This is a genomic window from Salegentibacter agarivorans (genome assembly GCF_900113135.1).
GTDB lineage: Bacteria > Bacteroidota > Bacteroidia > Flavobacteriales > Flavobacteriaceae > Salegentibacter > Salegentibacter agarivorans.
In genome coordinates this window covers 1-115,343 of record NZ_FOOH01000004.1, presented here as the reverse complement: position 1 = coordinate 115,343, position 115,343 = coordinate 1, and the positions used below count along the sequence as shown (strand labels likewise).

Genomic DNA, 115,343 nt, shown 5'->3' with positions numbered 1-115,343 from the left:
CCACCTACAATGCCACCTGCATAGTTTCCCGCTATATCGTAAACCGGAAGGATTGGATTCAATTTATATATCTGGTTAAATAAATTTTCGTGACTGTTATTTCCTCTCCAGCCATTGCCTTGGGATACAGTCACCCCTAGTCGTTCACCGATAGTCAACCAGTTATTCAATTGTGAATCTATATTGGCTCGTAAGCTGGCTCTTTGGAAGGAGGTGTTTTTTAATATTCCTTCTTCATCTAGGTAACTACCTTGGAAGGAATAGGTGGTTTGATCGGAGCCACCATTTACTGAAAAACTATAATCCTGGATAATTCCGTTATGATAAATCTCCTCCAACCAATCTGTCCCAATTGAATTTGATCTCGTTATGGGGTAGGTTTGCTGGTTGTACAAAGAGGGATCAACATTTGGATCTCCTATAGAGGCTCCATTAGGGAAAAGGTAATCACTGAGTATCGGCTCAGATCCACTTCCGTAATGAGGATTAGTTGTTGGAAGGCCATCATTTGTATATTCTAACCACAACATTTGCCCAAGTAGTTGCGGATCTGTCATGAATTCATATTTTGCAGAAGGTGCATTAAATCCTGTCCGTAAACTAACTTCAACCTGGGCGGGTTGATTTTTTTTTCCAGTTTTGGTAGTCACTAAAATTACTCCATTTGCACCTCTTGCACCATAAATAGCAGTAGAAGCTGCATCTTTTAATATTTCAATAGATTTTATTTGGTTTGGCGGTGGGGGTGGAGCTCCAAAAACACCATCTATAACCCATAGGGGATCATTGTTATTTATAGTTCCCATACCTCGAATGCGAATCTCAGCATCGCCTCCGGGGGTCACTGAAGCAACAGTGGTTACTCCCGCAGCACTTCCCTGGAGCGCCTGCGTAACATTAGCTGTAGGTTGTTGCTCCAAATAATCATCATCGACACTACTCACCGCACTGGTGATTTTAGTTCTTTTTTGGGTTCCATACCCCACAACTACCACTTCTTCCAATGCTGAAGCTGAAGGTTCCAGAGTAATATTAAATTGTGTCTGCCCATCAACCTCTCTCTCAGCGGTTTCGTAGCTGAGATAGCTAAATATTAGGACAGCTCCAGGGAGTACATCAATCGAGAATTCACCATCAAAATCGGTTACCACTCCGTTGGAGGTACCTTTTTCAATTACGTTAACTCCGGGAAGAGGCATCCCCGAGGGATCAGTAACTACTCCGTCCACTTCAATACGGGCTTCTTGCGCCAAAAGATGTGAATTGAATAAAGAAAAGGAAAGGATTATAAGTAAAACTTTTTTCATATAAATTAATTTTAATGATTATTAATTAGTGAAAACTCACTGAAAATACTTCAATGAAAAATTATATCCGTTTGTTTACTCTAAGGTACTTTTGGAATTAAGGATATTGCAAATCATATGATTTTTTATTTACTACATATGGTTTAAAAGCCTGAGATTATTTCTTCCAGGTTATCATCTCTTTTTAAGCCCATTTTTTTTCGAAGCCGGTATCGGGCCGTGTGTACAGATTGTACTGATATGCCTAACAAACCAGCCATTTCCTTGCTGGAAAAATTTAGTTTCACCAAAGCGGCAATCTTTTGGTCTTTCTGGCTTAAGTTTGGATAGGATTGAATTAAATTTTCATAAAATTTTTCATTTATTGAAGTGAACCTTAACTTAAATTCCTCCCAGTGTTGACTATTATTATGCGATAAAGATTTGAAAATGGATTTAACCTCCGTAGACTTTATATCATCATCGGTTTCCTTGAATCGTTTCTCTAGTTCTTTTACAAATTGATCTTTTTCAACAAGCTGTAATGCCGAGGTGGCCAATTCTTTATTTTTGAGTTCTACCAACTGGTTTGCTTTCTCAATTTCCAGCTCTTTTTTCTTACGTAAGAATTCATTTTCTGCGATATGTTTGGAGCGAAGGTTTTTAAAATATAGGATGCCTATTGCAATTAGGAAGATAATGGCAAAAAGAAGCAGTAATTTCTGTAACCAGCTTATCTCATTCTTTTGCTCCAAGCTGAGTAGCTTTTGCTGTTGTATAACTGCCTGCTGCTTTGCTTTTTCTACCCTGAACTCGTCTTTTATTAGTAAAATTGGCCGATTACGTTTGCTCCTGCTATCAAAAAATGTAGCATCCAGTTCCTTGGCTATTTCAAGGCTGCTAAGTGCTTTCTGATACATTCCCATTTCTTTCTGAACATCTGAAAGCTTTTCATATATTAACGGTGTGAAATCCAGATGTTTCTGATAGTAGTTTGCAGTTTTGATTGCCCGTTCATAATAATCTTGGCCTTGCAAGGACTGATCCTGCTGTTTATAAATATCGCCTAAATAGGTATAAAATAAGACCAGATAATGCGGATGGTTAGCTTCAAACCATGGTTGCAATTTTTTCATTAGTCCTAAGGCCTCCTCAGGTTTTCCCAGTTGGGAAAGTACAAATGCTTCTTCGAATGCTAAAAACTCCTTTGGTAATTGACCAGGCTTGTCATGGAAATAAGTGTAACTACTATCCAGAAACTGCCGGGCCTTTTGAGGCTGGTTCCATTCCCGGTATGTGGCCGTTATTGCATAAAAATTCCGGACCAGATCGGCAGAGTCAATTTTTTTTTCTTTTAAGAGTTGTTTTTTTAATTTCAAGGAATTTAGCAAATAGGCTTCTGACTCTTCTTCCCTTTTATAAAAACTATAAAGTCTTCCCAATTCCCGATAGATCTCAGCTTTTATTAAAGTGTTCTCTGAAAGTTTGTCAGCAAGCGAAAGAGCATCCCAAAAATTATCATAAGCTTCGCCATAGTTCGCTCTACTTCCGTGAAAATCAGCTTTTTTTAGTAAAGTATATATTGCTGGGAGGGTGTCGCCCCTGTCTATAGAAATCTTGTAAGCTAGATTCAATGCTGTAATGGCAGTATCGGGCTCTTCATTTTGGGGGAATTCAATATTGTTATTAATTTCTGGATCGAAAGTATTGGAAGAATCTTGGAGGGCAGCTAATAGAACCTGATATGAAAGGATAAAGAAAAACAAACAAATGGCATATCGAGTCTTTCTCCAAATTATTAGATTTATGAGAGAACTGAATTTAAACGTATATCTTTTTAAATTGCTGTACATTCAATTTGGTTCTTTTTAAATACTTGAAAGATGGGTTTTATTTCTGAATTTGCTGTGATTTGAATTTTATAGATATTGTATTTCTATCATTCAAGAAATCGCTCCCATGTTTTTTATTCGTTCTCTTTTTGTCACGTTCTAAAATTAAAAACCTAAACTTATTCAGGTTTGTAAACACGTACCCAATCTACTAACATCGTTGATCTTTCTGGATCTAATACGGATGGATCTGTAAAATAATTAATTCCTTGGTTTTCCCTCCAGGGTTGTGCCGCCGCACTTATAATTAAATACATGTCTTTGTTCAAACCCGTACCATTGGTATAACCTTTAGGGTCTATTTGATTAGTGGGTGTTTCTCTTACCAGTTCTCCATCTACATAATATTTTAATGTCCAAGGGTCTAACCATAGTACGCCATAATTGTGATAGTCGTCTGCCCATTGCGTGCCCTTATCATCAGCATAATAAGTTTCTTCTCCAGTAGGTTGATAATCCTGAAAGGGATCTCTAATAAAAGTATGATGACTCAAATGTAAACGTCTAGAAAAGTAGTCGTTTGATTTATTGCCGTAAGCTTCTAAATTGTCAATTTCTTGTGTGGAATCATCACTTAGTAACCATACCGCAGATGCCAGTGAGGATTCACTAATTTTGACCCGTGCCTCCATGTATAGTGGAAACCCAACTTTTTCTTTGGAGCTCACTATTCCTGTTCTAATAATAGACTGGCCGTTGTTATCCTCTTCTATACTTGCTTTATACACAAGTTTTCCATCCATTACAGATGATTGAGAAGCACTATAGCGGGTATCGCCAGGACCGGTCCATCCGTTAAAAAATCTATCTTGCCAGTTTGAAGTAAAATCAGGTGATGATTTGCCCTCGCTATAATTAAACTCATTTGTAAACTCTGGCTGTATTATCCACTTTTTGTTTTCATCTAAGTCTGGTAAAAAGGACACCTCACTTGGTGCTTCATCTGTGGTGATCTGTTTTTCATCGCCATAAATAGTTTGATTTTCGCCATTTATATAGGCTCTTATATAATATGATGTGGTGGGCTGCAATCCCGTTATACTGATTGTATAGTCTAAAGAAGTTGTGGTCTCTGTTTTTGTATTGTCATCAATAGTTGGATTCTCACTATCGCTCCAACATATACCTTTTTCCGAGATGATAAAATCATCATTTCCTTTAATTATACTCCCACCTGTAATAACCTCAGAATATGCCGAAGTTTTCTCAGGTGTTTTAGTTTTTAGTGTTGTAGGTGTTACCGGCTCTTTTTCTTCATCATTGGAACAAGCTGTTAGCGCTAAGATTGATAAACAGATGGATAAAAAAAAGTAACTATGTAGATATTTCATTGTTTTCTTATTATTAAAAAGAGCTTGTCTAAAATCCTGCTTTTTGATATAGCTAAATTTGGCGCCATTATTTTAGATGGTTCGGGTTTATTTAATGCTTAATGGAAATACCTGATTACCTATTAACATTCTTTTAAACAAGCTCTAACAAAATTAATTACGTCTAAGGTCTTATGCGGGCTTCGGTAACCGAAATATTATCCATATAGAATTTAATGCCTTCAGTTTGTTTTGTATTCGCTCCTCTAATCATAAATCTATATTCCCCACCTGCAGTAAATTCCGCCAGGGTAGAGGCATAAACCCATTCTCCTACTGGCCACGAATTATCGAAACTTGGTCCCTGAACAGCCCAGTTGGTATTGGGGTTCCAGAAGAACCTCAGGCTTGGTAGCTCTACAGATTCATCTATTGTACCCATTTCTTCAATATATATCCACACTCCAATTTCATAAGTTTTATCTGCTTCAATAGGAAACGTGATATTATTGCCATTATCGTCCCTATGCCCTATGATCATTCCTCCATAAGGTCTAAGTTCCACAAGACCGCTTTTCGTACCGAGCTGTGACTGCGTTTCAGAAATAGAGAAATCATACATATCCCAGGGCGCCCCCCAGCCTAAGTATGGCCAATTGCTGGCCGTGGAATTCTCAAAGCTATAATCATACGCAGTAGGGCTTAGAACATTCTCTCCACTAAACACAACCTTTTCCCCTTCAAAGGCATCGGCAGCGACCCCGTCTAAAGTTGAGAGGATTCCAGGGGTATAAGATACAGTAACCGTATCATCGTTATAAATGGCCTCATTCTCTAATTCCAATAAAACCACATTACCTTGATTTTGGTCAATACTTACATTGGCAACTAAGGGATTCAAAATTGTTTCACTATTTTCGATTTGCACACTGAAATCACCGGATCTTAGGCTTGTTGGATCCATTTCTCTACTATAGTGAAGGGCAATAGCCCCGTCTTCTTCTATAACGGCATCTAATGTTACCGGATCTGACGAGGGTATCACTTTTATAAAGTCAGTAAAAGAAAGTGTATCTGCGCCAAATGGTCTTTCCCTGGAAGCTACAACCTGAAAGTTATAGGTACCCATTCTTCTGTATTTCACATCAACTTCAGTTTCATTTTCAATATTAGAAGGATCACCACCTTCAAAGCTCCAGGCAATATCTTCAGGCTCGCCTATGGTAGAGAGAGAATACCTCACAGATTTACTGGCTTCAAGTTCATTTTCAGCCATATCCTCGAGTGTAAGTGCTGCTCCCAGGGAACCATCTTCATTTAAATAATTAGCCTGGACTGAAATTTTAATACTATCTAAAACTTTGACTACAATGGTGGTATCCAGTTCCTTTCCTTTTAAAATGTTATCCACATATGCATTATCTTTATAAACCTGGTGCAGATCAACTTCAAATTCACCAGGCTGCGTAAAGAGTGCTTTTACAATCGCGTTGGTGGAAGAATTAGTCGTCATATCTATCACATTAACCCCATTTTCAGGGAAGGTCCAGGTACGGGAAATTACCCCTGCGGAAACATCTCCAAAACTCATGGTATCATTTACCTGAATTCTGTTTTGAAAATCCATTTGTGAAGTATAGACTACTCTATGGTTTGGTTCATCAACGTTTACCAGGTCTTCTTTGTCACATGCAGACCAGGTTAGGGTTCCTATAAGCAATAAGATTATTATTTGATACGTTTTCATTACTCTTGAATTTAATTGTTATAGCTGGTCGTTTGTTTGCACTTCCTGAGAAGGAATTGGTAAATAATTATGTTGTGACGGGGTATAATTTGGTGCCGCCAGGTTAAAGTCAGGTCTAATTCTTTCTTGAATGAATAGGGGAGGTATGCCGCCAGAACTTATTTGGAGTTCTTCAAGATGTTCCTGTCGCCATATTTCATCTTGTCTTAAGTCGTCAAAAACTTCCTGAACAATGTCCCAACGCACCAGATCTTTCCATCTATGTCCTTCAAAAGCTAATTCCAGAGGTCTTTCTACGCGTCGTATGTGCGTGAGTACATTGTCAACTGTTGGCAGAGCCATAGGTTGAGTGCCATGAACCTGCTCACTAATATGTAGCTGAGGGAAAGTACCTGAATTCTCATTCAGATATTGCTGTAAAGTTACTACACCTGCACGCTTCCTAACTAGATCTACATACTCGATAGCTTCATCAACATTTCCGGAGGACTGAAGCACTGCTTCAGCATACATTAAATAAATATCTGCTAACCTGATATGTCTGAAGTTTATTCCCGACCTAGAGTTTGATCCTTCTCCTTCCCAATGGTACCAGTTGGTATATTTTTTTATATAGGCACTTTGACCAAATGCCCATCCAGCACGTTCTCCTATGGGAAGCTGATAATATAAACCTTCACCATTTACAGGTACAATGGAAGCGTTCATCCTTGTGGAAAATTCATTGCCGTCATTTACAGGATTTGCCGGATCCACTTCATCATTAACATATAATTCGTGTAAATAATAGGTGGGAAGTAATGTGTTGAAACCTCCAAAATTCAGTTGTCCGAATGCCGTAGCCAATGTGCTCGCTTCAGCCCCGGTTTCATTTGGATTATCATCTACAACTGCTCCACCTACTCCAGGACTCAATTCACTGGAATAAGTTACTTCGAAAATTGATTCAGAATTAAATTCATTTTCATCCGTAAAATTATCCATAATATCTGCAGTGAGGGAGTAAATGCCTGAATCGATAACTTCCTTGAATAATGATACCGATGTATCCCAGTCTTCCCCATAAAGATAAACCTTTGCCAGAAGGCTAGTTGATGCACCCCATGTAGCTCTGCCTATATTATTACCAGACCACTGTTTGGGTAAGTTTGTTCGGGCAAATTCCAGGTCTGGGATAATCACCTGAGAAGTAATCTCTTCAATTGAGGAAAATGGTTTTGCAAAATCTTCTTTTGCTTCTGCAACCTCAGTTTGAATTATTCCACCGCCATAAGTGTGTACGAGTTCAAAATAGAAAAAAGCGCGTAAAAACCTGGCCTGAGCTTCAATTCTTGCTTTTTCGCCATCTTCAAATATATTTTCTTCGTCCTGAATGTTTTGGATTACTTGGTTAGCCCTGAATATTCCAATGTACAGCTCATTCCATTTATCTGTTACATAATATGTGCCGTCATTAAAGGTAAAATTTCTGAAAGCGAAAGGTCTATACCAGGATTCAGTTCCGGCAATATCTCCCATTATCATCTCATAAATCAATTCACCACCACTTATACTCTGAAATTGAAGTGCCCCGTAAACAGTGGTTAGTGCTGTCTGAAACTGATCTTCCGTTTCCCAAAAAATATCAGTAGTTATTGTATTAGGGTTTTCTTCCGCTAAAAATTCATCTGTGTTACAGCTAACTCCAAGACTAAGAGTTAAGAATCCCAACAGTATATTTAATTTTTTCATCTTTCTACAAATTTTTAATTAATTAAAATCTAAATTCCATACCTACCAAAAATCTTCGAGCTACCGGATAATTTCCGCGATCAATCCCCCTGGTGAAAATTCCATCCCCTCCTATCTCAGGATCGTATCCGGTATATTCTGTGAAGGTGAAAGGGTTCATTGCTGTTAGATACAATCTAGCCTTATCAATTTTACTATTTGTTAGTGATTCTGGTAAGGAATACCCAAGGGTTATATTCCTTATCCTCAAGTAAGAACCGTCCTCCATAAAGTAGTCAGTTCTTGCCCGTACACTACTATGGAAAGCATCTTCTCTAAAAGTTGGAATATTGGAATTGGGGTTTTGCGGGCTCCACATAGAATATTGCTCCAAATGTCTTCCCGCGGTATAGGCATATAATTTCGCACCATTATACAGCTCCGCACCATAAGATAAGAAAGTTTGTACAAACAAATCAAAACCTTTATAATCCGCACCAAAATTTAAACCTGACTCAAACTCAGCCTGCCCGGAACCAGAGTATACCCTGTCATTATTGTTAATAACTCCATCCCCGGTATCTGCAACCCCATCACCATTAGTATCCACAGTGGGCTGATCAATATAGCGAATATCACCAAGCTGTGCACTTGCATCAATTTGCCTGTATGCTTCCAGTTCTTCTTCCGTTTTGATTATCCCATCATTTTGCACTAAAAAGAAAGCTCCTGCTTCATATCCTTCTGCCAGGAAGGTGGTATAGTCTGTATTGGTCCCCCTGGATAAAATGGGGCGACCATTGGCATAACCTCTTTCTACCCCATTGAGGTTGGTCACTTCATTATCATTTTTGGTAAAAGTGGCTGAAACATTCCAATTAAGACCATAAGAAGTTTCATCTCTGTAAGATAAAGACAATTCCAGTCCTCTGTTTATCATATTCCCTGCATTAATAACCCTTACATCATATACTCCTAGAGCTCTTGGGTGGTAAGTTCCAGAAGAAGGGGGAAGCCGTTCCTGTAGCAACATGTCTTCTTTCTCATTCTCATACACATCCGCTGTGAAATTCAGTTTTCGATCAAACATTTCAAGGTCAAGCCCTATATTCTTAGAAATACTGGTCTCCCATTTGATCGAGGAATTTGCGTATCTTCTTTGAATGGCCCCTGTGGAAAGTTCTTCATTTGGGCCAAAAGGATAATTTATACCTGTTTCAATTTGTGAAGCAAATGAATACGGGTCTATACTTTGATTTCCAACTTCGGCCCAACTAGCCCGTAGTTTTAAATTATTAATAACCTCTGAGTCCAGATCTCGAAAAAACTCTTCATCACTAATATTCCAACCTGCAGATAATCCAATAAAGTTCCCGTATCGGTTTTCTTCGCCAAAATTTGATGACCCATCACGTCTAAAACTTCCAGAAAATAAATATTTACCAGCATAGTTATATTGTAATCTAAATAACATTCCAGAAAGACTATTAGTAAAATCGTAGCTGTTTGGTTTAATTCCTTCAGAACCCGCACCTAACACAGGTGTTTCATTACTTAATAAACCTATAACCCCCACACCCAACTGTTTCGAGTCAAATTTCTCGTATGACAAGACACCAAGCAAATTAAACGTGTGATTATTTATATTTAAATTGTAGGTTAATTGATTTTCCCATACATCTCTTTTTGTAAAGGTGAAATCTTCATTTAAAATTGCATCTTCCCGAGAGGCTGTTGGATTGTACTCCCCTTCTGTGTTGTATACCAAATATTGTGGTTGAAAAAATTTCCTGCTGTAATTCCAGGTGTTCCTTCCCAGATTCACCTTGTATTTAAAGCCCTTAAAAAATTCATATTCCAAATTCAAAGCTATATTAGAACTGTTAACTTCCCTATCATCACTATTGCCCAATATCCTCGATAAATAACTGTACTGTATTGCATTTCTTACAGGAATCTGGACACTGTTTTCTCCGGCGCTGGGCAAAGCTCCAAATGGTGGTTGCCATGGCACCTGTGCAATGGCATATTCATATAAAGCAAAAGGCTCCTGTTCTGTATTTTCTGTGGTTAATCCCAGACTGGCAAAAGCTTTAAATTTACCTCTGGTAAATTCACCAGTAATTCGGTTACTCAATCGATTAAATCCAGAGTTGATTAAAACTCCCTCCTGATCAAAATAATTCGTGTTTAAACTCAAGGTTAGATTTTCTGTACCTCCTGAAACCAATAAATTATAATTCTGGATTGGAGCATTGTCATTTTGGACTGCTTCAACAAAATCGGTATCATAGTCTAACGCATTGGGATTAAAAAAGAATATTAAAGGCTCCCTACCTAATGCATTTAACACCACTTCTTCTGCATACATTTGCTGTTGTGTATTCATTAACGGTGTGCCGGAGGTGATATTCTGAATTCCTCCATATGCACTAAAGTTAACAGACATTTTACCCTCCTGACCTTTTTTGGTCGTTATAATTATGACACCGTTTGATGCCCTGGTACCATAGACTGCCGCTGCGGCACCATCTTTTAAGATGTCTATAGAAGCAATTTGCTCCGGTGCGATATTTGGGTTTCCCTGGTAAGGAATACCATCAACAACATATAATGGTGCCAAACCGTTAGAACTAATAGATCCCAGGCCCCTAATTTGGATATTGGCCTCATCACCGGGTCGGCCACTACTAGCTTGAACATTTACCCCGGCTACTTGCCCCTGGATTGCAGAACCTAAATCCGAAACGGGAGCTTTTGAAATAACCTCAGAGTCCACAAAACCAACAGCCCCAGTTAATTCTTTTTTCTTTTGAGTACCATACCCAACTACTACTACTTCATCCAATGCGGAAGTCTCGGGTTCCAGCACGATATCGATTTCGTTTTGGTTGTTTACTTGAGTTTCTTTTGTAGTGTAACCTAAAAAACTCACTTCCAGGACAGCGCCTGGGGAAACCTCTATACTATAATTTCCATCAAAATCGCTCATTACTCCATTGGTAGTGCCTTTTTCCACTATATTAGCCCCGGGAACGGGAATTCCTGTTCCGGCTTCGGTAATCGTACCACTTACTGTTGTTTTTTGCTGGGCAAAAGCAGATATAAAAACAAATAAGAAAAAAACGAACGGAATTAAATTCCTTAACTTTCTATTCATGCTGACTAATGATTAAATATTAATATTTTCCTAATTTTAAACTAATACTCTTGAAAAATTAGTTTTTAACAAAAAACTTATCAATTACTATTTTTTTGATAATTTCCCAATTGTAGAAGGTCAAACTTAGTGATATATCACAGAATAGTTTTAAATAGGTGATGTATTCGCACTAGACATAAACTAGACACAGGATGTTAGGTGCTGCTTTTGAAGGAATTTTAACAAAATTTGAAAGAATTGGAATATTTCCGTTTAGGATATAGGAAAAAAAATCAATGATAAATTTAATTTTACCCCTAAAGTTTTATTATCATTAAGTAATGAATAAAATAGAAGGTATAACCGATTTCTAGCAAATTGAACTATTCAATCTTGAGTGTCAAAATATGTTAGTCTTTCCTATTAGCTTTTCCAAATTACAGTCTTTCCTAAGACTTAATAATATATTATTCAATTAAGTCATTTCCCGATTAGACAATTTTCTTCCTATTGAGTTCAAATCTTTTATTTTATTGCGTTAATGGATTGAAATGAAACCAGTCTACTTCAAAAGTTGGAATTCGTATTCTGCTCTTCAAGTATTTTTTACCCATATGGTAAAAAAGATTTCCAAGATACCAAAACAGGCGAGTTGTAACTTTCTTTTGTATTGCGGTGAGAGAAGGTTTTATTTCATGTTCGGTAAAGAGTTCTACTCCAAACCATTTATCACTTCTTTTTGCACATTTGTAGATAATCGGGATGATATTCCATACCCCAGATTTGCCATTTGTTGAAATTTGTATTACCCATTACAGTTTCATTGTGTTGGTCCTTTATACGATCAATAATAACAACTTTTTTCCAACCAAATGAAAGCCTTCTGGTTCTAGATTATCTTAACTTTTTCTGAAGCGAGTCAACCCAAATGTAGGTCGAAGCATCTGAACTCTAATAAGTCTGGTTCAACGGCCATCTAGAAAACTCTATAATATCAATTTCCATCCAGCTATTACCAGGTTCATAAATTACAGGAATTTTATTGTCTCTAGGATTCATTTAGGAAACCCCATTTAGATGACATACATTTTTTTATTAAAATCTATACTTGTAGTTTTCCATAGAAAAGAATACCAGCCATATTGGAAGTTGTACTATTGCTCAAGCTTTATGTTTTGATTTAATCCCGTACCATATAAGCTTTCCGTTTTTTTTTGAACAGATTCCTTCCCTTGTCCCAGACCTTTTTTTGTAGATTCACAAAAATGCCATTTAGTGGTATCAAAAGATTTGTTTTTTCTAGATCTGTTAAAATTATCGGATAATTTAAAGTTCGGGGGAGGTTTGTGGAGATTTTCTATGGATGCAGGAATTGTTTGCGCGATCCTAGTTAGGCTAAATAATAGGATAAAAATTATAAATAAAGCGCAGATTTATTTTTCAACATTCTATTTCGAGTATTTAATCGCTGCAAATAAGATTTTTATAAGTTGCATTTGCTCTAGTTTTTCTCGAGCATTTCAGGCGTAGCTATCGTTCTAAATCCCAAATGTTCCTGTGATGAGTCATAAGCGTTAGCCATTCTAGCTGAAATTCTGAAACTTGCGCAGTAGGAGGCGTTACATAAATATGAACCACCTTTAATCACCTTTTCAGATGTCATCGCATTGGGATTGTATGCTACGGAAGCACCTTTAGGGTTTTTAACTATTCCCTGCTTACTCATTTCACTGTAATAGTGAGTATTGTACCAGTCACTAGTATATTCCCAAACATTTCCTGCCATATCATAAAGACCATATGGATTAGGATTATAAGATTTTACAGGTGCTTTTCCTTCAAAGCCATCAACTTTTGTATTAGTAGTAGGAAAGTCTCCCTCCCAGGAATTAGTCATTTGAGATAATTTTTGATAATCCGTTCCCCAGGTAAAGATCGCATTTTCCTGGCCACCGCGGGCAGCATATTCCCATTCTGCTTCGGTAGGCAATCGTCTACCAGCCCATTCACAATAGGCCTGGGCATCTTCAAATGCGATATGGACTACCGGGTAATTTTCTTTTCCTTCAAGATTACTTCCAGGGCCATTTGGATGTCTCCAATTTGCTCCAATAGTCCAGTTCCACCATTGAGAATAGTCATACAGGTTGGGTACACTATTTTTCGTTTTTTTAAAAGTAAGTGAACCAGGCTGCATTATGGAATCATGTGGCTTTGTTGTGCCGGGAGGGAGTTGTTTTTTCATTTCCTCCCAATCGATGGATCTTTCGGCCACAGTTATATATCCCGTTGATTCTACAAATTTTTGAAAATCTTTATTGGTCACTTCAGTTATATCCATATAGAATCCATCAACCACTACTTCGTGTGCCGGTTTTTCGTGCTTCATGGCCATTTCATCGGAAGTTACCGCACCTTGCATAAAAGTTCCTCCGGGTATCCATACCATTCCATCTGGGGCGTCTATGTTTTCTGGTTTTTCTTTAATAGGTGTCGAAATATCCTTTTTTTCACGCCCAACATTATGATTGTTTTTCGTTGTTATTGGGATGTCCTTTGTTTGATCATTATTGCTATTTTTACAAGAAATAGAAATTACTAGTACAGCAAAAATTAGACTGAAAAAGAAGATTGTTCTGTATATCATATTTGAAATAATTAATAGGAATTCTAATTTAATATATTGATTTATAGGGGGTACCTGTTATTATTCATAACGTCACAATAATGGGAATCATTCTGTTTAATTTCGAAATTTTAATAATATTTTTTAAAAAAATCATTCAGCATTATTCAAGCTGAAAAATATGCTTCTGCCTTTATTCAAGACCAAATCATTACCCCGCAATCGAACAGTGGCGCTTAAACGTATATCTGTCGAAGAAGCACCAATTTTAAATTCATACTCTCCGTTTTCTACGATCCATTGATTCTTTTTGAATTGTACCAGTTGTTCAGGGAAACTTGAAATCAAACCCTCTTTTTTTCGCCTGCTTTTAATGCTACTCTTTGGAAACCTTTTAGTTGAATTGGTTTCATAGTAGAAATTTTGTCTTTAGGGGAAACATACCATTGTACAATTTCGGTTCCATCCATTTTACCAGTATTACGAACATCTAAGGATATTGAGAACCGTTCTCCAGTTACGTCCGCAACATCTTCCATTCTTAGATTGGAGTATTCAAATGTTGTATAAGACAATCCAAAACCAAACGGATATTGAGGTAGGTTATTAGAGTCATAACCATTTTTATAATTGATTTCCTGTTCTGATTCTGTTTTGAGATAGGTCACACATAGTTTGGCTGAAGGGTTTACGTTACCCGCTATAATATCTGCCAAGGCATTTCCACTTTCTTCCCCAGGGAACCAGGCTTGAATAATTGCTGCGCATTTTTCTTCGAATCGGCTTAACAATTGCTGGCGACCACTAAAAACTACCAAAATCACAGGTTTACCCGTAGCAATTAATTTTTCAACAAAAGCTTCTTGTTCACCTGGTAAACGAATTCCTTTTCGCATACGTCCTTCACCACATAGATACAGGTTCTCACCCATCCCTGCAATAATCACATCGCTTTCTTCTGATATTTTAAGGGCATTTTGCAGATCTGGTTGAGACAAGTCTTTAATAGTTAACAGCCTTAACTTACTTAATCTATCATCACCTAAACTCCCGGTATAAATCTTAGTTTCCAAAGGTGAGCTCCAGTCGCATCCTCGTTCATGTTTTATCTTTACCCGCTTTCGAAGTTTGTTTTCCATACCTTTCTTTAGGGTTACCAGCCTGGGATTTGTAGGATCAAATTCCTTACCATGCCAAAATAAAATCATGGATTGATAAGTGTAATCACCTAACAAACAATGTACCGTGGCAACATTAGGCCCTACCAGGGATATATTTTGAATATCCTTTTTTAGAGGCAAAAGGCCATCGTTTTTTAGTAAAACAATAGATTGTTTGGCTGTTTCATAAGCTAAATTCCTATATGCCGGGGGATCAAAATCCAGCGCCCCATCTTTACCTATTACAGGATGTCTATATAATAAGCCTAATTTAGCTTTCATGAGTAACGAACGCTTAACCGATTGATTTATAGTTTCCTCACTAACCAACCCCTGCTTTATGGCCTGTGGCAACGGTGGGTAGGCAACGGGGGAGGAGAGTTCTATATCAACCCCGGTATTTATGACCATAGCAGTGGCCATCACAGAGTTTTCAACCTGTTGATGCCCCTTACGGATTAAATTTACAGCCCCATAATCGCTCACCACTAGTCCGTCAAAACCAATTTCTTGACGTAGAATTTGGTCTAGCATGATTGGATTTGCGGTTACGGCAAGTGCTTTGTATTTACCATAAGAAGGCATTACGCTTTTTGCATCTGCGATTTTTATGGCTGCTTCATGAGGCATTAAATACTCCTCGTATAATTCTTTTATATTATTATTGGATGTACCATAACCGGCAAAGTGTTTTACCGTTGCTGCCACACCGCTTTTAAAGTCATCACCTTGTAAACCGTTTGCAAAAGCAACACCCATTCTAGATGTAAAGTACGCATCTTCTCCATAACTTTCTTCAATTCGGTTCCAATGCGCTGAACGGCTGAGGTCCAACATTGGGGAGAGTGCGAAAGTGGCTCCTGCCGCACGCATATTTTGAGCAGTAGATCGAGCATTCTTCTTCACTATTTCAGGGTTCCAGGAACAACCTACACCAATTTGTTGCGGGAAAGTAGTAGCTCCTTGTGTTGCAAAATCTGTAATTGCTTCTTCATGAAAAATAGCAGGAATTTTATTGGTTGTTTCTGTTATTAAATAATGCTGAATCTTTCGAACCAGGTCTCTTAATTCTTCCGGAGACTTTATTAAACCAGATGAAAACTGACAAAAATGACCAATTCCATTTGGAATTACTTCCCGACATTTTTCAATTGAAAATTCGTAATCTACCATTATCTCTTTTAGCCGGGGCCCGGTAATTTGCGCTAGCTTATCTTCCATAGACATTGTAGCCATAACCGAGTCTACTTTCGCTTCGATCTCATGATTAGAGTAGTGTTTGGAATTATTCTCCTGAGCACTTCCTAAGGAGAATATGCTTAGAAGAAGGATGGAAACAATTGGTTTTTGAATACAACAAAATTGAAAATTAAAAGATATTCTTTTGAGAATAGTCATGTTTATGCCGTAAGCTTTGTGGTTTTTCAAAATCTCAAAATTTTTAGTAAATCTTTCTAAGCTCTATTATACCTTTAATGGGCACCCTTATTGGGATCTCCAAATACATTACTTCTGCTCGTGTAAATTCAAATAACTGTTTTGATCATTTTACAGCTGAGATGATCCACTTTTTTAGTTAAGTAAAAAAAGCATCACGTAAGGTTTGGGAATACAATGTCTTGTCAAACGCATTATGTTATCTTCATTTTTGATAACATTTTATGACCGTTTACTCTTTTAATTTCCAGGTCCTTACCCAGTCATAGGAGGTTGTTCTTTCTTCTTTTAGATAGTTCATGCCGCCATCGGGAGGAACAGGATTCCAGTCATAAGTTTCCACAACCATCCTCAAATGCATTGGGATATTAAAATCTGCCGGCGGATTTACTTTGGAATGGAATTTCCCGTCTAAAAAGAATAAGACTTCATCCTCGCTTTTCCACCATACTCCATAAACATGGAAATCATCATAAACTTTGGAACCTATATAGGCTTTAGCTTTTTCAGATCCCTGTTTAAAATCACAGTTTGTAGGAATATCCCGACTGTGGGTATTAGAGTTCATGGAGCTGTCGAAATTGGCCATCCATTTAGCATCATTGGTAATTTCACCTACGCATTCCTGGATGTCCAGTTCGGTTGTACGTTTAAGACAACCTTTAGCATCTTTCCTTTCATTGATAAGCCAAAAGGTGGAAGACATAAAGGTTTTGTTTGCCTTCATTCGGCATTCATAATACCCATATTTCATGCTTTCCCTGGAGCCTACGTAACCACCACCATGGGTGAACGTATTGTTGTTTCTTGTAACTTCTTCAGGAAGCATGTTTGCGGTTATTTGAAGTTTTCCTTCCTGAACGTTAATGTTTTCAGGAAGAAATAAACCGGGTGGCCTTCCAATCCAGCCTTGTCCGGAAATTTGCCATTTTTTTTCATTGATTTTTTTTCCATTGAATTCATCAGACATACTTTTAACCAGTTCCCAATCTTTCCTCAAAAGGTCCTGGTCGTCCCCTTTTTTAAGGTATGGCGTATTTTGCGCAAATAATGAAGTGCTTCCTATCAGTAGAATTCCTAGTATAAGTAACTGTTTAATTAAATCTGTTTTTATTATCATGGTTAAAAATTTTCGTTAGAGGGTAAAACTGGATTTTAAATTACCAGAATCTCATTTTAGGTCGTAAATCCAAGCCTGGCTACTTCTGATCTCTTCTACACAAGAAACTTCCTGTAAAGAAGATCATTCGTGATGTGTAGAACTTTCTTAGGCTTTTTTGTGTACCCTTTTTCTCATTTTATTAGCCTGTCTATCCCCTTGAAACTTTTCTTTTTTTGGATCCCATTTTAAAGGATGCTTAAGGTTATAGGCGATATTAGCAATATTGCAGATAGTAGCTGAGCGATGTCCGGTTTCTGCATTGCAAATTGGTTGAGTTCTGTTCTTTATTGCATTTAACCAGTCCTGATGATGGTTTGACGAGTCATATAAATGAATATCGGATTTTTTTATGCTTGTTAGGCTTAGGTTCGCAGGGGTAGAGTCTAAATAACTTCTGCTTATATCCAGAGTACCATTGTTTCCTATAAAACGTACACCCCAGCCACGGCCAAAATCTTCATGTACCATTTCAATTCCATTATCATAGTACATTTTTAATCCTCGGACTGCTGCCGGGTTAGTTGGAGGAATATATTCTACCGGTCCTGAATGGTCCATCCCAAGTCCCCATTGCGCAATATCAAACATATGAGCACCCCAGTCACTCAAGATGCCTCCTCCTACTTCTTCAAATAATCGCCAATCTGGCCAGAAATCCACATCATTTCTAGAGGGTGCCAGCCTGTGGTTATATGCGAGTAGGGGGGCGGGGCCACACCAATCTTCCCAGTTGATTTCGTTAGGGGTAGTTTCCTTTGGCAAATCGTATGGACGGGCGGGGTCCCCCACATTTACCAAGACTTTTTTAATTTCGCCTAAATAGCCATTCCTTACCAGTTCACAGGCTTTTCTAAAGTTATTTGAAGATCGTTGCATACTTCCTGTTTGGACGATCCTATTGGTTTTGTTTGCCGTGTCTACAATCTCCCTTCCTTCTTTAATAATATGGGTTAGGGGTTTTTCACAATAAATATCTTTTCCGGCTTTCATGGCTTCTACGCTCTGTATGCCATGCCAATGGTCTGGAGTAGCGATTACTACTGCATCAATGTCTTTTCTTTCCAGAAGTTCTTTATAATTCAGATAGGTTTGGATGTTTCCTAGAGAACTTGAATTTGCTCTATCTGCATATTGATATTTCACATGATTTTTAAACCAGTCGTTTTTGGTTTTCCAAACATCAGAACCTGCAATAATTTCAACATCCTGAGATTTAGCAAAACTGGAAGAAAGCCCTCTGCTTTGTTTTCCCAAACCTATAAAACCCAATCCAATTCTATCGCTGGGCGCTGTAAAGCCCCTCCCGAGAACATGTCGTGGAATGATATGAATGGCTGCAAAAGCCAGGGATGAATTTCGTATAAATTTTCTTCGGCTGTTTTTATCTTTATTCTCTGGAATTTTATTCTTCATTTTCTTAAAATTTTATGGTGATATGAATTAATTGAAACTTCAAAAGTACCTTCTATAGTTAGTAGGCTTGAAAATTATTTTTGAACCACAGTAAAAATCCAAAGATTTAAGGGGAATTTTAGCTATTGATGATTTTTATACCATAACATATGATTAATTACCTTTTATTCTGTAATAATATAGGTGTATAAAAATAAGTGAGGGGGGCAATTAAATAAGATAAAAAAACCTGTCAATTCTCTGAAGACTTTAGTTCATGCTCATAAGTGTTGTAATAGAAAACAGAGTCTTATTAGAAATTAGACAAAAATGCTAATTCATCAGATATTTTTTTAAGCTGATGGATTTTTATTGACATACTCACTGGGAGTTTTTCCAAATTGTTTTTTAAAGCATTTTGCAAAGTAGGAGGCAGTGTTAAAACCTGTCATATACATGATTTCTTTTACTGAAAGGTCGCTTTGTTCCAATAATTGAACTGCCCTCTTTAACCGGATGTTCCGGATGAATTCACTAGAAGAGAGACCTGTAATTTCTTTAAGTTTGAGATAAAGGTTACTACGGCTCAATCCCATTTCTTTTACCATCATTTCCACACTAAAATCGGTATTCATCATATTTTTTTCCACAATAGCCATAGCTTCTTCCAGAAATTTTTCATCTGCTGATGTTACGGTCACATCTTCTGGTTTTAATATGATTTCCCTATTGAAACGCTTTCTTAAAAGGTTTCGTCGCGTGATTATATTTTTAAGTTTTAATTGGAGGAGTTCTAAATTAAAAGGTTTTAGAAGATAGTCATCCGCTCCACTTTCCAAAGCTATCAGTTCACTTTCCTTGGAGTCTTTTGCCGTTAATAATAAAAAAGGGATATGGCTGGTTTCTTGCATATTTTTGCACTTTTTGCAAAATTCTATTCCATCAATTTCAGGCATAATTAGATCGCTTATAATTATGTTTGGAACAATGGCTTTAGCCTTTTCAAATCCCTCTTTACCATTTTGAGCTTCATGAATATTATACTGGTCTTTTAGGCTTTGCTTTATAAAAGTTCGTATATCCTTATTGTCGTCTACCACTAAAATAACTGGGAACTCAGCTCTGTCTTTAGAAATATCTTCATCATTTTTCTCGTCATTTAAAGAAACTAAATAAGAAGAAGAATTAGAAGGATTCAAAATAATTTCTTTACTGGAATCTTCACTAATGTTGATTCCTGGTTTATTTAAGTATGCTATTTTGTTTTTGGGAAGGGTTACTATAAAAGTCGATCTAGCATCCTTTTCGTTTGCAATATCTATTGTTCCCAGATGCAAATCTACAAGACTTTTGGTATAGCTCAGGCCTATTCCTGTCCCAACATTAGCCTGAGAGGGGCTGTTTTGAGAGTAAAATCTTTTAAATATTCTCTCTTTTTTAGCAGCTGATATTCCAGCGCCAGAATCTGTAATCTCTATTAAAATTTCTTCTGATGCCTGTTTACTATTTTGGTCTTTTTTACTGGATGAAAATTCCCTTTTTATATTAACGATAATATAGCCTCCTTGCGGGCAGAACTTAAAGGCGTTGGACAGTAAATTGTTTAGGATTTTTTCCAAGGCATCAGGGTCAAAATAACTATAGATTTTCCTTTCTTCAGCATTTATTTTATAATTGATATTTTTCTTTTCGCTGATAAATTTAAAAGGTTCTCCAACTTCTTCTATAAATCTCACAATATTCCCTTTTCTAAGATTTAACTGCATTTTGCCCTTATCTATTTTTTGAAAATCCAGTAATTGGGTTACCAGTCTTAATAAATATTTGGTGTTTTTATACATTAAAGCGTACTGGTGCTCCACAATATTATAATCTAATTCTCTTCCTTTTTGTTGCAGGTATTCCAGGGGTCCTTTTATAAGGGTTAAAGGAGTGCGAAATTCGTGGGATATATTGGTGAAAAAATCCAGCTTCATTTGTTGCACTTCCTCATTTTTCTCTTTCTCCAGATGTTCGATTTCCAGATCATGTTTTTTAGTGGTGCTGATGATGGTATATTTCCAAAGGCCAATTAAAAAAGCAAGGATACATAAACTGTAAAAAATATAGGCTGCAGTTGTTTTCCAAAAGGGAGGTGTGATTTCTATATTCAGCATAGTAGGAGTAGGGTCCCAGATACCATCGTTATTTGAAGATTTCACTTTTAAGGTATAGTTGCCGGGGCTAAGGTTGGTATAGGTAGCGATACGGTTATCTGAAGTGGTATGGATCCAATCGTCTTGCAAACCCTCTAACAGGTATGCAAAATTGTTTTTTTTAGGAGAAGCATAGTGTAAAGCCGCGAATTCGAAAGAAACATTATTTTGAAAATACTTCAATTCTACCTTATTTTTATTTAGGATGGATTTCTCTAAAATGGTTTTGCCATTAATTTTTTCTCCTACTTCAACCGGATTATTTGAGATTGAAAAATTGGTAATCACAGTTTCCGGCGGAATTAGATTATCTTGAATCTCATCTGGATAAAAGGCATTGAAACCGTTTATCCCTCCGAAAAGCATTTCACCATCATACCTTTTTAGATATGCCAATTCCTGAAATTCATTGTTTTGCAGGCCATCGTAAACACTGTAGTTTCTGAAAGTTTCTTTTTCCGGATCAAATTTAGAAAGACCATTGTTTGTAGACAGCCAGAGATTTCCAAGAGAATCTTCCAGAATCCCTTTTATTACATTATTAGAAAGGCCATCTTTTTCAGTGTACCTAACAAAATGTTCCGGTCCAGTCTGTGATTGAGGAACATATTTATTAAGTCCTCCTCCAAAGGTGCCAATCCAAATATCCCCCTGTTTGCTTTCGTGTAGGCTTAAAATATAATTATGGCTTATTGTTGATGTGTCAGCGTCTTTATGCCTATAATTAATGAACCGGGGATTTTTTTTCCATACCTGATCCGGGGAAAGACGTGATAATCCATTTCCGGTCGCAAACCACATATTCCCTTTACTATCTTCATATATACTTCTTATAATATTATGACCAATACTGTTTTGGGAATTAGAGTCGTAGGTAAAGTTGTTCTTTTCGAATTTTTGTAAAGAATCACCTTTATTCAGCCAACGGTGTACCCCTTGGTTATATGTACCTATCCATAGATTGCCACCGCTATCTGTTAAAAGAGAAAAAACACTGGAGGGGACATTAGGGATAGGTATGATTGCTTTCTCCTTTAATTTTTTTGGATTTGTGATGTCTAGTTTATAGAGGCCAGGTGTTCCTTCAGCTCCAATAATCAACCATCTTTTATTTTTTAATTGGAGTTCTGTTAATACGAAAATTTTTAATACAGAGCTAAATTTTTTAAAGGTCGAGTAATGATTGATATCCGTCTCGTTTTCGGTAAGAAGGTTTAATCCTCCGCCTTCAGTCCCAATCCATAGGTTTTGGTTGCTATCCTCAAATATGGATCTTATTTTATCATAGCTTAAGCTAGTAGTATCAATCGTTTTTCTAATATGTTGAAACCTTTTACGGGCTGGATTGTACTTGTTTATTCCACCACCGTTTGTTCCAATCCATATTATCCCTGTGTTATCAATAAAAATTGACTTTATAATGTTTTTACTTATACTATTGATGTTAATCGGATCGTAAACAAATTTTTGAGAAAATTTGGGAAAATTGCCGCTATTGTCAATATATATTAACCCCTGATCTGTTCCACCCCAAATCTGATTTTGATTGTCTACTTTGATGTCGTTGAAAGAACCGGGGTGAACAAATTGCGATTTTTCTAAATGGCCTGAGTTGTTTCGTGAAAAGTAAAGACCCTGGGTGGTAGCAAAAAATAAATTTCCCAATTTATCTTCTGCAATGGCTTGTATGTTATAGTTAAGTAAACCAAGCTTCTTATTAACCTTTGCAAAATGGGGAGAAACTTCTTTTTGATTGTTAGAGCGAAATAACTCATTTTGTTTGCCAACCCATATGTTTCCACAGTTATCTTCAAAAATCGTATTGATAGGTATCCTATCCGATGCATTATTTCCTGATAAAGTAATTTTCAAGAAATCCCATTCCTCTTTTGGATCATTTAGATCTAGCATATTTAAGCCTTTATTAGTTCCTATCCATAGTTTATTTCTAGAATCCAGAAAGACATTATTTACATGGTTGCTAATTAAACTTTTCGGGTTATTTTCTTCATGTTTAAAAGTTGTAAATTGTTTTGTATTGCTGTTGTAAAAATTTAACCCTCCGCCGGTAGTTCCAATCCAAAGATTTCCTTTTTCATCTCCGGTAATTGCGAATACTAAATTGCTACTTATAGAATGGGATATTTGTGTTTGGGGCTTGTATACCTCAATATTGTACCCATCAAACTTATTGAGCCCATCATGAGTGCCAAACCACATAAATCCAGCTTGATCTTGATAAATAGAATTGATATCACTTTGCGATAAACCGTCATTTGTAGTTATCCGTTCAAAACTGATTTGAGCTTCTTGAGCAAATAATAAAAGGGAACCAGTGAAAAGGAGGTTTATTATAACTAAACTATACTTGAGGAACCAAAATTTTCTCATATTTAAAGCAACAATTTGTGGAATTTTTAGTTGTTTAGAACAATTGTAAAGGAAATAATTTTATTACAAAAAAATGTGTGTCTGGTTAACATAAAACAAGCAAAAAATTAAAATATTTAAGTATGCAAAAAATAGATTTTAACTAAATTATTGCTTGTGTTTACACACTAATAAAAATACTTAAATTTTTTTGTTAAACCGAGGGGTTCAAAAAAGAATTTGAAAAAGCCCAGGGGGAACATCTTCTTGAAAGAGATCGCATTATATAGAAGGAATTCGAAGTCGCTGATAGTGAATTAATGACCGAATGATGCTATTTATTCACTCAAATTTTAGAAACCTGAAGCACTTTTTGCAGTTACTCTAAAATGGGCTGACATAACTACAACTTATTTGTGAAGCATATAATGCTGCCTTAAATAATTTTCTTTTCACAAAGAAGAATATAATTTATACACTTCCTGCTAAGTATTAATTTAGGAAAAATAGCATCCATTATAACTTACAGAAAACTACAAGTCGTTGTGTTAAAGGTGCTTTCGTCATTACTAGTCCCATCAACATTTATGATTTTAATTGATTTGGTTTAATAATAGCGAAAATAATAAATCAAATCCTCTAAAACATTTGCTGGGAACACAAGTAAAAGTCAAATAATTAAATTCCTTATAAGTGATGTTTAAACAGCCAATTAAAGATGAGTCGTTTTGTAAAATAAAATTAGTTTGTGCTAAAACTCCATACTTGACCTACAGACTGTCCTCCTTTGCCATCTTTAGCAACAACTTTCCAATAATAAGTAGTAACTGCATTTATATCAACGCTTAGGGTTTTATCACTTTGATTATCACCAATTTTTGTTATAGGCGGATTTTCAGTATCAAAATAAATATCAAAAATTAATGGGTCATTATCAACATCATTTGCATCCCATTCTAAAGTAGAAGATGTCCCAGACACTACTTCATTGAGGCTAGGGGCTATCAATTCTGGTGCAAAAGGAATATGATTTGTTTCTCCCACCCCCTCTGTGTAAAATTGGTATACTGTAGAATAATCACTACCTAAATTTTTACTATCTATTGCCTTAACACGCCAATAATATGCAATATCTTTTTCCAAAGTCGTGGATTTAGATGTGGAGATAAGGGTAAACGAATGATCTATTGTAGAAAAATCAATATCTCTGGTTATTTCGAGTAGATAGGATATATCATCACCATCAGGATCTGTCGATGCTTCCCATTCAAAATCTATTGTATTATCGGCACAAAGTAGATTGTCAGACGGATATATTAAAGAATCAACCTGTGAAGGTGCCTGGTTTTCTATAGGGTCTTCATCTTCTCCGTCTGCAGTACAGGCAGCTACAAAAATCACGAATCCTATTAATAAATTTATTTTTTTCATAATTTATTTCTTTATCACTTTAACATAAACAGGATTTTCGCCCAGTATTCTGGCAAAATACATTCCTGAGGGTTCGTTATGTAAGCTTAGGTTTACTTTTCCTGATTCAATAACATATACCTTAGATGATATTAAGCGTGAGTAGATATCATATAATTCTATAGAGATTTTACCTTCGTTAACAGGCAATTGGAGTTGAAAATCTCCATTGGTGGGGTTAGGATAAGATATTATACTGTCATACATATCAATTATCTCAATAATTTCCCCTTCGCAATCTTTACTGGATTTTATTTTAACTTCATCACCTTGATTTACATTTACGGCTAGTGATTGTTCGTATGTTTCATAAATTACTTTATCATTTACGGATATAACAAATGGTGCTGTACCTTCTTGTATGTTGATAGAATACTTTTTGTTGGTCAATGAAGAATTGCTGAAGAGTTGTGTGGCCTCTTTAATCTCAATACTAAAACATTGGCTTTCCGGGTTGTCATTTATTGAAATACATAACTCATAGACATCTGGTTTTAAGTTTTCGAGGTTTAATTGATTTGTGAAATTTTGATCTGTACCATTGATATTAACCGAGTAATCTTGTGCTACATCAGCAACTATGTTAATTGTGCCATTGTCTTTATTCGGACAAGTTTCTGTTGTCGCAGAAATGGTAAACTGAGTGTCCAAGATGGATATGGGTTGGCCTTCACCAGTATCTTTAATAGCATTCACACCAGCGGTCCATCTAGTGCCAAATTTTTCATAGGCTCCAATATCAGGAGCAGATCCTTGAAATGGCTTATTAAAACCAGAAATAATTGAAGCTGCATCTATAAGTTCACTACCTGATTTTGGCATGAAATTCATATTGGCTGGATCTTCAAAAGGGGTGGTGTTAGCAATAATGTTATTTTGAATATCAAATTCTTGAGGGCCATTTCCAGTATGCCAATCTCCTTTATTGGAGTAATTATTATAAATTTTATTATTTTCTTGTGGGTAACCATTCACCCAAGAATCCATAGCGCGTTCGGTATTCCAAATGGTATTATGAAAAAAGTCAAGATTAGTATTGTTCCAGTTTACTTGGTAACCACTCCAGGATACATTCCAAACCACGTTGTGGTGCACCGTATAGCCTTTACTATTATTATCTAAATAGATACCGGCTGCTTTACCCGGATCATTAGGATTATGAGAATAAGAAGGAGCCGTAGCATCATGAAACCAGTTGTGATGGATTTTATTATTTTTTAAACTGGCATTACCAACTGTATAAAATACACCGGAATCACTATTAATTTTCTGTGAATTGGAAACATCATTGTAGGCAATCTCACAATTAGAGCCAGCTACATACATACCATCTCTACCGGCATTAGTAATGGTGTTTTCTAAAACTTTTACATTGTCACCACTAGTTCTAATGGGGGATGCGTGAATACCTAAATAGTCCATGTTGCTAATACTATTCCCCTCTATAGTGCAATTTGAAGCTGCCCAACCGGCTATGACTATTCCGCTCACAGAGCTGTGATCTATAGTGCAGCCTTTTATCAAGGTGTTGTCTCCAAGAACTTGAAGGGTAGCTTCACCCACTTGAGCGGATGTATTATTTAAATCATCATGCCCTTCACTACCATGAATTATTTTACAATTAAGTATTTGGTTATTATCCGCATTATTATCTACTTTTACACTACCGCCGAAGAAATTTAGTCCATTCAAAATGATATATTCTCCTGAGATTTGAGCGGCATATTTATGTTTTGCGTATTCCACAGCTCCATCTGCTGGCATATTCCCATCAGCTGTTTGGAGATAAAGTGTACTAGTCCCGCTATCATAAAACCATTCTCTCGCATGATCTAATGCTTCTAATTTATTAAATAGAAAAAACTGCCCACGATTATTTCCCGGGTAATTTCTCCATACACTAACATTATGAACACTAAATGGCCATTTATTAATATCAACTTCAGTATGGCTAATACTAGATGTTGTACTGGCGGTTATGGCCCTGGTCCAACTAGTTCCAGAATGTGCACCTAAATAATAAATTAGTCCACCATCTTCCCAATCGTAATCCGGAATGCCATCACCAGTAATACTAGTGCCGGCATCGCCTCCTGTAGCAGGAGAACAATCTACAGTCCAACGGTTGTTGTCTGTATTATTGGGCCATCTTGCCAAATCCATGTATTCTCCATTATGATAAACAGCTCTAAATCTACCATCAATAGACATATTAACGTTGGCTTTGTAAATATTACCAGAATGCAATTGCCAATCATTAATTTTAGATGTAGCTCTTATATTTACTTTTTCACCATCAGCAGCTTTAAATTTTAAATAATTACCAACACTTCCATTTTTATTAATAATTAAAGATTCATTATAAACGCCTTCACGAATAATACAAACATCTCCAGCAGACATCTCGGATATGGCTTTTTCAAAAGTCCTATATGGATTATTGATTGTTCCATCCCCACTAGCGTCATTCCCGTCCGTGGCAACATAAATATCCTTGGAAAAAGTTATTGAGCCCAACAGCAGAAAAAAGAGACAAAAGTAGATCTGAGTAGTTTTAAGCATAATATTGGTTTTTTGATAAAGCTAAATGGCTATGCTTTTATGGAATGCTACATATAAGTTTTTATTAGCAACATATGGTCAAAGATATTTCAGGGTGTTAAAAAAACTTTCATGCAATAGTGTATGCTGATTTTCCTACAATGAAAGTGAGGGTTCAAATCTTAAGTTATTTTGAAGAAGCTTGCTTGGCTTTGTTAGATTTTGTTATTCTTTGAAGCTGCTTTTCGTTGAGGCTATGTTTATAATAAAATTCAGGTTTATAGTATTCGTTATGGTGTTTCATATCTGGATCATGTATATCCTGACTCAGGTCGCAATCAAAACGGGTGAGGACCGCATGATTTTCTGACCAGTTGGTAACATTTGTAAAATGAGATAAACCCCATGTAATACCACGACCATTACTGGTATTAGTAAATGCATCCGGTATAAAGGAGCCAGCGGCGGTAGGAAGGAGCGTTACGATGGAGGCAATATCAAAATTGACACCATCTTCGGCATACTGAATGGTATGATGCTCGTTCCCATCTCTGGTAACCATAGCAGCCATACCCTCCTTAAAAGGAAATAGAGATGTTTCGTGACCGGAATTGATGACTGGGTTTAAAGGATGCTTTTTGAATGGACCTAAAGGATTGTTAGCAGTCGCTAAACCCTGCATGCGGACCAGACGTGGGTCACCATCAAAATCAGATTTATAATATAAATAGATTTTTCCCTTATAAACAAAGGGATGAGGATCATGAATGGAAAATTGATCCCATTCACCGGGAGCCCCATTCGGGATTACAATTTCGTTATGTGGGATCCATGGGCCATCAGGCGAATCAGAGTATGATACTACTACCGGGCAATCGTCACCCCGTTTTCCACTTGCTTCCATAAAGCCTTGATAATACAGGTAGTACTTTCCTTCCCATTTTAATATATCGGCTGTACTAACCGATCTCCAGCCTACATTTGGTTTTGGTGGCCTGGGAACAGCGACTCCTTGCTCCTCCCAGGTGAGGCCATCTTCACTGGTGGCATACCATATTTCTGCCAGGTCCCAGTCAGACGATGGAATGCTTTCATTGCTTTTTTCGGCTCCCTGGGGTGGGGTGGGGGTATTCCTATAGGTGTACCAAACATAATACTTGCCGTTGGCGAAGATCACCTTTGAAGGGTCCCGTCGTGAAATGGTCCCGTCATGATCATTATAATCAAAGCCTTTCAATTTCGTATATTTAAACTGGGAAAATAGTTCATTATCTTCTGGCCGAGGAGCCATGTAATTGGTGTAATTTCGTTCTAGTGCCGCACTCAATGGAATATCAGGCTTTTCAGCTGGTAACTTATAAGGAAAGGCAGTGTCTCTTTTGGTTGTGGTTTCTTTTTTATCTCCTACACATGATAACACAGTGTACAAAATTAAAATTAACAACGTAATAATTTTTGTTTTATTCATTTTGCTTGATTTTAATCTACATGGTCTTCAACAGCGCCTCCAATATCATTTTCTGTATATCCTTCCAAAACAATTTTGTATGAAAGGGCATATTCTGAGGGTAGATTAGTGGGGGCCCTAATAGTAAGCCCTTCCTCATCTAAATTCCATTCAACTTTTTCATCGCTCCCAAGCAATTCTATATTTTTAATAGAAGAATTTAAAACCCCAATTTGAGTGCTTAACGATTTAACAAGTGTTTCTCGATCAGGCTTATCCATTACAATCACATAAAATTCTTTTTCTGATTTTTTCGTAAAGCGTATATCAGAATTTCTATATTCTATTTTAATCTTTTCCACCTTGTGACCACCTTCTGGCAAGCGCGTAGGGCCTTCTCCAAAAATGGTCCAGGGACGGGTTCCGTAGATGGCCTCTCCGTTGATTTTAAGCCATTTTCCGATATCGGTAAGTAGGTCTGTCATTTCCTGGGGGATGGACCCATCAGGGTTGGGAGGTACATTTAGCAACATGGAACCGTTTTTAGAAACAATGTCTATCAAAATGTCAATTATTTCGTTGGGAGTTTTAAACTTGGCGTTAGGCCTGTAAAACCAAGCACCCGGTGAAGTATCTGTAAGCCAGACATTATTTTTGGGTTGATTGGGTCGCCCACGTTCATAATCTTTAACGGCAGTAGTTTCAGAGAAAGTATCCTCTTTATAACAAACCACCACATCTTTTCCCCATTCCAGGCCTTTATTATAATAATAAGCGAGGAATTTTTTACGGGTCTCTTCGTCCATATTTTCCAGCCACCAGTCAAACCATATTAGATCTGGCTGGTACACATCTATGAATTCCTTTATTTTTTCCCACCATGCTTGGTAAAACTGTTTATCTGGAGTGGTAGATTCCAGCGAATGAGGATTGGTATAAAGATCGTAGTCTTCTGGATCTACCCCTCCATAAGCATGGGCCGGGGCAAAATACATCCATGTAAAGGCATGGTGAAAAGACCCCATGTATTTCATGCCCCTGGCTTCGATCTCTTTTTTCAATGTTGCGGAAGGATCTATACCACCATAATTCATGGAATTCCAGCGGGTGGATTTTGAATCCCACATGGCGAAATTATCGTGGTGCATAGCCACCGGGCCGGCAAATTTTGCCCCGGAAAGTTTAAACAATTCTGCCCATTCTTTTGCATCAAAACCGGAAGTATCAAAATTCTCAATATAATATTTGTATCCAAATTCAGCTGGGTCCCCGAGCTGTGCCACATGATGCTCATAGTTTGTGGTTGGTTTCCCATTTTTGGTAGGTACTTTCTGGCCGTCTTCATACATTTTCATCCCATGCCAGCCTGCATAAAATTTATCAGGGTCGGAGCCTACAAAGGCTGCCGATACCGGTCCCCAGTGGGTGTAAATTCCAAATTTGGCATCCCTAAACCAGTCTGGAGCAGGATTCACATTCTCTAAAGACTCCCAGTCTGGAGTATAATTTTCAGAAGAAGGAGCCTGGGCATATAGCAACACCGACATGCTAAAAACAGCTTCTAAAAACACTAGATTTAATAATTTTTTATATTTCATTTTGATTTATTTAATAGGCCCCCCGGTATTTAATTTTTATCATAAATGTCTGCTGGGTACAATCCTAATAGGGTTATTACAGCTAATTTCTTAATTGATATCTTTTAGGTACAATACTCAGGGTTTTTTTTAGGCAACAAATGATTATCTGTTTTTTCAAAGGCTTTTAATCTGAAGCCCAGGGAAGATTACATGAAATTTTATCTACTTTTTTCCGCATTGCGGAACCGCTATACTTCCTAGTTCAATTGTTTAAATATTTAATACGGGCAGCTACCAGTTGCTCTTCCAGTACTTTGGGATCGATTTTTTGAGGATCAATAAAGAAGTTATAATTTAAATCCTGCGAATTTAACACCGTTATCATATTCAAAATAAGAAGGGCTTCCATAGGCCTGTCTGTAGCATAAAGTGCGTCCAGCATTACAGGAGCAGGGTTTTCTTTTTTTATAAGACCAAGGAATTGTGCTGCCCTTACTCTGTTTATTCTTTTAGGATCTTGTGCTGCCATAGATTTCACCAGAGGCGTTAATGTTTTGGCTTTTTTTCTGAAACTGCTGCACACTATTAAAGCCCAATATCGTTCCCATGGGTCTTTAGATTGGAGGTAAGATTCAAGTTTATGTTTGACTCCGCTGAAATTTTGTAACATTAATTGGGAAACTTTATGGTACCTAATGATATCCTGCTTATGCTGCTGACCAAAAGCAACCGGATTTTCAACAGCATGTTCAAGGAGATGGTATTCCGGGTAGAAAGATAGATCGGGCATGTTCATCATCCAATGATCCAGGTGTTTACGTAAATCTATCAGGGTATGTTTTAACTTGGAGTTTTTTGCCAGATTGTTGGTTTCGTAAGGATCTTTTTCCAGGTCAAAAAGCATTTCAGCAGCTTTAGGTTGAAAGAATTTAGCCTGTATTTTATTCAATTTTCCCTGCTCATATAGAGATTTCCATTGCTTATAAGCCAGCTGTTTGTACCGGTATTCATTCATTAGCGCATCAGGATTGAAAGGCTGAAAATTTCTAATGTATTTATATTTTCCTTTTCTTATTGATCTCACCATGTCATACTTCTCGTCAAACCGATCGGCATAAGCATAAGTGATAGTTTGCGTTTCAGGTATTTCATGCTTTAAATTATTACTTAAAAAAGGCCTTCCATCCATTTGCCTGGGAACATTGACACCGGCGAGATGAAGCACGGTGGGTGCCAGATCTACAAAACTTACAAAGCGTCCAGTTTTACTTCCAGAATCCCAGTTTACTAGGTTTTTGTACTTTTTCGGTATACGTACAACCAAAGGCACATGCAGGCCTGTTTCATATAAATAGCCCTTGCTACCGGGCAGGACTCCGCCATGGTCCCCGTAGTAAAAAATAAAAGTATTTTCCAGAAGTCCCTCTTTTTCCAATTCCTGGACCACCTGGCCTACTTCTTTATCCATCTTTATCATCTTGTCCCGATAGCGTGCATTGGTATATTTAAAAATTTTGGTTTCGGGATGCGTGGGTTGTACCTTAAAACTAGCCTCACTTGTTACGGTGGCAATGGTTTCTATATCTTCTTTTTGAAAATGGATGCCAGACTCATGCGTTGTTCCAATATTAAAGACATGGAAAAAAGGCTGGCCTTTCTCCCTGTTCTTCCACGTGGCATTTTTAGAAGAATCGTCCCAAACATCCTCTCCTTTTATAAGGTTGTAATCTTCTTTACTATTATTTGTAGTGTAATATCCAGCTTTTCTTAAATAAGCAGGGAACATATCTATTGAATCGGGCATGGGTACTATTTTGGATTTTCTATGGTATTGCGCCCCAATCCTCGGGGCATAAGATCCAGAAATAATAGTTGACCTGGCCACACTACAAACCGGGGCATTGGAAAATGCCCGCGTAAAAAGGATTCCTTCTTCTGCCAGATTGGCGATATTTGGTGTTTCTACCCCGTTATCGTCAAAAAGTTTTAAATAATGTTTGGAATTATCTTCTGAGACGATCCATACTATATTTGGAGGTTGCTTCCCTATTTCCTGAGATTTGGCTGAAAGCATTATCATAAAGAAGAAAAAAAGTAGGCTAGGTTTGATGTTTTTTTTATGCATGGGTTGGTCAATCTTTTAAGTTTTCACGAGCCTTTGTAGAATAAATCATTTATAAAACCTATCTGCTAAGGCCTGGCTGTTTTGTTGATATATACATAATAAGCATCCAATCTTTGCGCCTTATCATCTATAAAACTGGCATTTAGCTTTAGCATGCCTTTGGACAATTTTGTATTGAAATTGATCTCAATAGGATTGTCTTTGATCATTTTTTCCTTTTTAGGCTTTCCATTCATTAGTATAGATGCCTTTTTGAAATTTAGAATTTTGCCCGGTGGATAGCTTGGAGAAGTACCAGGAACCGGATCGCCTTCAGGTGCCGGGTCATTGATAGCTAAATTGGTTTCTTTTGGGTATCGCCTTAGAGAAATGGTGTAGTACCCCGCTTCTCTAACATCAATAGTCCAGAAACCATTTTTAGCCCCTTCGCCATTTCGTACATGATAAGGTGTCCAGGCGACGGCTCCATCCGATTCGTGGCAATCATCTGCAGTCATAAAGGCTTCTTTACCCGGCTCTACAGGAATAAGGTTATATTTATGGGCATTGACGGAGATATTTGCCCAATAATCTTCATAAGCATCTTTTAAATTTTTAACCACTTCAGGATGTTCCTGTACTATATTATTTTGCTGGCCCCAATCGGTTTCTAAATTATAAAGTTCTACTTTTTCCGCATTGGTGATTAACCTCCAATGCTCTTTCATGATTGAGGTATTCTTCCATTTTTGTAAGGAATCCTGTCGCTGGGTATTGGACACGATTACTCTTTCCTTAAGATTATGGGGTTTGTTATATAGATAGTTTTCTAAACTTACCCCATCAAGGTTTTTTGGGACTTTAATACCGCATAAATCTAAAAGGGTTGGCATTAGATCCACATATGAAGTCAATTCATCCAATCTTTTACCGCCGGTTAATTTTCCATCTTTCCAGTAGATAAAAAGAGGTAGTCTATGGCCCCCTTCATATTCAGATCCTTTTCTTCCTCTTAATCCACTATTATAAGCTTTTTCTTTAGGTCCTCTTAGGGTTGAACCGTTATCGGAGGTGTATACGAGAATAGTGTTATCTGCTATATTCAATTCTCGTAGCAGTTTTTGCAAACGTCCCAGATTATGATCGATGTTGGTAATCATTCCATAAAATGCGGCATTAAGGACTCCCTCTTTGTTCTGGTACATATCCAGATACTGCTGAGGTGCAAAATATGGTGAATGTGCAGCATTGGTGGGAATATAACAGAAAAAAGGTTGGCCTTGCTTTGATTTTTTTGTTATAAAAGCAAAAGCGTTATCGAACCAGACATCTGTACAAAATTTATTATTAGTAATCTTTTCCGGCTTTCCATTCCTAAAATAGGTGTCTCCAAAATAGTCGTTGTTCCAAAAGTCTGCAATCTGGCTTACACCTCCGCCACGGCATACAAATGCTTCGTCAAAACCTCGTTGATCGGGCCTATATCCTTCATAATCTCCCAGATGCCATTTCCCGAAGATCCCTGTGGCATATCCGCCATCATTGAAAGCCTGGCCTATCGTCATAAATCTCCTGTCCAATAGCTCTCGGCCTTTAACTGTATGCCAAACCCCTACTTTATTAGCATACTGACCAGTCATTAATCCAGCTCTAGTGGGTGAACAGGTGGTTTCAGTATGAAAGTTTGTTAGATATATGCCTTCTTTACCCAATTCATCTATGTGAGGGGTTTTAAGCAAAGGGTTCCCGTTAATAGCCATATCTCCATATCCCTGGTCATCGGCAAGTATAAAAATTACATTAGGTTTTGGTGAGGATTGGGCAGTAATTAACAAGCAGCCTCCAAATAGGAATACCAAACTTATTAGTTTAAACGTTAACTTTTTCATTCAGTCTATTATTTAAACCAAATATTTGTATTTTTATTAAGAAACAAGAAAACATATGTCTACTATAGCAGAAGATATGTGTTATTTTTCTTTGGTAACTTTTTAATGGAATTTGAACCTCGTAATTTTTTTATGGTAGAACAGTTAGATAAGTGATGATACTAGTCCTAACTTCTTTTTTAATATGGTGTTTCAAAGAATATATTCTAAAAAAATCTAGAATCTTTGTTCCCAACCCTGGAAATTTCCCAGTCACCCTTTAAGTTTTCCGTGTTTTATCATACTTATCTATAACAATGCATTTGATAAGCCCCGCTCCACCAGGCAAATATCCAGTAGCGCCATCGAAATCTTCACTATACGAACCTTCTACACTCCAATCGTGTGGCAAACGAACGTCTCTCCATTACGCCGCATCGTCCAGAGGCAGGTTGGTTGGAAGTTTGGTGTCTTCAACTAATGTAAATTTCCAATCGAAATTAAAATCTTGCTTTCGTGTTTGTGCATAAAACATATTACACCATCCAAACAATGCGAATAGTAACCCTATTTTTTTTCATTATATATTTTTCAGCTAGTATCAATATCAAATAAAATTAATGAATGGTAAAAAACATAGTACTCGTGTCTAATGCTTTTCTAGTTTGGTTATCATCGTTTACATCTTTAATCAATGCTTCTACAATATAGCTTGCCGATTTAGACAACTTTTGTTCAAGGTTAAAAATAACACCGATATTTCCATAACCCGGATAGACATCTATTATTTTTTCAATAACTTTCTTATCCCACTTTTCCTTGAGTCTATCTGTGGTTTCAGAAATTTTTATATGTATTTTTCTATGCTGATTGGCTTTGTAACGTAAAGGAATTTTCAATACATCGCTAGTTTCTAATTCAATTTCCAAATCTGAAAAAATGACACTTTCGTTATATAAATTTAGACCCGTTTCATAAGACTGATCTATCGATTTATCCTCTACATCAACCAAATCGTAACTTCTTACCCAATCATAATACACCGTGTTTTTGGTATCATCAGCTAATTCTTCGTCGGTAGGTAATTCTATCCAGGGATAGGGATACGTTTCAGACACCAATCGCATGTACATGGGTTTATTGAAAGGTTTTTCAAGTATGCCATCATAGAACTTCATATGTTTTGGTGCCCTATCATCATAATAAAGCGATGCGGTTTTTGCATCTCTCCACCAACCACCGTACACGTGAAAATCTTTTGAAGCCAATTCTGTATTAACAAACTTTACGGCTGGCGCTCTTATATCGTGTCTTTCCTTATCGCAGTCGGTGTACCAAAAATGCCCATTAGAATTCATGCCGTTAGAAAAAAAGTTGCCAGCAAAATCGCCACTTCTACCAATACATTCTTGGATGTCCCATTCTTGATGGTAGTTGTCACACCCTTTTGGTCCTTTACCACCACCTCCCGAAAACCAAAATGTGGTGGACATGGTGGTTGCAGCGGCTTTGACCCGACATTCAAAATAGCCAAAAAGGGCCGTTTTTTTAGAAACTACAGCGCCTCCTTTTATATTGAAGGTTTTCCCGTTTATAATGGTGTCTTTTTCCATTTTTCCGCCTTTAATTTGTAGGTAACCATCACTTACAGACACTTGCGAAGGCATGAAAAGACCTGGTTCTCTACCCTTCCATGTTGGATGATAATCATGCCATTTTTCTGAATCTAAAGTTTCACCATTAAATTCATCTGAAAAATCAGGGTTTATTACCCAGCGTTTTCCTATTGGCGGTTCGGGTGGCCCTGATTGGGCATAAGGATGAGGCGATATGCCAAATATAAACAGAACAATCACAAGTTTTTTCATCAACATATTTTATTTTGAAGTTAAATGTATAATGAGCTTTTATTTATTTTCTAGAATACGAAACCCGCCACCATCAATTTTCTCAATTTTTGGTTTAACGTAAGCGTTATCCTTTATTATAGAGGTTCCGTTTCCGCCTCTATCACTAATACCTTCTTTGCTTGAACTTTGGTACATAGCGTTTTGGGAAATCACACTTCCTTGAAGGTTTTTAGCGATGATGCCGTAAAAAGGGTATGGAAATTCAAATTTGTACTCTTTACGGTTATACCAACCCCAAATAGTATTTCCTGTAACAGATACACCATTTACATTCTCTAACCAAATCTGAGAGCAAGCATCATCCTTAGCATCAACACCATTGCTTCTCAATAAATTCCCCGAAATTGTGTGTGCTGTCCCATTAGTGATTTTTATACCGGGACCAAAATTATGGTCGATTGCACATCCTGTAATTTGCATGGAGTTCGATTTGTTTAAAAAAATGCCTCCTTTTTTATTCCATTCAATTCGATTAGCTGTAACCATTACGGATGCACCTCCAAAAAACTTTAAATCTTTTATTTCTTCCTTTGTTTTGTCTGGATGTGGTTCTCCTCGTGCAAAAAGTCCATAGCCGTTATTAGCAGTAAATTGATTGTCGATCATCCAGCCATCATATCCTCCCGTTATATCCACACCATGTTCTTGGTTAAACATAAGCAAGCAACGGCGCACTCCAAACACCCAAGAACGTTCTAAACGTATACCAGAACCACTAAAGCGTTGTATTCTGCAATCTTCAATAATGTTATGTTGTTCTGAGCCTGAATGGCGGGCGTAAACACCATGCATACGCTTGCCCAATTTTTTTCCATCTAATGTTAATCCAATAATACGTATTCCACGATTATTATCTAAATTTAGCAGTGCACGGGCATCACCAGATTGTGCGGTTAAGATTGTTTTGCCAATATAATCTTTATCAGCTTTATCCTTATTTTCATACCCCCAAGCTGAATAACCCAGCAAAGTAATATGGCTTGGTACTTTTATTGGGTGTATTAGGTAATTACCATGCGGAAAATATACTGTTCCATCTGACTGAGTCGCAGCTTCCATGGCCTTTAACAGAGCAGGGGTGTCATCGGTTTTTCCATCTCCTTTAGCACCAAAAGACTTAATGTTAAGAAATGGCGAATCATCTAGGTTTTGGCAATACATCGATATATTAACCAATACCATAAATAGCGCAACTAGCAAATGGGTCAAATCCTGTTTTATATTCATGGTTTTATTTCGTTTAGTTAAGATGTTTTAGTTCAAATACTTAATTTTGGGAGACAGATTAATGATTAAAGTTCCACTTTAATAATCGAAGAATTTTTCTTTGATGCTTCGATACCGAAATACCGCTTTTTATGTTTTCCTTCACCGACCTCTATGGAATAATCACCTTGGTGCATCACTTTTGGAGAGTATGTTGATCCTTTTAACCTTAAGGAAGAAATGACCTCTTTCGTGTAGTTATCTCTAACAGTTACTACTTGATTAGGTTTTGAAATTTTAAGTTTTGGTAACTGATAACCTTCATTCACAATAAAATTATCTGTTTGTGAAAATGTTACAGGCCATCCCTCATATTGTTTACTATTTGGATTGGTAATGTCTACGTTTCTCTTCCAGCATTCGTATGTGATTTCCCGTTTTGGTCTGTTAAACCTAATGATGCCGTATCCCGCTGCTCTACCGTCCAATAAATCCTCTCTTTGCGTATTGTCTTTGTGGGTAGGGTTTGCAACGGCGTGTACAGTAATTTTATTATGAAATGCATCCTTGTATTCGCCCGTATATTTTGGAGAATTTGGTTTTCTGTTTTTTCCTGGTTCATCGGGGTTCCACCAGCGCATCCAAAAATTAGCTGCAGCGGGAACCGCAAAAGAGTAGCCGGCATTGTTCCAATCTTCAATACCATGGTGTACAACCGATCCTAAATGCTGATCACCGGCAATCATACATGAAAAGCTTTTTCTGATGACTTTTAACGCTTTATTTCGTCCTGCTTGTGGCCAACCGTTGGCATCAACACTGTAGTTTGTCTTTTTGTCGATAGTTGGTGTATGGGTGGCCAAATTGGTAAATATGGTTGCAGAAAGTACTGCTTTCATTTCAGCGTTATTCCAATCTGTGGTCCAGTCTTCAAGAAAGTCTAACTGTCTTTCACCTAAGAGCGTTGCCTCCTCTACATCCATATTTCGGGTATCGTTATAGCTCTTTTGGTCTAAAACTCGTTTTGGTCCAGATTTAAACTTTCTATCTTCAATAATTGCAAAACTGATGCCTCCCCAAGTTAGATCCGTGTAATACACGCCAATATCTTGATCTATTGGAGTTGGGTCGTAAGGATCTGGTAAATGACTGGTTTGTGCTCTCTCTACTTCTTTTATGTAAGACACTGGCATGTAATAGCCACCGTAATTTCCATCTCTACTTTCTGATTTTCTACCTCCATCTCCCCATATATTACCTTGACCTACGTCATGATCGTCTGGGATTGTTACGGTTGGTGTGTTTTTGATTATGTCGCCAAAAGTTTCGCCAAAAAGTATCCAGTTCCCATAATGATCACTGTGATCATACACTTGATCACCAGCAAAGAATAAAATATCTGGATTTAGCTTTTTCAAATTATCAGTGATATCTTTTGCACTGGCACCTCCATGTTCTTGGTAGGTAGACCAGCATGAAAAGGCAGCCATGATAATTTCATTTTTATCTTTAGGGTTTTTGCGTATGATGCCTTCATAGTATTGGTCTTTTTTGTAAACAATTCTGTATTGTTTTTCAACCGAATCGTCCCAATCTTCCAATCTAAAATGCGCCGTGTAACCTGGATAAACAATGTCGGATTCTTGGACAGTTTCCCATTTATTATTTTCCTTTATTTGAAGTGTGGCTTCAAAAGGATCATAATTTTTTACTGGATAAAATTGAGCTGTTAGTTTTAAGATGTTTTCATGCACGGTATATAGTGCAAAACAAACGCCATTTTTTACCTTGCCCTTTTGTTGTGCAAATCCACTTTGGACTAAAAGAATAATTAGAATTAGTTTAATTATTTTTTTCATTTGAGATTATTTATATAAAACTACCTTTCTACTGTGTGAAATATTAGCGTTAGAAAGTAAATACCATTGGACCTGTTCCCCACTTTTCCCAATCTACCCCTACACGATTGTTTCCTAAAACAATATTTAAAAGCTTGTCTTTCATTTTATTTGCGATTTCATTATACTGCTTTCTAAATAGCATTGAATTTTCATATGCCGCTAAGTAATTGTTATTGTTGCACTTCTTCGTTTGTTTTCTCTATTGGGTATTGAGCCTGTCCCTTGAAAAAAACGACCGTTATTAATGAATAAATATTTTCTTATTACTCTTGGTGGTCAATCGTTCTACGGTTTTAGGTAAAAGGACAGGTGAAACTTAACTTAAATTCATTGTTTCAGTAGGAAAATTTATCAAGCATCAAGTCATTTAAAATAATTCGAAAATGCTTTTTCAATATTTACCGTGTCGCCTACCTTTTTTTGCCAGGTGACAAGTTCAGTCATTAGCTTTTTTACAATCCGTTTAGAATTTGTATTGCTTTGTAAGTTGTTTGTTTCCCATGGATCAGTATTTAAATCATACAGCTCAATATCTCCTGATTTAGGATAAAGTATCAACTTCTGATTTTTATTTATAATTCCTCTTTGATCGTCAAACATCGCCAGGTAAATAGATTCTCGGGGAGTCGAAGTATTTTTTACAAGCGGGACCAGACTTTTAAAATCAGTTTTTTCAGGCTTAGTGATATTTAATAAATCGAAAAGAGTAGGGGAGATATCCTGTAGATAAACCCTGCTTTTAATTTCAATATTCTTGGCGAAATTTGGAGCTTTTATTATTAGCGGAGCCGTAACACTTGGTTCATATAAACAAACCTTTCCCGCCACACCATTTTCTCCAAAATTAATACCATGATCTGAGGTAAAAACAATGATGGTTTCTTCATATATTCCTTTAGCCTTTAAAGCATTTAAAATATCGCCTATTCGCTTATCCATATGGGTAATCATGGCATTATTTTGTTGGACCCGTGACCTCATAGCTCCTTTTTTTAAAGGCGCAGAGGTATAATTATATTCTATGTTAGGATTTAGAGGTCCTTCTTTCACATTTGGGGGTAATGTAATTTCTTCGGTAGGATAAAGATCGTAATAATGCGATTTTGTTTCTCTGGGTACGTGGGGCGCATTAAAAGCGACATACAGAAAAAAAGGATCTTCTTTTTTGTATTCTTTAATATAATTAACGGCTTCGTTCCCAGTAATATCGGTAACATGCCCTTTGGGGGTCCAGTAGGTTTCAAGTTGTCCCGGCTGGATGCTACCTAGCTTATCAAAAATTTCCTCTGGTTTTTTACCCCATGCGTGCCATTTCCCAGTCATATAGGTATTATATCCATGTTGTTTTAGCTTTTCGGGGAAAGATTCCGGCGCGTTTTGACGATTGATTTTTTTAGAATCCCATAAATATTTTCCATAAAATAGCATTGTGCGGCTTGGCACACATACAGCTGGTGACCAGCAGCCCATGTTGTAGGCGGAAGTAAATGAAACACCTTCTTTCACCAGTTTATCGATATTGGGTGTTTTCATTTGAGGATTGTCAAATGCCCCAACTGTCTGATTGCTTTGGTCATCAGACTCTATAAAAACAATATTGGTCTGGGATTGGCCGCTGAGAAACAGCAGTAAGAAGCTAAAAGTTGATATTATAGTTTTCATAAATTTTACCTTTCTGGTTCACTTTTATTATTGCTTTCGGCTTCGCTGTCAGCCGTATACCTATAGACTTTTGGTGGACCTTCCCCGCGGGCCTTATGGATTTCTTTCTCCCAAACCGATTGCAATTTTCTTAACATGGGCTCGTATTGTTTCTCATGGATAAGATTATTAAGTTCTTGGGGATCGTTTTTTAAATTGTACAATTCTTCATAAACAGGTTCTTCACCAAGGAGCGGGGATTCTATATAGTCCCTGTATATCGCTATATCGGGATCGTGTACCGCATAGAGCATTTTATTAAGGTTGATTTCCAGTTCTTTTGCAGTTTCTATTTTTTTTGAAGCGGGGAATGTTTCGTTTTTGTAGTACCGAATGTATTTCCATTCTTCATTCTGAACTGCTTCGCACCTTGGATTTCCGAACTGGGTAGACCACAGGTTTTCGGTAAATACATATTCGCGAGGACTGGTTTGGCCTCCATTTACCAAACTGGATAAATCTTTTCCCTGAAATGTAACCGGATTTTGCACCCCACCATAGTTTAAGATTGTAGGGGCTATGTCTATGGTTTGAACAAGGGCATTGCTTTTAAGCCCTTTATATTTCTTCGCTACGGAAGGATCGTAAATTATGAGGGGAACATGGGTGGTTTTTTCATAGCATAATGATTTCCCACCAATTCCCTGTTCTCCCATAAACAGGCCATGGTCTGAAGTAAAGATGATAATTGTTTTCCTACCGATTTTCAGGTCTTTCAGCTTATCCCGTAATTTTCCAACCAGCCTGTCTATACCCGTCATAGCTTCCAGTTGCCGGATATAAGTCTCTTTTAGGGTGGTTGGAGTATCAACATAACTATAGCCGTCCTGTCTGTCTCCTACCCTAAAAAGAGTGGCGGGTAACTTTGGGGTGCCGATATCTTTTTTTGCTATATAATTATCTGGTAAAGGAATATTTTGATCGCGATACAGTGTTCTGTAAATTTCATCGTCTGTTGGTCTCATCTCCATGGAACGAGTGCCTGCGCCGTGAGGTAAATTAAAATTAACGGACAATAAAAAAGGTTTATCTATAGGTCTTTCTTTGAGGAAATGAATGGCTCCTTTTAATTTTCGGGCATTTGGGTCTATGAACTCATTCATACCTTCCTGGATAATTTCAACCTGGGTGTCTGCCATGGCATCATTAAAAATCTTATGTTTATCCTTGGGATAAAAAGTTAAGTGGCCGTGACCTGCATACCAATAATCGAAACTTTTTTCCATCAGCCCGCTGGAATAGCCACCTTTTCCAACAGGAGTATGATTTTTGCCAATCCAACCCGTATAATAGCCCGAGTTTCTCATAACTACTGGATAAGACTTTTCCCAAGCCTCGTTAGATACACTAGTTCCCGAATTGAAGTTTACCCCATGTTTACGTTCATACTGGCTTAATAAAATGGAGATCCGGCTTGGAGTACAAATAGCGCTTGTAACGTGGGCGTTTGTAAAGAGGGTTCCTTGATTGGCAAGCTTATCAAGATTTGGGGTACTAACGATTTCATTTCCTGTAATTCCTAACATTCCATAAGACTGATCATCGGTAAGAATGAAAATTATATTTGGTTTCTCTTGAGAAAAGCCTGTCGTGGTAGAAGAACCGTACAGTATGAGGCAAAAAATAAAAAATGATTTATAGCCGATATGGAAAATATTGTTCATTCTAAATAAAATTAATTTTGACCCTGCATTGCCCTTTTTCGAATTGCTTTAAAACGCTCTTCCTCTTTGATAACATTCTCTGGGTGTGCATCAGTCCAACCGGGTTTGATGTTTTTAGAATCCCACTTCTTATATTCCCTGACCAAGTCCTGAACGAGATCAGGATGATTTTTGGCAATATTCTTTTTTTCATAAGGATCTTCTTTCAGGTTGAAAAGCAAGGTGTCATCTTTATAGGAACTTTTATATAATTTGTGATCCCCCCTGCGAATTGCATATTCAAACCCTCCTGAAGAACGCCAGAAAAGTTTTTGGTGAGGTGCTGAAGAATCTTTTTTCAGAATGTAGGGTAGGAGACTGGTTCCGTGCAATTTTGGCTCAGTAGAAATCGATGTGTTTGAAGCTTCCAGAAAAGTAGGAAATATGTCTAATGAGCTTATCGGTTTATCGTAGGTCTCATCAGCAGGAAGTTTCGCAGGCCAGGTGATAAAAAAAGGAACTTTAATCCCTCCTTCAAAGAGCATTCCCTTGTGCCCCCTGTAAGGACTGTTGTTTGCATGTTTTATCCTACCGCCATTATCACTCAAAAAAACGAGAACAGTATTTTCCTTTAGATTATTGGCAACAAGGGTGGAGTCGATCTTCCCAATCCCCTCGTCCACGGCGTTTACCATGGCAGCATATACGCTTCTCCCTCCATATTCTATATGTTTGGTACGTTCCAGATATTTTTCTGTAACTTGATCTGGTGCGTGGGGCGCGTTGTAAGCCAGATATATAAAAAACGGCTGTTCCTGGTTGTTATTTATAAAATGGATTGCCTCATCTGTAAAATCATCGGTTAAATATCTCAATTCAGACTCTGGTACTTTTTCCCCATTACGATATACGGTCCTAATCTCACCGCTGGAATTGCCCCAGTAGTTCATCCCACCTCCCGGAAAACCAAACCAGTGATCAAAGCCCTGATTTGTTGGATATAAGTTGGGGTGGTCGCCCAAATGCCATTTTCCAATAGCCGAAGTAGTATAGCCATTTTCTTTTAATGCTTCAGAAATAATTGTTTCGCTCAAGGGAACCCCCACGGTAGCGTCGTCTAAGGCATCATCAGAAATATTGTTGTCATGTCCAAATCTAGCCTGATACCTTCCGGTAAGAAGACCTGCCCGGGAAGGGCTACAATATGGATGTGAAACATATCCGTTAGTAAAGTTAATACCTTGTGAAGCAAGCCTGTCCAGGTTTGGTGTGGGGATATCTGTAGCACCGTTAAAGCCCACATCTGCATATCCCTGATCATCAGTGAGTATAATAATTAAATTAGGTTTTATTTCGTCCTCTTTCTGGGCGAAACTGATACTCTCACCTAAGATGAATAACGAGAGAAGAAGTGCCAGTTTTAAATTGCTAATAAGCATATTATTATTTTATTTACTACTCTGTTCTTACAGTTATGGTTTCTGGATCCAGACCGGGAGAAGAAGCTGTTACTTTAATGCGTCCACTTTTTTCTGTAGATTTAACAATAAGAAGACATAAACCGTTAAATGCTTTTCTTTCTGGTATTTGGAATGAAGCCATAGAGGTTTGGTCTCCGTTACCAACAGCTGCTAGTACGCCATCTCCTTCAATCTGGAATTTTACTAAATTATCTGCAATTGGATGTAAATTTCCATGTTCATCTTCAATCCTAACCGTTATAAAGGATAAATCCTTGCCATCAGCAGCTATATTATTTCTATCCGCAATCATGTGTATCCCGGTTGGTTTTGAGGCCGTTTTAATTTCTTTTTCTGCCACTTTATTGCCATCCTTGTAGGCAATTACCTTTAAAGCGCCTGACTGGTATGGTACATCCCATGAAAGTCTATGCCTAGAAGGATACATTCCTTTTTCAAATCCTTTAAATTCCGCAGGGATTTCTGTCTTGTTAATCCCTTTTATTTTGCGTCCATAGGATTTGCCATTTATAAATAATTCTACTTCATCTGCGTTGGTATATGCAAATACCGGAATGTTTTGACCTTCCTTACCTTTCCAGTTCCAGTGAGGCAATACGTGAACCATAGGTTCATTGGTCCATTGACTTTGATAAAGGTAAAACCGGTCTTTTGGAAATCCAGCCAGATCTACCGGAGCAAAATAGGAAGATCGGGATGGCCAATCGTCATTCCAATATCCGTTTGTTGAGTTGTCACGGCCTCCAAAAGGTGTAGGTTCTCCAAGATAATCAAAGCCAGTCCACATAAATTCTCCGAGTAAAAAAGGATTTTCATTCTGTACATCAAATTCTACCTCGGGAGGATAAGCCCATGGAGGCCCAACCACCACATCATAACTTGAAACGTGTTTCGAACCTTCTTTTAAATCTGCTTGTATTGGTAAATGGTAAACACCCCTGCTACTGGTCTGGGAAGATGTCTCAGAACCATAAATAATCATATCCGGGTACATTTGCTTAACCTCTGCATAATTGTAGGGTTTATAATTCATACCTACTACGTCAACCTGATGAGCTAATTTATTTTTAAAAGCTGCAGGATAGTAATTGAAACCTGCAGTGGTAGGTCTTGTATTATCTTCATCGTGACATATGTCATTCAGCATTTTTGCTATTTTCCAACCATCTTTCTTTGACTGTTCAAGAATTTCATTTCCTATACTCCACATAATCACGGAAGGATGATTACGGTCCCGTTTTATCATATCACGAAGATCTTTCTCATGCCATTCATCAAAATATTTATTATATCCATTGATGACTTTTGCTTCTTTCCATTCATCAAATGCCTCATCTATTACTACAATCCCCAATTTATCGCATACTTCAAGCATTTCAGGAGAAGGAGGGTTATGGCTTGTCCTTAGAGCATTCACTCCCATATCCTTCATAATTTGCATCTGTCGTTCTGTTGCCCGATAATTCACGGCGGCACCCAGAGGACCTAGATCGTGATGCATACATACACCGTTAAGGGGTATCCTTTTACCATTGAGTTTAAAACCGTCGTTAGAATTAAAGGAAATAGTACGAATTCCAAATGAGCTGGTATATTCATCAATAATGTCCCCATCTTTTTTAACCTGACTAACTGCTTTGTATAGGTTTGGGGAATCAAGGTCCCACAAGCGAGGTTTAATAATTTCAATTTCCTGCGTATCGGTTTTTTCCGTACCGGATTTCAGGCTAAGTTCGCTGGTTGAAGAGGCAACCGTGGAACCATTATTATCCAGAATGTTTGTTTGAAGGGTTACTTTGCCTGCACTATCTCCAGAATTTTTTATAGTAGTTTGAATGTTAAGTATTGCCCTCTCCCTGGAAACTTCCGGGGTAGTAATAAAGGTTCCCCATTGAGGGATGTGTAGAGGATTATTTATTTTTAAACGTACATTTCGATAAATCCCCGCACCCGAATACCAACGTGATGCTAGATCCTCGGGCGACAATTGTACGGCAATTACATTTTCCTCCCCAAATTTAATATGAGGAGTTAAATCAAATTCAAAGCCTATGTAACCGAATGGTCGTTCTCCAATATAAACCCCATTTAGCCATACCTTAGCATTGTTCATGGCGCCATCAAATTCAATGGCGATTTTTTTACCTGCATATTTGGGAGCTATAGTGAAGTTTTTCCGGTACCAACCAATACCATGTACAGGCAAACCTCCCGTCCTGGCATTGTATTTTTCATCAAATGGACCTTCAATTGCCCAATCGTGGGGGAGATCAAGTTTTCTCCAGTTGGAATCATCAAAATCTTTTTTTTCCGCACTGGGCTGGCTACCCTTACTAAATAGCCAATCCTTATTAAAATTTATATCATTGACAGAGCTATTTTTTTGTGCTGAACAAATTAGGGTGAAATTCAGGACTAGAAAACAGAGGGATTTACTGAATAGAAAATACTTCATTTATGAATTTGAATTTTAAAGGTAGTTGTGAATATAAATTAAAAAAGGATGGCTAATAAATACAAAGATCAAGTGTGGCAGTATTAAAAACATATGTTGTAGATAAACTGAAGTAGGGCAAATTCAGAGTTTTTGAATAGCATTGTAAGTATAAATTTACTTTTAAACGTATCGTGAATATAAATACAGTCCTATCCAGGAAAGATGAGGATAGAGAATTCCGCGAAAAATCTTCGAAGCATATCAGAAAAAACTTCACCATTTCAAAACACTTCCGTAAGAATTAATATCTTACTAACGTATGTATTGATTGTATTTGCCTAAAGAATCTCTGAACATGGCTATGCGATAAGGATAGCTTTTTTAGTATTCATAGTGGAATGTTCTGCTTTTCGATTTACTGGCTTTGGGGAAGTCTTTGGGAATTGCTTGGGTAACCTTTCCAGTAGCTGCCCATTCCACGCCCCGGGTAAACGAAACGATAAAACCAACCCCCTCAAATGAAGGAATGTCGTGCCCAAGTATGGTATTGAAAATCCGGCCTTTTCTATAATTTATAACCATAAAAACAGGTTCATGACGATTTGTAGGTGCTTTTCCTGAAACATCTTTTCCGGTGGCTAAAATGACCATATTTTCTGCTGGACCACGTAATTTGGCATAGCATTCATTTTTTGCTGTTAACCATACTTTTGGCATTCCATGCGTAATGGGATGATCAGAATCGCGTATAGTAATAGGAAAACTATGTTGGGGACCGTGGGCTCCCGCTTTTCCTTTAGAAATGTCTCTAACCTGTTGTCCGTTATCGGTATAATAAACATAAGGGCCATCTTTTTCGTCCCTATCTCCCCAGCCTCCAAGTCCTATCATTTTATTGTATTCTTCCCAATTGGGGAAGGAGTTGTTCGCAGCATGAACGGCAACAAACCCACCTCCCTTTTTTATGAATTTCTCAAATGCTGCCTGAGTTTCATTAGGCCAAGCTGCGGCCTTCCATCCAAAATTTGAAACCACCACATCATATTTATGGAATTTTGGAGCAAATTCCGGATCTTCTTCTGGATTTTCCATATTTTCTTTTTCACCCACACCGGCTAAAGAAAGAAATTCTTTTTCTCGATCCGCTTTCCAAAGATATTGCGTGCGCAGGATGTCTACAATAAACAAACCGGTTTCCTCCAAATATTGTTTCATCATGATTGTAGATTTTGGCCATGCGGCATGATTATTTTGCCCGTCTACTATAAGCACTTTTATTTTTCGTTTAATTGGTTTTGACGTTTGAGTCTCGGTCAATCTTCGAAATTCGCTATTAAAATTATATATCTCAAAAGCTTTGGGGAAACCCAAATCTGGTAGTGTGGTAGGCTTGGCCACCTCCGCATATATTTCATTTGTATTAAAGCTAAGGTTTATGATGAAAACCATAAGAATGGAAAGAGGCAATGGTGGAATAATATTTTTCATAATCTTTTAATATTATTGGTCTTTAAAGGGTGTTATATGTCGCCGTTAATTGGAAATATCTCTTAAATTTTCATTTTTATAAGGTTTAACAAAACTCCTTTAAAAAATACATCTTTCTTAATACATATGGTTCCATATGGGATCCATATAGTTTTTAAATGTTTTTTAGCACGTTTTAATCTTTATATAGTTTTGCTAAACAATCATTAACTGAACTAAAATTAACAATAGTAAGCCAAAAATGAATCCTTTGTATCCCCGGCAATATAGATGAATATCTATACCTTAAAATTTCAGCAAAATATGTCTCGGGTTTAGTTTAGAAATGCGGAACTACTGATAGTTTACCGCATTAATAGCAATAAACCTTTAGAGTTATTTTCAGGAACCATTTAAGATAGTTATAAAAACATTTGTACCATAAAGTACAAAAAGATTAAAGTTAGTTTACAAAATGCTTTTGGTCATTTAAGAAAGTCTTGGTTGAGGAGAATTCAATCTCTCCTTTTTCTCGATATACAAATAGCAAAGTAGAAAATATTTTCAGGACCTCATGCTTTATTAGGATTATAAATAATTTTCATATGGTTAAAAATATTGGTTTTTGTCTGGTATTAATTTTTAGTTCACTAAATATTTCGGCACAAGATTTAACTATGCCGCCTAAGAATTATGAAGACAGTATAAATCTGGCAAGAGTTGTACACAGACTGAATGATAAATTTCCCTTATCAGATCAGGCAAATGAAAAAAATTGGAATTTAATTGAAAAATATTCAGATGAATTTGAAGATGACAAATTAGACGAGGGGCGTTGGTATCCCAATAACCCTAAATGGAAGGGCCGTGCCCCCACTTATTTTCACGGTTCCAATGTAAACCTGGAAGAGGGTGAACTGGTTATTAGTGTGAATAAGCATGGAGATACCATATTACCAGAAGGATATACTCACAGTACAGGTTTTATAAAAAGCAAGTCTAAATTTCTATATGGTTATTTTGAAGCGGAAGCAAAATTGATGGATGCACCCTGGGTATCCGGTTTCTGGATGACCAATGTCGATAAGGACTGGTGGACAGAAATCGATATTTGTGAAAATGCCCCAGGTGTGAAATATAATCGGCATGACTTGAATTCAAATCTCCATGTATTTAGATCACCACCAGAACAGGGTGATGTAAAAGAGCACTTTTCCAGAACAAAAAAATATTATTTTCCAGAAGAATTACAAAAAGATTACCACGTATGGGGGCTGGAATGGACCCCAGAACATATCCGGTTTTATATAGACGGAATTTTATTCAGGGAAGCCGAAAACACACATTGGCACCAACCTCTTGAGGTTAATTTTAATTGTGAATCTAATAAATGGTTTGGCGCCCTGCCTGATGATAAACGGCTTGATGGGGAGTACCATGTAAAATATTTCAGGATTTGGAAAATGGAATAATTAGAAAAAATATTATAGTTTAAAAATTAAGATAATGAAGCTAACACCATTACTCTTTATATCAATCCTAAGCGTTTCAGGATTGTGGTCTCAAACTTCTAAGTTACCTGATGGTTTTCCAGAGACCAATAGAAGTAAAATCAATATAAACAACGACTGGAAATTCCATTTGGGCGACGTTTCTGGAAGACCATGGGATTCCAATTTCAATGATTCTGAATGGAAAAAAATTTCGGTGCCACATACTATGCAACTAGTTTCGTATGAACTGGATAGTATAAAAGAAACCTGGGTGCAAGAAAAGTATTTAAGGGATTTTGGCTGGTATCGGAAAAGTATAAACATAGATGCCGAACCTGATGAAAAGGTTTTTATCGAATTTGAGGGCGTGCATAATGCCACAGAAATTTGGGTAAACGGGGAAAAAGCAGGCAGTTTTAAAATAAACGGCTACGTGCCTTTTCATTTTGATATTACCGAATATGTAAAACCAGGCCAGGAAAACCTGATTGCCATCAAAGCTGATAACAGTTATGATAAAAGCATAGCCCCAGATCCCCATCGCACAGATTATGTGAAATTCGGTGGGCTTTACCGGGATGTTTATCTGGTAAAAACCAACAAGCTTCACGTAAATTTTAATTGGGAAGATTATAAAGCTGGGGTGCATATTACCACTCCTACTGTAAATAGCACTAATGGCACGGTTTCAATCGAAACCACCGTGGCCAATGAATATGATGTTCCTAAAAAAGCAAAAATCCAAACAAGGATCATTAATAGCAAGGGTTATGTTATTAAAAAGCTTCAAGATGAGGTGATAGTGCCGGAAAATACCACACACACTTTTTATCAAACAACCGGGATCGAAGATGATTTCCATCTATGGTCACCGGATTCCCCTTATTTATATCGGGTTAATTCAATCGTTTATGAAGGTGAAGAATCGGTGGATTTTGTAGAGAATCGCTTCGGGTTCCGAACGTTTAAATTAGTTGAAGGGAAAGGTTTTGTTTTGAACGGTGAACCCATTTTTCTAATCGGCGTAAACCGGCACCAGAATTTTCCCAATATCGGCGATGCGGTACCAGATGCTTTGCACTACCAGGAAGCTTTACAGTATAAACAGGCCGGGATGAACATTATCCGCCTATCTCATTATACGCAGGACGATGCTTTTTTGGAGGCGTGTGACGAGCTTGGTCTTTTGGTGTATGAAGAACCTTCTACCTGGATAGAGTGGGGTGGAGAAGAATGGTTTTCCAAACTTGGAAAAGCCACACGCACAATGATCAGAAACCATCGCAACCATCCTTCCATAGTATTCTGGGGAGCAGGCATTAACCATCGTGGCCCGGTACCACAGATGCAATATATTGCTAAAGAAGAAGATCCTTTCCGGTTAACGGCTTCAGCGTCAAGTCCCTGGAATGGGGTAAAGAATGCCGGAATTACCGATGTGCATGCGACGATGGACTACCGCCGTACCGAGTGGCCCGAAAGTGATTTTACTATGGTTATGGAGCATGGTAGTTCAGCCAATGCAGAGGTAAATCAGTTCCATATCTCAAGATATAAAGCGAGTAAACAAAATATTGCCACCATTGGTTGGCTGGGAGCCGATTATAACCATTTACAACCAGATATAGTTGATAGCCGGTGGTCGCGTGACTTTATGACTACCTATGCTGTGTTAAGTGCATATAGGGTTCCTAAACCTGTGTATTATTGGTATCAATCGGAACTTGTGCCAAAACCTATAGTGCATATAGCCGATGAGACGGCTTCAAAAAATGGCAAAATTCGGGTTTTTAGTAATGCAAGTGAAGTGGCCCTTTATCACAATGATTCCTTGATTGCACGTCAACTTCCGGATAATGTCCCTGAAAAAGTAAATTTAAACCATCCCTCTTTTACGTTCAATTATAACTGGAGGGATGGGGAACTAAAAGCAGAAGCATTTATCAATGGTGAAAAGACCGGGGAACATATTAGGAATAAACAGGCAGAACCATTTGAGATTGATGTGAAGTTCAGTAATGTAAAAGGGCAAGCTTTTTATGCTGGTGGGTCTGATTTGCGGTTGGTACATGCTTATGTAATGGATAAAAATGGTGAAGTGGTAACTTCAGCTGAAAATAAGATTAAATTTAATATTTCTGGTGAAGGCGAGTTTGTTGATAATGGCCAAATTGATGCCAATCCGGCTAGATTATATAATGGTGTGGCTTCTATTTATGTTCGACCTACAACTAAAGCAGGAAAAATTGAAATAACTGCTTCTTCCGAAGGCTTAAAAGGGGGTGAAACTTCTATTACCACCAAAAATTTTAATCCCGATGAAATAATCCGTACCGCTCAGCCTATCTACGATTTTCCTATTGTAAAAATAGATATAGGAGGCGATAAGCAATTGGTGCAGCATGAATGGCAGGAATGGACCGGTAGTTCCAATAAAGAACTTCAGTTCAAATTAAAAGGATTTGAAGATGTAAAATTAGAAGTTAGTGGAGCAGGAAAGATCAACTGGTTTGGGAATGACGCGTCCATGCTTGGGGATTTAAGTTTCATGGGTACAGATGGCGTTTATTCTGAGGAAGGAGAGTTGAAATTGAATATTTCCGGCTTGCCACAAGGAAAATATGTATTAGAGAGTTTTCACCATACCAGGAGGGAAAACGTAAAATTGACCAATAACATTGAAGTAGAAGTAAAGCATGCTTTGGGGAGTGTTGTGAAAAAAGCTGATGACCATATCGTAGATTATTATGAGCATAATAGTACTGGGGAACGTCGTCCGCTTTCGATCAAAAATTATTTTGACAGCAATGGTAAGGCTGACGTAATCATATCTTTCAGAAATTTAGATGAAAAAGGGGATATGTGGCTGAATGGGTTTATTCTACAAAGGATAAAATAAGAGGGTTAAAATCGAAATCTCGGACTCGGAAATTTTAGTTTCAGAAAGTGAGTTCAAAATCTATTTGATTCATTGAACAGGACATGAACCTGCGCCTTTCTAAAGATTTTAGAAAGGCGCAGTTGAGTATAGTCGATTTAAGCGAAAATATCATTTCCCAGAAAAAGATTGATGCTTCGGGGATGCTTGATATTAATAGGAGGAAAGACGTTTTATAGGACGGGCTTTATAAAAGTTCAAACTTTAACAAGAAGCTTAATAGTAAAAAGATAGTATTATTTGAGTAGCCAATAGTTTAAAAATGACCTTGTGTCGATAGAACAGGGTCTTTTTATTTTTATAAAGGCTTGATAGGCCTATTATATCATTCCAGTTTTTTAATCCTGATATCCTTAAATTCTACACCCTGGCCTTCGGCTTGCAAGCCTATATAACCTTTTTTAAGGGTTTTTCCATCTGTTTTATAGGCGGAATCAAATCCGTTTGCCACACCACCTCCAATTTGGGGTTTGGTGTAATTTAAAACTTCCTGTCCATTAATTTTATGGACGATCAGAGAGTCCTTATAAACAATAAGTTCGGCATCTACCCATTCGTTCCATTTATAGGTTTTAGAAGAGGATTGAATGCAGTGCCGTGGATCCATTTTACCATTATATAAAACTTCGGTGCCTGGGGAGCACATATTCCCGGTGGGCCTTGGTATGCCTTCTTCAGCTTCGGAAAGCATTTGATATTCTATGGAAATTGGCCAATCCTGTTCCTTTAAGATAGTTTCAGGAGCCTGGGAATGAAACATGACTCCACTGTTTCTATAGGTGTATTCCGGTGCATCGCTGAGCCACTGATCGGTAAAGCGATATTTAAACTTTAAGTGATAAGAGGAAAATGGTTCTTTATAAAACAAATGTCCGTAACGTTCATTAAAGTCGGTATAGCCATCATAATTAACCTGTATGGCACCATTTTTTACCCTGAAGGTATTGGCATAATTATCCCCCACTTCATGATGATGGATCTTTACAATCCAATCATTAAGATTTGTACCGTTAAAAATCGGTTGCCAATCTTTATTACCGGAGTTGGTTTTAGACCCACAGGAAACGCAGAATAAAAAAATCACTAGAACTGATATTACTTCTATTCGCTTCATACGTTTAATTTTTTTCTTATCCCTGGCTTAAATTTTATTTTCCCTCAATTTTAAACACAAATGCATGCTTTCCCTGCTTTTGCTTAGGAAGTTGAACAGCCAAGCCTTCTTCGGTCATTTCCCAATCCAGGTTGAGTTCACTGCCCAACAATTTTACCGAAGTGACCTCTTTGTCATAATAGCCTTTACTTTTTGCCAAGGCAGGGAATAACAACTTACTTTTTGGCCATCCCAGAGTAATCGCGTAAAGGATCTCATCTTTCGTGGTATAACGTATATCTTTTTCAGTATTTTCCTTATTGAGGTCTTCACTAAGGTGCCCTTCTACTACCTGGGTGGGGCCTTCTCCATAAATCTTCCACGGTCGCGTTCCGTAAATAGCTTCTCCGTTTGTCTCTAACCATGCACCCATATCCAAAAGCCGGTCTTTAACAGGTTGAGGTATTTCACCATTAGCTTTTGGAGTGATGTTGAGCAAGAGGTTTCCATTTTTACTAACTATATCCACTAGCACATCAATAAGCCTATTTGCAGATTTGTAATCTGGATTTTCTATATGGCTCCAGGACTTCCAGTCTATGGAATCATCGGTAAGCCAGGGAAAGTCTTTTCCCTCGCTCATTCTCGAGCGCTCTACGTCCAGGACCGCAGATCCTTCAACAAAATCAGTAAATTTATAAGTGGCTACTACTTCTCTGTTTTGCCTTAGCCCGGCATTGTAATAGTATTTTAAAAACTGTTTCCTTGTATCCTCGTCAATAATATCCATTTTATTGTCAAACCATACAAGGTCTGGTTCATATTTATCTACAATTTCTTTTAGCCTGTCCAGCCATTCTTTGTTGAATTCGTTATCGGGAAGGGGAGTGGTGGGTTTTTCTGCCATCACAAAGGTGCCTTCCGGGACCTTTGGGCCATAAAGTCCGCTGTATTTTGAATTTGAAGCATCGGTGTTTTCATCCCAGGTAGGGTACCAGGCATATAACCAGTGCCGGTGGTAGGTAGCGATGAATTTTAGGTTTTGCTTCCGCAGGGCTTCGGCCATTTCTCCTACAATATCTCGTTTGGGGCCTTTATCCATGGCATCCCATTCCGTCAAATCGCTATCCCACATGGCAAAACCATCTGCATGTTCACTTACGGGCCCACCAAATTTGGCGCCTGCATCCTTAAATAATTTGGCCCATTCATTGGCATCGAACTTTTCAGCGGTAAACATGGGAATAAAGTCTTTATAGCCAAATTCATCAAGTGGGCCGTAAGTTTTTTCATGGTGCTCCCGAACATCATTTCCTTCAATGTACATGTTGTGCGAGTACCATTCATTTTTATAGGCAGGAACCGAATAGGGACCCCAATGGCAATAAATGCCAAATTTCGCATCACGAAACCATTCGGGTGTTTCATGTTCTTTAAGGGATTCCCAGGTAGGCTCGTATTTTTTTAGGGTACCTGAATGTTGTTCATTCTCATTCTCTTTTTGTTTTTTATCATCGCAGGATATTACTAGTAGGGTAGCAATAAACAGTGCGGTTTTAAAAATAGTGTTAAGAATGTTCTTCATAATTCAAAATTTTCGATGTGGTAGAGATTTGCATTTTATTTTCTTCGGGAAGGCTTACTTAAATATAAAATCCGCTGTTGCCATAATTTGTACATTTTATTGAATTGGCGATTAATCTTGGTTTTTGGTTATCAATGCGACCCAATCTTTTCCTATGTCATTAGGTGGAATACCTAAAGACTGTTTTCCCTGTCCTTGGATCCTTTTAACACTTCCTTGTTCTAGCTTTCCTCCTTTACGTGGGTTATACCATAATACTTTATAATTTCCTTCATTTTCTTCAAAATTGAGGGATGAGTTTCCTCCGTTTTTTAGATAAACTACATATGAGGTTCCGGGGTTGGCCAGCACATAATCCTCTTCGGAAGAAATCAAATGGTCAAGTGGCTCCATATCCCAAAAATGGATATTATTTTTATTAAAAAAATCAAGGCATATTTTTCCCTGATCCCAGAAAAAATCACGGGAACGGTAGTCTTGCGCGGTAAGATCGGAATGGGGATGGGCATAACCAAAATACCATTCCGTGCCCCAGGCCCCGGCCATCATGGCGCCCCATAGTCCATTTTTACGTGCATCATCGTGGTTGGGGTCTTCGGCATCTGGAAGTAGCGAATGTTGCGCATCACCAGGTTCATCACAGGCAACCGCCCATATTTTTCCATTTTCTTCAGAAGCTTTCAATACATTTTTTACTTGCTTATGTACATTCCTGAAATCTGGTTTATTGGTTTGCAGGGAAGCCCCTGTAATTTTGGGCTTGTCCCCGTAATATTCATCAAACCATTCCCCGTTATGGATCACGATATGGTGATTGTACGTATCGGTAGAGGCAACATAATCGGCAAGGGCAATATAATCTGCACTTTCCAGTGGAAATGTTTTAGTTTCTTTTACCCAGTCACCATTTTCTTCACATAAGTTCCAGTTTAAGGCGAGATGGTGGCCAAAACGCGCTATTAGTTCACGGTAATAAAGTTTAGTGAATAATCCAACGCCACCATTATCAAGCAATCCCTGGTTTTCCACTTCCATAGTTTTAAAATGGAGAAAGAGGCCTATTTTATCTGCGTGTTCAAAGAGTATTTCCCATTGGTCCAGCTTGGAGCAGTCAAAACGGTCGTAGGTGTCATAATCTACATAGGGAAACACGTTTTGGTCGTCCCCTTCAATATTCATGGTTAAAAAAGAAACAGCGTTCATTCCTTTTGAAGCTAAATAATTCATAGCTCCAACAATATCCTTTCCTTTGTTGTTCTGCCATACAGGATCGCCGGTTTGCCAGTCTTTTTCGTGGGCTTCCCAGGTTTTAACAAGGTCATCTTTATGGCCATCATTGTGAAAGGTGCCATCAAATTCGTCATACGCAAGAAAATTTTCTGGGGCATCTGCACCACATTTCAAAAAATACTCCCCGTTTCCGGCAAATTGCAAATAACGCTCGTCAATGTATTGCAATCGGCCTTTTCCACGAAAATCCCTACCGGATTTATCGCTTTCTCCAACATCAAAACCACCTGTTTTTTCATCCATAAAACCGGCGCTATCAAATTTTTTATAGGATCGTATAGCTGCCCATTTTCCTTTTTTGAAATCTACCTTATAGTTCCACTCACCGGTTTCATCTGGTGCAAAATGTACTCTCCAGATATTTCCGGAATTTGCTCCCGAATTAGCTGCATTACCATCAGCCGCAAAATAACCGGGTATGAGATATGATTTGCCCGTTTCTTTATGGGTGAAAGTAACATTGAGCCTGTAGTTTAAAAAAGGGTTAATTACATCATCTTCAGATGTTTCAGGGCCCTTAAAATCTAGAGTTATTTTATGCCATTTTTTCAGTTCACCTGAAATATTTTGAGCATCAATTCGACCTGGCAGGAGCATCCATATACATACAATTAGAAAGCTCGCTTTTTGAAGTATGTTCATCTTTTTAGTTTAATAAGAGATACCTTATTTTAAAATGTATTAATCTGCTTTTGATTTAAGAAAATCCCACTTGTGCGATTTGAATTCTGATAGAATTTTATCTCGAGAACAATGATTTTCGCTCAAAGACCTGTTCTCGATACAATTTTAGTTGAAAAATATTCGAACTGACGGTCTGTAAACTGCAATAAAATTGGATGCAACTCAGGTTACTATTTACCTTATTTTAGTTCCAGCTTACTGGTCTGTCTATTTTCATTCCCTCTAAGGGCTTCATAGGAAGCAATCATTTCTTCTAGTCTTTGAGGATTCTTTTTGACCAAGTTGTTTTGCTGGCCAGCATCTTCTTTTAAATTATACAATTGATAATCTGAAGCATTCCCTAATTCAATATTTACCTGGGTATTTACCGACGGGCCTTCGTAAGGAGGGATCAAAATCCAATCACCTTCTCGCAAAGCTGTTTTGCCATTGGCTTCAAGGATTAATTTTTCACGGCCATCTTCAGTTTTTCCCAATAAAACATCTAGTAAATTTTGACTATCCTTGCTATCTTTAGGACTATTTACCAAAGAGGCTAACGAAGCGTATAAATCTACCTGGGAGACGAGTGCATCAGAAGCCCCGGGCTTTATTTTTCCTTTCCAGTAGGTAATAAAAGGAACACGTGTCCCAGCTTCAAATAAACTATATTTTCCTCCCCTTAATCCGCCGGCAGGATCGTGGTCTCCTAATTTTTCGACCGCCTGGTCATAATAACCATCATTAAGTACAGGGCCATTATCGCTGGAAAAAATAATGAGCGTGTTTTCAGAAAGACCTTCATCCTCCAAAGTTTTTAGCAGTTCGCCAACACACCAATCGGCTTCAACAATAACATCCCCACGCGGTCCCATTCCCGATGAGCCCACAAACCTGGGGCTTGGAGTCCTGGGCACATGAGGTTGTTGCAAAGCATAATAGAGGAAAAACGGTCTTTTTTTGTTCCTTTTAATATATTGTTGTGCTTCCTCTAAAAAGGTATCAGCCATTTTTTCGTCATCCCATTTTGCTTTCTCGCCACCTTGCATATATCCAATTCTTGGGATGCCATTTACAATACTGTTGTTATGGCCATGGTGCCATTTCATTTTTAATAATTCGGGATTATCTTTCCCGGTAGGTTCTCCTTCAAAATTCTTTTGATAATCAACCTGAATGGGGTCCTCCGGATCTAAGCCAACAACTTTACCGTTTTTTATATAGACTGTAGGAACTCTATCCTGGGTAGCTGCCATAATAAAACTATAATCGAAGCCTACTTCATTGGGACCAGGAGATATATCCTTATTCCAATTTACATTTCCATTCCCCAGTCCTAAATGCCATTTTCCTACAATGCCAGTATGATATCCTTCTTTTTTTAGCATTTTTGGGATGGTTGTCTGGGTGGTGTCGATAAGAAGGGGAGCGGTGCCTGGAAGTATTTTTGCATTTTCATTACGCCAGGGATAGGTGCCGGTCAATATTCCAAATCTACTTGGAGTACAGGTGGCTGATGTGGCATAGGCATTGGTGAAACGCATTCCGCCTTCTACAAGCTTGTCAAAATTTGGAGTTTCTATAGAGGTAGCGCCATAGGCTCCTACATCACCATATCCCAAATCATCCATATACACTATAATCACATTGGGACTTGAAATGGTATCGTTTTTCTGATTGTTTTCTTCTTTATTTCCCCTATTAGAATTACAGGAATAAAATAAAAAGGAAATAATAAGGATAATGTAAATTTCAACTTTAGAGCAATATTTCATAATAAACTTGTCTTTTTAGGTTTATTAACCTGGTTAAGCCGGAAAAATTAAAATAGTCCCACTATATATTAAAAGCGGAACTATTTTAACCAATTCATGGTATTGTTAAGGTCTTTCATCTACTTCTATGATCCGAACATCATCAAAATAAATAGTACCGACACCGCTATGTCTTATGAAAGCATTTAGGTTATCTGCGCTTGATCCCGGCGACCAGGTTTTTGCTGGCCTAATTGTCACCCATTCTCCTGCTGGTGCTGAAGCTATGTCGTTGTGCCAGTATTGAGTAGAATTACTTCCTCCTGTTTCCCCATCTTGCGCTATCCATGGTGCTATAAAAGGAATATTTACTCCTGCCGTTTTGTACACCTTGTATTCATATTGCACCTTTTGATCAGGGATCAGTGAAAATTGATCTACTAAATTTTCAAAAGCCGTCCAGTTTCCTGAAGATCCTGATTCTACCTTTAAACTATTTGGACCACTCGCCGCCTGTTCAGTAGAAATAGAAATTGAAGAATCATCTTTATTAGTTTCGTGAAGGGTCCAGTTATTTCCATTTTCTTCGAAAGTAAATAGAGCAACTTCGTGCTGATTCATTGAAACCTGTAAGTCTGTAAAATCCTGTAAAACTCTTGAGTCTGTGGAAGTAATATCACTACCCGTATAAGATACCTCCACTACATCATCTCTGTAAATAGGATCTACTAGTTTAATACTTATTTGCGTTGCATCGCTTTGGTTTATAGAAATTGCAGATATGTTATATTGTTCACCATTCACTTTAACAGTAAAAAACTCTTCCTGATCTGCAAAGTTGGCTAATTCTCCATTAACTGAAATCTGAATCGTCTGGTCTTCTGATTCCATTATTTCCCCGGACACTATAAACGGTTCTGAGGAAGGTATTACTTTAAAGATAGTGGGGATGCGATAGAAATCACTATCCGGCGGAATATTTTCTTCCTGTCTGCTAACTCGAAGTGAACCATTGAATTCACCCAATCGGTTAAGTTGAATAGTTGCTACAGAATCGGTGCTTGTTTCTCCGGCTATAGTCCACATCCTTGTATCAGGTCTTCCTACTGTAGTAAGATCAACGAATTCTAATGCAGAACCAGCTTCTACAGTTATGGTATCAGATTCATGATTTAAGACTATTCCATCCTGTCTAACCAAAATTTTAGGTACAATAGTATCATAAACCTCAACTCGAAATGTGGTGTCAATCACCCATCGATTTTCACTTTCTCTTACTGCAACTAAGGTGTCATTTTTACCTTTAATAGCTACGGAATCTTTAAACACGTTATACAATCTTACATTCGAAAAGCCACTTTTAGTAAATAATACGTGAGCTGTTTTATCCGTAGTTTGCGTAGATCCCGGATTCACAATATATTCATCGTAAATAGTATCTTGGCGGCTAATATCTCCGTCTAGAAAAAAACTGCCTTCCTCGATTGTCCAGGTGTGTTCGATGGCATTTTGAGAAAGATCTGAAAAGGTGATAAAATCATTTATACCGATTTTAAACTCTTCGTTACGAAATTGACTTGTATAAACCATTGCATCAGAAAATTCATTAGGAATATCGTATTCTTCAGGTTCACATGATAATACAAGAACAGGTAGGCTCACTAGTAATAGTATGTACTTCATATATTTTTTCATCTCGTTTTCTTTTAAAAATTGGGATTGGCAATTGTTTCTGAATTAGGAATAGGATAATATGCGTGCTCTGATGGAATATAATTTTGAGCAGCCTGTTGATAATCCCTGTATGTGAAAAGACCCTCTGGATGTTCTCCGACCAAAAGTACTGATCCCCAAGCATTTTTTTGTAAACCTTCGTCATCGATATATGGGTAATTAGTACCGTAATAAGCCCTGGTTGCAAGATCTTCAAAACGTTCTTTTACAATACCCCAGCGTCTTAAGTCGAGAAATCGAATTTCATGACCCTCCATAGCAAGTTCCAGGGGTCTTTCCACGAACATTAAATGGTCCATTAATTTTTGGGCGTCATAAGACTCACCATCGTGATCTGCTTCGGGGTATTGTCCAGTTCCTTTCATCCCAATTAGTTGTAAAGCAGAGCGATGACGAACTTCATTGATTAATTCCATAGCGGCGTCAACTCCACTGTTATCAGTTCCGCCCTTTATTAGACATTCTGCAGACATTAGATAGACATCGGCTAGTCGTATAAGTCTAAAATTGATTCCGGAATTGTTTGGACCTAGCTCTACCTCAGTAGAAACTGTGCGCCAGTTGGTGTGTTTTTTCCAATATCCCGGCTCATTATTGTTAAATACAGCAGCATATGGAGGTTCATTATAGTAGTCGGTACTTAGATCATCGATAAGAGCAATAGATGCTGATGTTCTAAGGGAGTATTTTCTTAATTCTGTAGAGACTACTTCATTGCCGTTAGCATCTGTAGAGGTGACTTCAATATAATTCCGAGGGTCACTCGTATCTATTGGATCGTTTTTATAGGCGATGTTAATCCAGGCGCTTGGCAACACAGCACGAAAGCCTCCATGAGGAGTTGGAGCAAACAATCTGCCGTAATTATTGGAAACCTGTTGCGGGGCATAAGGTGATAATTCAGGTTTGAAATCTGCATTATAGCTGATCTCCAAGATAGATTCTGAATTGAATTCTCCAGCAAGAGAAAAGTTCAGGCCTATGTTAGAAACTAGAGACAGTCCATAATCGCCATTGGTTAACACGTCTTCAAAATAAACGTTTGCTTGTTCGTAGTTCTCTTCGTACAAATAACTTTTTCCCAGAACTGCTGCTGCTGCTGCTGCATCCACTTTACCTGTATTTATATTTTCTGTCCAGGTAGGAGGAAGGTTTTCATATGCAAATTCCAAATCAGCTAAATAAAAACTTCTGATTTCTTCCGCTGGGGTAAGTGGTTGAAAGAACTCTTCTTCACTTTTAGGTACAAAATCAATTAGAGGAACACTACCATCATTATACGTAGTATACAAGTAGAAATAGAATAATCCTCTCAAAAATCTAGCTTGAGCAACCATAACATTTGCTGCAGCCATCTGTTCTTCATCGCTATAGGAGTCAATAAGTCTTTGCCCGTTTTCGATTACTTGATTAGCACGGAATATACCAACATATAAAGCTTCCCATTTTCGATTTAGGTCTGGGGTGGCATCATTAAATGAGTGCGTGTAGAAAGGATCATCAGTATTGGGTCTACCAAAACCTGGCCACGTTAGGTCTGATCTGTTATAACCTGCTCTTAAATTGGTGAGGTTTGTATTCGCTAATCCATTGTAAACAGCGTTCAATCCAGATTCTAAATCTGCGTTGTTTTTCCAGAAACTTGCTGTTGAAATTTCATTAGGGTTTACCTCTTCAAGAAATTCTTCTTGACAGGACACGAAAAATATACTACAGAGAATACCTATAATATATTTAGTAAAAGTTAAATTTTTCATCAAAGTATTTTTTAAAAATTAATTTCTATTCCTGCTCTGTATTGAGAACTAACAGGATAAGTTCCTGCGTCTATACCTCTAGTACGAAGGCCGTCGTTTCCTACTTCAGGGTCGAAACCATCATAATCAGTTATTGTAATTGGATTGTCTGCTGCTACGAAAACTCGTAGTTTGCTTATTCCTAACTTTCCTATTAAAGGTTTAGCAAAGGAATATCCTATTGCAAAATTTCGCATACGGGCAAAGGATCCATCCTGCAGCCAGAAATCTGTATATCCACGAAAATTGGCATGATCTCTACCTCTATGTGTGGGTATGTTAGAGTTTGGGTTGGAATCAGAAAATTGATAGATCAAATCTTGATGTGTGCCTTGCTTATAAGCGTAGGCTTTGCTGCCATTAATAATTTCGCCTCCAAAAGCTCCATACCATTGCATGGAAAGATCAAAATTTTTGTAATTAGCATTAAAATTTAAACCTACTTCAAACTCTGGTGCGCCACTACCTTTGTAAACTCTATCATCATCCGTGATTGTATTATCACCTGTATCTAAAATACCATCACCATCTGTATCTATGGTGGGTTGATCCACATATCGTAAATCGCCGATGTTAGCTGAAGGTACTATTTGCTGATAATCTTCAAGTTCTTCCTGATTTCTAATAATACCATCAGTTTCTATCAAAAAGAAAGCACCAGCTTCATATCCTTCTCTTAAAGCTGTTACCAAATCTTCATTTGGAAGTCCGGGTGCGACCTGGCTACCAGCCAAGAAAGAAAATTTATTAGATTCACTCATTTTTGTAATTTCGTTTTCATTTGCCGCGTAGGTAGCACCTACAGACCATGAAAATTTACCGGAATGCTTATAATTTGCCGCTAGTTCAACACCATAATTTCGCATATCTCCAACATTTAAAATTACATCGGAATTTCCGCCTCCTCCACCTGCAGAAGGAGGTAAGATTACTGGAAACAGCATGTTTTCTCTTGTTCCGTCATATAGGTCCGCTGTAAAAGAAAATTTGTTGTCAAAAAAATTAGCGTCTAAACCAATGTTTTTCTCAACCTTTCTTTCCCATTTAGCGTCTGGATTTTGAAAAGCTGTTTGAATAGCCCCTAAAGCTAAAACATCGTTTTCTGCAGAACCAAAAACATAATCATAACCTAAAGAGATAGTAGGAGTTGTACTATAATCCAGGATACCTTGATTGCCCGTAGAACCATAACTAGCTCTAATTTTTAAGGAATTTATCGTTTCCTCAACTGATTTCCAGAACGGTTCGCTTGATATATTCCAAGCAGCTGAAATTGATGGTGCAATTACCCAACGGTTATCTTCAGAAAAACGACTGGTTCCATCCCGTCTTATGCTTGAGCTTAAAATGTACTTATTTTTAAAATTATATTGAATTCTACCCAACATACCTATAAGTGTATTCGTGCGATCCTGTCCAAAACCGTTACCTGTGCCTACATTAGGATCAAGAGTCGCACCATTTAGATTCACTACATCATTACTTATTAAATCGAATTTTTCTGCAAAGAAAGATGTGAAAGTGTATTTTTCTGCAGAATATAAAGCGAGAAGACTAAGTTGATGGTCACCAAATTTTTTATTGTATTTGATCATATTCTCCAATGTCCTGCTGGTTCCTCTTTGACTTTGGTTCCAAACTCCTGATCTGTCTGTTGTAGGAATAAGATTGCCATCTACATCAAAAGACTGAAAAAGTGGATCAACCCTTACTCTGGTATCGTTGTCTCGGCTTATAGCGGCTCTTGAAATTATGTCTATATTCTTTGTAAGTGCATATTCTACTTCAAATCTTAAACTAAATTGATCCCCATTTCTAGTATCTCTTTGTTTCAATTTTCTGGCGAAAAAATTCAAATTATTCGCATCATTAGACGTAGGGCTTCCAACAGCATCCGAGATGGTTTCTTCGTTAGGGTCAATTACAGGTAAATACGGACTGTATCTAAATCCATCTAGGAGAATTCTCCATGGTGTATATTTTTGTTCGTCTGTACGAAGCCCAATACCTGAAGTGATTTTCCATTTCCCCTTTTTAAAGGTAGAGTTTGCCCTCACATTTAAACGTTCTAATCCAGAATTGATTAATACTCCTTCCTGGTCGAAGTAGTTAACGGATATGTTATATACAAGACCGTTCTTCCCTCCTGACATATTTACGTCGTGATTCTGGATTAATGCATTATCATTTTCCAAAATCGATACTAAATCTGTATCATTGAAAAAATTATAACGATTATTCTCCAGAGTAGTAAAGGTTTCATCTGGGAGAGTTTGATTAAGATTAAATTTTCTTAGAAAATCTGCGTACATATAATCTTCAAAATTTAATAAATCTATAGAGGAGGTGATTTTTTGAACCCCCATATAACTCGTAGCTCTAATATTCATTTGACCTTCTTTACCCTGCTTTGTGGTAATTAGTATAACCCCTGTTGACCCCCTTGTACCGTAGATGGAAGCTGATGCTGCATCTTTTAAAACATCGATAGTCTCAATTTCAGCAATACTTAATTGTGGATTGCCATCCTGTGGAATGCCATCTACAACATATAAAGGTTCATTACTACCGAAAACGGAATTTACACCTCTAATTAAAATATTTGCATTAGAACCAGGTTGTCCAGAACTCGCGGTAACATTTACACCTGCAATTTGTCCCTGTAATGCCTGTCCCACATCTGAAGAGGATGTTTTTTCTAAAGCTTCAGATTTAACTTGAGCTACCGCCCCGGTTACTTCTTTTCTTTTTTGCTGTCCATATCCAATTACAACGATTTCGTCCATGGCTTCAGCACTATTTTGTAATGTTATATTTATTTCTGATTGTTCTCCTACCTTTACTTCCTGGCTTTCGTATCCCAAGAAGGAAAAAATAAGCACGTCTTCCGGGGCGGCAGAAAGGCTGTAGTTACCATCAAAATCAGTTGCCGTACCATTATTTGTGTTTTTTATGAGGACGGTTACACCCGGCAATGGCATGTTAGATTCGTCTACTACTGTCCCTGAGATTTCCTTCTGTGCATAATTGACCTGAAAACTCATAAAAAGGAGTAGTTGAGGAAGAAAAAAGAACCTTTTTAAAAGTGATTTATATTTTTGTTTCATACCAATATATTTAATTAAGTTTTAGTTTTTTAGTTACATACATTTTTAAAAGAGCATATATTAAATTTTAGTTAAGGTCATGTAAAATTTGCAAATTAATAGCTATTGAATAATAACATATGAGTTCAATGCTATAACAAATGGTTTTTCCTGATTATATGACTGCCAACGTGGTCCTTACATAAGGATAAGAAGAATTTCACAGAGGGTATCTTTAACCTAAAACAGAAGTTTTTATTATTTAACATATAGTTTAATGTATGTTAATATGTTTGAAAAATATGTAATTATTTATTACTTCTATAATGTTATATCCGTATATCATTCTTCTTATAGAGTTATAATGTGATCTAAAGGGTAATGAGTCTCCAAGCCAGATATCAAGCGATTTATTGTTAAAAAGGAAACCCTGATTATCAGAAGGTGAATATAAAATCAAGTGATATTTATTATTCCCTGCGGTCTCTAAAAGATACACTTATAGATTTTTGTGATTTTGAAGATTTTAAATACTGGATATATCCTGACATGGTCAGTTAATTATTTTATAGGTATGGGGAATTTTACTATATAACAAAAATGAGTTGTAAAGGCATAGTTTTAGAAAAGCGCGTGAATTTCACCCTATATAGAAGTACCTTGAATGATTTTTGATCTTCCAAATCATCTGGGGTAGAAGGGGTTCATATTTAAAGTCGTTGTAAGGATTTTCAGTATGAACAAAATTAATTTCCGAAGTTTTACTGATATCTGTAAATCTACTTTGCTTGTTTAAGTATTTCGGAAGGGTCTACCCGTTTTGATTTATTTAGTTTTTGTCCAGATTTTATGAATTTAGTACCGTAGACATAGGTTTTGGCATTATCTACAGCATCTACGGTCAATAAGATGTCTTTTTTTAAATACCACCACTAAAAGCTTTTATTTTTTTCTCTTTTCTAACCAAAGCTTTGTGATAACCTTGAGCGAGGCATACCATTTGTAACTTTATATCGTATTGATCTGACCAAATCCACGATAATGTGTAATAAATAGGTGGTTTGTTGCATATGGCGGCAGCAGCTATTTTTGCTTACTATTAGCTATATATTGTAGGAATTCTTCAATGCCATGGGTTTTTTAGCGTAGATTTCTTTGTGTTGGGACAGGCTTCCTTCCGTACGTAAAAAAGATGGTTAGCTGCTTTTTTAAAATCTAAGACTTAGGACTTTTCATTAAGAATATTAAGTAATAGGTAGGTCAGCAGAAAACTTATCTTTCTAATAAAAGTTTCTTGTTGCTTAAAAGTAAAACAAATGATTTTTATATAGAATCATATGTTTTTACAATCGTACTGGTGCAAGGGGGAGCATACTTAACCTTGAGTAATGGTTCTTATTTATACAAAAAATAGAATAGATATCAGTTTTCTATTTCTTCAAAATTTGTTCTATTAAATTAAACATATGTTGTTAGTGAAGTTATGGGAAATAGCCAGATTTGTGAAACTAAATTTAAGAGAGTTAATATGGAATTAATTAGAAGTAACAAGTTGCAAGTTTTGTTTGTAATTTTTTTACTATTTAGCGGAGCTATTTCCCAAGCACAATCTACTACGATAACTGGGACTGTGATTGGTGATGGCTATCCTCTTCCCGGCGTTTCTGTAGTGATTAAAGGAACTAATAATGGAGTTGTGACCGATTTTGATGGCAATTTCTCAATTGATGGGGAATCTTCAGTTACACTTGTTTTTAGTTACGTGGGTTTTATAACAAAAGAAATTTTGGTTGAAGGGAAAACCAATTTAGAGGTTACCTTAGAACCCGATTTGGCCAAATTGGATGAGGTTGTGATTGTTGGTTATGGCACCCAGAAAAAAAGCGATGTTACCGGAGCGGTATCTTCCATTAGTTCAGAAGATATCCAAAAAACTGCCAATGTTTCCATAAACCAGGCCATTCAAGGCCGTGCGGCCGGGGTGACGGTTTCTAAAACTTCTGGTTCTCCCGGGGCTAGTCCTACGGTGCGTATTCGGGGAACAGGAACGGTGAATAATGCAGACCCACTTTACGTGGTAGATGGTATTCCCGTAAACGATATTAGGAATATTAATATGGCAGACGCCGAATCTATTGAGGTTTTAAAGGATGCATCGGCCACGGCTATTTATGGTTCTCGTGGTGCAAATGGGGTGGTGCTTATCCAAACCAAAACCGGTAAAAGTGAAAAGCCGGTGCTTTCCTATAATATGTACACTGGTTTTCAGTCGCGGGTAGATAATATAGATATATTGAGCGGTCCGCAATGGGGGATGCTTTCTAATGAGGCAAACCGAAACGATGGAAACGAAATAAATCCCGATTTTGCAAATCCCGAATCTTTACCTACTTACGCTTGGGAAGATGCGGCCTATCGTGATGGATTGGTGCAGAACCACCAACTTTCCTTTTCGGGTCGTAGCGATAAAACTACGTATTATGTGTCTTATGGTTATATCTCACAAGAAGGTGTGATAAAAGGTTCTTCCTATAAACGCCAAAACTTAAGGGTAAATAATACGTATCAATTGACAGAGGATATTAAGTTTGGACATAATTTACAGTATGCGAATTCCAGTAGGATTTCTTCTCCAGAAAGTGGTCAAGACCCCTGGAGGCGTGCTGCTTTTGTTGGGTATATTGCAGAGCCGATAACCCCACTTTTTCAGGAAGATGGTTCTTATGGGGTGACACAATACTCTTCGGCAGTGAACCCACTTGGGTTGGTAGAATTTGGCTCTATGCCTGAAAAAAGGGAAAATTTCCTCGGAAATTTCTTTTTAGAAGCTAATCTCGCCGAGGGATTACTGTTTAGGAGTAATTTTGGTGTGGATATCAATAAAATAGAAGTTGATAACTATATCCCGGACTATAATGTTGCACCAACATATAACAGTCCTGAAAGCACTTATATTCTGAATAGGGCAGAGCAAAAAAGCCTGGTTTGGTCCAATACCTTAAATTATAACAAGGTATTTAATAAAAAACATGATTTTACGGCTTTACTAGGTCACGAAATACAGGAAATAAGCTACAACAATGTAAATGCCCAAAGAAGTGAGATACCAGGTAGTGTTTCAAACCCTACTTTAGGTTCAGGGAATGTTGCCACGGCATCCAATAATGGAGGTAGATCTGAATCTAAGTTATTATCCTTTTTTGGTAGGCTAAACTATAATTTCGATGAGCGGTATTTAGTTACTGCAACCTATCGTGTGGATGGTTCTTCTAGATTTGGATCCAATAATCGCTGGGGTAAGTTCCCGTCTATGGCTTTAGGGTGGAATATTCATAATGAAGATTTTTTTCAAACCGATTTTATTAATCAATTAAAATTCCGAGCAGGTTGGGGGGAAACAGGTAACCAAAACCTACCCAATGCCTCAACGTTTAACACGCTAGATCTAAATACGAATTACCCTTTTGGGATAAATGAGATTACTAATGTTGGTGCAGCTCCCTTAAGACCGGGGAACCAAGATTTAAAATGGGAAACTACGGTTACCCAGAATGTGGGTATTGATATGGCTTTTTGGAAAAATCAATTAAGCTTTACTGCAGATTACTTTATAAAGAATACTACAGATTTATTGTTGGCGGTGCCTATTTTGGCAACCTCAGGATACCAACAAAGTCCTTTTGGCAATGCTGGGGATATAGAGAATAAAGGTTTGGAGTTATCGACTACTTATCGTAAAAATATTAACGATTTTAATTTTAAAATTGGTGGAAATGTTTCTTTTATAAGAAACAAAGTAACCGAACTTGCCACAGATGGGAGTTTAATTTTATCGGCCCCTGCACAAGGTTTTGGTAGCGTCGGGCGTACCGAAGTTGGTCACTCCCTGGCTTCTTTCCATGGTTACGAGATGATCGGTATTTTCCAAACCCAGGAGGAAGTAGAAAATAACGCAGCTTTTCCAAATACCCAACCTGGCGATGTTAGATATCGTGATATAAATGAGGATGGTATAATTAACGATGATGATAAAACCTATATTGGATCGCCTTTTCCAGATTTCACCTACGGACTTAATTTTGAGGTTAACTATAAGCAATGGGATTTGAGCCTCTTTTTTCAGGGTACACAAGGAAACGATATTTTTAACGCTAGTGCCTATTATTTGGAAGCAGATTTGGGGACTAACCTTTCTACAAAGATGTTAGATCGTTGGACGGGTGAAGGAACCTCTAACGCCGTGCCAAGGGTAACCTACTTGAACAACGGTGTGAATACCCAACAATCTTCCCGCTTTGTGAGGGATGGTTCTTACGGAAGGCTTAAAAATGCACAATTGGGCTATGCTTTTTCAGAAAGCCTTTTAGAAAGCCTTTCCATTAGTAAACTAAGGATTTATGTAAGCGGACAAAATTTACTGACATTTACTAACTATGATGGTCTAGATCCCGAGATTGGAGTAGATCAAACTTTTAACAATCCTTTGGATATAGGTGTAGATAGGGGGCGTTACCCTTCTACAAGGACAGTAACTTTAGGTTTGGACGTAACATTTTAATCCTTCCTTAAGGATTAAAAGCCCTCTCAAGGGTTTTTGATTAAAATAATAAGCTCGTAATGGGCATTTATCAAAACAGGCTATATTTTTTAATGAGATTGAAATGATATGATTTGAGAAGAAATGGCCACTTAAACTTTAAATAAATGAATTATAATAAGATTAGAACAGGTAGAATTATATTTTTCGTTCTGGCAGTATTAAGCTTAGGATCTTGTAGCGATTATCTGGAGGAGGAACCTTATGGAGAACCGACCGAAGAAAATTTTTATAAAACAGAAAGTGATGCCCAGCAAGCCTTAACGGCTGCTTATTACCCAATGAGGGAAATGTTTTCTACACAAAATTTTGGTGCTACAACCGCTAGCGATTTTATATTTGGTGACATTGGAACCGATGATATCTTAAAAGGCGGTGCTAGGTCTAGTGATGGCCCACATCTTTTTGAAAAACAAAACTATAATTTAACTACTTCCAACCCTGCTGTTGCCAATATTTGGAAGGTTAATTATAAAGGGATTTTATATGCCAACTTAGTATTGGAGAAAGTTCAAGGAATTGAGTTTGAAGACGAAGGGCTTAAAACCAGAATTTTAGCGGAAGCGAATTTTCTTAGGGCTTATTATTACTTCGATTTGGTAAATACCTTTGGAGGAGTGCCATTAATTGAAATGTCTTTAGAGGCTGGCGAGTATAACCAACCTAGGGCAAGCAAAGAAGAAACCTATGCTTTTATCGAAAATGATCTTGAAAAAGCTATAGAAGATTTGCCATCTCGTTTTGAAATGGGACAGGAATATTTGGGACACGCTGATAAGGGTGCTGCCCTTGGATTAATGATGCGGGTTTCTTTATACCAAAACAAAATGGATCAGGTAAGACTATATGGAGAGCAAATTTTGCAATTGGCATATAGCCTTCCCAACTTTGATGATATTTTTGAACCAGCTGGGGAATGGAATTCCGGTTCTGTTTTTGAAATTGATTTTTCTTCCAATTCAGATTTTTTGGGAGGAAGGATTCCTCATATGCTTCAACCTAGAAATCAAGGAGGTATTGGTTTTTCTCAAATTAAAGATGGCCTTAGGGACGAGTTTGATACTAATGATCCCAGGTTTGAATCTTCCTTTTATAATGTAGAAGGGAACTACGGGACCAATTGGTACAATAGGAAATATTCCCTGGCTCCACATAGTAATTACCAAAGACCAAATGTTGGGGGAGCAGGAAACAATCCGCACAACATCCGTTTTATTCGATTGGCAGACGTTTATTTAATGTATGCCGAAGCTATTTATAATGAAGATCCAGCTTTAGCTAGGGAATATGTAAATAAAGTGAGAACCAGGGCCAGGGGCGAAAATTCTAATTCCATCGTGCCTAATTTAGATAGTACTTTGAGTGGAGAAGACCTTTTAGATGCTATTTATAAAGAAAGAAGACTGGAACTAGCTGGAGAAGGATTAAGGTATCACGACCTAGTGCGTACAGATCGTGCCGAAACTATTTTGGCTCCATTAGGCTTTAAGGAAGGTATTAATGAAATTATGCCTATTCCATTTGAGCAGGTTTCTTTATCTGATGGGGTTTTAGAACAAAATAATGGGTATTAAAAAAGATAACATCCTAAATTAACAATAAACCTAGAAGATATTCAAGGTTAAGAATGCACAAAAAAGTATTTATTGATATTTTAAATATACCTAAGCTAAGATCTGGGATTAGATACACTAAATCAGTTGAATAGGATGGTTTTTAAAATACTGTTTAAATGAGAAAAGAGAGTGTGTTCTTGTTAAAAACCATTTATGGTAAGGATTAAAACATAAGATATTCAAGCTTAGCTTAAATAAATACAAATTAGCGTTTAACAAAAAGAAATTCTCAAATAGTGAATTATAACATAAAAAAGAATAAATGAAAACAAGAAATCAAATAGGCATTTTGCTGTTAGCCATCTTTATTTTTTCGGCCTGTGGGCAGGACAAAAAAAAGACTAATAGTGATGTAGCCGAAAACCAGTCTAAAGAGGAGAAAGTCTTTGAGCCCAACTGGGAATCCATTAAAAAAAACTATAAAGATCCCGAATGGTTCAATCAGAAGAAATTTGGGATTTTTATCCACTGGGGAGCATATTCGGTGCCCGCATATAGTTCAGAATGGTACCCTCGCCAAATGTATATGGATACAGCTGCCTTTACAGCACAACTGAAGCATCAATCTGACGGGCCATCGGATGTATATAAGCACCATGTAGAGAATTGGGGAAAACAAAAGGATTTTGGATATAAAGATTTTATTCCAATGTTCAAAGGTGAAAAGTTTAATGCAAAAGAGTGGATTGACCTGTTCAAAAAAGCCGGGGCAAAATATGTAATCCCTGTGGCCGATCATCACGATGGTTTCGCGATGTACGATTCCAAAACCACACGTTGGAACTCTGTAGATATGGGGCCTAAAAAAGATATAGTAGGAGAGTTATTTAAGGAAGGCCGCAAGCAGAATATGATTATGGGAGCTTCTTCGCATTTCGCTTTCAACTGGTCCTTTTATAATAAAAAAGATCATTTTGACACTTCAAACCCTGAATATGCAGATTTATATTCTTCAAAAGGAAAAGATCTTGAAGAACCGGTTTCCGAAGAATTTAAAAAAAGGTGGTGGGATAGGACTACAGATCTAATTGACAATTATCAACCCGATATCCTTTGGTTTGATTTTTATCTAGATATTCCAGATTTTGAAGACCTAAGACCCAAAATAGCCGCCTACTATTATAATAAAGGAAATGAATGGGGAAAAGAAGTGGTTATAAATGATAAAAATTTTAATCACGAAGCTTTTCCTGAAGGCACAGTGATCTACGATTTGGAACGTGGTAAACTGCCCGGTATTAGAAAACTTCCATGGCAAACCGATACCTCTATAGGAAAAAACTCCTGGAGTTATGTGACCAATTGGAAATCTAAAAATACCAACCAACTAATAGATGACCTTGTAGATATAGTTTCTAAGAATGGTAATTTATTACTAAATGTTGGTCCGAGAGCAGACGGGACTATTCCCGATGATCAAAAAGAAATCCTGCTAGAAATTGGAGATTGGCTGTCTGTTAATGGAGAGGCAATCTATGAGACCGAATATTGGGAAACTTTTGGTGAAGGTCCTACTGAAGTAAAAAAAGGACACCATTCTGAAGGGGATAATAAAGACTTTACTGGACAGGATATCCGTTTTACCAAAAAAGGCGATAAGTTATATGCCATTATGATGGCTTGGCCTGAAGCTGGTGAAGTGAATATTAAATCTTTGGGCAGCGATAGTGAATTTGGAAAAGATTTTGAAATCAAAAATATCCGGTTACTGGGTAGTAATGTTAAACTAAAATTCGTAAAAAACGATGAGGGCCTTAAGGTTGAAAACTTAGGAGAAAAATCAGGTGATTACGCCCACGTATTGGAGTTTACGAGAGCTTAAAAATAAAAAAAACATGAAATACATAGTATGTGAAGAACCGGGGAATTTTCAACTAAAGGAGAAGGACAAACCAGTTCGTAAAAACAATGAAGCGCTGTTAAGAGTTAAAAAAGTAGGGATTTGTGGCACCGATCTGCACGCTTTTTCTGGGAACCAGGCATTTTTTACTTATCCTCGTATTCTGGGACATGAACTGGCTTCAGAAGTGGTGGAGATTGGAGAAAATAATCGGGGGATAAAAGTGGGAGACAATGTGGTAGTGATGCCCTATATAAGCTGTGGAGAATGTGTAGCATGTAGAAACGGGAAGACCAATTGCTGTTCCAATATTAGTGTGATCGGGGTGCATTCTGATGGTGGGATGCAGGAATTCATAACGGTGCGTCAGGATCTTTTACTTCCGGCAAACCAGTTGTCCAATGATCAAATGGCTATTGTAGAACCCCTGGCCATCGGGGCGCATGCAATTAGGAGGGCACAGCTAAAAGAAGGTGAGACCGTAGTTGTTGTGGGTTGTGGTCCAATAGGTATTGGAATTATTAAACTTGCCCAAATAGCTGGAGCTAAGGTAATTGCTTTGGATATGAATGATGACCGCCTGGAGTACGCTAAAAATGAAATAGGAGCAGATTGCATAGTGAATGTTACCAAAGATCCGGTTGAAAAAATCAATGAAATTACCGGTGGCGATCTGGCAGATGTGGTCTTTGATGCCACCGGCCATAAAGTTGCCCTGGAAAATGGTCCTGATTATATGGCCCACGGCGGACGGTATGTCCTGGTAGGCTTATCTAAAGGGGAATTAATTTTTATCCATCCTAAAATTCATGCCAAGGAATCATCTATTTTATGTAGTCGAAATGCCACTGTGGAAGATTTCGAGCATGTTATTAATGTGCTGGAAGAGTTTCCAACTACTTCATTTATTACTCATAATGTTCCATTTAAAGATATGATTGAAAATTTTAATAGCTGGACTAAACCAGAAACTGGGGTTATAAAGGCCACTGTAGATTTTTAGAGAATTAATATATGCATAAAGTAGTCACATTTGGTGAGGTTCTAATGCGTTTGTCGCCTCCAGATAATCGTAAGTTTAGCCAGGCGAGTAATTTCGATGTTATTTATGGAGGTGGGGAGTTCAATGTCGCGGCATCTCTATCAAATTATGGAATAGATACTGAGTTTGTAACGGCGTTGCCCGATAATGCAATTGGCGATTGTGCGTTAAAAGCAACCCGTGAATTCCAGGTGGGGAACCAACATATTATCCGCCAGGGAAACCGATTGGGTATTTATTTTATAGAAATAGGAAATTCTGTACGCCCAAGTAAAGTAGTCTATGATCGTGAAAACTCTTCCATTTCAAAAATTGAAAAAGGAGATTTTAACTGGGAAGAAATATTTAAGGATGCCACCTGGTTCCATTGGAGTGGAGTGACGCCCGCCCTTTCCCAGTCGGCGGCAGATGTTTGCCTGGAAGCCATTAAAATGGCAAATAAAATGGGGCTTGGTATTTCCACAGACCTCAATTATCGCAGCAAACTATGGCAATACGGAAAAGCACCCTATGAGATCATGCCGGAAATGTTGCAGTATAGCAATGTCATCCTTGGCGATATCGATACCACCATGTTTATGTTGGGAAAAGAAAAAGTAGCTCCTGAGTATACTAATGAGAATGAAGTAAAAGGACATTTTTTAAATCTGATAGAATTGTTGCCTGAACTGCATACCATTGGGATGACCTTCAGGGAATCTGTTAATGCCTCCCATCAGCGTATTGGAGGTTTATTGTATAAAGAAAAGACCTTATACCAGGCTAAAAAATATGAAATACAACCCCTGGTGGACCGTGTAGGTACCGGGGATGCCTTTATGGGTGGGTTGCTATACGGATTATTAACGTTTGGGGAAGACAGGAAAAAAACAATCAATTTTGCGACCGCTGCTTGTGCTTTAAAACATAGCATTTTTGGGGATGTGAACAGGGTAACTAAGGAAGATGTATTGGAATGTATATCCAGTGATGGCTCTGCTAAAGTAAATAGATAAAAATAAGCTTAATTTAAAGAGTATAAAATGGCTCAATTTTCAAGAATAGAAGTTGCAGGGATCATGAAAGAAACCGGGATGGTACCTTTATTTTACCATCCTGATATTGAACTGGGAAAAAAGGTGTTGAAAGCCTGTTTTAATGGAGGTGCCAGATTGATGGAATTTACCGCCAGAGGGGATTTTGCACAGGAGGTCTTTGAAGAATTGAACAAATATGCCATAGATGAATTGCCGGGAATGGTACTGGGTGTGGGCTCGGTGACCGATGCCGCAGCCGCTTCCCTGTACATGTCTTTAGGGGCTAATTTTATTGTGACCCCGGTTTTAAGGGAAGATATCGCCATTGTCTGTAACCGGAGAAAGGTTTTATGGTCTCCGGGCTGCGGCAGTTTAACTGAAATTGCCCAGGCAGAAGAACTGGGTTGTGAGATTGTAAAGTTATTCCCGGGGAATATTTATGGCCCCGGCTTTGTAAAAGGCATTTTAGGACCACAACCCTGGACCTCTATTATGCCCACCGGTGGCGTTACCACTGAAGAAACAAACTTAAAAGGGTGGTTTGATGCCGGGGTAACCTGCGTTGGGCTGGGATCAAAACTGATTTCAAAAGAAGTGCTCGCCAGTGAGGATTTTGAGGGATTAGAACTAAAAGTAAAAGAAACCCTTTCGCTTATTCAAAAACTACGGAAGGGATAATCAATAAAACAGCAAAAAAACCATGGCTAAAACGGCACAACCATATTCACAGATAGATACCCGGGATAATATTATCGTGGCCATTCAGAATTTGCCAAAAAATACCTTGGTTCATATTGTAGGGAAAGAATTCTCCTTGGTAGAGGATATAAAACAAAAACACAAATTCGCACTTCATGATTTTAAAGTAGGCGACGAAATTGTTATGTATGGCGTTTTGGTTGGCAAAGCTATTCAGCCTATAGAACGAGGCGCAGCCATTACTACTGAAAATATTGAACATGCTTCTGCGGAATTTAACCCGGAACAATCGAAATATGAATGGACTCAGCCGGATGTTTCAAAATTCAAAGACAGGACATTTAATGGGTATCATCGTGCCGACGGTTCGGTGGGCACCCGAAACTACTGGTTGGTGATCCCTCTGGTTTTTTGTGAGAACAGAAATATAGATGTGGTTCGGGATGCCTTAATGGAAGCATTGGGTTATCAAACCAATAAAGATTATTCCGTAGATACCCCTAAACTGATAGAGGCATATAAAAGCGGTGCAACAGCGGAAGACCTAATGGAAACTTCCATTGTCCATACAAGGGAGGAGATTGTAAAAAACCGTTTGTTCCCCAATGTGGATGGGATTAAATTTTTAAAGCATGATGGCGGTTGTGGGGGCATCAGGCAGGATTCCGAAACTTTGTGCAGGCTACTCGCAGGATATATTACCAATTCCAATGTAGCCGGTGCTACCATTTTGAGTTTGGGCTGCCAGAATGCCCAGATGGAAATGCTTCAGAAAGCAATTTCAGAAAAAGACAGTGATTTTCAGAAACCGGTCTATTACCTGGAACAGCAACAAATTGGAAATGAACGAAAGTTTATAGAAACCGCGGTTAAAAAGACATTTATTGGTTTAGCAGGCGCAGATAAAATAACCCGGAAACCCGCAGCTTTAGACAAGCTTATTTTAGGTTTGGAATGTGGTGGTTCTGATGGTTTTTCAGGAATTTCCTGTAATCCCGCTCTTGGTTATGCCTCTGATCTACTCACTACATTGGGTGGTTCGCCGGTACTCTCTGAATTTCCAGAACTAAACGGGGTGGAACAAGAACTCATCAATCGTTGCAGGGAAAAAGAAGATGCCGAAAAATTTGCCCATATCATGAAACGCTATGCCCAGAGAGCAGAAGATGTTGGATCGGGTTTTAAAAATAATCCTTCTCCAGGAAATATTAAAGATGGCTTGATCACAGACGCTATCAAATCTGCCGGGGCTGCCAAAAAAGGTGGGACTTCCCCGGTAGTTTCCGTTTTAGATTATACAGAAAAAGTAACAAAACCAGGATTAAATCTTTTATGTACCCCCGGGAATGATGTGGAAAGCACTACCGGTCTTGCCGGGAGCGGTTGTAATATGATCGTTTTTACTACGGGTCTTGGCACCCCTACCGGAAACCCGGTGGCCCCGGTTTTAAAAATGTCCAGCAATACCACTCTTTTTAAGCGGATGAACGATATTATTGATATTAATGCAGGTACGGTAATTACCGGCGAAGATACTATATCATCTATGGGAGAAAAGATTTTGGAAGAAATAATCCTGGTAGCCAGTGGGGAGAAAGAAGCCAAGGCGGTACTGCAAAATCAAAATGATTTTATTCCCTGGAAAAGAGGAATTTCTTTATAGAATTTTCACCCAAATATCTGACAGTTTTCAATACCTGATAGAATGAACAAAATGACAACTCTTTTAATGAAGCAACTCAATAGGAATACAACAAATAATCCAATTAAATACCCCGAACGCGTATTACAGTTTGGCGGCGGTAATTTTTTAAGGGCTTTCTGTGACTGGATGATCAATGAACTGAATGAAAAAACCGATTTTGATGCTGGCGTGATCGTTGTAAAACCTACTGAAGGTGGAAATTATAAAGAATTAAAGCAACAGGATGGCCTTTTTCATGTGGCTCTGGATGGGATAAAGGAAGGCGAAATGCTTTCTGAAGTTAAACTGATAAGTTGTGTGAGCAGGATTATCCATTCCTATAACGAATGGGATGAATATTTAAAAACCGCTCTGCAGCCAGAGATTCGCTATATTATTTCTAACACTACCGAAGCTGGTATTAAATTCTCTGAATCAGATGATTTTGAAGCTACCCCTCCAAAAGAATTTCCAGCAAAACTAACTTTGTGGTTACATGCCAGATTTGATCATTTTAAGGGAGCTGAAGATAAAGGTTGTATTCTTTTACCCTGTGAATTAATAGAAAACAATGGTGAAGAGCTTTTAAAAACAGTCTTACAGTATATTAAATTGTGGAATTTAGGAGATGATTTTCAGCAGTGGATTGAAAATCACAACTACTTCTGTAGTACCCTGGTAGATCGCATCGTTTCTGGTTTTCCTGAGAATAGGAAGGATGAAATTCAGCGAAAGACAGGTTATGAAGATCCTTTACTGGTAGCCGGGGAAGAATATCATAGTTGGATTATAAAAGCGCCCGAAACCGTTAAAAATGAACTGCCTTTTGATAAAACTAATTTGAATGTAGAGTTTGTTGAAGACCTTGCATCATACCGCGAACTTAAAGTAAGAATATTGAACGGGGCACATACTTCGCTGGTGCCTGTCGGTTACCTGGCGGGATTGCGGACGGTAAAGGAAAGCATGGATGATAAGCTGGTTTCCACCCATGTTGAAAAAGTCTTGCGGGAAGAAATTAAACCTACGTTGAGTGATTTTCAGGAAGCTGAAATAGATGCTTTTATAAATTCGGTATTAGACCGGTTTAGAAATCCTACTTTAAAACATTATCTGCTGGCTATTTCCCTGAACAGTACTTCAAAATTTCAGGCACGTTTGCTACCGGCTTTTAAGGAATATGCTTCGGAAAATAAACAATTTCCTAAACGGATTGCTTTTTCGATGTCTTGCATGCTTCGGTTTTACAAAGGAGAATTTAGCGGAAAGAAGATTGAAGTGAAAGATGATAGCGAGGTGATCCGGTTTTTTACCGAATTATGGGAAAGAAGAGATTCCGAAGAAATTAGTTTGAATAGCCTAGTGGAAACTGCTTTGAGCAACCCAAAGATTTTTGGGGAAGACCTCACCAAATATGATGGGCTGGTGGAAACTATCGCCGTACATATGGAATGTATAGAAAAAAACGGGGTACATGAGTGCCTGAAAAGCTTATAATTAAACCTTATAAAGAGATGATGAAAATTGACGCCCACCAGCATTTTTGGAAGTATGATTCCGAAAAGCATAGTTGGATTGGGGATGATATGAAGGTGATTCAGAAAGATTTTTTACCGGAGGACCTTCAACCCATATACGAGAAAGAAGCTATATCGGGTTGCGTAGCGGTACAGGCCGATCAAACCGAGGAAGAAACCAATTTTCTGCTGGAACTCGCCGATAAAAATGAGTTTATAAAAGGGGTGGTAGGATGGATAGATATTAGATCTCCTGAACTTGAAAAAAGACTGGAGTATTATAAACAATTTATTAAACTGAAAGGCTTTCGGCATGTGGTGCAGGATGAACCTGATATAGGTTTTATGACACGTCCAGATTTTCAAAAAGGGATAGCTCTTTTAGAGAAATATGGCTTTACCTACGATATCCTCATTTTTCCTTCACAAATGGAAGCGGCCCTGGCCACAGTAAAAAAGTTTCCGAAGCAAAAATTTGTGATAGACCATATAGCCAAACCGGATATAAAGAATGGAGAAATTGATGGGTGGAGAGAAAAAATGAAAGCCCTGGCCGCCCAGGCTAATGTGTATTGCAAAGTCTCGGGAATGGTCACCGAAGCTGATGTCGATACCTGGAAGTATGATGATTTTGTACCTTATCTGGATGTAATTTTTGAATGGTTTGGGGCAGAACGTATCATGTTTGGTTCAGACTGGCCGGTATGTTTACTGGGGGGCAGCTATGCGGAAATAAAAGGAATATTGGAAACCTATACCGACAAATTGGGTATAGAAGAACAGAAAGCGGTATTGGGAGAAACAGCGAAAGCATTTTATAATCTTTAAATTAATTTAAAATGAGAACAAAGCCAACATATATTAAGGGAGATCATACAAAAAGTCAATTTTTCAATAATCAGAGCCGTTTAGTGCTTGGTTGTTCGGGACTGGGAGGCGTATGGAGACCGATTGAAGAAAAGGATGCAGTAGGCGCCATGTTACATGCTTTAGAAAATAATGTGAGGGTTTTTGATACTGCGCCAGCGTATAATAAATCCCAATATTTCCTGGGCAAAGCATTGAAAGAATGGTCTGGGGAAAAACCATTTATTAGTACAAAGGTAGGACGTTTAAGAGCAGATAAGGCCGAAGACTGCATAACAGACTACTCCCCAGAAACTATGCGGAAAAGCGTGTACGAAAGTTTAGAAGTTCTGGGATTAGATAGCATTGATTTATTGTTTTTACATGAACCGCATTTGGTTCCCATAGAAAAAATGGATGAAATCCTGGATTGTTTAAAGGCTATTAAAAAAGAGGGTATTGTCAAGATGCTTGGTATAGGAGGTAATCCAAGTAAAGACTTTTATCCCTATATGAAAAAGGAGAATTTTGATGTGCTATCTGGCTTCCTAAAACTGGACGCCTGTAATTTAACAGCCTTTGATAAAGATATTCCTCAAATCCAAAGGGAAAATATAGCCTATTATGCAGCCTCGGCCTTGCATATGGGATTATTGGGCCGAAGATTAGATATGTACGATGAAGAACGACCCAACAATGAGTGGATAAGTAATTTAGATGTAGATGCTGCCTTAAAGACAAAGGATATTGCTAAAAAGTATGATATTCCAATATCCAGATTGGCCTTTAGATATGTATTTTCGATTGAAGAGGCCGATCGAGTTGTTGTGGGACCAAGTAAGAAAGCCCAATTGGAAGACTTAATTACGGCATGGAACGAGGGTAAATTGCCAGAGGATATTTTCGATGAAATTACCAATAGTGTTTTGTCTATACGTAATAAGGATAAATAAACGATAGATTTTCTTAGCTAAAAATAACTGATATTACAGGTATTTTGGTAATAGAGGGCATCAAATAAAGACTAAAGTTCAATATTCTGATAATGAATAAAATAAAAAATATTCCGGTCGTATCAAAGTCGGTAATCATCCCATTTATTCTGATTACTTCCCTATTTGCTTTATGGGGTTTTGCAAATGATATTACCAATCCAATGGTCTCGGCATTTAAAAAAGTGCTGGAACTGTCAAATACCCAGGCTTCTTTGGTTCAGGCTGCATTCTATGGGGGATACTTTACCATGGCTATCCCAGCCGCTCTTTTTGTAAATAAATTTTCATATAAAAAAGGGATCATGATAGGCCTGGCGCTTTACGCTGCCGGTGCTTTATTGTTCTTTCCCGCGGCGGCCTATGAGAGTTTTGGTTTTTTTCTTGTGGCCTTATATATACTCACCTTTGGGCTGGCATTTTTAGAGACTACGGCCAATCCCTATATTCTTGCTATGGGTGCATCTGAGACTGCCACTCAACGCCTAAACCTGGCACAGGCTTTTAATCCGGTGGGTTCTATCGCAGGCTTGCTGGTAGCAAGGAGCTTTATTTTAGACGCATTACAATCTGATGATACCACAGAATCTGGCGAGGTAATCTATGATCAACTTTCGGAGACTGCCAAAGCGGCCATCAGGACTTCAGACCTGGAGATCATAAGAAACCCATATGTGATCCTTGGAGGGGTGGTATTGGTTTTTCTTCTAATAATAGGGATTATGAAAATGCCCAGGAATAATGAACAGGAAGCAAAAGTCAATTTTTTCGATTCTGTAAAAAGACTGTGGAAAAGTAAAAAATTTGCCGGTGGGGTAATTGCCCAGGTATTTTATGTGGGCGCTCAGATCATGTGCTGGACCTATATATATCAATATGCAGAACCCTTAGGAATAGACAATGCTACAGCGGTTTATTATGGAGCAGCCGCCCTTGTTATATTTCTCGTGGGCCGTGCGGTTGGTACCGCTTTAATGCGCTATGTGAATCCGGGTAAACTACTGATGTATTTTGCCATTGGGGCTTTTATTCTGACACTAATAACAATTTTCGTGGGAGGAATGACCGGGCTTTACTCATTAGTTGGTGTTTCATTTTTTATGTCTATCATGTTCCCCACAATTTATGGAATTGCTTTGGAAGGACAGGGACAGGATGCCAAATTTGGTGCAGCTTTCCTTGTGATGGCTATAGTGGGAGGTGCTTTCATGCCTTATTTACAGGGGTATATCCTGGATTTGGGCGGCCCCGGCTATGTAGACACCCTTATTTTTGGGGTTCCTGAAGTGAATTTTTCCTTTATACTGCCGTTGATATGTTTTGTAGTAATCGGTATTTATGGGAGACAAGTTTATAAAGTGTATCAAACCAATTAATTGTAGATGAGAATGAGCAATATTAGAAGATTTTGTTTTTCCTGTGATCTAAAGGATGACCCACAACTTATAGAAAAATATAAAGAATACCATGCCAGTGGTAATGCATGGCCAGAAATCACTACAAGTATCAAAGATGCCGGCATTGTAGATATGGAGATCTATCTTACCGGCAACCGCTTATTTATGATCATGGAAGTCGATGAAACTTTTGACCCGGCAAAAAAAGCAGCAATGGATGCCACTAATCCGAAGGTGCAGGAATGGGAAAAGCTGATGGATACTTTTCAGCAAAAATTACCCTGGGCTGAAAATGGCCAAAAATGGTTGCCTTTGGAAAAGATATTTAAATTAGATCAATAGGTACCAGGTACCCAATTGGCCTATTTAAAATAAAGATAATATTTATGAAATATATCATTAAAGCCATTGCTCTAGTATGTTTGTTTCTAATCAATAAACCAGGAGTCTCTCAAGAAGCAGATTTTGCCTTTTTAGATGAAGAGCTGCCATTAGATGAACGAGTAGAACTACTTGTATCTCAAATGAATTTAGATGAAAAAATAAGCCAATTGACCAATAGTGCTCCGGCGATACCAAGATTAAAAGTACCTGAGTATAACTGGTGGAATGAGGCTTTGCACGGTGTGGCCAGAAATGGCAAATCGACTATTTTTCCACAGGCAATTGGACTTGCTGCAACATTTGATACAGATCTGGCCCATAGGGTTGCCTCTGCGATTTCTACTGAAGCCAGAGCGAAGTATAAACTATCTCAGCAAATGGGAAATAGGGGTAAATACGCAGGTTTAACTTTCTGGACACCCAATGTTAATATCTTTCGAGATCCCAGATGGGGAAGAGGACAGGAAACTTATGGAGAAGATCCCTATCTGACATCAAAAATGGGAGTGGCTTTTGTGAGAGGACTACAAGGTGACAACGAGCATTACTTGAAAACCGGTGCTTGCGCAAAACATTTTGCCGTTCATTCGGGACCAGAAAAGTCTAGGCATACCTTTAATGCAGAGCCTAGTTTGCAAGACCTGCACGAAACCTATTTGCCTGCCTTTAAAGCACTGGTGTTAGATGCTAAGGTAGAAGGTGTAATGACTGCATATAACGCCGTTTTGGGGGTGCCCTCCTCAGCAAGTTCTTTTCTTATTCAGGATATATTACGGGACGAATGGAATTTTAATGGTTATATAACTTCAGATTGTGGTGCAATAGGTGGAATGTCATATAAAATGAAATATGTTGATACTCCAGAAAAAGCAGCAGCCGAAGCATTGAGAGCCGGAGTTAACCTTAACTGTGGTTCTACTTATTCTCGTTTAAAAGAGGCATTAGAACTGGGCCTTATTAATGAAGATTTGATTGATGAAAGAATTAAACAGCTTTTTAAAACCAGATTTAGATTGGGAATGTTTGATGACGCTACAAAAAATCCATACAGTCATTTGGGCGCGGAAAATATTCATGATCAAAGACATATTGCCCTGGCTAAGGAAGCTGCTCAGAAATCAATTGTGTTATTAAAAAATAAGAATAATATCCTGCCGCTGAAGAAAGATATCAAAACGCCTTATTTAACAGGTCCATTTGCAAATTCTAACGATATGTTGATGGGGAGTTATTATGGAGTAAGCCCGGGGATGGTTACAATTCTTGAAGGAGTGACTAATGTAGTTTCTCCAGGCACGTCTCTTAATTACAGAAGCGGCGCATTGCCATTTCATAAAAATATCAATTCAAAAAACTGGGCTCCCAATGTGGCTGCAGAATCAGACGTGACTATTTGTGTAGTGGGACTTACCGCAGATCGCGAAGGAGAGGAAGTAGATGCCATAGCTGCAGAAAATGTTGGAGATAAGGTAGATCTAAAACTACCTAAAAATCAGGTTGATTATGTTAAACAAATTATTGAAAATAAAAAAGGACCATTAGTATTAGTAATTGCTAGTGGAAGCCCAGTATCCCTTGAAGGTCTGGAAGAATACTGCGATGCTATTCTTCAAATTTGGTATCCAGGGGAACAGGGGGGTAATGCCGTGGCGGATGTAATTTTTGGAAATATATCTCCTTCAGGGCATTTACCAATCACCTTTCCGAAAAGTGTAGAGCAATTACCACCCTACGAAGATTATTCCATGCAAGGAAGAACTTACAAATACATGACTGAAGATCCTGAATATTCATTTGGCTTTGGGCTGACTTATTCAGACACAAACTTTAAAAACCTAGTAGTAAATAGGAATACGCTTAAAAAAGATGATAGCCTCGAAATAAACATTGAAGTATCAAATAGCGGTGATTATGATATAGAAGAAGTGGTTCAGGTTTACATAAGCCCTATTAATAATACAGAAAACTTACCCTTAAAAAGTTTAAAGGCTTTTCAACGTATTAATCTTGATAAGGGTAAAACCTCAAAACTAAGCTTTACGCTAAATCCTGAAGATCTTAAATACTTCAATAAGAAAGGAGAAAAGGCTTGGATAAAAGGGCAATACAACATTACTGTTGGGAATTCTTCACCAGGAGAATTAAGCCACAAACTTGGTGCAGCAACGCCAGAGGAAATATTAATTAGATTGAAATAATCTTTCTTAGGAATAGTATAGCATTTTCTATTCTATGAAAATCAGGATATAGCGCTATTTAAGTTTTGAAGAAACATTCACTTGGATAATTCCGCATAAATTAAGAACATATCTTCTACCATATTAGTTGTATATGTTCTCAAATATAAGAAGTTAACCCTACTTCTTAGTTCAATACATATTCAATAAAAAACTAATTAAAATGATAAAAAGTATTCTAATTATAGTAAGCCTGATTTGTACGGTAAATATTTACGCTCAGCAAAAACCAAATGTGATTGTTGTCTTGGCAGATGATATTGGTATAGGAGATATATCACATTACAGAAAAATGCATTCTAATAATATTATTTTAAAAACACCAACCTTGGATAAGCTAGCTAAATCAGGCATGCTGTTTACCAATGCACATTCTCCAGCAGCTTTATGTGCTCCGACACGTTATGCGGTAATGACGGGAAATAATAGTTACAGAAGTTATGCACCCTGGGGTGTTTGGGGTGCGTATCAGCAATCTCCTGTAAAAACCGATCAGTTGACCCTAGGCAAAGTGATGAAGAATGCCGGTTATAGCACGGGATTTTTTGGAAAATGGGGTTTTGGTATGGACTTTTATAGAAAAGGCGACACAACAAAAATATATAGAGGTGATCGCTCTAAATTGGAGTTGGATGTGGATATTAAACAAATAGCCGGTCGGGGACCCATCGAGAATGGGTTTGATTATAGTATTACCTATCCCTCAGGAATTCAGGATGTGCCCTATGCGGTTTATGAAAACCAAAAATGGATGCCGTTAACTGATGATTCTAAAATTGATTTAATCACACAAGATAAGATGGATCGTATAGGTGTTACCTTGGATAAAGATGAAGGATTGGGTGACTCCGCCTGGAATCCGCATCATATGGGGCCTTTATTGGTGAATAAGGCGATTGATTTCATTCAAAGGCAAGACTCTCCTTTCTTTATGTACTACTGCTCTTTAGCGGTACATTTACCTCATACCCCTTCAGATAAACTCAATAACAAACGTGTGGCAGGCACAACGCCTTCTAGCCATCTGGACATGGTGAAAGAACTTGATATTCAAATGGAAATGCTTGTTCAAACTTTAAAAGATAGGGGGATTTATGATAATACAATTATCATTTTTACTTCAGATAACGGTGGCCTACAAAGAAAGGAAACTTCAAGATCTGGACACGAATCTAATGATATTTACAGAGGGGGTAAAAACCAGCCTTATGAAGGCGGTCATAGAGTGCCGTTTTTTGCATCGTGGCCCGGTACGATAAAAGCGAATTCTACTTCAGATGTTCCGATTATTGGGATTGATATATTATCAACTTTAGCAGATATAACCAACCAGGATTTAGATGCTGATGTGGTTAAAGATTCAGCAAGTTTATTGCCCATTCTATTAGGTGAAAGTGATGAAAATGTTCACCCATTCCTGATGCTTCAAGCAGGGACAGGTAAAGAAGGTATTATCATCAAAGATGGATGGAAGTTGATTATTGACTTTGATAAAAAAGATAAAACAGGAATGACAAGAACCCCTTCGGCACTTTTTAACCTTGAAGATAATGTTGAAGAACGTGAAAGTGAAAATTTAATTTCAGATCCAAAATATAAAGAAAAGGTGGCCACACTTTTTAAACTATATAACGAGACTCGTGATAGTGGGGCAAAAACAAAATTATAAGTGAATTGTATATTGGTTTAATAAAATATGAAGACTAACATCAATCCAAAGTTTTAAAATTTTATTCATCCTTGCAATTACATAAATAATACATCCAACTCACTTTTATTTACAATTAAGTGAGGCGTACTGAGAGAATTCGCTAAATATCTAGCTATGTATAACCAATTCTATTATCCATTGTGAAGGGTGTAAAAGTACATTATTCTCAGAAATTCAACCAAAAGGTAAGATATTTACTTGAGTTCTTTAAGTAACCATTTTTTAAAAAAACACTTTAATTCACTACTTTTTTCCCGAACCAGTGAAATCCTTTTAAATTCGTGCTAAATATAACTTTTGATTTTCACGATAGTAATGTGGATAAATTTAAAATCCTATGGGCATTATTTTAATTTTATAAATATAATCCCCCGCTGGAATTCGATATTTTTCCAAAGGTGCAGCTTTCCAGCTCCAGGAATTAAAACCTCCAACACCCATTTGCTTATGATCTAAATTAAGTGTAATATAATTGCTGTTTTTTAATTCACAGGTATAGGTAGCTTTTTCTAAGTTCTCATTAGAATAAGGGTAAGCACTAAACTCAAATAAACTGCCCGTTATTTTGAGACCTTTCTCATTTTCATCTCTAAATTCAACCCAGCGTGTCTCCATGCGGTTGGCGTTTGCCTGGGGATAAACATATGAGGTAGAGAATTCTTCCAGACTGCTGCTATACTGGCCTAAGAAGGCGCCTTCACTACGATCATTATAATTTTCATGTGGACCTTTACCAAACCATTTAATGTTTGATAGGGAAGTGGTCAGGCCTAATTTTATTCCAATCCTAGGTATCCATGGTAGATGATTGCTGGCAGAGAGTTCGCTGGTTATTGCGATACTGGCGTCGGAGTTAATAGTATATATTGTATGCTGGCTGGCACTGCCATCTGCAAGTTGATGATAGGTATGTATAATAATAGTATGATCATCAATTTTCTCTTCCTTAATTTTTAGCAAGTTTTGATTTTCGGTCGCATTTTTCCAGAATTTCAAATTTTGATCGGTATGCCAGCCCAGACGGTCATTATCGGTCATCGCCCTCCAAAAATTGGGTTTGACAGGATTTGTAATTAAAGTTTCATTCTGAAAGCTGAATTTTTCCAAGCTACCTGCTTCTGTATCAAAAACTACCTTAAAATCGGCATTTCCAATAATAAATTTAGCCTCCTGTTTTTTAATGTTAATTTTTTCTCCCTGTTCCTCGGGAAATTTTAAGCTGCTGGAAGTTGCTGGGAGGGGAAACTGTTCCTGAGCCAGCACGTATCCTCTTTCTGCCCATTCTGTAGCTGTTTTTAATTTTGCATAAACGTTTAAATGGTATTCTTTTCCTTCCTGATTCGGATAATTATAATCTAATTTGAAAATATGAGATTCTTCTGTGATATTTTCTTCATCAACAATTTTACCCTGAGCAATTGCAAGACCATCTTCCAGGATTTCATAAGAAAATTCATAATCTTTCCATTGTGAGAACTTTCTTCGTTTCAGGATTTCTATCGTATTTTTTTCAGCATTGAAAGTTTCGAAAATAAAAGGTTGAAAAATATACTTGCATTCATACATCACCGGTTTTACCGTTTGGTCTGAATTGATGATCCCGTTGATATTAAAATTTCCGTCATGATAAGGTTCCCCAAAGTAACCACCATACACATATTGTTCGCAACCGTCTTTTTCTTCTAAAATCCCCTGGTCCATCCAGTCCCAGATAAAACCACCCGCCCACCGTGGACTGGCATGTATGATTTCCCAAATATCCTTTAGGCCTCCATTGGAGTTACCCATTGCATGGGAATATTCTATGGCAAATAATGGATTGATGCCAGTTTGGGAAGCATCCATCTCTATCATTTCCTGTGGGGTGGGATACATACGGCTAACGAAATCTACCATATCATATGGGTCTTCCGGTGTATTCTTGCTTTGTGGTGAAAGCTTTCCGCCACCACCATTGGCTCCTTCGTAATGAACCAGACGGTCTGGATCCATATATTTTGTATAGCCTGAAAGAGCGCCATGCAAAGGGCCAAGTCCAGACTCATTTCCCAGTGACCAGGAAAATATACTGGGATGGTTTTTATCCCTTTCCACCATCCTTATCATTCGTTCCAAGAAAGCATTTCCCCATGCGGGATCATTGGTCAATTCGCCCCGTAAACCATGGGATTCTATATTGGCCTCGTCCATTACGTAAATCCCGTACTCATCACAAAGGTCATAAAATTCCGGGTTATTTGGATAGTGGCTGGTTCTTACCGCATTAAAATTATATAGTTTTAGGAGTTCAACATCTCGTTTCATATTTTCATAACTAACCGTTTTACCTGTTTGTGCGTTATGATCATGACGATTTACCCCATAAATTTTTACGGGCTGTCCATTTACTAGAAAGACCCCATCTTTGGTTTCATATTTTCTAAAGCCTACCCGGGTGCTTTTTACTTCGGTAATTTCTGAATTCGAATCTTGTAGACTCAGAGTAAGTGTATAAAGATTCGGGGTTTCCGCAGTCCATTTCTTAGGATTCGAAATTGGGATATTGAAAAAGTCAAATTTTTCAGTCCATCGCTGCGAATACCTGTAATTGGTTATTTCTGAAAGGGGGATCGTTTGCTGAGCTATTTGTTTTCCCTCGGCATCAAATAATTCGGCTGTTAATTGCCAATTTTTATAATCGGTTTTTTCCGAAGTTTTAATAGAGGGTTTTATGATTAAGCTCGCGTCTTTATACTGATTATCCAGATCAGTCCTTACAAAGAAATCTGAGATGGAAGTTTTTGGTTCAGCCATTAATAGAACATCCCGGTGAATACCGCTTAGCTTCCAATGATCCTGTGCTTCCATGTAGGAGCCATCAGACCAACGGTAGACTTTGGCAACTACCGAGTTTTCTCCTTTGCGTAGATATGGCGTAATATCAAATTCTGCGGGTAATTTGCTTCCCTGGCTATACCCCACTTTTTGTCCGTTTATATACAGGTAAAATGCTGACGTCACTCCTCCAAAATGGATACGCACATCCATATTTTTCCAATCCTGGGGCACAGTGAATGTCCTTTTATAGATACCTACGGGATTGTTATCTTCGGGAATATTGGGATAGTCGTTAGTTCCCCATGGATGTTGGGAATTGGTATAGATAGGCATTCCAAAACCCTGCATTTCCCAATTTGTTGGAACCTGAATCTTGGTCCATTCATTAAAATTTTCACTCAGGAAATTTTCCGGAACTGAAGAAGGCATAGCGGAAAAATTAAATTGCCAGGTGCCATTTAATGATTTTACGCGATCTGAATTTTCCTTTGTCAATTTTAAAGCCTTTTCTTTATCGGAAAAGGAATACATAGTTGCTCTTGCAGGAAGTTTATTAATGCCAATAACGGCAGGGTTTTCCCGATCGTTTAATTCCTGTGCGTTTAGAGGATAAATACGTAAAAAACCAAGTAGGGTAGTTACTAATAGGATTTTGATTTTCATTATGGTATCTTTTTTTGAAAAAAGGGGGAACAATTGTTCCCCAAGGCTAATCAAACATTAATCTAAACTTTATTCATTCCAGTGCTTATCTATAATTTCCTGAATATGCGGGTAATCCTCATCGGTTTCGTTGAGCTCCTCCCTTAGATCTTTCAACCTGATTTTTAAATTGGAAATAATATCCTGGTAATATGGATCGTCATAGGCATTGTTCATTTCATAAGGATCATTGCGCAGGTCATAGAATTCCCAGGCCACCGGGGTGTGCCGGGTAAAATCGTTACCCCAACTCTGTTTGTTCCAGGTAGCATTGGGATCATCTGTATCTACCCAGTATTTTCCATAAAAGAAAATCAGCTTAAAATCTTTGGTACGGATCCCAAAATGCGCGGGGTTTGCATGTTTGTGCGCCATGTGCATCCAGTATCGGTAGTAGGTGGCATCCTGCCAGTCCTCGGGTTCTTCACCGGTTTCCAAAATCGTTTTAAAACTGTGGCCCTGCATATAACCCGGTTCTTCACCACCGGCAAGTTCTATAAGGGTAGGTGCAAAATCGGTATTGTTTATAATGGCGTTGGTACGGCTGCCAGGTTGTACGGACTTTGGATAACGGACAAAAAATGGCATTCGCATAGATTCTTCGTACATCCAGCGTTTATCTATATAATCGTGTTCACCGAGCATAAAACCCTGGTCCCCCGTATAAACGATAATGGTATTTTCCAATAAGCCTTCTTCCTCCAGGTAATCAAGTAGTCGTTTTACATTATCATCCACCCCTTTTACTGCCCGAAGGTATTTTTTAAGGTAGTCCTGGTAAACAGCACTGCTATATTTTCGTTGTTCCGCATCCAATTTAAATGGGATGTGCTCACTGACATCAACATCTTTGGCTTCCCGGTAATTTTTATAAATATCCTTTTCGGGATAAATGTTCATGGCCTGGTTCCTTACCAGGTTCCTTTTGGAAACCGATGAACCTATAATTCTGGTAAGCGAATCCTGAGCACCCCTTGTGGCGACGGAACCATTATTGGCATTGTAATACATACTGGCCGGTTCCGGGATAAAAGCATGTTTTAAATAGTTTTCATACCTAGGGGCATATTCAAAATCATCGTGCGGCGCTTTAAAATGGTGCATCAGGAAAAAGGGCTTGTTTGGGTCACGTTTATTTTTTAACCAGTCTAAACTAATATCTGTAATGATATCTGAAGAATGACCCTTTGTTTGCACCACATTTTGTGGCCAGGGTTTTTTGCCCTGTACCCTAAAGTCTGGATCAAAATATTTTCCCTGTACGGGCAATACTTTATAATAATCGAAAGCCGCGGGCTCGTCATGCAAGTGCCATTTTCCCACGATGGCGGTTTGGTACCCCAGTTTGCCCATTTCTTTGGGTAAATATTGTTTTTCAGGGGGCAGTGTCCCTTCCAGGTCTATAACGCCATTGGTCTGGGCGCGTTGACCTGTAAGAATTGCAGCCCGGCTTGGCACACAGATGGAATTGTTTACAAAAACATTGTCAAAGATCATCCCACTACGGGCCAAACTATCCAGCACCGGGGTGGGGTTTAACTGCGCCAGCCTGCTGCCGTATATTCCAAAAGCCTGCGTGGTATGGTCATCGGCCATTATATATACGATGTTTGGCTTTTCTATTTGAGATTGTGTTGTAACCTTCACAGGCGAATTTGTTTTGCAACTTTCAAGCAAAGGAAGCATTACCAAAATGATAATAATAACTGGATTTATTCTTTTCTTCTTCATATAGCTGTTTAAAAAAAAATATGGCATAAGGTTTCTAAAGATTTGCATTTTTACTTAATTCGGGATAATATTCTCTAAGGTCTAAGGGATCGTTTAGGGAATCCTGCAATTTCACCAGACTGATGAATGCACTTTTGACTTTGTTCTGATAGTCGGAGTTATCAAATAAATTATTCATTTCATTCGGATCCTTTTCTAAATCAAAAAGTAAACCTTTACTAATTTCAGGATATAAGATTAGTTTTAGATTCCCTTTTCGAATACTTCGCTCAACATCAAGATAAGCACCATAGATAGCGTCGTAATGCTCAACATTTTTAGTACCCTGGGCCAGACTTATTAAAGATTTGAAATCTACATATTCCGGTTTTTCAATACTGGCGGCTTCTAAGGTGGAAGGCATCACATCCTGTACGTACACCGGAGTGTCCACTTTCTTATTTTTAGGTATATGCGGCCCAACAATAATTAGCGGAGCTTTCATACTGGATTCAAAAAGACTCTGTTTGCCCAACAATCCATGCTCACCTAAAGAAAGACCGTGATCTGATGTAAAGAAGATATAGGTATTCTTCATTTCTCCGCTTTCTTCCAGTGCATCTAAAATATCACCTATTTGTTTATCCAGATAAGTAATGCTGGCATAATACTCCCGGATATGAGTTTTAATAGCGTATGAGGTTCTGGGATAGGGAGCTAGAGCCTCATCTCTTAATGAAGGTCCATTTTTTATGGCATTTTTAAAAGGATATTCCGGTAGCCAGTTTTCAGGAAGGCTTATATTATCTAATGGGTACATGTCCAGATATTCCTTAGGTGCCTGCCTTGGATCATGTGGAGCGTTTGAGGCAACATACATAAAAAATGGTTTTTCTTCCCCGGTAGCCGACTTTATGAAGGAAGTGGCGTCATCTTTCAATACAAGATTCCAGTGCCTACCGCCTTTCCAATAGCCTCCATTGGTAGTGTCGTAAGGTTTCCACGTAGTATCCTTTACATTTTTTGGTCTGTTATATCCCACCGGCATCACCTCGTCCAGATCTACATTGCCAGCATCAATATCGTCAGCGAGTCCCTGCATTTTTTTAAAATCCCAGTTATCACCAGCCATCCCTGGTTTAATATTACTAATACTGTCAAATACCTTTTTTGGCGGAATATTTACATGCCACTTACCAGTTATAAAAGTATTATATCCACCACTGTGCATTAATTGACCCCAGGTTTGGTTCATTGAAATCGAATCTTTCCTGCTCCAATCTTCACTAATTTCTTTTGCGTTCCAGACTGTTCGTCCTGAGATCATCATAGATCTTGATGCAACACATACGGCACCATTCCATGCTCCCATATTGTACGCATTGGTAAATGATGAACCAGTTTTTACCAGGCGGTCTAAATTTGGCGTTATTATTTCGTGATTTCCTAGAGAACTTATAGTTCTTGAGGCCTGATCATCGGTGAAAATAAAAACGATATTAGGTTTGACTGAAGTTCCTTTTGCAGTTTTTTCATCAGGATTTTTACACGCAAAACAAAATATTAAAATGAAAATTACCAGGATATTTTTCATGTGAATTGTTCGTTTTAATAATTTAATCCAGAAATTTTTAACTGACTAAAGTTGTAAGTATATCTGGCAATGAGAATAATAATTTTCTTAAAAATTGTGATCGTAAAATTGAAAAAGATAATTATTAACTGGCAAAACAAATGTGTATTAGCATAGCACAGATGGTTTTTATCCATTTAAAATATTGGGATATTTCGAAAAAGGGCCATAAATTTTTTGGGAGACAAAATAGCAATGCTTGATAATGAAAGATTAATCCTGAACTTTGAGGCTTTTTTAACTCTAATAATGAAGGTTAAAAAATAACAATGTGTCTTTTATATGTTCCTGCCAATAACTCCATTCATGGGTACCTTCAAATTCTGTATAAATGTGTTTTATATTGGCTTTGGTTAATTTTTTATGAAGTTTCCTGTTATGTTCAATCAATAAATCATCTTTACCACAGTCAAATCTTATTAGGGGCAGCTCATTTTTATGCTCTAACATCATTTCAAAAACACCTTCTTCTTTCTTACCATTTTGGGCATAGTGCTTTTCATTTTCCTCCACGAATAAATGCATTTGAGTAGTATTAGTGATCGAAGAATGACCTGATATGGCTTTATATCTGGTTGCATATTTTGCGCCCAGCCTTAAGGCTCCGTATCCGCCCATAGATAAACCAGCAATAAAAAGATCTGAATTATTGCTGGCTATTTCAATATTTTCGATAACTGCGTTTACTACATCATCTACAATCCATTTTTCAAAGTTCTTATTATTATGAGGCAGATATCCCGAACCATCACCCCAAAGCCCATCTGACGGCATAGCAATGATCACCGGTTTTATCTTACCACTGTCTATCATCTTTTGAGCGGTAAAGTGTACTCCTGCTTTGTGTCCCCATATCCAGGCACTGCCGTACACTCCGTGCATTAGTGTTATTATTGGGATATTCTTGAGGTTTTGAACGTTTGGCACAAATACACAGATATCTCCACGACCTTCGAGGTTAGGGGTTTTTATCGTAATGAACCTTAAATTATTGCTTTCAAATTCAGGATTGGAAATCTCAGTTGTTCTAAATTTTGAAGCCATATTAGTTGACTTTTAAATCATGATTTGTATGCTGCATTTTACCTGAAGAAACACTTAGATTTATAATTCCGGACGAAGTACCTTTTACATAAATTACCGCCTGCCCCCTGAATAATTTTCTCTCAGGTTTCGTAAATGTTTCCAGGTTTGTGGGATCTCCATTCCCACAGGCCATGAAATCACCCGCACCGCTAACATTTATATCAATGCTTTCTTGGTATTGGGGACAGAGGTTGCCATCTTCATCTACAACAGATATCACATAGACCCCAACCTCACCATTCTTAATTGTTGTTTCTTCCGGCTGTATTTCAATTTTGGCAGGTTTACCGGCTGTATTCTTAATTTCAGTAGCTACAGTCTTTCCATTTTCATCATATGCTACAATTTTTATTTCACCTGGTTCATAATGGACATCTTTCCAAACCAGGGCATAGGCTTTTAATAAATCCCAGGTTCCACCCCCTGATGCTTCTCTGGAGAGATTACTGGTCTCAAACGAAAGTTCTTTTAAGGGTTCTTTGGTTTTAATACCATAACTTTTACCATTCACAAAAAGTTCGGCCTTAGGATAGGTTGTATAACAGACTACCGGAATTTCTTTCTGTTCTAATTCCGGCCAGGTCCAGTGCGGAAAAAAATGAAGAACTTCCTTTTTATTTTGCCAATGGGACTGGTATAAGTAAAATTTGTCTTTTTCCAAACCTACTATGTCAATGGGAGCAAAATAAGAGCTGCGTGCTTGTGCATTATGATAGGGCGAAGGCTCGCCAAGATAATCATAACCTGTCCAGACAAACTCCCCATATACTGTTTGGTTCTTTTCCAAAGAAGCAAATTCTTTAACAGGAGGATAACCCCAGGGAACATTGGTATATTCAAAATTACCCGGTTGCCCATCAGGATAAACTGTAGTATTTAATGAAGCACCCCTTTTATCATGAATTGTATCAAAAACAACGGGAAATTTGTAGCTATTTCGTGTGCTTACCGATCCACCGGTTTCACTTGCGTAAAACTTAAGATCAGGATAATTCGCTCGAATAGCGCCATAAATACCTGGTTTATAATTAAACCCAGCCACATCAACCGTTAGTGCCATACCGCTTTCCAGAGCATTTCTGGCAGAATTAAAGCCAGCTGTAGTCGCACGAGTGGTATCAAGGGATTTTACAATAGTATTGAGATAGGAGGTAATATCATTAGGATCACGTTTGTATTGTTCCATTATTTCATTTCCAATGCTCCACATGATTACACTAGGATGATTTCTATCCCTAAGGATCATATTGGTTAGATCCTTTTCAGCCCAATCATCAAAATGTTTGGAGTAACCGTTCCTTACTTTACCAATCTGCCATTCGTCAAAAGCCTCATCTATAGCTAGTATTCCATATTCATCGCAAATATCCAAAGCTTTAGAGGCAGGAGGGTTATGAGAGAAACGTATGGCATTTACTCCCATTTTCTTCAGTTTTTTCACCTGTCGTTCAAATAAGTTGGGATAAAAAGCTGCACCTATAGGACCCAGATCATGATGCATGTTTACACCCTGGAACTGTATTCTTTTACCATTTAAATAAAATCCGTCAACTTTAAATTCGATTTTTCGAATTCCGAAAGGTGTAATGTAGTCATCTATTACTACCCCTCCTTTGAGAATGGTAGTTTTCATTTTATAAAGAATAGGAGACTCTATATCCCAAAGTTTTGGATCTTCAATTTTAAAGGAAACGTTGGTTAATTGTCCATTATGTATACTTAGTTTATCTGTTTCTGAGGCAACTACAGAATTTTGATTGTCTAAAATTTCATTTTTCAGCTGAAATTCCCCATTTCCTGAAATATCAATCTGGCAATTCACGGTAGCAGAATTTTCTGAAACTTCTGGTGTGGTTACAAAAGTTCCCCAGGTTTTAATATGAGTCTTATTGGTTTTTATGAGGGATACTTCACGATAAAGACCGGCTCCAGGATACCATCGGGACTGGCTGTTGAAATTTTCCAATCTAATGGCAATAGTATTTTCCCCTTCTTTTAGAAAAGGGGTAATATCATAATAAAACGGGATGTAACCATTGGGGCGATCTCCAACATGGACACCATTTATGAATAACTGGGAACTACTCATGGCACCGCAAAATAGCAATTGTATTTTTCTGGTATTCAACTCTGAAGCGGTAATATCGATGTTTGTTCTGTACCAGCCAATACCAATAAAAGGTAATGCCCCAGTCCTACCATTCCGATAATCAGGTTTTCTTTCTCCATCTTGGATGACCATGGTTAGCTGAATATCATGCGCAAAATCAAATTCTCCTTCAATGGCCCAATCATGAGGAAGATTAACTTTATTCCAGTTTGAATCATCAAAATCTTTTTTGGAAAAGTTGCCTGCGTCTTCATCAATAAATTTCCAATGATCCAAATTTTGGATTTCTCTTTCCTGTGTGTTGCCAGTAAACGCATAAAGCATAAAAAAGGCTAATACAATATTTTTCATCATCTATTTAAATGTTATTACTCCTTTGGCATTTTTACCACTTAACATATCACTAAAAGCTTGTTGCAAATTCTCCAGAGAATAAGTTCTGGTAATCATTTCATTTAATTTTAGATCACCGTTTTGATAATGATCTATAATTACCGGAAAATCGGTTTGGGGATTACATTTTCCGTAGAGCGGATTTATATAAATTTTGTCCCATTCAAAAAGGCTCATGTCTATAAGTACTTCCTGTTCTATTCCACTCACCTGTACAGCAGTGCCTGCATTCCTTACCATTGCCAGAGGGGCAGCACCCAATTCGGGAATAGCGGTACATTCAAAGGCAAAATCGGCACCTCGGCCATTAGTTAGTTCTTTAACCTTATCTGAAGCTTTCAGAAGACCAGTATCATTCTTATCAGCCAGAATGGTGTGGGTAGCCCCAAATTCAACGGCCATTTCCAGCCTGTGGGGATTGATATCTATTGCTATAATTTTAGAAGCTTTGGAAACTTTTAAACCCTGAATAACATTTAGTCCAACACCACCGGTACCCAACACCACGCTCGAAGCTCCTTCAGGTACTTTAGCCGTATTAACCACAGAGCCAAAACCTGTCATTACCCCGCAACTAATAATACTCGCGGCATCAAACGACATTTGTTGAGATGTATTTTTTACAACGGCAGATTCTTTTACCAGCGTAAATTCTGAAAGGGTTCCAATATTAAAGGACCGAATAATAGGTTCACCTTTCCATAAACTGCCTTCCAGGTGTGCATGTCCTGGAGTATAACCATTCGCTCCTGCCACTACTGGAGAATTATTCTCGCAAATATGTTCATTCTTTTGCTTGCACTGGAAACACTCACCGCAGGGTGTTGCCCAATTGAGAATTACTTTGTCCCCGACTTTGATATTCTTTACCTCATCGCCAACAGCTTCGACAATACCTGCTCCTTCATGTCCCATGATTATGGGTTTACCCCAGTTCAGGGAATCGTGATCTGTATGACATAATCCTGCTGCTTTCACCGCAACCAGAACTTCATCATGTTTGGGGTCCGCAACCTCAATGGTCTCAATGGAAAAGCTCCCATCTCCTTTAGCTAATGCAGCTTTACATGTTCTACTCATTATAAACTATCTATTCTTTTAAAAAACTTTTTGGTTTGATTGGTATGCTGATATCTCTAAGTTTTACTTTGTCTATGGGCTGCTTGCTTTTAATGAATTTACCTCCTAAGACATAAGCTTTCGCATTATTTACGGCGTCTACGGCTAGTAATTCCTCATCTTTAAAATACCAGCATGATTCACAAACCTGATCTCCCTTACCTGGTTCAACCCGTTTTATCACTTCAGTATATCCATAGGACAGACCTACCATTTGTAATTTGACGTCATATTGATCTGACCAGAACCACGGTATAGTATCGTAATGCACCTCTTTCCCGCAGATTGCCGCTGCAGCAACTTTAGATTGATCTACTGCGTTCTGTACCGATTCCAGCCTGACATAGCGTTCGTAGCGAGGATTATAATGAAAAGTACAGTCACCTATGGCAAAAATGTGTTCATTGCTGGTTTGGCAAAACTCATTCACCTTTATTCCATTTTCGATCTCCAGATTGGCTTTGTGAGCCAATTCTAAATTCAACTGAATACCAACTCCTATAACTATAATATCTGCACGATAACTGGTGTTATCATCACACATCACAGTATTATAATTCTCGGTAGACTCAATGGCTATAACATTTTTATTGGTAAGTAACTCCACGTTATGATCTTTATGAAGCCTGGTGAAAAAGTCTGACATTTCTGGAGCGGTCACTCTTGGTAATACCCGCTCCTCTCTTTCCAGAACTGTAATTTCAGCACCAGATTTTTTTAAGGACGCAGCAATCTCTAATCCTATATAGCCACCGCCAATCACCACTACCTGTTTATTTTCTGAAAGACTTACTGCTTTTGCTATACCGGAAGCGTCAAGCAGGTTTCTTAGGGCGAAAACATTTTCAGCCATCTCGAGTCCTTCTATGATGGGGATAAACGGTCGTGCACCCGTGGCCAGTACAAGTTTATCATATTTGTATTTTTCACCGTCATCCAGAGAAATAGATTTATCATTCGAGTCTATTGAGACAATTGTTTTTCCAAGGTGAAGTTTTATATCGTTCTCAATATAATTCTCTGCCGGGAATAACAGGTCTATTTCAGCTTGCTCTTTAGCAGATAAATAGGCTTTAGAAAGTGGCGGCTTATGATAGGGTAAGTTATCATCTTTATCGAATACTTCAATATGTCCGGACCAACCGGCTCTTCTCAAAGAAAAAGCACAATTTACTCCGGCATGACTGGCCCCAATAATTATACATTTCTTTTCGATGTCGGGAAGGCTTTCCATAATTTTCTAATTAGCAACATTCAGTACGATGCCATCAATATTTTCGGTTACCGGGATCTGACAGCCCAGACGACTATAATCGCTAACATTATCATCAAATTCTAACATGTCCTGTTCCATTTCTCCGGGTTCTCCAACCTTCTCCCAAAATTCCGGTTTTACATGAACATGACAGGTGGCACATGAACAAACACCTCCGCAATCACCATCAATGCCGTTAACATTATTTTTAACCGCTAACTCCATTATATTTCCGGAATTACCATCAGTTTTTATAGTTTCATTATCACTGGTAATAAAGGTCACTTTAGCCATATCTTATTTTGAATTAAATTTTACATTTATTTTCTCAAAACCTACTTTGCGTTTGAAATCTCCCAAGTCCTCAATATTCTCTTTTGCGTCCAGAATTTCTATATTCTCCACTTTTTCCATCAAGGTTTCAACAAGCATTTTAATGATTTGCCTTGCGTGGGTTGCACCCAGGCAATTGTGAACACCAAAACCAAAGGCTACATGGGGGTTTATCTTTCTATCCAGAATCACATTATTGGGATCTTCGAAAACCGATGGATCACGATTTGCTGCTGCCCAGACCAGGGAAATTCTTTCATTCTTTTTTACAGCATGTTCACATACCTTGGTATCTTCAGTTGAAACCCGTCCCATTTGCGTTAAAGGGGAGAAGTATCTTATAAGTTCTTCGATAGTAAATTTTAATAGGTTTGGGGATTTTCGTAGTCTATCCAGGGATTCGGGATGTTCCGCAAAATAAGCTATAGTGTTGGTTACGGCATTTATTACTGTGTCTCTTCCTCCAGCAAAGGTTAATACCATAACACCTTTAACTTCCTCCTTGGAAAGTTTTTGTCCATCGATTTCTGCATTCAGCAAAACAGAATACAGATCTTCTCCAGGATTTTCTATACTTTTTTCAATCTGTTCATCGATATAATCATAAAGAATATTGGCCTTAGAGGCGTCCAAAGCGGTTTCCTCACTCCTAAAAACATGAGTTCCCCAGGAGATCCAAGTTTTAGATTCTTCAAAGGGTACATTGAGCAAAAGAGTCAGGGCCCTGGATTGCAATATCAGGGCAAGCTCGCTTACAATATCCACGGTATTAGTATGGATCGCGTTTTCAATTATAATATTGATCTGTTTACGTAAAGCCTTTTGATAACTGTCCTTCAGAGGCCGTTTAAACCATGGTTCAACAAGCTCACGATATGATTTATGTTCTGGCGGGTCTACCTCAAAAGGAATCTGGCGAACATCTCTAATATTAACTTCAGATGGTATTACTATACGTCCAGGTTTTGCTCCAGATTGAAAAGTTTTCCAATTGTGAGCGCATTTTCGAACATCTTTATGTCTGAACAACATAAGAGCAGGATCATTTTGGTCGTTAATTTCGCCAGTACCGTTATTTGCTCTTGAACTTTTAAAAGGATCTGGAAATGTGCTCTTTTTCATGATTTTGTGATTAAGGTTTTTCCTAAGGATATCATTGTCTCACAAAATTGATGAAATATTAATGGTGTTTGATAATCGTTTTTAGCTAATTAAGTGCTTATTTTGATCAAAAATGTGTCTATAAATTAAATTGGACATTATAATTGATTATTTTTATACATAAAACTAAGTTCAGTGAAAGCTCAATTTGAAAAGGTAACTTCTTCTAGGAACAGTTCTTTTAATGCCTTTATTTATTCCGATGAGAGTTTTAATGCCCCTTATCATTTTCATCCGGAATATGAATTAACCTATATCCTGGAAGGTGAGGGAACCAGGCATGTAGGGAATAGCGTTCAGCAATTTGAAGCTGGGGATTTTGTTCTTTTAGGTTCAAATTTACCTCACTGCTGGAAAAATTCCCCTTCATATAATGGTGATGCCAAATCTTTAGTGTTTCAGTGGGATGATGATCTACTGGGTGACGGATGGTTAGAAAAAAATGAGTTTCGAGGTATTCATAAATTACTGGAGAAGGCAGCTCATGGACTAAAGTTAAAAGATGACTTTGAAGGAAATTTACTGGAGAAGTTATCGGGAATTGTAGATCAGCCTCCTATAAAAAGGTTGCTAAGTTTTTTGCATTTACTGGAAGAACTAAGTGCAGCCAATAATTTTGAGACTCTAACAAATATCAATTTTAAGCCTAATTTAAATTTAAAGGCGAATAGCAGAGTTGATAGAATCTACAATTTTGTTCAACAAAACTATCAAAGAAAGATTACCTTAGAAGAGGTTTCAGAAGTAGTTTCAATGGGAAATGAAGCTTTTTGCCGGTTTTTTAAGCGATCATTGAATAAATCTTTTTTTTCCTTCCTAAACGAATACAGGATTAATATGGCCAGTAAAAAACTAATCTACAGCAATAGTCAGGTTGGACAAATAGCATACGATTGTGGATATGATAGCCTGCCCTTTTTTTACAGGCAATTTAAAAAGTTTAAAAATTGTTCTCCACTAAGTTTTAGAAAGTCCTTCAGAAAAGTAAGCGCTCAATCTTAGCTATGAATTTTAAACAAGCGACTTTTCGGCAAACAAAAAGAATATCCGTAAAAAATGATTAGTATAGCGAGGGGTAGAAGGTTTGTATTACGAGAGTAGGGGGTACAAAGAAATTTTGGCAAGTATAAAAAGGTAGGTGTCAATTTAATTATAATTGCTCACCACCTTACTAATTTGGATTTTCGAGGATATTTTAATCGCCTTAACCAATTATGTCAACGGTTTATTAACAAAGGCATTCCTTTGTGTATACCTCAAAATGCAGGTACAGCTTTGTAGGGTACTTCAAATCTGTTATTTCCTTAAATAGTTTACCTAAAAGTGTTTAAGGCAACTTGTAAGAGACCTGAAATAAGATCTTCAGCGCAGTAATTAAAAAGAAGGCCGAGAAAATAATTATAAATTTTGTTGAGAATTGAGGCACTAGCTATCTCAATGATATAGAAAACTAATTTGTTGATTGGAAAAAACCTAAGTAATTTGCGTACGAAAAAACTTTTCAAAAAATATGATTTAAACCATTAAAGCCACAGGAGACTTCCAACGACAGATGCCCAAGGTAGCCAGTGTCAAAGGAGCTTGCACTAAAGATATTTCACAACTAAATCTGGTATATACAGGAAAGAAAAATATATTAAAAAAGAACAGCCTCATCTATAAAACATAATAGCAAATACCTCTGGGACTTGATCCAGAGGTACTACATATTCAGACAACTCTCTTCTACAATATCGGCATCATCTAAGGTCAGTCCTTTCCAGTTTGAACAAGTGCAATAGCACAGGTCAATATGGAAGTGCCGCCGGTACAGCTGAAAGATATAGAAGATATAGAACGGCTAAAAATCACGTAGGGGAATATATAGAAAAGGAGTACAAAGTTTCGGATATTCCAGTAAAAGAGGTAAACCTCAAATTTATTACCGGCTTTGAATATTATTTAAAGACAGAAAGGAACTGTGCGCATAATTCCGCCATTAAATATGTAACAAACTTTAAAAAAATCATTCGCATAGCATTATCAAACGAATGGATAGCAAAAGACCCTTTTCAGAACTGGAAAGGTAAATTAAAAGTGGTAGATCGGGAGTTTCTAACTGAAGTTGAACTTCAGGCGCTGATCTCCAAAGAAATTAAAAATGAGCGACTGGATTTAATTAAAGATATTTTTACGTTTAGTTGCTTTACTGGGCTTAGTTATGCTGAGGTAAAAAAACTCTCAGAAAAGGAAGTGGTAATTGGTATTGATGGTAATAAATGGATTAAAACTAAGAGAACAAAGACCAAGACCAGATGCAGTGTTCCAATTCTTCCGGTAGCAGAGGCTATATTGGAAAAATATTCTTCGCACCCCAAGGTAAGTGAGAAGCGTTTACTTCCAATTTTCAGCAATCAAAAAACGAATGCTTATATTAAGGAGATAGCTGATCTCTGTGGTATCAATAAAAACCTGACATTTCATTTGGCCAGGCATACCTTTGCTACAACTGTAACACTATCTAATGGTGTTCCTATTGAGAGTGTTAGTAAAATGCTGGGGCATAAAAACCTGCAGACTACACAACATTATGCGAAGATTTTGGATAAAAAGGTCAGTGATGATATGGCTGTTCTGAAAGATCATTTAATATCCAAAAATTTCTGGGGCAAGGGCTAATTAAGGTTTTATATCGGCTTATTACTTGAACTAATCTGGCGATCAAAGTATAGAGGTGTTCCTTTTAACTAGTCCAAAAAATGGACTAGTAGAAAACAGGTAGGGTACTAGCTAAAAACGAGCTTTGAAGTAGCTTTGGTTCTCCTATGTTCTAAAAAATAAACAAAGGCGCTATCGCGCTTTAAACATATCAAACTTTGGCCAGTAAGTTTTATAATTTTAATCCTTTCCATAAACCTTTCCTTTATGTTTTCAGCTTTTGCCGCCTTTTAAAAAGAAAAAGAGGGCAAATAGTATCAATTAGCTGAAAACGGTAGTTTCCTTCTACAAAGACAATATTGTTCGGCTTATCATTGTAGTCTAAGCAGAGCTCCATAGCTTTTTTGTTTGGAATAAATGCCTCATAATTCTTTTTAACCTCCAGCAATTTTTGCTTTTGGGCACAATTTTTAAGCCTGCATGCAGTTGCCGGTGAGATATGAAAGATATTACCAATGCCTAATACAGAAAGGGGAGCGGGTGCTTCTTTATAATTGAAGTGAGGAGATAGAAAATGATAGGTACTGCCTTTTATCTGTACGCTTTTCTTTCTCCTTACTTTTCTCCAGAAGTCTTTATGTAGATATCCATAAATAATGGCCCCTGTAATTGCTTTAATGTTTCGGTAAGAATAAAAATCTACCGGATAGGAAAGCCTGACCTTCCAGTTATTCTCGCTTCGTATTCTTTCAAAAGATTTAATGATATAATACCCCGTCCTGTTATTGTATTGCAACCAACCTTTCTTTATCAGAAAGTCAATATACTTTATGGTAGTTTTTCGAGAGCTTATCTCTTCAGTGAGTTCCAGAAATAAGAGTTCGTCATTATCCAGTTTAGTCTTTCCGCATTTGTACAGCAGCTTTAAGGCTAGAAAGAATTGCAGTTTTTTCGCATAGCTTTGTTGCTGTGCGCTGATAAATAACTGGATGGGGACCGAAATTTCCGAAGTCATTTTGCTAAGAATTAGAACATACCCTGTTTTTTCTATGCCGATTGATAAAATCTTTAATATCCTTCAGGCTGTAATAGATCTTTCCTTTTACCTGGGTATATTCAATGAGTCCTTCTTCCCGCCAGTTTTGCGCTGTTTTAGCACTTATTTTAAATAGCTGGATAAAATCGGCATTATCCAGTAAGATAATTCCGGGATCTTTAATCTGCCGGATCCTGAACTCCCTGGTAAGGTGTTCTATTTTAACTTCCAGGGAATGCATACTTACTAAAAATGGGTGGATGTTTTCTTTCATAATTTTATCAGTTTATCATTATATTTTTTTTAAATCGATAGCAATCTCCTCCGAAAATTGTTCTTTTCCGGAAGCAATCATTTTTTAAAACATTTAGCCACAAGACAAATATTTTAAACAAGTCCGCTTTAAACCAATACCGGTTTAAAAGGAAATAATTCCAAGAATGATTTTTTAGATATGTACACTTGTCGGCGAAGTCAAATCAAAAATATGGACAAGCAAGTACTTTAAAAATAGCTATAGTTCAGCTCTTTAAAATTAAATAATATTTTGATTTTAAAACTCTTAAGGGCGATTTTTTTGGCGACATTAAATTTGAAACCATTTGGGATATTTTAATAAAGTAAAACTTAAAAAGCAGCCTTCAAGATTACAAAATCAACCAAAAAGACCCTAAATAAAATGATGGCTTTAAAATCATTTACTTTTTTCATCTGGAGCATTTTCCTTTTTGACGTCGAAAAGGAGCAAAAAGTAGATAGAAATGACAGTTTTTGAGTCCGTCTTTTCATTTACTTCTTTCAGCGCCATCGCATTACCTTTTGATGCTCTTGCATATTCAAGCTTTGAAATTATAGAGGAGCTATAAATAGCCCGGCGTTTTATGCGCTCCGGTTAATTTCAAAGCTTGTTCCTTTAGCAGCAAAAGGGAAGGCGGTAAGCAAGAGGTTTTAAAAGAAAAAGAGCTAAAATTTTGATGGGTAAATTATTTATAAAAATCGGGATGGGTATCGTCTTCTTCATAATCCCTTTTCCGATTTGCGTAATTATTTTTAGGATCTGCTGCCTCCATAAGTGACATCAAAATAGCCAAAGTGGGGTTCACTTTATGCTTTTCCATATTCTTCGTTATGGCGATCACTGCATTGATTCTTTTCTTGATAATATTTTCAATTCGTCTGCCGGTAGGTCCAAAATTTTCTTTGGGAGAAATCTCATTGTAGAAGAAAAAATCCAGCATTCCGGCCAATGCTTCAGAATGTGTTTTGTAATGTGTTCGAGAAAATTGCTGAAAGCGTTCGGCCGTTTTCTTTTCAATAGTAATGTTCTTAACTGCTTTCATAATTCAGTTTTTTTAAAGTTTACTGGTTTTTTGAACCATTATACAGGGCTTACGAGCCTAAAACCAGTAAATCCATAATTTTATAATATTTCTTTTATTTTTAAATAGTTGATAATCAGATATATAAAAACGAAAAGGTATATGTAACTTGGCTCTGCCCGTTACCCTCTTGCTTTACCTTTTCGTCCCACAGGGACAAAAATTTCAACTATTAAATTCAATTTAATAGCGCTTTTGATGAAGAAAAAGTGAATCCTCTTTTTTAAGATTTGAAAAGAAACCTTTCTGAATTTATTATAGAGATATGAGGGAATAAATGAAAATTATATAAAATGGAGGTGGAGAAAAGAAGCTGGAGACGTAATTAAATTTTTATATAATCCATTTCAAGGACTTATGTGGAAAACCAGAACCGAGAATGAAGCGTTTCCGCATTTTCTGTGGAAGAAGCGGAATGGAAGGTGGTGGTTTTTCATTTGTGTCCAGTTGTTTGGGAATGAAGCTCTTTAGCTTGGAGGTACGTAAAGCTAAAGTGCTGAATGGAATGTGAAACAGATGATTTAACTTCAAAAATTATTCAATTCTACTTTTTATTCTTAATATATTGTTAATAACTATAAAATAATCTTCCTAAACTACAAGCTGATAATTTATAGATTTGGATTCCCTACTCTATTTTAGTTTTAAAGTGAACTTGGATAGATTGAAATCAAACCTTGTAGATAGATATGATTTCCAAAATATTCCAGAGTTTTTTAGGTATAAATTATTTCCTACTAGTTTTGGTCATAATATTATACCCGGGAATTAGAAATAGAAGATCTAGACTTTTTTCAAGTACATCAATGTTATTGACCGTGGCGAAGCCTTGTAAATTTTTCAAATTTGGATGAACAAACGGAAGGAATATAAATTAGGGAGATCAATATAAATTTTAAGTTTTTTCCATATAGTTTTGCCAGGTTACGAGAACATATTTCTTTTTTCCGTTTTCATATCTGGTTAGAAAACCAAATTCGTATACAAAAAGGTAAACTTCCTTTTTGCTGTTTTTCCAATAGTGCGTAAAGAAATTAGGATCGAAGCCGTGTTGTTTTAAAATGTCAGCTCTAACCGTAGCTTTTCCCGCTTTGTTGAAGCTTTTTAGAATTCGTCTATTAGTTTTTAATTGTCGGTCTACTTTTGCATAAAATCCGGCAGCTCCTTCTTTGGTTTTTTGATAGTGCCAGGCACTTTTGCAATAGGGATCGCAGAACTTTTTATCTGGACGGCCTTCCAGTTTTTTATTACAGGCCAGACAATATTTTTCAGTTTCCATAATTAAAAAGCCGTTTTTAGTCGTATAATATACGGATAATAAACGTTTTAGGTTTGAAGTCTGTTTACATTTATATAGCGATAAATGAGCAGGCATATGGATAGGAAATATATTACATTAAAGAATTTAATCATTGATAAGGAAAAATGTATAGGATTAAAATTCTTCAGCGATAAAGTAGTGCAGGCTCTGGTAAATGATTTACCTGATGTACAATGGAGGTATCCGTCCGAGCCAGTGTTTTAGAAGTTATAGATTCTGGTCATTTCCGGTAGAGATATATTTTCCGTCCTTCTTATCTACCCCTGCCATTTATAAAAATCTACTGGGTTTCAAAGCACTGAATAAAGCTAAGAATACCTAAAAGGATTATTCCTTTGTTCTCCCGATCCATATTGATTAGTACTGGTCTATTATTATATCTGAAGAGCACAGATGCCCACAAGGATTTAGAGTATCCGTCCGAGCCAGTGTTTTAGAAGTTATAGATTCTGGTCATTTCCGGTAGAGATATATTTTCCGTCCTTCTTATCTACCCCTGCCATTTATAAAAATCTACTGGGTTTCAAAGCACTGAATAAAGCTAAGAATACCTAAAAGGATTATTCCTTTGTTCTCCCGATCCATATTGATTAGTACTGGTCTATTATTATATCTGAAGAGCACAGATGCCCACAAGGATTTAGATTTGAGATTCTGCATTGTATCCGTATAAATCTTTTCTCTGGATTCTTCGGGTTCTCCTTCACTATAATCAAGCATATGCTTATTACCCCTTTGAAGCTTTTCGAACTGGGCCTGGGTCACTTTCTTTTTGGGAAGATTTTCGTTTGATCTAAAATACTCCCATATTAAAAAATAAATTTTCATTATTTCTTCTAACTCCTGCGGGGAAATATCAGCTCTGTAACCTAGAAGAACGGTTAGGAAGAAAGGTTGATGTTTAAATATTTCCTCAGAGATCCTATTTACATATTGCGCATCTAAAGTGTCTATTTTTCGTATCAGCCCAGCTAATTCGGAAGTTTCACTATTGTCCTTTTCATTATAAGTCACTTTCTTCATAATTATATTTTAGTATAAGAGGGAACTTTGCTAAGCTTTTTGATAACCTGGAAGTAATTCCTCTAGTTTTTGGATGCTATGATCAGGTATTCTTTTCAAGGTATCTTCTAACCACTCCTGGGGATTCACTCCCTGCATTTTACAACTCCCAAAGAAGGAATATAACATAGCCGCATTCTGCGCAGCCTTGTGAGAGCCTGCGAAGAGGAAGTTTTTTCGGCCTAGGGCCAACGGACGAATAGCATTCTCAATGAGATTGTTATCCAATTCGATCCTCCCATCTTCAAAGATCACCTCGAACTTAGGATATTGATTTATAAAATACGTCATGGCTTTGCCCATCGCACTTTTAGGCAACACCTTAAACTGTTCTTCCTGGATCCAGGTTTTGATCTGTTGCAGTAGCGGCAGCACCTTTTGTAATCTTAGTTCCTTTCGCATCTCTGCATCCCCGGCTACTGCTTCTTTGATCGCTCGTTCCTCCCTATAAATTTCACTAAATAGGGCTAGTGCTTTTTCTGCCCTTGCTTTATCCTGGTCCAGGGCATCCACAAATTTTCGTCTGGCATGCACCAGGCAACCGGCCATAGTAATATCCGGAGCAACACCGATTTTATCATACACGCTGTACCCATCACATTGGACGTACCCTTTATACCCATCAAGGAGTTCCTTGGGGCCATGTTGTCCACGTCCTTTCCGGTAATTAAAGAGCACCAGTTTTTGCAAGGGGTCGTGATAGACCCATTGGTAGCCTTGATGTGTGCTGCCTTTTTTATCACTATCCAGCACCTTAATTGGACTCTCGTCCGCCTGGATGTACCCGTCTTCCAGGATTTTTTGCTTCAAGGTGTTGTAAAGGGGTTCCAACAGCTGGCAGCAACTCGCCATCCAGTCACTTAAAGTACTGGAGGCTGGTTCCCAGCCAAATTCCCTTTTAAAACGCTGGATTTGGCGATAGAATGGCAAGTGATCGATATACTTGCTCACCAGGATATAAGCCAATAAACAGGCCTCGGCAATAGATTTTTCGATAGGACGCGTGGGTAGGGGCGCGATGACCACCCCTTGCTGGTCATTCCTGGCATATTTAGGACGAATGGTCCGTCTTTTAACCAGGCTGGCCGGGGTGTATTCCAGGGTTTCACTAACTTCCTCACCTATTTTTTTCAGCGTACTTACATCTTCCTCTGGTTCAAGAATGACTTCCCGTACCGGAAGGTGTTCCGGCAAGGTACCACGGCCCGGGTGTTTTTGTTTTTCCCGGGTATAGGTGATGGTTTCTTTTGGAGTAGCTACTTGCCCACTTTTATCTGCATTTTCAGAAAAAAGCGATAGTTGCTGCTCCAGAATTTCAGGAATAAAACGTTCCGATTTAAAGCCCTGGATCAGCTTATAGAGCTGCCCAAGTTGTACCTCCATAGCGGAGATCTTCTCCTTGAAGGCTTCATTGGACGCTCGAAGTTGCTCGTTTTCTCTTTGTAGCTCCTGATAGGTCATCGGGTAGCTAAAATACTACCCTTGATAAAAATATACCAGCATTTAACCGGCTTTTTTATAGCGTTTTCTTCTGGTAATATTGGTGATGGCTACCCCATCGATGAGCATCACCAGTTGGGTGTAATCCAGCTGGATCCCTCCAACGGATTCATCGTAATTGGGCAACTCAAAAGTACCACGTTCCAGTCGCTTGTAGTACAATACAAAGCCCCCGGACTGCCAATGCAAAAGCTTGACCTTATTGCGCGCTTTATTAATAAAAATATAGACCGAACCATCCTGGGGACTATGGCCTAATTCTCCAAGTACCAGACCACATAACCCATCAAAGCTTTTACGCATATCGGTACCAGGAAGGTATAGCTGGTAATTCAGGGAACTGCTTAAAGCAAACATTACAGGGGAATTTCAATTTCTACACCATTACCTAACCGGATATGCATACTCCTGGAGGATGTTGGGGCGGTAGAAGGACTGGCCGACAAGGAAACAAAATTACTTTTTGCTGGTTTTTTGTCTTTCTCCTTGATAAACTTGTTTACCCAGTAGGATAGTTTTCCTTTGCTAATTCCATGGGCACGAGCAAATGCAGTTTGGCTTTGTCCTGATTTATAATAGCTGGTGACCAGCTTACGCATTTCTGAGGTAGAAGATCGAGTCATTTTTAAGTATATTTAGACCGCTAAATTATTACCTACACGGTTCTCAGAAAAGATGCACTTAGACGGACGCATACCAATGGAGTGAGAAGTTCCGCATGAATTATATTTTAAACACACCCGAGAACCTGGAGCTTATATTTAAGACCTTCCGAGGGGTTGCCTGGATCAATTGCAGTCATTTTTATTCTAAGGCAAGTTATGGTCGTGAGGAAGAGCCTGTAAAGATTCAACAGCTGCAAAATAGGGAAGAGGTAAGTGGAAAGCGATATTGCCCTGGAAGTTACCTTAGAAAGTTAGAATTAAAGCGGTATGCCAATAGCACGATCAAAACCTATGTTTCTTGTTTCGAAACTTTCATAAATCATTACAGTGACAGGGAGATAAAGGATTTGAACGAAGAGGATATAAGATTGTATCTTCAGAAATTGATACGAGAGGATTTTTCTCATTCCTATATTAACCAGGCCATTAATGCTATTAAATTTTATTATGAAGTGGTACTGGAAATGCCCAATAGGTTTTATGCTATAGAACGTCCGAGACCTATTGAACAACTGCCTAAGGTCCTGGCTAAAGAGGAAATAATGGCTATTATTGAGCATACTAATAATATTAAACACCGATGTATAGTAAGTTTGCTATATTCGGCCGGATTAAGAAGAATTGAGCTCTTAAATTTAAAATTGGAAGATATTGATAGTAAAAGAATGGTGATTAAGGTAAGATCGGGCAAGGGAAATAAAGATAGGTTTACAATCTTAAGCGAAAAACTACTTGGTGATCTACGAAAATACTATAAAGAATGGCGACCGACTAATTTTTTGTTTGAAGGCCCGGGCAGAAATGCCTATAGTCCCGAAAGTGTTTCGAGTATAGTAAAGAATGCTGCGAAGAAGGCTAACATTAAGAAGAAAGTGACACCTCATATGTTACGACATTCCTTTGCAACCCATCTTTTAGAGAGTGGAACCGATTTACGATATATTCAGGTACTCCTTGGGCATAGAAGCACCAAAACCACAGAGATTTACACGCACGTAGCTACAAATATTTTTTTAAAGATTAAAAATCCACTAGATTAGTCAGGTAAAGACATAATAGATATAAATGTAATACTGCATTTATACGTACGTTAGCTGCAAGATAAAAAAACTCAATGAGTCAAATGGATAAAGAGAAAATAGTCAATTTAATATCTGAAAAGCTGAATGAAATAACAACGATTAAAGAAAAATTTGATTCATTCAGCTTTAAGGAAGAAATAATATCTGATTTCTATAAAGAACTAGTTTTTACTCATAAATATCTCCTCGATATAAATAACGAATTAAGTGAAGACATAATTCCTCAAATATTTTACAGCAAAATACACAACAATATTTCTGCAATTAACACTAGAAATTTGTTCAACACAGTTAATAATCCCCATTATGTATTTAATGAAGAAACCTTAAAATCCTATTGTACTCGTAATCCATTAAAATCACTTGGAGCCTTTGTTACTTACAAATTTTATAAAGACTTAGGCTTTTTTACCGAAAATATTGTAATTGTTGGCGCAAATGGCTCTGGAAAATCAACTCTAGCTAACAATTTAAAAACTATTATTGATGAAAGAGATGGAATAGTTATTCCTGCTCAAAAATTATTGATTCTTCCAACTTTTGATAATACTCCGAATTACAATAGTTCAAGTAAAGAATACGATGAGTACCAAAAAAATTATTTTGATAATAAAGTTACTTATAATGCTTCAAAAACTGGCGACATACCATACACAGAAACTAAAAAATTTGGTTCAGAATACAAATACGTTTTAAAAACATTGATAGCTGAAAGAGCTCATATTAGAAACGTTTTTTGCACAAATTTTTCTAATGATAAGGAAGTAAATAAAAATGACTTACACAGTAAGTTAGATACAGCAATTGAAATCTGGAACTCATTGATAGAACATCGTACAATGTATTTCAATGAAAGTAATGAGCTGATGATCAAAGACCCATCAAATAATAAAATTTATCAAGCTTATAAAATGAGTGATGGTGAAAAAATTATACTTTATTTAATTGGACGAGTTTTATTAACAAAAACTAATTCATTAATTATAATTGATGAGCCGGAAATGTATCTCCATAAGGCTATAGTGAATAAACTTTGGGACAAATTAGAGGTGTTAAAACAAGATTGTATTTTTATATATTTAACACACGATTTAGATTTTGCTTCATCTAGAAAAGCTAAAAAATATTGGATTAAAAATTTCGAATTTCCCATTAAATGGGAAATAGAAAATATACCTGAAAATGAGATTCCTGAAAATCTTCTAATGAAGCTTCTAGGTAGTAGAAAACGAATTTTGTTTTGCGAAGGAAAAAATAACAGTTTGGACATAAGTATATTTGAAATTCTATTTCCAAATTACACTATAACGCCATTATCAAGTTGTACAGATGTTATTAATTATGTACGTTCATTTAACAAAATACCTAATAGAAATGTAGAAGCAATTGGATTTATTGATAGGGATTTTAGAGTTCAAGAACAACTGAATAAATTAGAAGGTGAAAATATTTATTCCTACTCCGTTGCAGAAATCGAAAACCTCTTTTTAATCAAAGAATTTGTTTCAAAATTTGCTGATTATAAAAAAGAAGATATTGATTTACAAAAACTGGAAAAGAAAGTTTTAAAGCTTCTAGAAAATAATAAAGTCTCACAGAGTTCAAATTATGTATCTTCTAATATAAATTACAATTTTTCTGAATCACACGTTAAAAAAGGTAATGATTTTGCAAGCGTAGAGTCAAATCTTGGAACCTTCATAGCTAATTTAGATATTAAAACAGTTTATTCTGAAAGAATACAATTAATTGAAAAAATTATTTCAGATAAGGATTATGAATTAGCAATTAAGATTTATAATAATAAAGGATTATTAGGTGTTGTCGAAGATTTATTTTCTCTAAAATCTAATACATATCGTTTCAAAGCTTTAGATTTTTTAAAAATAAATGTTGAGGCACAAAACATCTTAAAAGCCTCACTTTCTGTAATTTAAAAATCCAGCAGCTAATAACTAAGCGTTCGTGTGGCCGGAACGGCCGAACATGAACGCACTGTTGACTAAACCGGTTCTTTGCCGATTAACTATATATGGGGATTGGTCTGTTTTTAGGAGGTAATATTTGTTAGATAGAATATCTAAACTCTATACAAGATATCGGCTTTTGGCTAGCGACCTAAAGTCAAACTGCTTTTTACTAAGTTTTTTCACAGGCTCTTACAGGGTTTAGTGCCATTTTAAGCGTTTTGGGCCATAGGTTTCCTGTTACGCCCGGAAGAATCGTTTTTAATATTCATTTATTTGATTGTTTTCTTAGTTTTTCCATCCAGTATCCAGGTGGGCCTCGGGCCGTAAAAGTAGTAAGTGTCACCAATTTTCCTTTCTTGCACACCGGGCAAAGCTGGTGTTGTAATGGTTGGCGCTCTTTGAGTTGCACCCGTCCCAGGCTTTTCTGTAGCTGGGTAAGTGTAATTTTTTTATGGTAGGAACTCAAGATTCCATAATGCCGTATGCGAACAAATCCTTTGGGAAGTATATGAAGTGCGAACCGCCTGATGAACTCTGCATCGGATAAACGTAACAAGGATTTTTTTCCCCCGTGGCGGTAGTCCTTTACAGCAAATGTAACGCTTTCATTATCCAGGTTTTTAATTCTGTGGTTACTGATGGCGATCTTGTGGGTATAGCGACCGAGGTATTCCACCACCTGGGCGGGACCTAAAAATGGACGTTTACAATAAACTACCCAATCATATTTAAAAAGGCTTTCGTAGAAGTCTTTAGATTGTGGTTCCAGTTCCTTGCGAAGGGAAGCCACAAAACGGGCTCTAAAAACCTTGCTCATAGCCTTGACCGGGAACAGATATTTTCCATTGCTTTTTGCAGATCTCCATTTGCCACTTTGGGTAATACCACCGCCGGGAACAATGCAATGCAGGTGTGGGTGCAAAGAAAGGTTTTGTCCCCAGGTGTGCAGGATGGCGATCATCCCAGGTTTGGCACCCAGGAATTTATGGTTGGATGCAAAATCCTGGATCACCTGCCAGGTTATTTTAAACAGTAGGCTATACATTTTTTTAGGCTCATACAGGCATAGGTGTTTGAGGGCTGATGGCAGGGTAAAGACCACGTGGAAGTAAGGCACGTTTAGAAGTTCTTCTTCCCGCGCCTGAATCCACTGTTCTTTTTTATGCCCCTGGCACTT

72 protein-coding genes and 1 pseudogene (1 of these 73 running past the window's edge) are annotated in these 115,343 nt (G+C 37.6%); 21 read left to right on the top strand and 52 right to left on the bottom strand.

The features are described 5' to 3' along the window. The 26 genes from BM084_RS04650 to BM084_RS04525 form a co-directional block, all read right to left on the bottom strand. Window positions 1-1,307 carry the start of a SusC/RagA family TonB-linked outer membrane protein gene (locus tag BM084_RS04650; protein ID WP_093303162.1) on the bottom strand. 1,867 nt of this gene lie to the left of the window's left edge, so the window shows 1,307 of its 3,174 coding nt (coding positions 1-1,307); the start codon lies at window positions 1,305-1,307; the stop codon falls past the left edge of the window. A gap of 143 nt (window positions 1,308-1,450) precedes the next feature. Beyond that, on the bottom strand, window positions 1,451-3,139 hold the full coding sequence (locus BM084_RS04645; protein ID WP_143083619.1) for a helix-turn-helix domain-containing protein: 1,689 nt from the start codon (window positions 3,137-3,139) through the stop codon (window positions 1,451-1,453). Window positions 3,140-3,297: 158 nt separating this feature from the next. Beyond that, on the bottom strand, window positions 3,298-4,509 hold the full coding sequence (locus tag BM084_RS04640; RefSeq protein ID WP_093303156.1) for a family 16 glycosylhydrolase: 1,212 nt from the start codon (window positions 4,507-4,509) through the stop codon (window positions 3,298-3,300). Between the two features lie 163 nt (window positions 4,510-4,672). Then, window positions 4,673-6,235, bottom strand: a complete 1,563-nt coding sequence (locus BM084_RS04635; RefSeq protein ID WP_093303153.1) for a hypothetical protein — start codon at window positions 6,233-6,235, stop codon at window positions 4,673-4,675. Between the two features lie 18 nt (window positions 6,236-6,253). Beyond that, on the bottom strand, window positions 6,254-7,966 hold the full coding sequence (locus BM084_RS04630) for a RagB/SusD family nutrient uptake outer membrane protein (RefSeq protein WP_093303150.1): 1,713 nt from the start codon (window positions 7,964-7,966) through the stop codon (window positions 6,254-6,256). A gap of 22 nt (window positions 7,967-7,988) precedes the next feature. Then, a complete protein-coding gene (locus BM084_RS04625) occupies window positions 7,989-11,105 on the bottom strand; it encodes a SusC/RagA family TonB-linked outer membrane protein (protein WP_093303148.1) in 3,117 nt (1,038 codons plus the stop codon). Window positions 11,106-12,588: 1,483 nt separating this feature from the next. Continuing rightward, window positions 12,589-13,734: a formylglycine-generating enzyme family protein gene (locus BM084_RS04620; RefSeq protein WP_093303145.1), complete on the bottom strand. Its 1,146-nt coding sequence runs from the start codon at window positions 13,732-13,734 to the stop codon at window positions 12,589-12,591. A gap of 132 nt (window positions 13,735-13,866) precedes the next feature. Next, on the bottom strand, window positions 13,867-14,061 hold the full coding sequence (locus BM084_RS19115) for a hypothetical protein (protein WP_177195658.1): 195 nt from the start codon (window positions 14,059-14,061) through the stop codon (window positions 13,867-13,869). Next, on the bottom strand, window positions 14,058-16,301 hold the full coding sequence (locus BM084_RS04615; RefSeq protein ID WP_143083618.1) for a glycoside hydrolase family 3 N-terminal domain-containing protein: 2,244 nt from the start codon (window positions 16,299-16,301) through the stop codon (window positions 14,058-14,060). Before BM084_RS04615 ends, BM084_RS19115 begins: the two co-directional genes overlap by 4 nt. Window positions 16,302-16,542: 241 nt before the next feature. Then, on the bottom strand, window positions 16,543-17,430 hold the full coding sequence (locus BM084_RS04610) for a family 16 glycosylhydrolase (protein WP_093303140.1): 888 nt from the start codon (window positions 17,428-17,430) through the stop codon (window positions 16,543-16,545). 147 nt (window positions 17,431-17,577) lie between these two features. After that, window positions 17,578-18,885, bottom strand: a complete 1,308-nt coding sequence (locus BM084_RS04605) for a Gfo/Idh/MocA family protein (RefSeq protein ID WP_093303137.1) — start codon at window positions 18,883-18,885, stop codon at window positions 17,578-17,580. A 332-nt stretch (window positions 18,886-19,217) separates the two neighbouring features. After that, window positions 19,218-23,450 carry a hybrid sensor histidine kinase/response regulator transcription factor gene (locus tag BM084_RS04600; RefSeq protein WP_093303135.1) on the bottom strand — a complete coding sequence of 1,411 codons (4,233 nt, stop codon included), beginning with the start codon at window positions 23,448-23,450 and terminating at the stop codon, window positions 19,218-19,220. A 720-nt stretch (window positions 23,451-24,170) separates the two neighbouring features. Then, on the bottom strand, window positions 24,171-24,860 hold the full coding sequence (locus tag BM084_RS04595; protein WP_093303131.1) for a fibronectin type III domain-containing protein: 690 nt from the start codon (window positions 24,858-24,860) through the stop codon (window positions 24,171-24,173). 3 nt (window positions 24,861-24,863) lie between these two features. Beyond that, window positions 24,864-27,461 carry a T9SS type A sorting domain-containing protein gene (locus tag BM084_RS04590; RefSeq protein ID WP_093303128.1) on the bottom strand — a complete coding sequence of 866 codons (2,598 nt, stop codon included), beginning with the start codon at window positions 27,459-27,461 and terminating at the stop codon, window positions 24,864-24,866. A gap of 166 nt (window positions 27,462-27,627) precedes the next feature. Then, the gene (locus BM084_RS04585) at window positions 27,628-28,908 is read right to left on the bottom strand and encodes a glycoside hydrolase family 117 protein (RefSeq protein ID WP_093303125.1); all 1,281 of its coding nucleotides are present in this window, start codon (window positions 28,906-28,908) and stop codon (window positions 27,628-27,630) included. An 11-nt stretch (window positions 28,909-28,919) separates the two neighbouring features. Then, window positions 28,920-30,485: an alpha-L-fucosidase gene (locus tag BM084_RS04580; RefSeq protein WP_093303120.1), complete on the bottom strand. Its 1,566-nt coding sequence runs from the start codon at window positions 30,483-30,485 to the stop codon at window positions 28,920-28,922. Between the two features lie 244 nt (window positions 30,486-30,729). Beyond that, complete coding sequence (locus BM084_RS04575; RefSeq protein WP_093303118.1) at window positions 30,730-32,592, bottom strand: sulfatase family protein; 1,863 nt, start codon at window positions 32,590-32,592, stop codon at window positions 30,730-30,732. 65 nt (window positions 32,593-32,657) lie between these two features. After that, window positions 32,658-34,460 (bottom strand): arylsulfatase, encoded by a 1,803-nt coding sequence (locus BM084_RS04570; protein ID WP_093303115.1) that lies wholly within the window; start codon window positions 34,458-34,460, stop codon window positions 32,658-32,660. A gap of 596 nt (window positions 34,461-35,056) precedes the next feature. Continuing rightward, on the bottom strand, window positions 35,057-36,307 hold the full coding sequence (locus tag BM084_RS04560) for a family 16 glycosylhydrolase (RefSeq protein ID WP_218152229.1): 1,251 nt from the start codon (window positions 36,305-36,307) through the stop codon (window positions 35,057-35,059). 39 nt (window positions 36,308-36,346) lie between these two features. Then, window positions 36,347-37,576, bottom strand: a complete 1,230-nt coding sequence (locus tag BM084_RS04555) for a right-handed parallel beta-helix repeat-containing protein (protein WP_093303110.1) — start codon at window positions 37,574-37,576, stop codon at window positions 36,347-36,349. Between the two features lie 65 nt (window positions 37,577-37,641). Next, entirely contained in the window at window positions 37,642-39,414 is a 1,773-nt protein-coding gene (locus BM084_RS04550) for a metallophosphoesterase family protein (RefSeq protein ID WP_177195657.1), read from the bottom strand. A 405-nt stretch (window positions 39,415-39,819) separates the two neighbouring features. Then, window positions 39,820-41,118 carry a sulfatase-like hydrolase/transferase gene (locus BM084_RS04545; protein WP_093303107.1) on the bottom strand — a complete coding sequence of 433 codons (1,299 nt, stop codon included), beginning with the start codon at window positions 41,116-41,118 and terminating at the stop codon, window positions 39,820-39,822. Between the two features lie 5 nt (window positions 41,119-41,123). Next, entirely contained in the window at window positions 41,124-42,821 is a 1,698-nt protein-coding gene (locus BM084_RS04540; RefSeq protein ID WP_093303105.1) for a sulfatase-like hydrolase/transferase, read from the bottom strand. 11 nt (window positions 42,822-42,832) lie between these two features. Next, entirely contained in the window at window positions 42,833-44,239 is a 1,407-nt protein-coding gene (locus tag BM084_RS04535; protein WP_093303101.1) for a sulfatase-like hydrolase/transferase, read from the bottom strand. 16 nt (window positions 44,240-44,255) lie between these two features. Further along, window positions 44,256-46,736: a beta-galactosidase GalB gene (gene galB, locus BM084_RS04530; RefSeq protein WP_093303098.1), complete on the bottom strand. Its 2,481-nt coding sequence runs from the start codon at window positions 46,734-46,736 to the stop codon at window positions 44,256-44,258. Window positions 46,737-47,099: 363 nt separating this feature from the next. Next, window positions 47,100-48,206: a ThuA domain-containing protein gene (locus BM084_RS04525; protein WP_245764332.1), complete on the bottom strand. Its 1,107-nt coding sequence runs from the start codon at window positions 48,204-48,206 to the stop codon at window positions 47,100-47,102. Between the two features lie 584 nt (window positions 48,207-48,790). Here BM084_RS04525 and BM084_RS04520 point away from each other — a divergent pair. Together BM084_RS04520 and BM084_RS04515 are read left to right on the top strand one after the other, a co-directional pair. Then, on the top strand, window positions 48,791-49,657 hold the full coding sequence (locus BM084_RS04520) for a family 16 glycosylhydrolase (RefSeq protein ID WP_093303094.1): 867 nt from the start codon (window positions 48,791-48,793) through the stop codon (window positions 49,655-49,657). 34 nt (window positions 49,658-49,691) lie between these two features. Next, window positions 49,692-52,577, top strand: a complete 2,886-nt coding sequence (locus BM084_RS04515; RefSeq protein WP_093303091.1) for a glycoside hydrolase family 2 protein — start codon at window positions 49,692-49,694, stop codon at window positions 52,575-52,577. Window positions 52,578-52,941: 364 nt separating this feature from the next. Here the strand turns inward: BM084_RS04515 and BM084_RS04510 are convergent, their stop codons facing one another. From BM084_RS04510 to BM084_RS19670, 8 genes and pseudogenes are all read right to left on the bottom strand, one after another. Next, window positions 52,942-53,730 carry a 3-keto-disaccharide hydrolase gene (locus BM084_RS04510; RefSeq protein ID WP_093303089.1) on the bottom strand — a complete coding sequence of 263 codons (789 nt, stop codon included), beginning with the start codon at window positions 53,728-53,730 and terminating at the stop codon, window positions 52,942-52,944. A 34-nt stretch (window positions 53,731-53,764) separates the two neighbouring features. Beyond that, window positions 53,765-55,294, bottom strand: a complete 1,530-nt coding sequence (locus BM084_RS04505; protein WP_093303086.1) for an alpha-L-fucosidase — start codon at window positions 55,292-55,294, stop codon at window positions 53,765-53,767. Window positions 55,295-55,405: 111 nt separating this feature from the next. Continuing rightward, the gene (locus BM084_RS04500; RefSeq protein ID WP_218152228.1) at window positions 55,406-57,226 is read right to left on the bottom strand and encodes a DUF5060 domain-containing protein; all 1,821 of its coding nucleotides are present in this window, start codon (window positions 57,224-57,226) and stop codon (window positions 55,406-55,408) included. A gap of 221 nt (window positions 57,227-57,447) precedes the next feature. Further along, window positions 57,448-59,022 (bottom strand): sulfatase family protein, encoded by a 1,575-nt coding sequence (locus BM084_RS04495; protein WP_093303081.1) that lies wholly within the window; start codon window positions 59,020-59,022, stop codon window positions 57,448-57,450. Window positions 59,023-59,127: 105 nt separating this feature from the next. After that, window positions 59,128-60,696 carry a hypothetical protein gene (locus BM084_RS04490; RefSeq protein WP_245764331.1) on the bottom strand — a complete coding sequence of 523 codons (1,569 nt, stop codon included), beginning with the start codon at window positions 60,694-60,696 and terminating at the stop codon, window positions 59,128-59,130. Window positions 60,697-60,707: 11 nt separating this feature from the next. Next, the gene (locus BM084_RS04485) at window positions 60,708-62,435 is read right to left on the bottom strand and encodes a RagB/SusD family nutrient uptake outer membrane protein (protein ID WP_245764330.1); all 1,728 of its coding nucleotides are present in this window, start codon (window positions 62,433-62,435) and stop codon (window positions 60,708-60,710) included. A gap of 68 nt (window positions 62,436-62,503) precedes the next feature. Continuing rightward, a complete protein-coding gene (locus BM084_RS04480) occupies window positions 62,504-65,575 on the bottom strand; it encodes a SusC/RagA family TonB-linked outer membrane protein (RefSeq protein ID WP_093303076.1) in 3,072 nt (1,023 codons plus the stop codon). A gap of 821 nt (window positions 65,576-66,396) precedes the next feature. Then, window positions 66,397-66,650: pseudogene (locus BM084_RS19670) on the bottom strand (oxidoreductase C-terminal domain-containing protein). Window positions 66,651-67,145: 495 nt separating this feature from the next. Between BM084_RS19670 and BM084_RS04470 the strand changes: the two are divergent. From BM084_RS04470 to BM084_RS04405, 14 genes are all read left to right on the top strand, one after another. Then, window positions 67,146-70,175, top strand: a complete 3,030-nt coding sequence (locus tag BM084_RS04470) for a SusC/RagA family TonB-linked outer membrane protein (RefSeq protein WP_245764329.1) — start codon at window positions 67,146-67,148, stop codon at window positions 70,173-70,175. A 146-nt stretch (window positions 70,176-70,321) separates the two neighbouring features. Further along, window positions 70,322-71,788, top strand: coding sequence for a RagB/SusD family nutrient uptake outer membrane protein (locus BM084_RS04465; RefSeq protein WP_093303070.1), 1,467 nt, complete (start codon window positions 70,322-70,324; stop codon window positions 71,786-71,788). 304 nt (window positions 71,789-72,092) lie between these two features. Beyond that, window positions 72,093-73,652 carry an alpha-L-fucosidase gene (locus BM084_RS04460; RefSeq protein ID WP_093303067.1) on the top strand — a complete coding sequence of 520 codons (1,560 nt, stop codon included), beginning with the start codon at window positions 72,093-72,095 and terminating at the stop codon, window positions 73,650-73,652. Between the two features lie 13 nt (window positions 73,653-73,665). Further along, window positions 73,666-74,673 carry a zinc-binding alcohol dehydrogenase family protein gene (locus tag BM084_RS04455; RefSeq protein ID WP_093303064.1) on the top strand — a complete coding sequence of 336 codons (1,008 nt, stop codon included), beginning with the start codon at window positions 73,666-73,668 and terminating at the stop codon, window positions 74,671-74,673. 11 nt (window positions 74,674-74,684) lie between these two features. Beyond that, a complete protein-coding gene (locus BM084_RS04450) occupies window positions 74,685-75,707 on the top strand; it encodes a sugar kinase (protein WP_093303062.1) in 1,023 nt (340 codons plus the stop codon). A 27-nt stretch (window positions 75,708-75,734) separates the two neighbouring features. Continuing rightward, window positions 75,735-76,406, top strand: a complete 672-nt coding sequence (locus BM084_RS04445; protein ID WP_093303059.1) for a bifunctional 4-hydroxy-2-oxoglutarate aldolase/2-dehydro-3-deoxy-phosphogluconate aldolase — start codon at window positions 75,735-75,737, stop codon at window positions 76,404-76,406. A gap of 22 nt (window positions 76,407-76,428) precedes the next feature. Beyond that, window positions 76,429-78,090: a UxaA family hydrolase gene (locus tag BM084_RS04440; protein WP_093303057.1), complete on the top strand. Its 1,662-nt coding sequence runs from the start codon at window positions 76,429-76,431 to the stop codon at window positions 78,088-78,090. Between the two features lie 66 nt (window positions 78,091-78,156). Next, entirely contained in the window at window positions 78,157-79,608 is a 1,452-nt protein-coding gene (locus BM084_RS04435; protein ID WP_093303301.1) for a tagaturonate reductase, read from the top strand. A gap of 17 nt (window positions 79,609-79,625) precedes the next feature. Beyond that, the gene (locus BM084_RS04430) at window positions 79,626-80,456 is read left to right on the top strand and encodes an amidohydrolase family protein (protein ID WP_317040644.1); all 831 of its coding nucleotides are present in this window, start codon (window positions 79,626-79,628) and stop codon (window positions 80,454-80,456) included. Between the two features lie 11 nt (window positions 80,457-80,467). Continuing rightward, complete coding sequence (locus BM084_RS04425) at window positions 80,468-81,427, top strand: aldo/keto reductase (RefSeq protein WP_093303052.1); 960 nt, start codon at window positions 80,468-80,470, stop codon at window positions 81,425-81,427. Between the two features lie 92 nt (window positions 81,428-81,519). Then, complete coding sequence (gene fucP / locus BM084_RS04420; RefSeq protein ID WP_093303050.1) at window positions 81,520-82,842, top strand: L-fucose:H+ symporter permease; 1,323 nt, start codon at window positions 81,520-81,522, stop codon at window positions 82,840-82,842. A gap of 12 nt (window positions 82,843-82,854) precedes the next feature. Then, window positions 82,855-83,205, top strand: a complete 351-nt coding sequence (locus tag BM084_RS04415) for an L-rhamnose mutarotase (RefSeq protein WP_093303047.1) — start codon at window positions 82,855-82,857, stop codon at window positions 83,203-83,205. Between the two features lie 44 nt (window positions 83,206-83,249). Then, window positions 83,250-85,445 carry a glycoside hydrolase family 3 C-terminal domain-containing protein gene (locus BM084_RS04410; protein WP_093303045.1) on the top strand — a complete coding sequence of 732 codons (2,196 nt, stop codon included), beginning with the start codon at window positions 83,250-83,252 and terminating at the stop codon, window positions 85,443-85,445. Between the two features lie 202 nt (window positions 85,446-85,647). Next, window positions 85,648-87,153, top strand: a complete 1,506-nt coding sequence (locus BM084_RS04405; RefSeq protein ID WP_093303042.1) for a sulfatase family protein — start codon at window positions 85,648-85,650, stop codon at window positions 87,151-87,153. A 369-nt stretch (window positions 87,154-87,522) separates the two neighbouring features. Here the strand turns inward: BM084_RS04405 and BM084_RS04400 are convergent, their stop codons facing one another. The 9 genes from BM084_RS04400 to BM084_RS04360 form a co-directional block, all read right to left on the bottom strand. Further along, entirely contained in the window at window positions 87,523-90,675 is a 3,153-nt protein-coding gene (locus BM084_RS04400; RefSeq protein ID WP_093303298.1) for a glycoside hydrolase family 2 TIM barrel-domain containing protein, read from the bottom strand. A gap of 69 nt (window positions 90,676-90,744) precedes the next feature. After that, complete coding sequence (locus tag BM084_RS04395) at window positions 90,745-92,445, bottom strand: sulfatase family protein (protein WP_093303296.1); 1,701 nt, start codon at window positions 92,443-92,445, stop codon at window positions 90,745-90,747. A 34-nt stretch (window positions 92,446-92,479) separates the two neighbouring features. After that, complete coding sequence (locus BM084_RS04390; protein WP_093303040.1) at window positions 92,480-94,018, bottom strand: sulfatase family protein; 1,539 nt, start codon at window positions 94,016-94,018, stop codon at window positions 92,480-92,482. A 282-nt stretch (window positions 94,019-94,300) separates the two neighbouring features. Further along, window positions 94,301-95,101 (bottom strand): alpha/beta hydrolase, encoded by an 801-nt coding sequence (locus BM084_RS04385; RefSeq protein ID WP_093303037.1) that lies wholly within the window; start codon window positions 95,099-95,101, stop codon window positions 94,301-94,303. 1 nt (window position 95,102) lies between these two features. Then, window positions 95,103-97,607, bottom strand: a complete 2,505-nt coding sequence (locus BM084_RS04380; RefSeq protein ID WP_093303035.1) for a glycoside hydrolase family 2 TIM barrel-domain containing protein — start codon at window positions 97,605-97,607, stop codon at window positions 95,103-95,105. Further along, on the bottom strand, window positions 97,608-98,726 hold the full coding sequence (locus BM084_RS04375) for a Zn-dependent alcohol dehydrogenase (protein ID WP_093303032.1): 1,119 nt from the start codon (window positions 98,724-98,726) through the stop codon (window positions 97,608-97,610). A gap of 10 nt (window positions 98,727-98,736) precedes the next feature. Then, complete coding sequence (locus BM084_RS04370) at window positions 98,737-99,999, bottom strand: NAD(P)/FAD-dependent oxidoreductase (protein ID WP_093303030.1); 1,263 nt, start codon at window positions 99,997-99,999, stop codon at window positions 98,737-98,739. Between the two features lie 6 nt (window positions 100,000-100,005). After that, a complete protein-coding gene (locus BM084_RS04365; protein WP_093303027.1) occupies window positions 100,006-100,314 on the bottom strand; it encodes a 2Fe-2S iron-sulfur cluster-binding protein in 309 nt (102 codons plus the stop codon). Window positions 100,315-100,317: 3 nt separating this feature from the next. Next, window positions 100,318-101,475 carry a cytochrome P450 gene (locus BM084_RS04360; protein ID WP_093303025.1) on the bottom strand — a complete coding sequence of 386 codons (1,158 nt, stop codon included), beginning with the start codon at window positions 101,473-101,475 and terminating at the stop codon, window positions 100,318-100,320. 174 nt (window positions 101,476-101,649) lie between these two features. Here BM084_RS04360 and BM084_RS04355 point away from each other — a divergent pair, with 174 nt between their 5' ends. Next, window positions 101,650-102,516, top strand: a complete 867-nt coding sequence (locus BM084_RS04355; protein ID WP_093303022.1) for an AraC family transcriptional regulator — start codon at window positions 101,650-101,652, stop codon at window positions 102,514-102,516. A gap of 762 nt (window positions 102,517-103,278) precedes the next feature. Beyond that, window positions 103,279-104,172 (top strand): site-specific integrase, encoded by an 894-nt coding sequence (locus BM084_RS04350; protein WP_093303020.1) that lies wholly within the window; start codon window positions 103,279-103,281, stop codon window positions 104,170-104,172. Window positions 104,173-104,416: 244 nt separating this feature from the next. On the opposite strand, the gene BM084_RS04345 is transcribed toward BM084_RS04350, so the two are convergent. From BM084_RS04345 to BM084_RS04335, 3 genes are all read right to left on the bottom strand, one after another. After that, complete coding sequence (locus BM084_RS04345) at window positions 104,417-105,166, bottom strand: hypothetical protein (RefSeq protein WP_093303017.1); 750 nt, start codon at window positions 105,164-105,166, stop codon at window positions 104,417-104,419. A gap of 4 nt (window positions 105,167-105,170) precedes the next feature. Beyond that, window positions 105,171-105,461, bottom strand: a complete 291-nt coding sequence (locus BM084_RS04340) for a helix-turn-helix domain-containing protein (RefSeq protein WP_093303015.1) — start codon at window positions 105,459-105,461, stop codon at window positions 105,171-105,173. A 709-nt stretch (window positions 105,462-106,170) separates the two neighbouring features. Beyond that, entirely contained in the window at window positions 106,171-106,527 is a 357-nt protein-coding gene (locus BM084_RS04335; protein WP_093303012.1) for a BfmA/BtgA family mobilization protein, read from the bottom strand. A gap of 418 nt (window positions 106,528-106,945) precedes the next feature. On the opposite strand from BM084_RS04335, the gene BM084_RS19500 reads away from it, so the two are divergent. Continuing rightward, window positions 106,946-107,077: a hypothetical protein gene (locus BM084_RS19500; protein WP_262506666.1), complete on the top strand. Its 132-nt coding sequence runs from the start codon at window positions 106,946-106,948 to the stop codon at window positions 107,075-107,077. A 384-nt stretch (window positions 107,078-107,461) separates the two neighbouring features. Here BM084_RS19500 and BM084_RS04330 read toward each other — a convergent pair whose 3' ends face one another. From BM084_RS04330 to tnpA, 5 genes are all read right to left on the bottom strand, one after another. Next, window positions 107,462-107,845 (bottom strand): hypothetical protein, encoded by a 384-nt coding sequence (locus BM084_RS04330; protein WP_093303010.1) that lies wholly within the window; start codon window positions 107,843-107,845, stop codon window positions 107,462-107,464. A 555-nt stretch (window positions 107,846-108,400) separates the two neighbouring features. Beyond that, complete coding sequence (locus BM084_RS04325) at window positions 108,401-108,910, bottom strand: hypothetical protein (RefSeq protein WP_093303007.1); 510 nt, start codon at window positions 108,908-108,910, stop codon at window positions 108,401-108,403. Between the two features lie 30 nt (window positions 108,911-108,940). Beyond that, window positions 108,941-110,410: an IS66 family transposase gene (tnpC, locus tag BM084_RS04320; protein ID WP_093303004.1), complete on the bottom strand. Its 1,470-nt coding sequence runs from the start codon at window positions 110,408-110,410 to the stop codon at window positions 108,941-108,943. A gap of 42 nt (window positions 110,411-110,452) precedes the next feature. Then, window positions 110,453-110,752: an IS66 family insertion sequence element accessory protein TnpB gene (gene tnpB, locus BM084_RS19665; protein ID WP_394333641.1), complete on the bottom strand. Its 300-nt coding sequence runs from the start codon at window positions 110,750-110,752 to the stop codon at window positions 110,453-110,455. A gap of 53 nt (window positions 110,753-110,805) precedes the next feature. Then, on the bottom strand, window positions 110,806-111,072 hold the full coding sequence (gene tnpA / locus BM084_RS04310; protein ID WP_093302997.1) for an IS66 family insertion sequence element accessory protein TnpA: 267 nt from the start codon (window positions 111,070-111,072) through the stop codon (window positions 110,806-110,808). Window positions 111,073-111,167: 95 nt separating this feature from the next. Between tnpA and xerA the strand changes: the two genes are divergently transcribed. After that, entirely contained in the window at window positions 111,168-112,154 is a 987-nt protein-coding gene (gene xerA / locus BM084_RS04305) for a site-specific tyrosine recombinase/integron integrase (RefSeq protein ID WP_093302995.1), read from the top strand. A 74-nt stretch (window positions 112,155-112,228) separates the two neighbouring features. Beyond that, on the top strand, window positions 112,229-114,133 hold the full coding sequence (locus tag BM084_RS04300) for an AAA family ATPase (RefSeq protein WP_093302992.1): 1,905 nt from the start codon (window positions 112,229-112,231) through the stop codon (window positions 114,131-114,133). 298 nt (window positions 114,134-114,431) lie between these two features. Here the strand turns inward: BM084_RS04300 and BM084_RS04295 are convergent. Further along, the coding region (locus BM084_RS04295) for an IS91 family transposase (RefSeq protein WP_093302989.1) at window positions 114,432-115,343 on the bottom strand (912 nt) is incomplete at its 5' end.

Excerpts from the sequence above, each read along its gene's own strand:
- BM084_RS04645 (WP_143083619.1), bottom strand. The coding sequence starts at position 3,139 with ATGTACAGCAATTTAAAAAGATATACGTTTAAATTCAGTTCTCTCATA.
- BM084_RS04640 (WP_093303156.1), bottom strand. The coding sequence starts at position 4,509 with ATGAAATATCTACATAGTTACTTTTTTTTATCCATCTGTTTATCAATC.
- BM084_RS04635 (WP_093303153.1), bottom strand. The coding sequence starts at position 6,235 with ATGAAAACGTATCAAATAATAATCTTATTGCTTATAGGAACCCTAACC.
- BM084_RS04630 (WP_093303150.1), bottom strand. The coding sequence starts at position 7,966 with ATGAAAAAATTAAATATACTGTTGGGATTCTTAACTCTTAGTCTTGGA.
- BM084_RS04625 (WP_093303148.1), bottom strand. The coding sequence starts at position 11,105 with ATGAATAGAAAGTTAAGGAATTTAATTCCGTTCGTTTTTTTCTTATTT.
- BM084_RS04620 (WP_093303145.1), bottom strand. The coding sequence starts at position 13,734 with ATGATATACAGAACAATCTTCTTTTTCAGTCTAATTTTTGCTGTACTA.
- BM084_RS04610 (WP_093303140.1), bottom strand. The coding sequence starts at position 17,430 with ATGATAATAAAAACAGATTTAATTAAACAGTTACTTATACTAGGAATT.
- BM084_RS04605 (WP_093303137.1), bottom strand. The coding sequence starts at position 18,885 with ATGAAGAATAAAATTCCAGAGAATAAAGATAAAAACAGCCGAAGAAAA.
- BM084_RS04600 (WP_093303135.1), bottom strand. The coding sequence starts at position 23,450 with ATGAGAAAATTTTGGTTCCTCAAGTATAGTTTAGTTATAATAAACCTC.
- BM084_RS04595 (WP_093303131.1), bottom strand. The coding sequence starts at position 24,860 with ATGAAAAAAATAAATTTATTAATAGGATTCGTGATTTTTGTAGCTGCC.
- BM084_RS04590 (WP_093303128.1), bottom strand. The coding sequence starts at position 27,461 with ATGCTTAAAACTACTCAGATCTACTTTTGTCTCTTTTTTCTGCTGTTG.
- BM084_RS04585 (WP_093303125.1), bottom strand. The coding sequence starts at position 28,908 with ATGAATAAAACAAAAATTATTACGTTGTTAATTTTAATTTTGTACACT.
- BM084_RS04580 (WP_093303120.1), bottom strand. The coding sequence starts at position 30,485 with ATGAAATATAAAAAATTATTAAATCTAGTGTTTTTAGAAGCTGTTTTT.
- BM084_RS04575 (WP_093303118.1), bottom strand. The coding sequence starts at position 32,592 with ATGCATAAAAAAAACATCAAACCTAGCCTACTTTTTTTCTTCTTTATG.
- BM084_RS04570 (WP_093303115.1), bottom strand. The coding sequence starts at position 34,460 with ATGAAAAAGTTAACGTTTAAACTAATAAGTTTGGTATTCCTATTTGGA.
- BM084_RS04560 (WP_218152229.1), bottom strand. The coding sequence starts at position 36,307 with ATGAAAAAACTTGTGATTGTTCTGTTTATATTTGGCATATCGCCTCAT.
- BM084_RS04555 (WP_093303110.1), bottom strand. The coding sequence starts at position 37,576 with ATGAATATAAAACAGGATTTGACCCATTTGCTAGTTGCGCTATTTATG.
- BM084_RS04550 (WP_177195657.1), bottom strand. The coding sequence starts at position 39,414 with ATGAAAAAAATAATTAAACTAATTCTAATTATTCTTTTAGTCCAAAGT.
- BM084_RS04545 (WP_093303107.1), bottom strand. The coding sequence starts at position 41,118 with ATGAAAACTATAATATCAACTTTTAGCTTCTTACTGCTGTTTCTCAGC.
- BM084_RS04540 (WP_093303105.1), bottom strand. The coding sequence starts at position 42,821 with ATGAACAATATTTTCCATATCGGCTATAAATCATTTTTTATTTTTTGC.
- BM084_RS04535 (WP_093303101.1), bottom strand. The coding sequence starts at position 44,239 with ATGCTTATTAGCAATTTAAAACTGGCACTTCTTCTCTCGTTATTCATC.
- galB (WP_093303098.1), bottom strand. The coding sequence starts at position 46,736 with ATGAAGTATTTTCTATTCAGTAAATCCCTCTGTTTTCTAGTCCTGAAT.
- BM084_RS04525 (WP_245764332.1), bottom strand. The coding sequence starts at position 48,206 with ATGAAAAATATTATTCCACCATTGCCTCTTTCCATTCTTATGGTTTTC.
- BM084_RS04520 (WP_093303094.1), top strand. The coding sequence starts at position 48,791 with ATGGTTAAAAATATTGGTTTTTGTCTGGTATTAATTTTTAGTTCACTA.
- BM084_RS04515 (WP_093303091.1), top strand. The coding sequence starts at position 49,692 with ATGAAGCTAACACCATTACTCTTTATATCAATCCTAAGCGTTTCAGGA.
- BM084_RS04510 (WP_093303089.1), bottom strand. The coding sequence starts at position 53,730 with ATGAAGCGAATAGAAGTAATATCAGTTCTAGTGATTTTTTTATTCTGC.
- BM084_RS04505 (WP_093303086.1), bottom strand. The coding sequence starts at position 55,294 with ATGAAGAACATTCTTAACACTATTTTTAAAACCGCACTGTTTATTGCT.
- BM084_RS04500 (WP_218152228.1), bottom strand. The coding sequence starts at position 57,226 with ATGAACATACTTCAAAAAGCGAGCTTTCTAATTGTATGTATATGGATG.
- BM084_RS04495 (WP_093303081.1), bottom strand. The coding sequence starts at position 59,022 with ATGAAATATTGCTCTAAAGTTGAAATTTACATTATCCTTATTATTTCC.
- BM084_RS04490 (WP_245764331.1), bottom strand. The coding sequence starts at position 60,696 with ATGAAAAAATATATGAAGTACATACTATTACTAGTGAGCCTACCTGTT.
- BM084_RS04480 (WP_093303076.1), bottom strand. The coding sequence starts at position 65,575 with ATGAGTTTTCAGGTCAATTATGCACAGAAGGAAATCTCAGGGACAGTA.
- BM084_RS04470 (WP_245764329.1), top strand. The coding sequence starts at position 67,146 with ATGGAATTAATTAGAAGTAACAAGTTGCAAGTTTTGTTTGTAATTTTT.
- BM084_RS04465 (WP_093303070.1), top strand. The coding sequence starts at position 70,322 with ATGAATTATAATAAGATTAGAACAGGTAGAATTATATTTTTCGTTCTG.
- BM084_RS04460 (WP_093303067.1), top strand. The coding sequence starts at position 72,093 with ATGAAAACAAGAAATCAAATAGGCATTTTGCTGTTAGCCATCTTTATT.
- BM084_RS04455 (WP_093303064.1), top strand. The coding sequence starts at position 73,666 with ATGAAATACATAGTATGTGAAGAACCGGGGAATTTTCAACTAAAGGAG.
- BM084_RS04450 (WP_093303062.1), top strand. The coding sequence starts at position 74,685 with ATGCATAAAGTAGTCACATTTGGTGAGGTTCTAATGCGTTTGTCGCCT.
- BM084_RS04445 (WP_093303059.1), top strand. The coding sequence starts at position 75,735 with ATGGCTCAATTTTCAAGAATAGAAGTTGCAGGGATCATGAAAGAAACC.
- BM084_RS04440 (WP_093303057.1), top strand. The coding sequence starts at position 76,429 with ATGGCTAAAACGGCACAACCATATTCACAGATAGATACCCGGGATAAT.
- BM084_RS04435 (WP_093303301.1), top strand. The coding sequence starts at position 78,157 with ATGAAGCAACTCAATAGGAATACAACAAATAATCCAATTAAATACCCC.
- BM084_RS04430 (WP_317040644.1), top strand. The coding sequence starts at position 79,626 with ATGATGAAAATTGACGCCCACCAGCATTTTTGGAAGTATGATTCCGAA.
- BM084_RS04425 (WP_093303052.1), top strand. The coding sequence starts at position 80,468 with ATGAGAACAAAGCCAACATATATTAAGGGAGATCATACAAAAAGTCAA.
- fucP (WP_093303050.1), top strand. The coding sequence starts at position 81,520 with ATGAATAAAATAAAAAATATTCCGGTCGTATCAAAGTCGGTAATCATC.
- BM084_RS04415 (WP_093303047.1), top strand. The coding sequence starts at position 82,855 with ATGAGCAATATTAGAAGATTTTGTTTTTCCTGTGATCTAAAGGATGAC.
- BM084_RS04410 (WP_093303045.1), top strand. The coding sequence starts at position 83,250 with ATGAAATATATCATTAAAGCCATTGCTCTAGTATGTTTGTTTCTAATC.
- BM084_RS04405 (WP_093303042.1), top strand. The coding sequence starts at position 85,648 with ATGATAAAAAGTATTCTAATTATAGTAAGCCTGATTTGTACGGTAAAT.
- BM084_RS04400 (WP_093303298.1), bottom strand. The coding sequence starts at position 90,675 with ATGAAAATCAAAATCCTATTAGTAACTACCCTACTTGGTTTTTTACGT.
- BM084_RS04395 (WP_093303296.1), bottom strand. The coding sequence starts at position 92,445 with ATGAAGAAGAAAAGAATAAATCCAGTTATTATTATCATTTTGGTAATG.
- BM084_RS04390 (WP_093303040.1), bottom strand. The coding sequence starts at position 94,018 with ATGAAAAATATCCTGGTAATTTTCATTTTAATATTTTGTTTTGCGTGT.
- BM084_RS04385 (WP_093303037.1), bottom strand. The coding sequence starts at position 95,101 with ATGGCTTCAAAATTTAGAACAACTGAGATTTCCAATCCTGAATTTGAA.
- BM084_RS04380 (WP_093303035.1), bottom strand. The coding sequence starts at position 97,607 with ATGATGAAAAATATTGTATTAGCCTTTTTTATGCTTTATGCGTTTACT.
- BM084_RS04375 (WP_093303032.1), bottom strand. The coding sequence starts at position 98,726 with ATGAGTAGAACATGTAAAGCTGCATTAGCTAAAGGAGATGGGAGCTTT.
- BM084_RS04370 (WP_093303030.1), bottom strand. The coding sequence starts at position 99,999 with ATGGAAAGCCTTCCCGACATCGAAAAGAAATGTATAATTATTGGGGCC.
- BM084_RS04365 (WP_093303027.1), bottom strand. The coding sequence starts at position 100,314 with ATGGCTAAAGTGACCTTTATTACCAGTGATAATGAAACTATAAAAACT.
- BM084_RS04360 (WP_093303025.1), bottom strand. The coding sequence starts at position 101,475 with ATGAAAAAGAGCACATTTCCAGATCCTTTTAAAAGTTCAAGAGCAAAT.
- BM084_RS04345 (WP_093303017.1), bottom strand. The coding sequence starts at position 105,166 with ATGACTTCGGAAATTTCGGTCCCCATCCAGTTATTTATCAGCGCACAG.
- BM084_RS04340 (WP_093303015.1), bottom strand. The coding sequence starts at position 105,461 with ATGAAAGAAAACATCCACCCATTTTTAGTAAGTATGCATTCCCTGGAA.
- BM084_RS04335 (WP_093303012.1), bottom strand. The coding sequence starts at position 106,527 with ATGAAAGCAGTTAAGAACATTACTATTGAAAAGAAAACGGCCGAACGC.
- BM084_RS19500 (WP_262506666.1), top strand. The coding sequence starts at position 106,946 with ATGAAGCGTTTCCGCATTTTCTGTGGAAGAAGCGGAATGGAAGGTGGT.
- BM084_RS04330 (WP_093303010.1), bottom strand. The coding sequence starts at position 107,845 with ATGGAAACTGAAAAATATTGTCTGGCCTGTAATAAAAAACTGGAAGGC.
- BM084_RS04325 (WP_093303007.1), bottom strand. The coding sequence starts at position 108,910 with ATGAAGAAAGTGACTTATAATGAAAAGGACAATAGTGAAACTTCCGAA.
- tnpC (WP_093303004.1), bottom strand. The coding sequence starts at position 110,410 with ATGACCTATCAGGAGCTACAAAGAGAAAACGAGCAACTTCGAGCGTCC.
- tnpB (WP_394333641.1), bottom strand. The coding sequence starts at position 110,752 with ATGCGTAAAAGCTTTGATGGGTTATGTGGTCTGGTACTTGGAGAATTA.
- tnpA (WP_093302997.1), bottom strand. The coding sequence starts at position 111,072 with ATGACTCGATCTTCTACCTCAGAAATGCGTAAGCTGGTCACCAGCTAT.
- xerA (WP_093302995.1), top strand. The coding sequence starts at position 111,168 with ATGAATTATATTTTAAACACACCCGAGAACCTGGAGCTTATATTTAAG.
- BM084_RS04300 (WP_093302992.1), top strand. The coding sequence starts at position 112,229 with ATGAGTCAAATGGATAAAGAGAAAATAGTCAATTTAATATCTGAAAAG.